This window comes from Sphaerochaeta globosa str. Buddy, assembly GCF_000190435.1.
In the GTDB taxonomy this organism is placed as follows: Bacteria; Spirochaetota; Spirochaetia; order Sphaerochaetales; family Sphaerochaetaceae; genus Sphaerochaeta; species Sphaerochaeta globosa.
This window is the reverse complement of record NC_015152.1, coordinates 3,217,725-3,316,466: the sequence shown is the minus strand read 5'-3', so window position 1 is coordinate 3,316,466 and position 98,742 is coordinate 3,217,725. Positions and strand designations below refer to the sequence as shown.

The 98,742-nt window shown below is 49.8% G+C and carries 88 protein-coding genes, 5 tRNA genes and 1 other RNA gene (1 of these 94 cut by a window edge); 50 read left to right on the top strand and 44 right to left on the bottom strand.

The window, feature by feature from the left end; genetic code table 11:
- Positions 1-170: 170 nt before the first annotated feature.
- Both gyrB and gyrA read left to right on the top strand, forming a co-directional pair.
- Positions 171-2,144 (top strand): DNA topoisomerase (ATP-hydrolyzing) subunit B, encoded by a 1,974-nt coding sequence (gene gyrB / locus SPIBUDDY_RS15505; protein ID WP_049787915.1) that lies wholly within the window; start codon positions 171-173, stop codon positions 2,142-2,144.
- Between the two features lie 14 nt (positions 2,145-2,158).
- The gene (gene gyrA, locus SPIBUDDY_RS15500; protein ID WP_013608705.1) at positions 2,159-4,726 is read left to right on the top strand and encodes a DNA topoisomerase (ATP-hydrolyzing) subunit A; all 2,568 of its coding nucleotides are present in this window, start codon (positions 2,159-2,161) and stop codon (positions 4,724-4,726) included.
- Between the two features lie 562 nt (positions 4,727-5,288).
- Here the strand turns inward: gyrA and SPIBUDDY_RS15495 are convergent.
- Complete coding sequence (locus tag SPIBUDDY_RS15495; protein ID WP_013608704.1) at positions 5,289-5,516, bottom strand: NifU family protein; 228 nt, start codon at positions 5,514-5,516, stop codon at positions 5,289-5,291.
- Between the two features lie 108 nt (positions 5,517-5,624).
- Here SPIBUDDY_RS15495 and SPIBUDDY_RS15490 point away from each other — a divergent pair, with 108 nt between their 5' ends.
- The 4 genes from SPIBUDDY_RS15490 to radA are packed head-to-tail and all read left to right on the top strand — an operon-like array spanning position 5,625 to position 9,674.
- Positions 5,625-6,395 carry a ParA family protein gene (locus SPIBUDDY_RS15490; RefSeq protein WP_013608703.1) on the top strand — a complete coding sequence of 257 codons (771 nt, stop codon included), beginning with the start codon at positions 5,625-5,627 and terminating at the stop codon, positions 6,393-6,395.
- A complete protein-coding gene (locus SPIBUDDY_RS15485) occupies positions 6,376-7,329 on the top strand; it encodes a ParB/RepB/Spo0J family partition protein (RefSeq protein ID WP_013608702.1) in 954 nt (317 codons plus the stop codon). The genes SPIBUDDY_RS15490 and SPIBUDDY_RS15485 overlap by 20 nt, the downstream gene beginning before the upstream one ends.
- A gap of 16 nt (positions 7,330-7,345) precedes the next feature.
- Positions 7,346-8,296: a peptidylprolyl isomerase gene (locus SPIBUDDY_RS15480; RefSeq protein WP_013608701.1), complete on the top strand. Its 951-nt coding sequence runs from the start codon at positions 7,346-7,348 to the stop codon at positions 8,294-8,296.
- A gap of 25 nt (positions 8,297-8,321) precedes the next feature.
- Positions 8,322-9,674 (top strand): DNA repair protein RadA, encoded by a 1,353-nt coding sequence (gene radA / locus SPIBUDDY_RS15475; RefSeq protein WP_013608700.1) that lies wholly within the window; start codon positions 8,322-8,324, stop codon positions 9,672-9,674.
- Positions 9,675-9,826: 152 nt separating this feature from the next.
- On the opposite strand, the gene SPIBUDDY_RS15470 is transcribed toward radA, so the two are convergent.
- Positions 9,827-11,020: a TraB/GumN family protein gene (locus tag SPIBUDDY_RS15470; protein WP_013608699.1), complete on the bottom strand. Its 1,194-nt coding sequence runs from the start codon at positions 11,018-11,020 to the stop codon at positions 9,827-9,829.
- An 80-nt stretch (positions 11,021-11,100) separates the two neighbouring features.
- On the opposite strand from SPIBUDDY_RS15470, the gene SPIBUDDY_RS15465 reads away from it, so the two are divergent.
- Entirely contained in the window at positions 11,101-12,045 is a 945-nt protein-coding gene (locus tag SPIBUDDY_RS15465) for a LysO family transporter (protein ID WP_013608698.1), read from the top strand.
- Here SPIBUDDY_RS15465 and SPIBUDDY_RS15460 read toward each other — a convergent pair.
- On the bottom strand, positions 12,042-12,470 hold the full coding sequence (locus tag SPIBUDDY_RS15460; protein ID WP_013608697.1) for a hypothetical protein: 429 nt from the start codon (positions 12,468-12,470) through the stop codon (positions 12,042-12,044). The genes SPIBUDDY_RS15465 and SPIBUDDY_RS15460 overlap by 4 nt on opposite strands.
- Before the next feature lie 18 nt (positions 12,471-12,488).
- Between SPIBUDDY_RS15460 and SPIBUDDY_RS15455 the strand changes: the two genes are divergently transcribed.
- Entirely contained in the window at positions 12,489-13,187 is a 699-nt protein-coding gene (locus SPIBUDDY_RS15455; protein ID WP_013608696.1) for a M48 family metallopeptidase, read from the top strand.
- A gap of 54 nt (positions 13,188-13,241) precedes the next feature.
- Positions 13,242-14,450 (top strand): FprA family A-type flavoprotein, encoded by a 1,209-nt coding sequence (locus tag SPIBUDDY_RS15450; RefSeq protein WP_013608695.1) that lies wholly within the window; start codon positions 13,242-13,244, stop codon positions 14,448-14,450.
- 34 nt (positions 14,451-14,484) lie between these two features.
- On the opposite strand, the gene SPIBUDDY_RS15445 is transcribed toward SPIBUDDY_RS15450, so the two are convergent.
- Genes SPIBUDDY_RS15445 through SPIBUDDY_RS15425 form a run of 6 tightly spaced genes read right to left on the bottom strand, consistent with a single transcriptional unit; the run spans position 14,485 to position 21,136 of the window.
- Positions 14,485-15,213, bottom strand: coding sequence for a gamma-glutamyl-gamma-aminobutyrate hydrolase family protein (locus SPIBUDDY_RS15445; protein WP_013608694.1), 729 nt, complete (start codon positions 15,211-15,213; stop codon positions 14,485-14,487).
- Positions 15,210-16,655: an aminoacyl-histidine dipeptidase gene (locus tag SPIBUDDY_RS15440; protein WP_013608693.1), complete on the bottom strand. Its 1,446-nt coding sequence runs from the start codon at positions 16,653-16,655 to the stop codon at positions 15,210-15,212. The genes SPIBUDDY_RS15445 and SPIBUDDY_RS15440 overlap by 4 nt, the downstream gene beginning before the upstream one ends.
- Positions 16,656-16,680: 25 nt before the next feature.
- On the bottom strand, positions 16,681-17,865 hold the full coding sequence (nagA, locus tag SPIBUDDY_RS15435) for an N-acetylglucosamine-6-phosphate deacetylase (protein WP_013608692.1): 1,185 nt from the start codon (positions 17,863-17,865) through the stop codon (positions 16,681-16,683).
- 43 nt (positions 17,866-17,908) lie between these two features.
- A complete protein-coding gene (locus SPIBUDDY_RS16470) occupies positions 17,909-18,919 on the bottom strand; it encodes an MATE family efflux transporter (RefSeq protein WP_049787889.1) in 1,011 nt (336 codons plus the stop codon).
- Positions 18,900-19,271 (bottom strand): MATE family efflux transporter, encoded by a 372-nt coding sequence (locus tag SPIBUDDY_RS16465; protein ID WP_281047957.1) that lies wholly within the window; start codon positions 19,269-19,271, stop codon positions 18,900-18,902. Before SPIBUDDY_RS16465 ends, SPIBUDDY_RS16470 begins: the two co-directional genes overlap by 20 nt.
- The gene (locus SPIBUDDY_RS15425; protein ID WP_013608691.1) at positions 19,268-21,136 is read right to left on the bottom strand and encodes a YgiQ family radical SAM protein; all 1,869 of its coding nucleotides are present in this window, start codon (positions 21,134-21,136) and stop codon (positions 19,268-19,270) included. Before SPIBUDDY_RS15425 ends, SPIBUDDY_RS16465 begins: the two co-directional genes overlap by 4 nt.
- Positions 21,137-21,193: 57 nt before the next feature.
- Here SPIBUDDY_RS15425 and SPIBUDDY_RS15420 point away from each other — a divergent pair, with 57 nt between their 5' ends.
- From SPIBUDDY_RS15420 to SPIBUDDY_RS15410, 3 genes are all read left to right on the top strand, one after another.
- Positions 21,194-22,123, top strand: coding sequence for a diacylglycerol/lipid kinase family protein (locus tag SPIBUDDY_RS15420; RefSeq protein ID WP_013608690.1), 930 nt, complete (start codon positions 21,194-21,196; stop codon positions 22,121-22,123).
- Positions 22,124-22,415: 292 nt separating this feature from the next.
- Positions 22,416-23,840 (top strand): MGH1-like glycoside hydrolase domain-containing protein, encoded by a 1,425-nt coding sequence (locus SPIBUDDY_RS15415; protein ID WP_013608689.1) that lies wholly within the window; start codon positions 22,416-22,418, stop codon positions 23,838-23,840.
- A gap of 3 nt (positions 23,841-23,843) precedes the next feature.
- Positions 23,844-24,620 carry a TerB family tellurite resistance protein gene (locus SPIBUDDY_RS15410; RefSeq protein ID WP_013608688.1) on the top strand — a complete coding sequence of 259 codons (777 nt, stop codon included), beginning with the start codon at positions 23,844-23,846 and terminating at the stop codon, positions 24,618-24,620.
- Between the two features lie 11 nt (positions 24,621-24,631).
- On the opposite strand, the gene recR is transcribed toward SPIBUDDY_RS15410, so the two are convergent.
- The 4 genes from recR to SPIBUDDY_RS15390 all read right to left on the bottom strand — a co-directional run bounded on the left by recR (position 24,632) and on the right by SPIBUDDY_RS15390 (position 28,527).
- Positions 24,632-25,222, bottom strand: coding sequence for a recombination mediator RecR (recR, locus tag SPIBUDDY_RS15405; protein WP_013608687.1), 591 nt, complete (start codon positions 25,220-25,222; stop codon positions 24,632-24,634).
- A 2-nt stretch (positions 25,223-25,224) separates the two neighbouring features.
- Positions 25,225-25,530 (bottom strand): YbaB/EbfC family nucleoid-associated protein, encoded by a 306-nt coding sequence (locus SPIBUDDY_RS15400; protein WP_013608686.1) that lies wholly within the window; start codon positions 25,528-25,530, stop codon positions 25,225-25,227.
- Between the two features lie 22 nt (positions 25,531-25,552).
- Positions 25,553-27,184, bottom strand: a complete 1,632-nt coding sequence (gene dnaX, locus SPIBUDDY_RS15395) for a DNA polymerase III subunit gamma/tau (protein WP_013608685.1) — start codon at positions 27,182-27,184, stop codon at positions 25,553-25,555.
- 131 nt (positions 27,185-27,315) lie between these two features.
- Positions 27,316-28,527 carry a M23 family metallopeptidase gene (locus SPIBUDDY_RS15390; protein WP_013608684.1) on the bottom strand — a complete coding sequence of 404 codons (1,212 nt, stop codon included), beginning with the start codon at positions 28,525-28,527 and terminating at the stop codon, positions 27,316-27,318.
- A 235-nt stretch (positions 28,528-28,762) separates the two neighbouring features.
- Between SPIBUDDY_RS15390 and SPIBUDDY_RS15940 the strand changes: the two genes are divergently transcribed.
- The gene (locus SPIBUDDY_RS15940) at positions 28,763-29,614 is read left to right on the top strand and encodes a sensor domain-containing diguanylate cyclase (protein ID WP_013608683.1); all 852 of its coding nucleotides are present in this window, start codon (positions 28,763-28,765) and stop codon (positions 29,612-29,614) included.
- Positions 29,615-29,625: 11 nt separating this feature from the next.
- Here SPIBUDDY_RS15940 and ffs read toward each other — a convergent pair.
- The 6 genes from ffs to SPIBUDDY_RS15360 all read right to left on the bottom strand — a co-directional run bounded on the left by ffs (position 29,626) and on the right by SPIBUDDY_RS15360 (position 30,292).
- Positions 29,626-29,724, bottom strand: an RNA gene (gene ffs / locus SPIBUDDY_RS15950) — signal recognition particle sRNA small type.
- Positions 29,725-29,737: 13 nt separating this feature from the next.
- A tRNA-Ser gene (locus tag SPIBUDDY_RS15380) sits at positions 29,738-29,822 on the bottom strand.
- Between the two features lie 45 nt (positions 29,823-29,867).
- Positions 29,868-29,955 (bottom strand) — tRNA-Ser (locus SPIBUDDY_RS15375).
- 32 nt (positions 29,956-29,987) lie between these two features.
- Positions 29,988-30,061 (bottom strand) — tRNA-Arg (locus SPIBUDDY_RS15370).
- A 20-nt stretch (positions 30,062-30,081) separates the two neighbouring features.
- Positions 30,082-30,168, bottom strand: a tRNA-Ser gene (locus SPIBUDDY_RS15365).
- Between the two features lie 39 nt (positions 30,169-30,207).
- Positions 30,208-30,292: transfer RNA gene (locus tag SPIBUDDY_RS15360), tRNA-Ser, on the bottom strand.
- Between the two features lie 169 nt (positions 30,293-30,461).
- Between SPIBUDDY_RS15360 and SPIBUDDY_RS15355 the strand changes: the two genes are divergently transcribed.
- Entirely contained in the window at positions 30,462-31,865 is a 1,404-nt protein-coding gene (locus tag SPIBUDDY_RS15355; RefSeq protein WP_013608682.1) for a M28 family metallopeptidase, read from the top strand.
- On the opposite strand, the gene SPIBUDDY_RS15350 is transcribed toward SPIBUDDY_RS15355, so the two are convergent.
- From SPIBUDDY_RS15350 to SPIBUDDY_RS15340, 3 genes are read right to left on the bottom strand one after another with little or no spacing between them, the layout of a single operon-like run.
- Positions 31,852-32,451 carry an IMPACT family protein gene (locus tag SPIBUDDY_RS15350; protein WP_013608681.1) on the bottom strand — a complete coding sequence of 200 codons (600 nt, stop codon included), beginning with the start codon at positions 32,449-32,451 and terminating at the stop codon, positions 31,852-31,854. The genes SPIBUDDY_RS15355 and SPIBUDDY_RS15350 overlap by 14 nt on opposite strands.
- A gap of 1 nt (position 32,452) precedes the next feature.
- Complete coding sequence (locus SPIBUDDY_RS15345) at positions 32,453-33,358, bottom strand: aldo/keto reductase (protein WP_013608680.1); 906 nt, start codon at positions 33,356-33,358, stop codon at positions 32,453-32,455.
- Positions 33,345-34,280, bottom strand: coding sequence for an NUDIX domain-containing protein (locus SPIBUDDY_RS15340; protein ID WP_013608679.1), 936 nt, complete (start codon positions 34,278-34,280; stop codon positions 33,345-33,347). Before SPIBUDDY_RS15340 ends, SPIBUDDY_RS15345 begins: the two co-directional genes overlap by 14 nt.
- Positions 34,281-34,395: 115 nt before the next feature.
- Between SPIBUDDY_RS15340 and deoC the strand changes: the two genes are divergently transcribed.
- A complete protein-coding gene (deoC, locus tag SPIBUDDY_RS15335) occupies positions 34,396-35,061 on the top strand; it encodes a deoxyribose-phosphate aldolase (RefSeq protein ID WP_013608678.1) in 666 nt (221 codons plus the stop codon).
- The gene (locus SPIBUDDY_RS15330; RefSeq protein WP_013608677.1) at positions 35,048-36,190 is read left to right on the top strand and encodes a thymidine kinase; all 1,143 of its coding nucleotides are present in this window, start codon (positions 35,048-35,050) and stop codon (positions 36,188-36,190) included. Before deoC ends, SPIBUDDY_RS15330 begins: the two co-directional genes overlap by 14 nt.
- Before the next feature lie 60 nt (positions 36,191-36,250).
- On the opposite strand, the gene SPIBUDDY_RS15325 is transcribed toward SPIBUDDY_RS15330, so the two are convergent.
- Positions 36,251-37,129, bottom strand: a complete 879-nt coding sequence (locus tag SPIBUDDY_RS15325; protein ID WP_013608676.1) for a sugar phosphate isomerase/epimerase family protein — start codon at positions 37,127-37,129, stop codon at positions 36,251-36,253.
- 56 nt (positions 37,130-37,185) lie between these two features.
- Between SPIBUDDY_RS15325 and SPIBUDDY_RS15320 the strand changes: the two genes are divergently transcribed.
- Complete coding sequence (locus tag SPIBUDDY_RS15320; protein ID WP_013608675.1) at positions 37,186-38,547, top strand: glycoside hydrolase family 28 protein; 1,362 nt, start codon at positions 37,186-37,188, stop codon at positions 38,545-38,547.
- Between the two features lie 94 nt (positions 38,548-38,641).
- On the opposite strand, the gene SPIBUDDY_RS15315 is transcribed toward SPIBUDDY_RS15320, so the two are convergent.
- The 5 genes from SPIBUDDY_RS15315 to SPIBUDDY_RS15295 all read right to left on the bottom strand — a co-directional run bounded on the left by SPIBUDDY_RS15315 (position 38,642) and on the right by SPIBUDDY_RS15295 (position 45,173).
- The gene (locus SPIBUDDY_RS15315; RefSeq protein ID WP_013608674.1) at positions 38,642-39,742 is read right to left on the bottom strand and encodes an ABC transporter ATP-binding protein; all 1,101 of its coding nucleotides are present in this window, start codon (positions 39,740-39,742) and stop codon (positions 38,642-38,644) included.
- An 11-nt stretch (positions 39,743-39,753) separates the two neighbouring features.
- A complete protein-coding gene (locus SPIBUDDY_RS15310; protein WP_013608673.1) occupies positions 39,754-41,991 on the bottom strand; it encodes an ABC transporter permease in 2,238 nt (745 codons plus the stop codon).
- Between the two features lie 79 nt (positions 41,992-42,070).
- The gene (locus tag SPIBUDDY_RS15305; RefSeq protein ID WP_013608672.1) at positions 42,071-43,159 is read right to left on the bottom strand and encodes an ABC transporter substrate-binding protein; all 1,089 of its coding nucleotides are present in this window, start codon (positions 43,157-43,159) and stop codon (positions 42,071-42,073) included.
- Between the two features lie 128 nt (positions 43,160-43,287).
- Positions 43,288-44,139: a GNAT family N-acetyltransferase gene (locus SPIBUDDY_RS15300; RefSeq protein ID WP_013608671.1), complete on the bottom strand. Its 852-nt coding sequence runs from the start codon at positions 44,137-44,139 to the stop codon at positions 43,288-43,290.
- 71 nt (positions 44,140-44,210) lie between these two features.
- A complete protein-coding gene (locus SPIBUDDY_RS15295; RefSeq protein ID WP_013608670.1) occupies positions 44,211-45,173 on the bottom strand; it encodes a bifunctional 4-hydroxy-2-oxoglutarate aldolase/2-dehydro-3-deoxy-phosphogluconate aldolase in 963 nt (320 codons plus the stop codon).
- Positions 45,174-45,303: 130 nt separating this feature from the next.
- Between SPIBUDDY_RS15295 and SPIBUDDY_RS15290 the strand changes: the two genes are divergently transcribed.
- Together SPIBUDDY_RS15290 and SPIBUDDY_RS15285 are read left to right on the top strand one after the other, a co-directional pair.
- Positions 45,304-46,341, top strand: coding sequence for a sugar kinase (locus SPIBUDDY_RS15290; protein WP_013608669.1), 1,038 nt, complete (start codon positions 45,304-45,306; stop codon positions 46,339-46,341).
- Positions 46,342-46,488: 147 nt separating this feature from the next.
- Positions 46,489-47,112: a DUF2202 domain-containing protein gene (locus tag SPIBUDDY_RS15285; RefSeq protein ID WP_013608668.1), complete on the top strand. Its 624-nt coding sequence runs from the start codon at positions 46,489-46,491 to the stop codon at positions 47,110-47,112.
- Here the strand turns inward: SPIBUDDY_RS15285 and SPIBUDDY_RS15280 are convergent.
- Complete coding sequence (locus SPIBUDDY_RS15280) at positions 47,101-48,420, bottom strand: lysophospholipid acyltransferase family protein (RefSeq protein ID WP_013608667.1); 1,320 nt, start codon at positions 48,418-48,420, stop codon at positions 47,101-47,103. The two genes, SPIBUDDY_RS15285 and SPIBUDDY_RS15280, sit on opposite strands and share 12 nt — an antisense overlap.
- 53 nt (positions 48,421-48,473) lie before the next feature.
- On the opposite strand from SPIBUDDY_RS15280, the gene SPIBUDDY_RS15275 reads away from it, so the two are divergent.
- On the top strand, positions 48,474-49,703 hold the full coding sequence (locus SPIBUDDY_RS15275; RefSeq protein WP_013608666.1) for a DUF6930 domain-containing protein: 1,230 nt from the start codon (positions 48,474-48,476) through the stop codon (positions 49,701-49,703).
- Positions 49,704-49,712: 9 nt separating this feature from the next.
- Complete coding sequence (locus tag SPIBUDDY_RS15270; RefSeq protein WP_013608665.1) at positions 49,713-50,648, top strand: AEC family transporter; 936 nt, start codon at positions 49,713-49,715, stop codon at positions 50,646-50,648.
- 4 nt (positions 50,649-50,652) lie between these two features.
- Here SPIBUDDY_RS15270 and SPIBUDDY_RS15265 read toward each other — a convergent pair whose 3' ends face one another.
- From SPIBUDDY_RS15265 to SPIBUDDY_RS16095, 6 genes are all read right to left on the bottom strand, one after another.
- Positions 50,653-50,988 (bottom strand): cupin domain-containing protein, encoded by a 336-nt coding sequence (locus tag SPIBUDDY_RS15265; protein ID WP_013608664.1) that lies wholly within the window; start codon positions 50,986-50,988, stop codon positions 50,653-50,655.
- 15 nt (positions 50,989-51,003) lie between these two features.
- A complete protein-coding gene (locus SPIBUDDY_RS15260; RefSeq protein WP_013608663.1) occupies positions 51,004-51,981 on the bottom strand; it encodes a Gfo/Idh/MocA family protein in 978 nt (325 codons plus the stop codon).
- A gap of 74 nt (positions 51,982-52,055) precedes the next feature.
- Positions 52,056-52,844, bottom strand: coding sequence for an IclR family transcriptional regulator (locus SPIBUDDY_RS15255; RefSeq protein ID WP_013608662.1), 789 nt, complete (start codon positions 52,842-52,844; stop codon positions 52,056-52,058).
- A gap of 4 nt (positions 52,845-52,848) precedes the next feature.
- A complete protein-coding gene (gene uxaC / locus SPIBUDDY_RS15250) occupies positions 52,849-54,252 on the bottom strand; it encodes a glucuronate isomerase (RefSeq protein WP_013608661.1) in 1,404 nt (467 codons plus the stop codon).
- Between the two features lie 26 nt (positions 54,253-54,278).
- Entirely contained in the window at positions 54,279-55,805 is a 1,527-nt protein-coding gene (locus SPIBUDDY_RS15245) for a UxaA family hydrolase (protein ID WP_013608660.1), read from the bottom strand.
- A 16-nt stretch (positions 55,806-55,821) separates the two neighbouring features.
- A complete protein-coding gene (locus SPIBUDDY_RS16095; RefSeq protein WP_081454667.1) occupies positions 55,822-58,311 on the bottom strand; it encodes a tagaturonate reductase in 2,490 nt (829 codons plus the stop codon).
- A gap of 87 nt (positions 58,312-58,398) precedes the next feature.
- On the opposite strand from SPIBUDDY_RS16095, the gene SPIBUDDY_RS15235 reads away from it, so the two are divergent.
- The 3 genes from SPIBUDDY_RS15235 (at position 58,399) to SPIBUDDY_RS15225 (ending at position 62,534) form a co-directional block, all read left to right on the top strand.
- Complete coding sequence (locus SPIBUDDY_RS15235; protein WP_172634211.1) at positions 58,399-61,590, top strand: helix-turn-helix domain-containing protein; 3,192 nt, start codon at positions 58,399-58,401, stop codon at positions 61,588-61,590.
- Between the two features lie 81 nt (positions 61,591-61,671).
- Positions 61,672-61,986, top strand: coding sequence for a PadR family transcriptional regulator (locus tag SPIBUDDY_RS15230; RefSeq protein ID WP_013608657.1), 315 nt, complete (start codon positions 61,672-61,674; stop codon positions 61,984-61,986).
- On the top strand, positions 61,986-62,534 hold the full coding sequence (locus tag SPIBUDDY_RS15225) for a DUF2812 domain-containing protein (protein ID WP_013608656.1): 549 nt from the start codon (positions 61,986-61,988) through the stop codon (positions 62,532-62,534). The genes SPIBUDDY_RS15230 and SPIBUDDY_RS15225 overlap by 1 nt, the downstream gene beginning before the upstream one ends.
- Here SPIBUDDY_RS15225 and SPIBUDDY_RS15220 read toward each other — a convergent pair whose 3' ends face one another.
- Positions 62,535-63,743, bottom strand: coding sequence for a hypothetical protein (locus SPIBUDDY_RS15220; RefSeq protein ID WP_013608655.1), 1,209 nt, complete (start codon positions 63,741-63,743; stop codon positions 62,535-62,537).
- A 280-nt stretch (positions 63,744-64,023) separates the two neighbouring features.
- Between SPIBUDDY_RS15220 and SPIBUDDY_RS15215 the strand changes: the two genes are divergently transcribed.
- The 13 genes from SPIBUDDY_RS15215 to SPIBUDDY_RS15155 all read left to right on the top strand — a co-directional run bounded on the left by SPIBUDDY_RS15215 (position 64,024) and on the right by SPIBUDDY_RS15155 (position 77,355).
- Positions 64,024-64,947, top strand: a complete 924-nt coding sequence (locus SPIBUDDY_RS15215; RefSeq protein ID WP_013608654.1) for an ABC transporter permease — start codon at positions 64,024-64,026, stop codon at positions 64,945-64,947.
- Positions 64,948-64,957: 10 nt separating this feature from the next.
- Positions 64,958-65,866, top strand: coding sequence for a carbohydrate ABC transporter permease (locus SPIBUDDY_RS15210; RefSeq protein WP_013608653.1), 909 nt, complete (start codon positions 64,958-64,960; stop codon positions 65,864-65,866).
- A 62-nt stretch (positions 65,867-65,928) separates the two neighbouring features.
- Positions 65,929-67,506, top strand: coding sequence for an extracellular solute-binding protein (locus SPIBUDDY_RS15205; RefSeq protein WP_013608652.1), 1,578 nt, complete (start codon positions 65,929-65,931; stop codon positions 67,504-67,506).
- Positions 67,507-67,587: 81 nt separating this feature from the next.
- Positions 67,588-68,688 (top strand): glycoside hydrolase family 88/105 protein, encoded by a 1,101-nt coding sequence (locus SPIBUDDY_RS15200; RefSeq protein WP_013608651.1) that lies wholly within the window; start codon positions 67,588-67,590, stop codon positions 68,686-68,688.
- Positions 68,689-68,951: 263 nt separating this feature from the next.
- Positions 68,952-70,034, top strand: coding sequence for a BMP family lipoprotein (locus SPIBUDDY_RS15195; protein ID WP_013608650.1), 1,083 nt, complete (start codon positions 68,952-68,954; stop codon positions 70,032-70,034).
- 112 nt (positions 70,035-70,146) lie between these two features.
- Complete coding sequence (locus SPIBUDDY_RS15190) at positions 70,147-71,667, top strand: ABC transporter ATP-binding protein (RefSeq protein WP_013608649.1); 1,521 nt, start codon at positions 70,147-70,149, stop codon at positions 71,665-71,667.
- Positions 71,664-72,785 carry an ABC transporter permease gene (locus tag SPIBUDDY_RS15185; RefSeq protein ID WP_013608648.1) on the top strand — a complete coding sequence of 374 codons (1,122 nt, stop codon included), beginning with the start codon at positions 71,664-71,666 and terminating at the stop codon, positions 72,783-72,785. The genes SPIBUDDY_RS15190 and SPIBUDDY_RS15185 overlap by 4 nt, the downstream gene beginning before the upstream one ends.
- Before the next feature lies 1 nt (position 72,786).
- Positions 72,787-73,719 (top strand): ABC transporter permease, encoded by a 933-nt coding sequence (locus SPIBUDDY_RS15180; RefSeq protein WP_013608647.1) that lies wholly within the window; start codon positions 72,787-72,789, stop codon positions 73,717-73,719.
- 22 nt (positions 73,720-73,741) lie between these two features.
- Positions 73,742-74,572 carry a purine-nucleoside phosphorylase gene (locus SPIBUDDY_RS15175; protein WP_013608646.1) on the top strand — a complete coding sequence of 277 codons (831 nt, stop codon included), beginning with the start codon at positions 73,742-73,744 and terminating at the stop codon, positions 74,570-74,572.
- Positions 74,560-75,036: a cupin domain-containing protein gene (locus SPIBUDDY_RS15170; protein WP_245523785.1), complete on the top strand. Its 477-nt coding sequence runs from the start codon at positions 74,560-74,562 to the stop codon at positions 75,034-75,036. The genes SPIBUDDY_RS15175 and SPIBUDDY_RS15170 overlap by 13 nt, the downstream gene beginning before the upstream one ends.
- Positions 75,037-75,038: 2 nt before the next feature.
- Positions 75,039-75,740 (top strand): SDR family NAD(P)-dependent oxidoreductase, encoded by a 702-nt coding sequence (locus tag SPIBUDDY_RS15165; RefSeq protein WP_013608644.1) that lies wholly within the window; start codon positions 75,039-75,041, stop codon positions 75,738-75,740.
- A gap of 3 nt (positions 75,741-75,743) precedes the next feature.
- On the top strand, positions 75,744-76,445 hold the full coding sequence (locus SPIBUDDY_RS15160; RefSeq protein WP_013608643.1) for a metallophosphoesterase: 702 nt from the start codon (positions 75,744-75,746) through the stop codon (positions 76,443-76,445).
- Entirely contained in the window at positions 76,438-77,355 is a 918-nt protein-coding gene (locus SPIBUDDY_RS15155) for a hypothetical protein (RefSeq protein ID WP_013608642.1), read from the top strand. Before SPIBUDDY_RS15160 ends, SPIBUDDY_RS15155 begins: the two co-directional genes overlap by 8 nt.
- Before the next feature lie 39 nt (positions 77,356-77,394).
- Here SPIBUDDY_RS15155 and SPIBUDDY_RS15150 read toward each other — a convergent pair whose 3' ends face one another.
- The 4 genes from SPIBUDDY_RS15150 to SPIBUDDY_RS15135 form a co-directional block, all read right to left on the bottom strand.
- A complete protein-coding gene (locus tag SPIBUDDY_RS15150; protein WP_013608641.1) occupies positions 77,395-77,985 on the bottom strand; it encodes a flavodoxin family protein in 591 nt (196 codons plus the stop codon).
- 70 nt (positions 77,986-78,055) lie between these two features.
- The gene (locus tag SPIBUDDY_RS15145) at positions 78,056-78,838 is read right to left on the bottom strand and encodes an ABC transporter ATP-binding protein (RefSeq protein ID WP_013608640.1); all 783 of its coding nucleotides are present in this window, start codon (positions 78,836-78,838) and stop codon (positions 78,056-78,058) included.
- 59 nt (positions 78,839-78,897) lie between these two features.
- Positions 78,898-79,653: a FadR/GntR family transcriptional regulator gene (locus tag SPIBUDDY_RS15140; RefSeq protein WP_013608639.1), complete on the bottom strand. Its 756-nt coding sequence runs from the start codon at positions 79,651-79,653 to the stop codon at positions 78,898-78,900.
- 370 nt (positions 79,654-80,023) lie between these two features.
- A complete protein-coding gene (locus SPIBUDDY_RS15135; protein ID WP_013608638.1) occupies positions 80,024-80,764 on the bottom strand; it encodes a FadR/GntR family transcriptional regulator in 741 nt (246 codons plus the stop codon).
- Positions 80,765-81,289: 525 nt separating this feature from the next.
- Here SPIBUDDY_RS15135 and SPIBUDDY_RS15130 point away from each other — a divergent pair.
- The 3 genes from SPIBUDDY_RS15130 to SPIBUDDY_RS15120 all read left to right on the top strand — a co-directional run bounded on the left by SPIBUDDY_RS15130 (position 81,290) and on the right by SPIBUDDY_RS15120 (position 83,390).
- Positions 81,290-81,811 carry a hypothetical protein gene (locus tag SPIBUDDY_RS15130; protein ID WP_041380854.1) on the top strand — a complete coding sequence of 174 codons (522 nt, stop codon included), beginning with the start codon at positions 81,290-81,292 and terminating at the stop codon, positions 81,809-81,811.
- 358 nt (positions 81,812-82,169) lie between these two features.
- Positions 82,170-82,739, top strand: a complete 570-nt coding sequence (locus SPIBUDDY_RS15125; RefSeq protein ID WP_013608637.1) for a hypothetical protein — start codon at positions 82,170-82,172, stop codon at positions 82,737-82,739.
- Between the two features lie 126 nt (positions 82,740-82,865).
- The gene (locus tag SPIBUDDY_RS15120) at positions 82,866-83,390 is read left to right on the top strand and encodes a hypothetical protein (RefSeq protein ID WP_013608636.1); all 525 of its coding nucleotides are present in this window, start codon (positions 82,866-82,868) and stop codon (positions 83,388-83,390) included.
- 207 nt (positions 83,391-83,597) lie between these two features.
- Here SPIBUDDY_RS15120 and SPIBUDDY_RS15115 read toward each other — a convergent pair whose 3' ends face one another.
- The gene (locus SPIBUDDY_RS15115) at positions 83,598-84,758 is read right to left on the bottom strand and encodes an ROK family transcriptional regulator (RefSeq protein WP_013608635.1); all 1,161 of its coding nucleotides are present in this window, start codon (positions 84,756-84,758) and stop codon (positions 83,598-83,600) included.
- 102 nt (positions 84,759-84,860) lie between these two features.
- On the opposite strand from SPIBUDDY_RS15115, the gene htpG reads away from it, so the two are divergent.
- Together htpG and SPIBUDDY_RS15105 are read left to right on the top strand one after the other, a co-directional pair.
- Positions 84,861-86,744, top strand: coding sequence for a molecular chaperone HtpG (gene htpG / locus SPIBUDDY_RS15110; protein WP_013608634.1), 1,884 nt, complete (start codon positions 84,861-84,863; stop codon positions 86,742-86,744).
- 108 nt (positions 86,745-86,852) lie between these two features.
- Positions 86,853-87,740: a mechanosensitive ion channel family protein gene (locus tag SPIBUDDY_RS15105; RefSeq protein WP_013608633.1), complete on the top strand. Its 888-nt coding sequence runs from the start codon at positions 86,853-86,855 to the stop codon at positions 87,738-87,740.
- Here the strand turns inward: SPIBUDDY_RS15105 and SPIBUDDY_RS15100 are convergent.
- Positions 87,715-88,392 carry a hypothetical protein gene (locus SPIBUDDY_RS15100; protein WP_013608632.1) on the bottom strand — a complete coding sequence of 226 codons (678 nt, stop codon included), beginning with the start codon at positions 88,390-88,392 and terminating at the stop codon, positions 87,715-87,717. The genes SPIBUDDY_RS15105 and SPIBUDDY_RS15100 overlap by 26 nt on opposite strands.
- Here SPIBUDDY_RS15100 and SPIBUDDY_RS15095 point away from each other — a divergent pair.
- The 8 genes from SPIBUDDY_RS15095 to SPIBUDDY_RS15060 all read left to right on the top strand — a co-directional run bounded on the left by SPIBUDDY_RS15095 (position 88,363) and on the right by SPIBUDDY_RS15060 (position 97,194).
- A complete protein-coding gene (locus SPIBUDDY_RS15095; protein ID WP_245523784.1) occupies positions 88,363-90,204 on the top strand; it encodes a sigma 54-interacting transcriptional regulator in 1,842 nt (613 codons plus the stop codon). The genes SPIBUDDY_RS15100 and SPIBUDDY_RS15095 overlap by 30 nt on opposite strands.
- 282 nt (positions 90,205-90,486) lie before the next feature.
- Complete coding sequence (locus SPIBUDDY_RS15090; RefSeq protein WP_013608630.1) at positions 90,487-91,494, top strand: 4-hydroxythreonine-4-phosphate dehydrogenase PdxA; 1,008 nt, start codon at positions 90,487-90,489, stop codon at positions 91,492-91,494.
- Positions 91,495-91,508: 14 nt separating this feature from the next.
- Positions 91,509-91,967, top strand: a complete 459-nt coding sequence (locus SPIBUDDY_RS15085; RefSeq protein WP_013608629.1) for a tripartite tricarboxylate transporter TctB family protein — start codon at positions 91,509-91,511, stop codon at positions 91,965-91,967.
- Between the two features lie 10 nt (positions 91,968-91,977).
- Positions 91,978-93,489 (top strand): tripartite tricarboxylate transporter permease, encoded by a 1,512-nt coding sequence (locus SPIBUDDY_RS15080; RefSeq protein ID WP_013608628.1) that lies wholly within the window; start codon positions 91,978-91,980, stop codon positions 93,487-93,489.
- A 76-nt stretch (positions 93,490-93,565) separates the two neighbouring features.
- Positions 93,566-94,555, top strand: a complete 990-nt coding sequence (locus SPIBUDDY_RS15075) for a Bug family tripartite tricarboxylate transporter substrate binding protein (protein WP_013608627.1) — start codon at positions 93,566-93,568, stop codon at positions 94,553-94,555.
- 98 nt (positions 94,556-94,653) lie between these two features.
- The gene (locus SPIBUDDY_RS15070; RefSeq protein WP_013608626.1) at positions 94,654-95,313 is read left to right on the top strand and encodes an aspartate/glutamate racemase family protein; all 660 of its coding nucleotides are present in this window, start codon (positions 94,654-94,656) and stop codon (positions 95,311-95,313) included.
- Position 95,314: 1 nt separating this feature from the next.
- A complete protein-coding gene (locus SPIBUDDY_RS15065) occupies positions 95,315-96,229 on the top strand; it encodes a TIM barrel protein (protein ID WP_013608625.1) in 915 nt (304 codons plus the stop codon).
- The gene (locus SPIBUDDY_RS15060; RefSeq protein ID WP_013608624.1) at positions 96,226-97,194 is read left to right on the top strand and encodes an aldo/keto reductase; all 969 of its coding nucleotides are present in this window, start codon (positions 96,226-96,228) and stop codon (positions 97,192-97,194) included. Before SPIBUDDY_RS15065 ends, SPIBUDDY_RS15060 begins: the two co-directional genes overlap by 4 nt.
- Here the strand turns inward: SPIBUDDY_RS15060 and SPIBUDDY_RS15055 are convergent.
- Both SPIBUDDY_RS15055 and SPIBUDDY_RS15050 read right to left on the bottom strand, forming a co-directional pair.
- The gene (locus SPIBUDDY_RS15055) at positions 97,186-98,280 is read right to left on the bottom strand and encodes a DUF362 domain-containing protein (RefSeq protein WP_013608623.1); all 1,095 of its coding nucleotides are present in this window, start codon (positions 98,278-98,280) and stop codon (positions 97,186-97,188) included. The two genes, SPIBUDDY_RS15060 and SPIBUDDY_RS15055, sit on opposite strands and share 9 nt — an antisense overlap.
- On the bottom strand, positions 98,277-98,742 hold the 3' portion of the coding sequence (locus SPIBUDDY_RS15050) for a GntR family transcriptional regulator (RefSeq protein ID WP_013608622.1). 185 nt of this gene lie beyond the right edge of the window; 466 of the gene's 651 nt are visible here — the last part of the coding sequence; its start codon lies beyond the right edge, outside the window — the gene reads right to left on this strand; its stop codon occupies positions 98,277-98,279. Before SPIBUDDY_RS15050 ends, SPIBUDDY_RS15055 begins: the two co-directional genes overlap by 4 nt.

The following is a 98,742-nucleotide window of genomic DNA, read 5'->3' as shown; positions in this document are numbered from 1 at the left end:
TAATAAATTACTCTGTTTTCCTGTTCAAGCTTGCAACTCCTTATGGTTTTTGGTATAATCGATAAGAATCAACGATAGCATTTTTTTATTATTGCATAAGGATATAACGAATGAGTGAAGGGAGCTTTGTCAATGGAACGTTCCAACCATCCTTGCACCGCGATGGTGTGATGATGGAGAGCGCTTCTCATAGCTATTCTGCTGGGAGCATCCAGGTTCTCAAGGGTCTTGAGGCTGTTAGGAAGCGACCTGGTATGTACATAGGTTCGACAGGCATCGAAGGGTTGCATCACCTTGTTTACGAAGTGGTCGACAACAGTATCGATGAAGCAATGGCCGGTTACTGTTCGGATATCCAGGTGTTTCTTGACCTGGATTCTGAAGGAAGGGAAATCTGTACCGTTGAGGACAATGGACGGGGTATTCCCGTTGAGCTTCATCCGACCGAGAAGAAAAGTTCACTGGAGATTGCTCTTACCCAGCTGCATGCCGGTGGAAAATTCGATAAGAATTCCTACAAGGTATCCGGTGGATTGCATGGTGTAGGTGTATCCTGCGTCAACGCTCTCTCCATTTGGATGGAAGTTACCGTCTATCGTGATGGCGGAGTCTATCGCCAACAATACAGCTGCGGTATTCCCCAAACTGAAGTGGTTCGCATCGGAGATACCGATAGGTCGGGGACGGTTGTCAGCTTTGCTCCCGATTACAGCATCATGGAACAGAATGCTTTCAACTACGAAGTGCTGGTAAGCCGGTTCCGTGAGCTTTCTTTCTTGAATAAAGGGGTTTCCATAACCATTACAGATCGCAGAGGTGATGAAACTCACAGTCAGGCCTTCCAGTCGGAAGGTGGAATTAGCCAGTTTGTAAGCTATCTGAACGAATTCAAGCGAGTTCTTGTTGACCCTCCCATTTCCATCGAGGGTGAGAAGGACTCAATTAAGGTTGAGATTGCGCTTCAGTACAATGACAAGTACGACGAGAAAGTGCTCAGCTACGTCAACAACATCAATACCCGCGAGGGTGGTACCCACCTTACCGGTTTCCGAACTGGTTTGAGCAGGGTCATCAACACCCAGCTGCAGAAGAACACCAAGTTGCTGAAAAAATATGAGGAGAAGCTCGAGCAGAGTGATATCTCCGAGGGTTTGACAGCGGTTGTTTCAGTCAAGGTACCCGAACCTCAGTTTGAGGGTCAGACCAAGATGAAGCTGGGTAACTCTGCGGTTACCGGTGTAGTATTCTCACTTGTGTATGAAAAGCTGGGCAACTATTTCGATGAGTTCCCCGCCCAGACCGAAGTGATTCTGGAAAAAATCATCAATGCAGCGCTTGGTCGTATTGCAGCACGTAAAGCTCGTGAGCAGATCCGCAAGAAGAGTGAAGGCGGCGGTCTTCCCGGCAAGCTTGCCGACTGTTCTGAAAAGGATCCTGCCAAGTGCGAAGTATTCATTGTTGAGGGAGACTCTGCAGGCGGTTCTGCCAAACAGGGACGCGATCGAAAGTTCCAAGCAATTCTTGCCCTATGGGGAAAAATGCTCAATGTCGAAAAGGCGCAGGAGTACAAGGTACTCGGCAACGATAAGTTGCAGCCGGTTATCGCCACCATTGGAGCAGGCTTGACCCGATACAACAATATGGGTAAAGACGAAGATTTTGATCATGATGTAAACTTCGATGTCAGCAAGGTCCGGTATCACAAGGTCATCATCATGGCGGATGCCGACGTCGACGGTTCGCACATCAGGACGCTGTTGCTCACCTTCTTCTTCAGGTATATGAGGCCCTTGATTGAAGCTGGGTATGTATACTTTGCCATGCCTCCTTTGTATAAGATTACCATCGGTAAGAAAGTACAGTATGCCTATGATGAAGAGGCACGGGTGAGGATTCTTCAGGAAAACAATATTGCCGACCCTTCAAAGGTCGCCATTCAGCGGTACAAAGGTCTTGGTGAAATGAATCCCGAACAACTTTGGGAGACAACAATGAACCCCGAGACCCGCTTGATCAGCCAGATTAAACTCCATGATGCCGAAGAGGCAGATCGGGTGTTCTCCATGCTGATGGGCGAAGAAGTAGAGCCCCGAAGGGCCTTCATCGACGCAAATGCCGTCTATGTATCGAATCTGGATGTCTAGGAAAGGATAGAATCGTGGAAGAAGTAAACGAAAGCAGGACGATTAGCGTGGACGTGTCCAATGAGATGCGTACCTCGTATCTCAACTATGCTATGTCTGTTATTGTCAGCCGGGCTTTGCCCGATGTCCGTGACGGCCTGAAGCCGGTCCATAGAAGAATTCTCTTTGATATGTTCGAAATGGGTTTGAGGGCCAACACCTCCTTCAAGAAGTGTGCCCGTATTGTCGGTGACGTACTGGGTAAATATCACCCCCATGGTGATGCCTCCGTCTACGATGCCCTGGTCCGTCTGGCCCAGGACTTTTCGCTGCGCTACCCGGTGGTGAATCCCCAAGGTAACTTTGGTTCGATCGACGGGGACCCCGCGGCAGCCATGCGATACACTGAGGCGAAGATGAGCCGTATCGGTGAGGAGATGCTGCAGGATATCCAAAAAGAGACGGTCAATTTCGGCCCGAACTATGACGATTCGATGCAGGAACCCACCGTGCTTCCCGCCTCCTTTCCCTTCCTTCTTGCTAATGGCTCCAGTGGTATCGCCGTCGGTATGGCAACCAACATGGCTCCTCACAACCTACAGGAAATTTGTGACGCCATCAGTGCGGTCATCGATAATCCTGATATCACTATCGATGAGTTGATGGAGCACATAAAAGGCCCTGACTTCCCCTCCGGTGGAATCATCTGCGGTCTGCAGGGGATAAAAGATGCCTTTATGACCGGTCGTGGCAAAATTGTTGTCCGCTCGGTGTATGAAATTGAAACAAGCGAACGCGACCATGACCAAATTGTCTTTACCGAAATTCCCTATCAGGTGAACAAGGCTGATCTGGTTAAGAAAATTGACGACCTCCGCAAGGATGGCGCAATTCCCATGATTTCCGTCGTCCGCGATGAGTCCGACCGTAAGGGAATCCGTATTGTTGTTGAGCTTAAGGTTGGCGCAGAACCCATGGTGGTTCTGAACCAACTCTTTGCACGTACAGCGCTGCAGTCCAATTTCAACGTCAACAACCTTGCCTTGGTGCAAGGACGACCGCAAATGCTTACTCTTAAGGACATGCTGGTCTACTATATCCGTCATCGGGAGGAAGTGGTAACCAGAAGGACGCAGTTTGACCTGAGAAAAGCCCAGGAACGGGCTCATATCCTTAGGGGTTTGAAAATCGGGTTGGACAACATCGATGAGGTCATTCAGATCATCAAGGATTCGGCAGACAATGCTATTGCTGCAGATCGCCTTGTTTCTCGGTTCGGCCTTGACCAAATCCAAGCCCAGGCCATTATCGACATGAAACTGGGAAGGCTCAGCCATCTGGAAACATCCAAGATTCTGGAAGAGCTGGCGGATCTTGAGCAGAAGATTGCGTACTATCAGGAAGTTCTTTCTGATGAGGGAAAAATCCTCAAGTTAGTACAGAGCGAGGTAAGAGCGCTCCCTTCGAGCTTGGTTCCCAAGGATAGGAGACTTACAAAAATCGCTCGTGAAGAGCTTGGCCAGTCAACGCTTGAGGATTTCATCAAGGATGAGCAGGTCGTTGTCCTGATCAGCAATAAGGGCTTTGCCAAGCGCATCCGCGCTGAGGAGTATGAAGCTCATGGTAGGGCTGGCAAGGGTACAAGGACTACAAAACTCCAGGATGGTGATTTTGTAAATCACATGTTTGTTGCTTTCACCCATGAGTATGTGATGTTCGTCACCAATGCAGGAAAGGCTTATTACACCAAGGTGTTTGAAATTCCCGAGGCAAGCAAGACCGCCAAGGGTACCAGCATCAAGAATATCCTGCAGTTGGAGACAACCGAGAAAATAACCTCGATTATCAGTTTCAAGGAGTTCAGTGAGGACCATTATCTGATGATGGCGACCCGTGATGGTGTGGTGAAGAAGGTTTCCTTGAACAACTTCGTCAATGCCAAGGTCAGGGGCATCAGAGCACTTTTCCTGGATGAGGGAGATGAGTTGCTCAGCTGTGATTTGATCCAGGAAGGAGATGAGGTAATGCTTATCACCAAGCTGGGACGCGGCCTCAGGTTCCGTCAGGATAATGTAAGGGCTATGGGCCGTGCTTCACGAGGCGTCCGCGGTATCAGGCTTCTGGCAAACGATCAGGTTGCCGGACTTCTGAAAGTTGATAGTACCAAGCGTATTCTCATGATCACAGAGAACGGCCAGGGCAAGCAGGTGAATTTCGACAGCTTCACCGTCCATGGACGGGGAACGCAAGGTCAGAAGATTTATCGGCTTGGTGGAAAGGCCAGCTTTATTGTCGGTGTCCTCAGTGTTGACGATGAAAACGATGTGGTATGCGCAACGCTTATGGGTCAGACACTCAGGGTGCATGTGAATGCCATTTCCATTCAAGGCAGAAATGCTGCAGGGGTAAAGGTCGTCTCCATGAAGTTTGCCGGTGACTCCATTGTTGCCATTGCATCTACTGAGCGTGATGACGAGGAAGAGGTCGAAATTCCCGAGCAGGCACCAGTAGAAATCGAAGGTATCGTTGATGAAGATGAGGAAGAAGATGATATCCCTGTAGAGGATGATGTGCCTGCAACTGAGCCTTCAGATAACGAATAAAACATCTGTTAAGTAGTTAATAGGGTCGTTCCGACATACTGGAACGACCCATTTTTTGGACTAAAAAACTTCACTTTTACCCACGCATATCTGTATTGATATATAGAAACATACCAGTAAAAACCTTCAAATGAAGCTCCCAAATGCAGTTTTTGGGCATTTTGCATTGCACAGTAAAATGAAAGGAGAAAAAACGCATACAGGTACTTTTAGTCATGCTTGAACGCTGAAATCCTATCGTGTAAAAGGCTATTACCAATCTGTTTCTGGTAGGTTCGTTTGGGTGGTTTGGGATGTTGTTTCACGTGAAACAATCTTGTGTGAATATTTTCTGTATGATGGGAGAGCGTAGTGATCAGGTGTCTTGAGGTATATCTACAGTTCTTCTTTTACACACGACGATTGCTTCCCAACGAGATGGTGATGTTTCACGTGAAACGTTGAGGCTGTAGGAAACAGCTCCTTTGGGAGAGAAGGAAACTATACACGTTTATCAGGACATAAAAAAAACGTTTCACGGAGAGTTTCACGTGAAACGTTATGATTCGAAGTGTCAGTTCTATTAGAAATCGGGGGTATTTACCACCGTGAGCTTCGGATCGACGAAATTGCGGAGGTAGCGTTCGACGCCACTCTTGAGAGTCATCTGGGACATTGGGCAACCAGCACAAGCACCTTTTAAGCGTACTGTTACATCGCTGCCTACAAGGCTGACAAACTCGATATCTCCTCCGTCATTCTGCAATGAGGGTCTGATGTCCTCAATCGCTCTTTTGACTTTATCTTCCATTTACTTATCCTCCATAGGGTATCTTGAAGATACAATAGACCCTAAGAAGGGTCAAGGACTTGGCCTTATGAGGTGACAATAGTTGGATATTTCCGTATAGTACCCAGTATGAGCGCACATACAATACTGTTTTTGAATCAAAAAGGAGGGGTTGGCAAGACTACCTCGGCTGTCAATCTGGGATCAGCCTTGGCCCAACGAGGGAAAAAAGTCCTGTTGATTGACCTCGATTCGCAGGGTAACCTAACCAGTGCTACCTCCATAGACGGCCGAAAAAAAGGTATCTATGAAGTAATCGCTGGGCAGTGCAGGGTTCAGGATGCCATCCAGCAAACTCCTATCCTGAATCTGTATGCTATTGCCAGTAACATCAATATGGCTGGATTGAACATTGAATTGGTTCAGGAACAGCAGCGGGAGTTTTTTCTCAAGAATGCGTTAGGAGAGCTTGATGATCAGTGGGATTATGTCCTTGCTGACTGTCCTCCCTCATTGGGCCTTGTTACGGTCAATGCGATGGTCTGGGCCAAGCAGGTGATTATCCCCATGCAATGTGAATACTTCGCCATGGAAGGATTGAACCTGCTCATGCGGACAGTGGGAAATATGAAGAAATCCTTGAATCCTGATCTTGTGGTACTCGGGATACTGTTTACCATGTATAGCAAACGGACAAAGTTGGCAAATGAAGTAGTTGAGGATATTTCTTCTTTTTTCCCGAACTTGGTTTTCAAAACCATGATTCCCAGAAATATTCGCATTGCTGAAGCCCCTTCGCATGGATTGCCAATTAATGTGTATGACAGCTCAAGTAGTGGAACGAAAGCATATAAAGCTCTGGCCGAGGAGGTAATCGAACGTGTCGCAAGAAACTTCTAAGAAACATGGATTAGGAAAAGGCATCGGTTCTCTGATGCAGGACTACTCTTTCGATTCAGTTCTCGATACAGCCTTGGGTTTTTCTTCTGATAAGAACGTCCGTGATGGACAGCAGAAAGTACTTGAAGTGTCGCTTGAGAATGTACGGGCCAATCCCAATCAGCCGAGAAAGGATTTCAACCAGGAATCCTTACAGGAGCTGGCTCAGTCCATCAAGCGGGAAGGAGTACTGCAACCCATTCTCGTTGAAGAAATTGCCCCCGGTCAGTACAGCATCGTCGCTGGGGAGAGACGCTATCGTGCCTCCAAGCTTGCTGGTCTGTCGAAGGTTCCTGTGTTGGTAAAGGACTTTACCCAGATGCAGCGCCTCGAGGTATCCCTTATCGAGAATATCCAGCGGGAGAATCTGAATCCGATTGAAGAAGCAAAAGCATATGCATATCTTATCCAGGAAGCCGGTATCACCCAAGAAGAGCTGGCACAGCGGATGGGTAAGAATCGTTCAACAATCAGCAATAGCATCAGACTCTTGCAACTAAGCTCGACGATGCAGCAGGATCTTTTAACCGGCAAATTTTCAGCAGGACAGGCAAGGGCGATTCTTTCGGTAGTGAACCCGGCAGACCGTGAAATATTATACCGAACAGTTTTGGAAAAAGATCTTTCAGTTCGTGCAACGGAACAGTTGGCAGCCCAATTCAACATGGGTAAGCGTGCTGCCTACCAGTCCAAGAAGCGACGGGCGAAGAAGAATTTGGCGAAATCACCTGATATCATTGCAGCAGAAGACAAGTTCTTGCATGCAGTAGGTTCGCAGGTTGAGATAAAAGGTTCATTGGAGAAGGGGAAATTGGAAATTCCCTACACCACCAGTGAAGAATTGGAACGATTGTATCAGCTGTTGGTCCCCAACCAAGAGTTGTTTGAAGTATAGAAACCAAGGAGAAAGCATGGAAACCAAGAATTTGACTGATGGACTGTATGCGGTGCTGCATACCAATAAAGGCGATATCACATTGTTGCTTGAGTACGAAAAGACACCGATGACGGTGGCAAACTTTATAGGTCTTGCAGAGGGTACGCTCAATATTAATGGAAAGAACAAGCCTTTCTATAGCAATATCAAGTTTCACCGAGTCATAGAGAACTTCATGATTCAGAGTGGATGTCCCAAGGGCAATGGTACCGGTGGCCCCGGATATACCTTCCCTGATGAGTTTGACGACTCTCTCAAGCACACTGGACCTGGTGTCCTTTCTATGGCAAATGCAGGACCCGGAACAAATGGAAGTCAATTTTTCATCACCCACGTAGCTACTCCCTGGCTCGATGGCAAGCACTCTGTGTTCGGTCGTGTCGTGGAAGGCCTCGATGTTGTGAATGCAATTGCTCAAGGCGATAGCATCAAGACCGTTGAGATTGTACGCAAGGGTTCACAGGCTGAAGCCTTTGTAGTGAGCAGGGAAGCCTTTACCCAGTATGTGCTCGCAGCCGAGGAGAAGAACCACAAACGTGAGTCAAATGAGAAAGCTAAGCTTGAAGATGAGCTGAAGAATCGTTGGCCTGATGCAATACTCACTTCCTCCGGCCTTCGCTATGTAGTGAAGAAAGCCGGGGATGGTAAGAAGAGCCCCGTTCAAGGCCAGAAAGTAACGGTTCATTACACAGGTTCCTTGCTTGATGGACGTATTTTTGACAGTTCGGTACGCAGAGGCAGTCCTGCACAATTTGCCATCGGCGAGGTTATTGAAGGATGGAACGAAGCGCTGATGACGATGAGCGCGGGCGAGCAGCGAACGTTGATCATCCCCCCCGATTTGGGATACGGGACGATGGGGTATCCAGGGGTGATTCCTCCGAACTCCTATTTGGTGTTCGATGTTGAGCTGATAAAGTTCTAGATATATGTAATATAAGGAGATACAAGTGAAAGATAAGGCTATCCAATATGTCTGTAGCCAATGTGGCAGGACCGAAACCAAGTGGCTCGGCCGCTGTCCGGACTGCGGCAGTTGGAACACCTTCGAGGAAGAAGCCGTGCAGAGTGCATCAGTTGGAAAACGTGCAGTCATCAGTACGGCAACCAAGCCGATCTCGCTCGGCGAGGTGGTAGTCGATCCTCTCTTTCGCTATGAAACCGGTATCTCTGAACTCGACCGGGTCTTGGGTGGAGGCGTCATGCGTGGCTCTTCCATCCTGCTCGGGGGAGAACCCGGCATCGGCAAATCAACGCTGATGATCCAGGTGCTTGAGAAATGTTCGGTCGGCAGGAAAGTCCTGTATGTATCGGGGGAGGAGTCTCCCAGCCAAGTGAAGCTGCGTGCCCAACGCCTGGGGCTGACACTCTCTTGTATCGATATATTCTGTGATACCCGTGTTGAGATCTTGGAGAAAATTCTCTCTTCTGCTCACTATGATGTGGTGGTAATTGACTCATTGCAGACCCTTTCCAGTGAGGAGATTCCCTCTCCAGCCGGGTCGGTGAACCAGATCCGCTATTGCTCAACCCTTTTGGTTGGAATGTGCAAGCAACTGGGAACCTCCCTCTTTCTTATCGGTCATGTCACCAAGGAAGGCACCCTTGCCGGTCCGAAAGTCATCGAACACCTCGTCGATACCGTTCTCTATTTTGAGCAGGTTTCCAGTGGGGTGCGTCTGGTACGGGCTATGAAGAACCGCTTCGGTTCCGTTGATGAAATCGGCATCTTCAGCATGAATGAGAAGGGTCTGACTCCGGTGGCGAATCCTTCTTCCTTTTTCATCACGGATCGTTCAGGCTCAGCGTTGCCCCCGGGCATTTCCTATACTCCGGTCATAGAGGGGTCGAGAACATTTCTCGTGGAAATCCAGGCATTGACCACCTCTGCCAAGAACGGATTCAGTCGCATCTATTCGGATCGTATCGATACTGCACGGGTCACCCGGGTTGCCGCCATACTGGAACGACATGCCTCGGTGCGCCTCAGCGATCAGGATATCTATGTGAACGTAGCAGGGGGAATGAAGCTCAACGAAGTCTCCATCGAACTTCCCTTGGCCCTTGCTTTATGGTCGGCTGTCAGCAACAAGAGCCTTCCCAAAGCTATGGTGAGTTTTGGGGAATTGAGTTTGGCCGGGGAAGTACGCAGCGTCGGTTTTCCCGACAAGCGAGAGAAGGCCTCCAAGGAGCTGGGCTTCAATCGTTCACTGCTACCCCGCAGCAGTACGCGCTCGCTTTTGATCCAGCATGCATGTACTACAATGCGAGAGGCGTTGGAGATCTGCAGCTCACTGCAATAAGCCAGTTAGTAAGCAATGCTAAATATATTATATATTTATATAAAATACTTTAAAGAAAAGAATTAAAAGAATTATTAATGGTAACTATGCAAGATAAAAATAGGCTGTAGCAATTGCTACAGCCATAGTTTTATATTAGTTAGGAGTGCGAATTAACCGAGCATGCTCAACAGGATGGGGAATACCACCACATTGCCGATGGAGGCAAAGAGGCTGGTGAACAGGAATACCAGCAGCGTATGAAGCACTCGGTTTCGGTACCAGCCCTTGAAGGTGGTGGCATCGTCGCCAAGCTGTTCGAAATCCTTAACCTTGGGCTTACGCAGGGTTGCTTCCATGAGGCCGCTTACCATGCCTACCCCGATTGCCGGATGCAGGCTTGTTAGGGGTGCTGACACTATGCTTACCACGGTATTGATCGGATGGGCGAGAGCAAGAATTGCACCCAAGGCGGTAAAGGACATATTGACGGCCAGCCAATAGCCGAACATTTTGATGCCTTCGGTGCTGCCTAGGTTGATGAAGCCATAGACGAGGATGCCGACAATGAGTATGGGGAAAGCCCATGAAAGAATTTTGCCTGCCTTTCCGGCTTTGGGAACAATACTGATATCCTGTAAGTCGGTGCCGAGTTGTCCGCTCTCAATTTTCTCCAAAGTCTTGATCACACCGCTCTGATGCCCGGCTCCGATGACTGCAAGTTTTTTCAGACCGGGGGCAAGGTAAATGCTGGTGGCAAGATAGCGGTCGCGCTCATCGATCAGGACCGTCTTGACCGAAGGGAGTTCCTTGGCCATCTCATCCATCATATTCTGCATCACATCTGCTTTCTTCAAATCCTCAAGCTCTTGCTCGCTGATTTTTTCTTTGCTGAATACAGCACTGATGATGGTGGCGATAAGCTTGGCCTTGTTCCACAGATTCGATTTGCGCCAAGCCCGCTTGAAGGTTACCTGAATCTCGCGGTCACACAGTGAAAAGGGGATGCCCTTCTCCTTGGCAAGCTTTGCAGCACTGAGGATTTCCTGCCCCGGGGCGCTGCCTGACTGGTTGCCCATGCGTTTCTGGAACGAGGCAAGAGCCATGTTTGCAAGGAGCAGGAACCCCTTGTTCTCCTTGATGACCTTCTTGACATCCATGTTGGACCAGGAGCTCTCCTGTTCCTTGTTTTTCATCCGTCCGTCATCGAGTTCCAGGCAGATATGGTCAGGCTGTTCGGTTTCTATGGCGAGCTCAACTTCATCCACACTCTCCTTGGAGACATGGGCAGTTCCAATAAGAAGGAGTTGCCTGCCATCAGAGAAGGTGAGTCGGTGAAAAGTATCACTCAGTTTTTCATCAATCATGCAGACAACTATACTCAAGGAAGAGCCGATAAACAAGGGAATTTGACACACAGGTTTGATTGGGGTACAGTTTCGCTCACATGGACACACTTTGGTATTTGGGAAAATTGGCTTTGGCCTTGGTAATGGGTATGCTCTGCGCACGAGTATTGGGTTTGCGCCGCTTCAATAGGACTGCTGCTTTGTTGCAGACTACCCTGGTTTGGTTGTTGCTTTTTTTCATGGGAGTGAACACCGGAGGCATTGAAGGGATTACCACCCAGTTTGGAACCATCGGGCTTTCAGCCTTGGTCCTTACCCTTTTGGGAGTTGCGGGAACGATACTTTTCTCCTTGGTTTTCTCCTATTGCGTCTCCCCCCCTGCACAGACCGAAGGAATTGCCATTGCCAAACGCAAGGAACAGAGCTGGATGAGACGTCTCTTTGATATTGTCAAGGAACCGTTGATTTTGGTAGGCATTGTAGTCCTTGGTCTCACCCTAAGGCTTACTACTGCATTGTTTTCCTGGTTTGAAAGTTCCTTGGTAACGTATCTGTTGTATACCTTGCTCTTTTTCGTTGGGATGGGGATGGTGCACAAGCAGATCAGCTTCAAAGGAGTATTCAGCGACAAGAGTCTGTTGCTGCTTCCTTTCTATACCATCGCAGGGACCTACCTGGGGGCCTTGCTTGCCCCGTTGCTGACTCCCTTCACAATCAAGGAATCCTGGGGCATGCTCAGCGGCTTTGGGTGGTACTCCCTTTCAGGAATCCTCATCAGCGATTTGGGATTTCCCATTCTGGGTTCCATCTCTTTCTTGGCAAACCTGCTGCGTGAAAGCTTCTCATTCTTCCTCATCCCCCTCTTTGGGCGATTGGGAAAGCGGTATTACTACCCGGCTGTCTGCACTGCAGGAGCCACCAGTATGGACGTTACCTTGGTCCTGCTCTCATCGCATTTTGGGACCAGAACCATGCTCGGCTCCATTTACCATGGGGTGATCATGAGCCTTGCGGCCCCGATTCTGATTCCCCTCTTCTTTTAGCGCACCACCCATAGCTGGGCGATGATGGCGATGGGGTTTTCCTTGAGCAGCCGAACATAGATGCAGTTTGGTCCATCAAAGAGCATGGGAATGTTCGAGAGCAAATCCACCAAGCTGTCGGTTGGTGCAAGCTGGATGAACTCATAACGGCCTGGTTCAATATGATAGGGGCCCGATAGCTGCGGTTGTTCAAGACCCTGTTGGACAGCATACCGGGTTTCTTCATCGGGAGGATTTTGGATTCCCTGAAACAGAAGGTTTTGGGTGGAGGAGAGGGCGATACAGCCCTCGCTTCCTACTTCTTGGGTGTCAAGGTATGAGAGCATATGTTCATATGCCATCTGTGCATCAGAAGCAGAAAACGGTGCCATTTGGTAGGTTATGGGCTGTTGGAGATGTAAAATCATGGACTTGGGTTGTTGCATGGGAGATACTGTAGCAGAATGAAAACACAGGGTAAAGTAGCATCCATTCCCTACACGTTGGAGCGCAGACGTACCAGTCGTCTCATTTCTGTGCGCGTACTTGGGGATGGGACCGTCAAGGTAAATGCACCGTATCGAGTTTCGGTCGCCGCCATCGAGCGGGTGCTCGTAAGCCATCAGGAAACTTTGAGACAGGCGATCAGCACCCAGAAGATGCACCTGCACACCTACCAAAGTGGCGATACCTTCCTGTTTGGAGGAAAGCGCTATTGCCTTGAGCTGAAACAGGGTGCAAAAAATTCCATCGCTGTTATTGAAGAGAGGTTGGTGGTAACCCATGTCGGAAAAGAGGCGGAGGCGCTGGTAGTCCAACACTTGGTAAAAACGCTGTACCGCCAATCTGTCAAGGCAAGGGTTGAGCCTTTGCTCTCTTTATGGGCCAAACGTCTTGAGGTTGTACAACCACCCTTTTCAGTACGGGACAGCAAGAGCAGGTGGGGAAGCTGTTCGGCAAAGGGACGGTTGAATTTCTCTCTTCGCTGCCAAATCCTGGACGATCGTCAGCTCTCCTATCTGGTGCTGCATGAAATGGCTCACTTGGTGCATTTCAACCATTCCAAGGAGTTTCATGCCCTGCTTGCCTTGCACATGAGCCCCTACAAGGAAATTCAGGCTTCCATTTTTGCCTTGCAAAAGGAAAGCCAGTTACATTTCTGATTCACAATATCGTCAATATTGTGTATCGTATGAAGAGTAAGGAGATACAACGAAATGAAACCTGACAGACTGGCAGACGGAGTCTACCGTGTTGCCGCACAGATCGGCAACCGTGACCTGTTTGAAGGAATTTGGCCCATTCCAGACGGAGTAATGTTGAACTCCTATGTGATCAAGGGTGGCAATAAGCGCGTGTTGATCGACCTGGTGAAGGACTGGGATGGTGCCTTGGATGCAGTGGACCAGCAGCTCGAATCCCTCTCACTCGGGGCGGGCAATCTTGATTATATTATTATCAACCATATGGAACCCGACCACACCGGGGCAATGGCAAAGATAGTTGCAAAGTATCCTGATGTACAAATTCTCTGCAGCGACAAGGCAGTCAGCCTGATCAAACACTTTTACAAGATTGAGAAAAATGTCCGTGCCGTCAAGGACGGGGAAACACTCGATCTTGGTGGGAAGACCCTGCAGTTTTTCATGACTCCGAACATTCACTGGCCGGAGACTATGATGACCTTCCTGGTTGAGGACGGGATTCTCTTCAGCTGTGATGCTTTTGGATCGTTCGGGCGGTATGATGCATGCTTTGATGACGAGCAAAGCGAAGAGTCCTTGGTACATCTGGCTAGTGAGACAGAACGCTACTATGCAAACATTGTCTCCTCCTTCTCATCCTTCGTCATTCGGGGCATTGCAAAGCTGGATGGTTTGGATATCAAGGTCGTGGCTCCGAGTCATGGGGTGGTATGGCGATCTGAACCGAAGAAAATCATCGACTGGTACAAGCGTCTGGCAACCTATATGCAAGGACCCAGGGAGAAGGAAGTAGCCGTCATTTGGTCGAGCATGTACGGCAATACCCAAGCGCTCCTCTCTTCCATCGTTGAGGGAATCAAAAGTGAAGGCCTTCCCGTTCATGTTCTGCAGGTTCCCCAGACGCATGAGTCCTTCGTGTTGGAGAAGGTGTGGAGAAGCGAAGGTTTGGTCATCGGCATGCCCACCTATGAGTATAAGATGTTCCCGCCCATGTACCATGTGTTGGACATCCTTGAACGCAGCCATGTAACAGGCCGCAAGACATTGCGCTTTGGATCGTTTGGTTGGTCCGGTGGGGCTCAGAAGCAGTTTGATGAGTTTTCAACTGCAATGAAGCTCGACTGCAAGGGTGTGATCGAGTATCAAGGTTCTCCCACTGACGAGGACAAGAAGAAGGCCTATGAGCTTGCCAAGGCAATGGCCAAGGAAATAAAAGGTTGAGACAGTAAGAAAGTCCGGGTTTCCCGGACTTTCTTCATGAAAGGGGCCTGCGTACTTGGCTCAGGAAGGCATCGAACAGGCAATCCATCTCACTTCCCATCGCCTCCGGGTGCCATTGCACGCCCACAGTCCATGCTCCACTACCAATCTCAACAGCTTCGATGGAACCGTCACAGGAGAAGGCGGTGGCAATGCAATCCGCTCCCAATGTTGCCACGCTTTGGTGGTGCAGACTGTTCACCCCCAGTGTAGGGGTTTTAAGGATGCCAAAGAGCATCGATGAAGGTGATACCGTTATCTGGTGGCTTACCGAGCCCCATCTTTCGTAATCCGGGTGGGTGAGCGGCTTTTCGCTTTGAAGACTGCAGTCCTGAAACAATGTCCCCCCTTGGGCAACATTGATCAGCTGTGCACCTCTGCAAATCCCGAGTACGGGTTTTTGTTGCTCTCGGGCTGACTTGAAAAGTTCAATCTGATAGCGGTCGACATCCAAATCGGAGGGTCCGCACAATGGATGCCTGTCCGCTTGATAGAGCGATGGGTCGATATCAGAACCCCCAGGAAGGAGGATGCCGTCGCACATACCGACAAGTTGTGCAATATCAGTATTGGGTACGACAGGCAATAGGATTGGCAAGGCTCCTGCCTTTTGCAGCTTGGACAGATATCCTTCGTTGGTAAACAGGCGCCTGAGTGTTGGAAAGGCTGAACTGGGAGGAGCCTTGCCATACACCCCTCCCAGACCGATTACTATCTTTCTCATGCTATGATGGAAAGAAGATGACGGGTAAAGCCGCTGATACGCTCAACCGACGAAATCGAAAGTCTCTCTTTCACGGAATGTACATCGTACATGTCGGGGCCGAAGGACACCGAGTCCATCCCCTCAATCCTACTGTTGATGATTCCGCATTCAAGACCGGCATGGATTGCGGTAATTGTGGCTTTTTTACCACTGTACTCTTCATACGCCTTTGCACAGAACCCGGTCAGTGCAGAGTGGGGATTGGGTTTCCAGGAAGGATAGGCTCCTTCAAAACTGACTTTGGCCCCTGCCAAGGTGAACACTGCGGCAAACCGTCTGGCAACGTCATCACGGGAGCTGAGTATCGAAGAGCGATGGCTTGAGATTACTTTGAACCCATCTTCTTCCAAACGCATGATCGCCAGGTTTGAGGAAGTCTCAACAATGCCCGGAATCGACATGCTCATTGCATCCACACCATGCAAGGCTGCATAGACGGCCGTAAAGAATCTGCGACTGATCTCTTTGTCGACGGCCTTCAGGGGAAGGTTGGTCTCGACCAAGGAGATTGCAAGGTCGGGATCGGAGATCTCATACTCGCCTGCAAGTTCAGCCTGCACCTTCTCAACCAAGGTCGTCAGCTTGTCGGCATCCTTGGAATCGACAACCAAGCCGACGGTGCATACCGATGGAATGACATTGCGCTTGGTTCCGCCTTCCGCTTTGAATACCTGGAAGTCCGGACCTTGATGCAGGATTCGAGCAGCCACCTTGATCGCATTGGCACGCTGGGTATGGATCTCCGCTCCGCTATGTCCTCCGAGCATGCCATTGGCAGTCAGGAGGAAGGCTTTGTACTTCGAGTCTACCTTCGAATACGTTACCGGCAGTGAAGAACGAACTTCGATACCTCCGGCACAACCGATATACAGCACCCCTTCCTCTTCGCTGTCAAGGTTGAGCATAAGGCGACTATTGATGTACTTCTGCTCAACGCCGAAGGCTCCGTTCAACCCGGTCTCTTCGCTGATGGTGAAAAGGGCCTCGATCGGTCCGTGCTTGCATGTTGGGTCGCTGAGGATATCCAGAACAAGGGCGATGGCGATGCCGTTGTCTCCTCCAAGTGTAGTTTTGTCGGCTTTGAGGAAGTCCCCGTCACGAACCAGTGTTATCGGGTCCTTGGAAAAGTCATGGTTGCTTCCTTCTTCCTTGACGCACACCATATCCATATGCCCTTGGAGGGCTACCCAAGGTCTCATTTCAAAACCTTTATAGGCTTGCTTTCGAATAATGACATTGCCGATGGAATCGACAATCGCTTCAAGGTTGTGCTCCTTGGCAAAGGCAAGCAAAAACTGCCGTACCCCTTCTTCGTTGCCCGACTCCCGGGGAATGTCGGAAAGTTCAGAAAAATAGCGCCACAGATTTTCGGGCTTCAGACCCTTTACAGCGTTCTGCATCCTATATACTCCTTACTTGTGTGTTTCAGGCAAAACGGTCCCTGATCAGGTTGCCGTCGATGAACAGACCTTTCATCTGAAGATTCTGGTCAAGGACTACCACATCGGCCCTATAACCGGGGACCAACATACCTTGCTTGGCAAGGTTGTATATGCGTGCCGGATTGGTTGAACTCATCTGGCTGGCTTGTTGGATGGGAATCTCCCATTCTACGACATTCTTCAGCCCCTGCAGCATGGTAAGTCCGCTTCCAACGAAGAGGTCGGGATCCTTGATGCTGATAAAAGCACCATCACTTGCCAAGGCGACATCCATACCGTTCGCCTTCAAGGAGCCGGTTCTCTGCTTGGTGGGTTTGAGTGAGTCGGTAACCATGACGATGTTGTCCAGCGGCTTCTCCCTGAGCAGCATCTTCACCAGCTCCGGGTGCACATGGATACCGTCGCAGATTATTTCGCACTGCATCTCGCGTTGGATGAGGATTGCTCCCACGGTACCGGGGTTTCGGTGATGCAGCCTGCTCATTGCGTTGAAGAAATGGGTAGAGTGGAAGATGCCGCACTGCATACCCTCCATAATATTCTCATAGGTGGCATCGGTATGACCGGCAAGGAGAACGATGTTCTTTTCCCGGGCCAAGAGAGCTAATTCACGCATGTGTTTGAGCTCAGGAGCTACCGTCATGCAAAGGATATGGCCTTTACCGGCATCGATGAGCTGGTTGAAAACATCGAGATTGACAGGAAGCACCCCATCAGGGTTCTGTGCTCCTACGCGAGCCATCGAGATGAAGGGTCCTTCAAGATTGACACCTAGAATTTTGGCCCCTTGCTCATTTCCCATAGCATCGACGATGCCCTGTATGCTTGCAAGCATCAGCTCAAGCTTGTCGGTATAGACGGTGGGCATGAAAGCGCTCACGCCGAAATCGGCAAGGCGTTCGCTCATGCCCAAAATAGATGCAGCTTTACAGTCTTCTGTACCGAAGCCCCCGATTCCATGGATGTGGGAGTCAATGAATCCGGGCATGATATACGAGCCCTGTACGTCAATCATGATGGTATCGGGAGGAAAGTGCTTCTCCTCCAATCTTCTCATATTGAAGATATCCCCGATCTCACCTTCCTCATTTATATAAAGGGCGCAATTCTTGAGTTTTGCATACCCGGTTACGACAGTTCCGTTGGTCAGTACAGTTCTTAGACTCATAAGGTACCTCTTGGATAAACTATACGAGCATATCCATAACAGGTCAATGAAGCTCGGTCAGGTCGTTGACCCAAGTCCCTTTTTTGATGCGGTAGAGGCCAAGGGCAAGCTTGGAAACCTCTTCCATTCCCAATAAGAGATAGAGCTGGTAGATGTTCAATTTGAATACCAAAGCTCCAAGGAAAGCCAGGGGAACTCCGACGGCCCAGACACCGAACATCTCTGCAAACATAGAGTAACGGGTATCGCCGCCGCTGCGCAGAATCCCGACAATAATAACCATGTTCAAGCTCTTGATGGGAAGCAACGCTGCATTGATATACAGGCAGTAGATAGCCAATTGCCTCACTTCCTCTCGGATGTTGAAGAATTGGGCAAAGATCGGTGCGAAGAAAAATTCAAACAAGCCCATGCCGATACCAACCAAGAAGGCGGTAATGATGAACCGTTTGGCATAGAGACGGGCAAGGGGGATTTGCTTCTCCCCGATTTTCACACCGATCATAATCAGGGTGGCGTTGCTGACACCCATCATGGCAACAAAAAAGAGGTTGCCGATCGACTCTGCAACGTTAATTGCTGCAATAGCCTCGATTCCCATCCGGCTGTAGGCAACCTTGTAGGTGGTCATCCCCAATGCCCAGAAAAATTCGTTGAGAATAACGGGAAGGCTCGTAGGGAGTATGTGCAGGATGAATTGCTTGCTCCAGATGAAAGCCTGTCTGTTTCGGATGGCGATGACCGGGTGGCGTGCATAGACGATATACAACAGGGCAAGCATCTCAACCAAGCGGCTGATGGCGGTTGACAGGGCGGCTCCTGCAACACCCCACTGCGGAAAGGGGCCGATACCGAAGATCAACAGGTAGTTGCCTACTGCATTCAGTGAAAGACTGACCAAAGCCACCTGCAGGGGGATCTTTGCTTTTCCGATGACGCGTAAAGCGGTGGCCATGATTTGGCTGAATGCTGAGAAGAGATAACTGATGGCGACAATTTTCAAATAGGAAATCCCGCTTCCGATTACCGACTCTTCAGTGGTGAAAATATACATAATCTGGCGGGGGAAAAAGAAGGAAGCGAAGGCAAAAAAAAAGTGCCCCGATTCCTGCAATGGAAAGGGAGATGCCGAGCACCTTCTTGATGTTCGTTTCGTTGCGGGCACCCCAGTATTGCGAGAGGAATATCGCCGATCCGCTGGTCACACCGAAAAAGAGGAGGCTGATCAAGAAGAACATCTGGTTGGCCAACGCAACGGCAGCGATGGATGATTCCCCCAATTGCCCGATCATCAGGGTGTCGACGAAGGAAAGGGAATTATTGAGCAGGCTTTGTACTACCACCGGAAGGGCGATGGAAAACATTTTCAGGAAAAAATCCTTCCGTTCTGAAATATCTCGAGTCACGAAGTATACCGTCTTGCAAGGAGAATCCTCGTCAAGTCCTTTCTGTTTGCTTTGTCCAAGGCTTCAAGAACCAAGGGCCTGTTTTCAGGCTTGTTGTACTGCAGAAGAGCTCTCTGCAGGTGACGTTCCCGCCCTTTGGGGACACGGATGGTGGCAAACCTCTTGCCGGGCCGCGGGTCGAGGCCAGTATAGTACATACAGGTTGAGACTGTCCCGGGGGTTGGATAGAATTCCTGCACCTGATCGGGAATAAAACGGGTCTTCTCAAGGTAGAGTGCCAAGGTGATGGCATCCTCGAGCGTAGAGCCCGGATGGGCTGCGATGAAGTACGGTATAAGGTACTGCTTTTTCCCTGCTTCCTCGGTTGCATCCTGGTAGAGTGAGCCGAAGGCGTCGAAAAGCTCGGCCCTGGGTTTTCCCATGGCGTCCAATACTGCCGGACTTACATGCTCGGGGGCAACTTTCAACTGACCGCTGACGTTGTTCCGAACCAAGTGCTTCATAAAACGCTCTCGGGTTTGTTGGTCGCACACTTCCAGCAAATAGTCATAGCGGATACCACTTCGGATGAAAACTTTCTTGACTCCCTTCACTGATTCCAATGCCTGAAGAAGGTCCAGATACCGTCCATGATAATCTTTGAGATTGCTGCACGGCTTGGGCCAGAGGCACTCTTTTGCAGGACACGGACCATATTCAATTTGGTGGTCGCAGGCCAGGCCCTGGAAGTTGGCGGTAGGACCGCCAAGGTCGTGGATGTACCCCTTGAAGACGGGGTGTTCAGCCATGCGCTGAGCCTCCTTGATCAGGGAAGCTTTGCTGCGGGTCTGGATCATTCTTCCTTGGTGGCTGGTAATTGCACAAAAGGAACAGGAACCAAAGCACCCACGATTGCTGGTAAGGGAAAATTGTACCTCGTTGAGTGCAGGAACACCCCCATCCTTTTCGTAGTCGGGATGTGCATCCAAGGTGAAAGGAAGTTCATATAATTGGTCGAACTGTTCTTCATCCAAAGGAAGAGCCGGGGGATTTTGTACAACCAGCCTTTCCATGCATGCTTGGACGATGCGTTTGCCCGCGATGGGGTTCTGTTGCATCAACTGGGCTTGGAAAGCCTCGGCATAGGCTTGTTTGCCTTGCACGGTGGGTGTGTTGGAAATCTTATCCCGGTCGCTGACTTCCTCAAAGGAGGGGATTTCGATGGTGCTCATCAAGTCCTGCTGAAACTTGGCACGATTCGTTGCATACACGGTTCCCTTGATGTCGACCATGCTTTGAATCGGCTCTCCTTTGTCCAGGCGCCTGACAATTTCAATCGTCTGTTTCTCTCCCATGCCATATACAAGCAGGTCGGCCTTTGCATCGAGGATAATGGGCTTACGGACCTTGTCCGTCCAAAAGTCATAATGACTTAGCCTCCTCAGCGATGCTTCCAGCCCTCCAATAATGAGAGGGATATCGGCTCCATAGGCTTGTCTAGCTTTTGCGGTATACACAAGTGTCGGACGGTCGGGCCTCAGTTTTGCTTTTCCTCCCGGGCTGTACTCGTCTTCACTGCGCGGTTTGTTGTTTGCAGTATAGTGGGAGACCATACTGTCGATGTTTCCACCGCTTATCATGCAACATAGCCTTGGTTTTCCCATTTTGAGAAAATCTTTGGTTGAGTTCCAGTCGGGTTGTGCGATAATACCCACACGATATCCCTCTTTCTCGAGCAATCTGGCTAGCAGTGCGGCTCCAAAGGAGGGATGATCAACGTAGGCGTCGGCACTGATGAAGGCGATGTCGATTTGGTCCCAGGACCGTGATCGCAAATCTTCTTGCGTAGTAGGGAGAAATGCAAAGCGGGGGGCGTAGGTTTTCACATCGCCATGATAGGGTATTGCCCTTCGGGTGTAAATAGCTATAAGGAGCTGGATTATATGCAGAACAATGAGCTCTTCGTGATACTGAATCCGCATGCAGCAAAAGGAAAAGCGAAGAAGCAGGAAGATATGATTCGCACCCTGCTCAGTGCTGGGGGTAGAGAGGTTGTGCTTTTGCACACCGAGCAGGGAAACGGGGCTGAGAGAATTGCTTACCAAGCAGCTTTGGACGGGTGCAAGGTAATCATCGCCGCCGGTGGTGATGGTACGGTCAATGAGGTTGCCAACGGCATCCTCAAGGCGGTGACCTTGCAAGGCGTCCAAGCACCCATTTTGGGGGTCATTCCTATTGGAAGAGGCAATGATTTTGCCTGGGGTATGCAAATCCCCAAACCGGTCAACCAAGCCTGTTCGACAATTTTGGCTGGAAGAGCGCGTCTTATCGATGCCGGGGTGACCTATGGGGGGAAGTATCCCGAAGGCCGCTTCTTCGTGAATGGGCAGGGAGTTGGCTTCGAGCCATTGGTTAACTTCCTTGCCAGTGATTTCAAGCATGTTTCCGGAACCTTGAGCTATGTCTTGGCTTTGATCAGGATACTCATTCACTATCCTCTTCCCTACGATGTTGAGCTTACCCTCGATGAACAGGTCCTCAACCTCAAGACCCAACAGCTGAGCATTTGCAATGGGAGGCGGATGGGGTCAGCGTTCCTCATGGGGCCCGATGCTCTTTTTGATGACGGATATTTTGATGTTGTGTATGCCAATGCACCCGTCCCCATCAAAAGAATGGTACCCCTGGCCGTGACATTCCTCTCAGGCAAGCAGGTGAAGCAGAAAGAGTTCAGTGTAGTCAGAGTGAAGAAGCTGAAGATGAAAAGCAGGGACTTTCCCATGCCCGTCCATGTGGATGGTGAGGAGATATCCAAAGGCTGCATGGAGTTTAGTACTGAACTGCTACAGGCGATTCTTCCTGTTTTATACTAAAAGTTAGGAAAAATCACTAAACCGTGTCCAGAGGGTAGTCTTGTGTAGTAAGCCAACAGAAAAGTTGCAGTTTTCATAAAAACCCACTCTTTCCTTTTGGCTTACAATTAGCTATTATATAAACGATTAATGAAGAATGTAATGTTGTGATGTGTAAGTTTTCCGAAAAAACTGGTCGTTTCAATTTCTTACCGCGTATCCGATTGACTTCTCATAAAAGAGAGTATATCTTTAAAAATGCGCGTCTTATGTCATTTTCCAGTGTTTACCTGTTAAGTAAGGAGTTCCCAATTTGATAAAGGATATGGTGCCGTTCGTACACTTTTACGATCAGGATTTTGTCGATATGTACGACAGATCTTGGGTATGGATTGACGAACTCTGGAAGAGTGGAACCGAGGCCAACGGCTTTAGCGGTTCTTATCTTTCATATCCAGGCCAGACAACTTTCAATCAGTATCTATCTAGCTTTTCCTCCTTGTTTCTGGTTTACAGCAATCAGAACAATTCCCCGTTTCCCTTGCTCGACTATTTTTATCAAAAGCAGGAAAGCAATGGTGCAATCCGTTCTGATTACAGCCTAGAGGACGGAAAGCCGGTTTTTAGTGCAAACAACCCCGAGGGTGTATCACCCGCTCTTTTTGCCTATGTAGAGTTCAGTTTCTATCACAAGATCGGCAATAAAAAGCGGCTCAAGGATATTGTGCCGATTCTGGAGAATTACTATTCATGGATACAGGCAACCTTTCGGAAGCCCAACGGCCTCTTTTCGGTACCTGTCGAGGCCTGCCAGAGTGGAAACATCCCTCGTTCCCGCGTGTATTATCCGCTTGATTTCAATGCTCAGCTTGCTGTCAACGCTCTGTATATGTCTGCCATCGGTGATATCCTCAACGACAAGGAACTGAGTTTCCGCTACAAGCGGATTTACTTCTCCCTCAAGACAAGGATAAACAGCTTGATGTGGGATCCTGCAACCAACTTCTACTATGATTTGGATATCAAGGAAAACCGCATCCCAAGCAAACATATCGGTGCCTACTGGACCATGCTCGCCGAGATTCCCAACGATGAACGTGCAGCATATATGATTGAGTACCTGCATGACCCGAAGGAGTTCGGAACCGATAATCCGTTCCCCGGGGTCCCTGCATCCTCCCCATTTTACAGTGAAGAGGGAAATGGTCATTGCGGCGGTGTTGTCAGTGTAAATACCTTCATGGTCATCAAGGCTCTGGAGAAGTACCAGCAGTTTGTGTTCGCTCGTGAGTGCGCCATCAGGCATATGTACTTCTTGCTAGATACCCTGCATCCCGATGCAGAGACCATCGGTGATGTCTGGGAAGCGTACCTGCCCAACAAGGAAGGGTACTCCAAGACTACCGAAATTGCTGACTTCCCCCGCAGAAGGCTCATGCCCTTTGCAGGTCTTGTTACCATCACCCTGATGATTGAGAATATCATCGGCTTGGATATATCTCTTCCTCGCAAGACGGTCAATTGGGTGATGCCCTCCCTCGAGGCAATGGGAATCGAGAACCTCTCACTGAAGAGGAACATGATTACCATCCTGAGCAATAAGACCGATCGTGGTTGGGAAATTCGACTAGAGAGTGAAAAACTCTACTATTTCACCATTGAAATCTTGGGGGAGAACAAGAAGAAGACCCTTCCCATCCCTTCCGGCAAGTGTTCGATGTTGATCGATAAGCTGTAAATTATGGCTTGGCTTGGTAAACTCTTTGGAGGAACCGTCGGTTTTATGTTCGGCGGTCCCTTGGGCATGATTGCTGGTATCGCCTTCGGCCATATGTTCGACAAGGCCGGTGAAGTAGGGGCGCAAAGCAGCCAACGAACACAGTTCAATTCCTATACCTCCCTCGATCGTGAGCAGATGCTCTTCTTTGTCGGGGCGTTCTCCATGCTTGCCCGGATTGCTTCAGCTGATGGTTCTGTCTCTTCTCGCGAGAGGCAGAAGGTGGTGGAGTTCATCCGTCAGGACTTGAGGCTCGGACTGCGGGAGGAGGAGGCTGCTCTGAAGGTTTTCGATGCCGCCCTCAGCGGTGGAGGGACGTTCGACCAGTTTGCAATCCAATTTTATCAGAATTTCAGTCATGCTTCCAATATTCTTCAGTTGATGATCGATATTTTCTATCGTGTGGCCGCCGCAGATGGACAGATCAGTCAACGTGAAGAGGATATGATCAGGCGAGCATCGCAGATCTTCCACCTTCCTGAAAGCTTTGTTGATATGCTGTGCAGCCGTTATGGCGGATGCACGAATGCAAGCGACAAGGCGTATGCAACACTGAACATCAGTCGGTCGGCAACCGATGATGAGGTCAAGCGTGCGTATCGAAAGCTGAGCATTGAGTTTCATCCCGACAGTCTTGCCTCAAAAGGAATGGGCGAGGAGTTCCTCACCCATGCAACGGCAAAATTCAGGGAGATTCAGGCAGCGTACGAATCCATCAAGAAAGAGCGCGGCATAAAATAATACAAGAGTAACTAGAATCTGACTCTTCCCCTGAGCGAACGGGCAAGAGTGATTCTATCTGCATATTCAAGATCGCCGCCGATGGGGAGTCCACTGGCCAGACGGGTGATGGAGAGCTCTTCATGATTCTTCAGGATATGCCTGAGGTACAAGGCGGTTGTATCTCCCTCTTCGGTGGGGTTGGTTGCGATAATCAGTTCAGTGAATCCACCTTCATCGATGCGCTTCACCAGTTTGGAAAATGATAAGTGTTCAGGTCCGATGCCGTCCAGCGGGCTAATGGCCCCTCCCAGAACATGGTATAAGCCGTTGTAGGCTCCACTTGATTGCAAGGTGAGCACATCCTGTGGTTGCTCGACCACACACAGTTGGGTGCGGTCGCGACTGGTATCACCACACATCGGGCACGGATCATACTCGGTAAAGCTGCCGCAAATGGAACAAGGGAAAATTTTGTCCTGGATGGTCGCAATCGCATCAGCGAGTGTGCTGTTGTACAGCTTGTCCGTCTTGATCAGATGATATGCAAGACGCGAGGCACTCTTCGGGCCGATGCCGGGCAGTCGTGAAAGGGTTTGGATGAGATTCTCAAGGGCTGTCATACTCAGGCCTGTGTGAACGAGGATGCATACTTGAGTCCCTCGCTCTGGATTTTCTGCTGTATCTTTGCACTTGCATCGTTGAAGGCGCTTGTGATCAAGACCTGCAGGGTCTGGATGTCCTGTGGATCCACCAATTCCTTTTCGATGTGTACATCGGTAACGATGAACTTGCCGTTGAGGGTGACTTCAACCATACCTGCCCCGGCGCTGCCGGTTGCCGTGATGGTGGGAAGCAAATCCTGCATCCGTTTCATATTTTCCTGAATGCCCTTCATGTTCTTGAGCAATTCAAATGGATTCATATCCATAGATTTATTTCCTCGCTTCTACTTATTGATGTTTGATTTCCCCACGGAAGACCGAAGCAATTTTTGATAGTATCGGATCTTCGACTGTAGGTGCTTCTTGTTTTACTTCCTCAGCACATAAAAAGTGTACAGGTCCTTTGAAACCCGTTATTTCAGCGATGAGGTCTCGAAATTTGTTTTCATGCTCCTGTGCTTTGTTCTGACAGAACGAGGTGGAGAATGTAAGGTACAAAGAGCCGCCTTCGTTGCGAACTTCGGCTACAGCCTGTACGACTTGGGAGAGCAGCGGTGCACTGGATAACTTGCTTACCAACAACGGTAAGTCTTGCTTGGTGAACTGTCTTGCTGCTGCTTCCTTCTTCTCAGGGATAGGGGGAGCAACCGGAGGGGCAGTGGGTATGGCTGCAACACTGGGCGACGCTTCAACCTTATGCCTGGGTTCGATGACGGGCTGGACAGCGATGCTTTCCGGTTGGGCCTCCGCCTTGCGTGCGGGCAGTTTCACACTACCGCTGAGCAACTCTTCACGCAGCTGTGCGATTTTTCTGACTAAGGCGGTCGGGCTGGCAATGAGGGGAAGACCAGCCAGGCGTGAGATGGCAAGCTCCAGCTCGAATCGGGGGTTGAGGGAGTAGCGGATGTCACGATAGAGCTTGAGAAATAGCTCCAAGGCAGCTTCCAGCTGTTCTGTGGTATACGCATTACGAAGGGAGAGGGGAATCCTGTCACACTGGATGCCCAGAACCGCATCCTCGACCACGCCAGCCTTGATGAAAAGCAGGCTTCTGAAGAACTGGGTAAAATCCTTGATGCATTGCTCGACCGAAACGCCTGCAAACAGAAGGTCCTGGACCGATCGAAGTGCCTGCTGTGTCTTGTTCTCTAAAAGTTGACTGACAATGGCGACAATCTGGTCGATGCCGACCAAACCAAGCTTGCTGCTGATCTTCTCCATGGTGATATGGCCTTGCGAGAAGGATACTACCTGGTCGAAGAGTGTGTAGGCATCACGCATGGAGCCTGTTGACTCCTTGGCGATCCAGAAAAGTGCATCTTCATCGGCAGCCACTTCCATTTCCTTAGCTGCTTCAGAAAGACAACTTTTAATGAGGTCAAGGTCGATAAGCTGGAAATGAAACTGCTGGCAGCGTGAGCGGATGGTTGCCGGTACCTTTTGCAATTCAGTGGTGGCAAAAATGAAAATGATATAGGCAGGAGGTTCCTCAATGGTCTTCAGCAACGCATTGAATGCACTGGTGGAGAGCATGTGTACCTCATCGATGATATAAATTTTATACTTGCTTGCCTGGGGAGGAAAAAGAACCTCATCCTTTATCTGACGGATGTCGTTCACACTGGTATTGCTTGCGCCGTCGATCTCAATGACGTCGACGTTGTTGCCCTGGGTAATCTCCTTGCAATTGGAACAGACTCCGCAGGGAGTTGCTGTCGGGCCTTGCTCGCAGTTCAGCGCCCGCGCCAGAATTCGTGCGGAGGAAGTCTTTCCAACCCCCCTAGGTCCACTGAACAGGTAGGCATGGGCGATCCTTCCCTGTTCGATTGCATGTTTGATGGTGGATACCACGAATTCCTGACCCACAAGATTATCGAAAATCTGGGGACGTTTCCTGGTAGCTGTTACTTCATATGCCATGAATGCTCCCTTGCAAGCGTACCTTCAAAGTATACCATACTTTGCTTTGTAGGGGTAGAAGCTCAAAGAAGAGGCAGCCGTATTCAGTGATACCTTTGCCACATACCTGTCCAGAAAAGACGATACCTAATTCAGCGGTAATAGAATCTGGCTGCAGAGCTGAAGGATGGGTTGGTGTCGGAGGTATCGGAGAAGAACTCCACTTTGATGGTTCGTTCATCCACCATTAGGATTTTCACAAGTCCCTTTTTATTGGTGTCGACAGCAATTGGAACACCATGCCAGTTAACCTGATCTATTGCATACAGTACATAGGTAGCGGTTTGCCCGGCAGATATTTCGGAAAAGGAAATCAGTCCGGATTGGAGTGATGGGTGTACGGCATAGCGGCCATAGGTATCTCCATCAACTCCAAAATTGCAGCTTATCCTCATCTGGGTGGGATACCAAGGATCATAGACAAAGGCGATACCTTCGTCCCATTGTCCGGCAGTGTTGCCGGGAATGAACCAATTACCCTGCAATTTGCCCTGTAAATCATACTCGAATGAAGCAGAATCTGCTGTATAGGTTGGGCTGAGAGACTGATAGTGGATCATGAACTCTGTGGGTATGTCCCGCGTAGCATCATGCTCGAACGATTGGGCATGCTCAACATCCAGTGAAGGATCATGGGCAGATTGTGAGTTGACGGTGAGGTCTGCAAAGTTGGGAACGGGGGGAATCCTCAAAGCTGTCATGCATTGCTGCAATTGCGAGGTAAAGTATTCAATTGGATTCTGTGCAAAGGGCATTGTCATCGGGTATTTCTCATTCTCAAGTAAGTTGCCTTTGGCCCTGTCCAGCACAAGCAGGTCAAGGCTGCTTCCGCTTACTGTTGTCCCCAATAGCTGCCCGGCTTGGATTTCTTGACCGACATACAAAGAATCATCAGCCATGATATGCCCCAGCACATAGGTGAAATCTTTGGAAATGGCCACACGAATGCTGTTGTCGTTATAGTCTGAACTCGACTCCTCAGGTTGTTCAATGTACAGGATTCTCCCTGCAGACGGGGCATACACTGAAACTGGAGTAGATGCAGTATGTGCTAGGTATATGTGATCGGTAGGAAAGGTATGCGAACCTATCATACCCAATGGATAGATTTTTTGAAGGTCTTGTTCTGAAATGGGCAATACGGTAAATACTGGACTTCCTGTTGCCTCTGGAAGGTTCTTGTCGAACCAACTATCTGCGGGATCGGGTCCGATAGTCCAAACCTCCGGCTCCCCTTTGCAGGAAAAAGGAGAGAGTAGGAGACAGAAGGCAATAGCGGTCGCCATCACGAACGTAGATTTCATGTGCAAGCTTCCCTCCCTGCAGTATTGCATACGATATGCGGGTTTACAATCAGAGAAATGGGAAAAACCAAGCAAGGACATTATGTATCTATTTAGTATATATAAGAATACAAAACGATTGATTGCAGCTCTTTTCCTTTATTCTCCTTGCGTTTGACTTGTTCCTGTTTTAGTATCTGAAACTGAATTACACCATAAGTTGTGCTTAAAATGTCTACTAAACAGGGGACAAGCGATGCACCACGCCTTGGATTCGACATGTAAAGCCTTGGTTGAGAATCTTCCAGATGGGGTTTGCTATGCAAGCACGGAAGGTACAATTGTGTATGCAAATAGAAGTTTTTCAACCCTGCTTGGGTTTTCCGCTCATCAGGTTCTTTCCGGGCTCTCCTTTCTTCGCTTTATCCATCCCGATTACCGTGTTCTCATGGAGGATTTCCTATATCGGATTCTCCAAAAGGATCACAGCCTCTCCACCATACAAGTGCAGATTATGGGAAGCGATGCACATGAACGCTGGATGGAAATACGCTGGATAGATATACCTGTGGAGGAAGGAGCTTTTTTAGTAATCCACGATCTTACCAGCTACAAAACCCTGCAGGAAGAGTTGCTTCTGCAAGCTCTTACCGATGAGCTGACGGGTCTGTACAACCGACGTGGCTTCAGGATGATGGCCGAACAGGAACTTAAGCATTGCCAGCGGCTGAAGACCGAGGTGGTGTTATTAAGTATCGACATCGATACCTTCAAACAAATCAACGACACCTTCGGTCATGATGAGGGGGACCGGGTGCTCAAGTCGGTTGCAAAGACTCTCCAAACGAGTTTTCGTTCCTCAGATATCATTGGAAGGTGGGGCGGTGATGAGTTTTTGGTACTTGCCTTGGATGCTCCAAGCGGGACTGTAGAAATGTTGACTGCGCGCTTCAGACAGACTTTATCCGACATTTCCCAACGGCAGGGGCTGCCTTGCATGATTGCTGTCACCATTGGAAGTGCCTCTAGCAGCAAGAAGGCCATACCCTCCTTGGAACTGCTTATCCAACAGGCTGATAGGGCCATGTATGCCAATAAGCGCCGCTAAAAGAAAAACCCAGCCAACAAATCGCCTGTGTCTCATGGGCAATTCACTTACCGCTGCTACCTTCCGGTCCTGACGGGGTTGGGTGAAAGCCCATAGCACAGAATCTGTTGACTGGGAAGAAAACGGAGAAGGGGGGATTCGAACCCCCGGTGCCTTTCAGCACACACGCTTTCCAAGCGTGCACCATCGACCACTCGGACACCTCTCCAAGGTACAAGACAAACAGTTTATCCCAAAAAATAATCCAAGCTATCGGAGAGAGAGGGATTCGAACCCTCGGTACCGTCAGACGGTACAACGGATTTCGAGTCCGTCTCCTTCGACCACTCGGACATCTCTCCCGGTGATTAAAACCGCAATACAAAATGCAATATGAGACCAAGAGGGTTCGAACCTCCGACCCTCAGTTCCGCAAACTGATGCTCTATCCAGCTGAGCTATGGTCTCAAGTATGTAAAAGAACAAAACGGAGAAGGGGGGATTCGAACCCCCGGACCCGTTACCAGGTCAACTCCTTAGCAGGGAGCCCGATTCGGCCACTCTCGCACCTCTCCAATTAACAAAAAACACAATCCAAAAAGCAGATATTCAAACGGAGAGAGGGGGATTCGAACCCTCGGAGACTTGCGCCTCAACGGTTTTCAAGACCGCCTCCTTCGACCGCTCGGACATCTCTCCAAAAAAGATATACTACCAAGCCACACGATTCTCAGGCTGCTTAGCTATCAATCGGGTTTTCACTATAGTAAGTGGATTAATCTTTGTCAAGGACCTTGAGAAGAGAATAAAGTATCATCGATTTCTTTTTCTTGACAGTAAAACTCTCTCTCGTCATCATGGAACAAGCATGAAATTTCCCCTTTTTGGAAAACGCAGTAAAACCCCCTCGCTTGAACCCGAGCAACAGGAACACCGAAAGCAAAAAATCGAGACCTTGAAAGCAGGTCGGCTTGCCACGCTCGCACTCACCTTCACTTCCCATTTGATCGATACGTTCGGTCCCCGTTTGACCGGAAGCGAACCTTCCCACCAGGCAGCACAGCAAATCAAGGCCGCCTATGAGGCATTTTGCGATACAAGCGAAGTTGAGGCAGTGGACATCGACACCTCGTTTCACTCATTTCCCCTGCAGCTTCTCGTCTACCTCTACCCGCTCATTCTGGTGTTGTTGTTGGCTGGTTTGCCTTACTTGGGTTTGCTGTTGTTTCTTGCCTACCTCTGGTATGCAGCAAGAACGTTGTACCTCTATAAACCCCTGAGTAAACTTAGCAAGCCGAAAGCAGAAGGTAAAAATGTGTATGCAGTTTTGGAGCCGGAAAAGGAAGTCAGGCATACCCTGATTTTCACCTCCCACCATGACAGCGCCCCACTCTTCAGATACAACAAGCTCGATCGCATCGCCTATGCCAAGAAAGTAGCCATTCCTATCCTGCTTTTTCTTCTTGGCGGGCTGCTTAATGCCATGCACCTCATCACCGAAATTCTGGAAGGTGATCTGTTTGCTTTTTCCCTTCCTCCCCTTGGCATGGGAGTGCTCGGAATAGTACTGCTTGCAGCAATACCGTTGCTGTTGCCGCTGCGCACTTTTTATGCAGAGGAGGGTTCTCCGGGAGCAGGTGATAATCTATCTTCAGTGGGAATAACCGTTCAGCTTGCACGGTACTTTCATTGGAAGAAGAGTTGTAACGCTTGTCTGCAACATACCCGTCTGGTCTTTTGCTCCTTTGATGGGGAAGAGAGCGGGCTATCAGGATCAAAAGTATGGTTTATGCAGCATAAGGATGAGATGACCGGGGCGATTGTGCTGAATTTTGATGCAATCTATCATGCGGATAGACTTACCTTTCTTGAACGTGACATCAACGGGACCCAGATGTTATCGAGCCGCCTGGCACGACGTTGTGTACAAATCGCCCGCGGTATGGGCTATGAGGCGGTGAGTGAATCAATTCCCCGGCTGGCGGGAGGGACAGACGCAGCCCAGGCAAGCCGCTCAGGCTTGGAAGCAACAACGCTCACCAGTGTTGCTTGGGACGATCACAGTAAACCTTCTGTATACCATACCCAGGACGATGTCGTCTCTTCCATCGATGTCAAAGCAGTGGAAATGGCTATCTCGGTAGCCATCCGCTTGGTTGAGCTTACCGATTCCGATCGGCTATGGGCTTTGGATGAGAGCCCGAACGTTGAGCAAACCACCAAGGAAGAATCCGAGCCGAAGCTGGTGTTCACCAAGCTTACCCATCGATAGAACCAAGGGTACAACTGCCATTCGAAAGATTGTAAATGGATGCGGCACAGTCGGAAAAGGAAGCAGAAGGTAGCATACCCGTAAGCGTTACAATGGTTGTGAATTCTTCGGATTCGATGGTCGCATTCAAGTCAGTTAGTTGTTTTTTTATAGGTTCATAGAGATGATAGGGCATTGTTACTTGAAATGGGGTCTTGTCGATCAAGGGTTCGGTCTTGATGATCCTCAGTACTTCCTTGACGCTGTCCGCATAGGCCTTCACCAAGCCTCCGGTTCCCAGCAACGTGCCGCCGAAGTAACGGATAACCATAACCAGGATATTGGTGACCTCGCTTCCCTTGAGTACCTCCAAGGCAGGTCGACCTGCAGTATTCTTCGGTTCATGATCATCGCTATAGCTCTGCAGGTCTCCTTTCGGTCCTAGTACTGCAGCATGCACCACATGGTTTGCACCGGGATGCTGGGCTCGCGTCTGGTTGACCATTTCCTTGATCTGAGCCAGATTGGAAAGGGGGCAGGCGATGGCGATGAAGCGTGATTTCTTCACCTCGATCTCGCAAGTCGCTTGTTCCAAAAGTATCTGCATCCTACCACCTATGACCGAAATAGTTATCCCAAGAAGAGGGGGCGCACGAAGTAAGATCGTGTGCCTTTTCATCCAACAACGATTTCTCTTCTTCGTCAAGTTCAAGGGTGGATGTTGCCAATAATTGAGATACTTGAACGAGGTTTCTTGCCCCTGCCAAAATGGTGGAGAAGCCTTGGCTTCTCGCCCATACCAAGGCAAGCTGGGCACTCGTACACCCCTTGCGATCGGCAAGCTGGCCAAGAAGGTCCAAGAGTGAGAGATACTCCTTGTACGCTTCAGATTTGAATACGTACAGGTCTTTTCGTCCATCCTCAGGCTGCTTGGCATACTTGCCTCCCAGAAGACCCAGACCCAGGGGACTATACCCCACCAGGTCCATCTGATGATCCTGGGCATACTGACGGAACGCTGCCAGTGATCTGACCCAGAGGAGGGAGCAAGGGATTTGCAAGGCTGTTATGGGAAGGTCTTCCATCTCTTTCAGATAGGAGAGAGGGATATTGCAGGCTCCTACCTTTCTGACCAAACCTTCTTGGATGAGGTCGCAGGCGGCGCTGAGGATCGGTTTCATAGCAAGTGAACTGCTCGGCCAGTGGAGATAGAGAATGTCCACATAGTCGGTCTTGAGACGAGCGAGGCTCTTTTGCAAATCCTTACGTACAAGCTCCGGATTCTTGGGCATGAACTTGGTGCATACCACCAAGTCTTCCCTTGTTTGGATTACCGAAGCAAGCAATTGTTCGCTCAAGCCCTTTCCATAGGAGGGGGCGGTATCGAAATGCCGAATGCCGTGTTTGCATGCAAATCGCAAAACACTACGACTGGCTTGTTGGTCCTGGTCAGTCCAAAACCCGTAGGAGGGTCCGAACTGCCAGGTTCCCAAACCTAGTTCACTCTTGTTCATCGTCCTCTTCAAAGACAACGTTTTTATCTAGCATGGTTTGGTCATCAAAAATGAAGAAACCGTCAAACTTCTTTCCTTCCAACGCTTTCGGCAGCCAGTACAGGTCGTCTTCCCACATTTTGTCGTAGGGAATGTCGCTGACAGGACACCAGAAAGGTCGAGCTTCATCAGTCTCTTGCATTTCCCCGGTAAAGGAATCGGCAAAGTAGACATAGCCCCGCTCACTCAAGCCATCACGGAATTGGAAATTGAGCCTGCCGACCAGCTTCAGGTTATCCACCTCTAGGTGTGTCTCCTCCTTGAACTCGCGCTTGGCAGCTTCCAAGGCAGTCTCAGTCTCCTCGATGTGGCCACCCGGTGCATTGACCAGTCCACGACCCAATCCTGTTTTTTTGTCGATGAGCAGGACCTGGTCCTCTTTGAAGAGGTAGGTGATCACGCACACTTCCTTCGGTTCCCACAAATCCCAGTCGATTTCGCTGACTGAATTTGCATCCTTGTCAGTATCGACGGCAACCGGTTCCTGCGCTGCAACCTGTTTCTTGATTTCCTGCTTTGCAGCTTCCTCAGGATGAGCTTCGTTGTAGCAACTCTGGCAGAGGTTGTCGTCATGCCCGATTACATGATTGAAATCCAGACGCTTGTTGCACGAAGCACAGTGCAGGCGGAATGGAAGGGCCTTCTTTCTGAATACATAGAGAAGGACGATGCAGACGGCCCCGACAAGCCAAGCCAAGCTGTGGTTTAATTCCCTTGACAGGATGGTGACCACCCCTACCTCGAAAAGGAGGAGGATGGATGCAAGGTAAATGGTTGCGAACCGTTTCTTTGTGGTTCCCGGGATTTTCCGTTGGGCAAAGTTGAGCAAAAGGATGGCAATCAAAGCCCAAGTATAGTATTGTTCGATAGTTTGAAGAATCATGGTGCTAGGGTATAGTGTGCTCCTCCCTTCGTCAAGCTTGGAATGCTATTCTCGTTGCTTGCCCTCTCTTTTTGGAGTAAGCTTTCAGTAGTACCAAATGCTTTGGAGGTTGCCAATGAAACAAGATGATATCGCCAAGTATATTGACCACACGGTGCTCGCTGCCAATGCGACTCGCGACAAGATTGAACAGATCTGCAAAGAAGCCGACCAGTATAAGTTTGCTTCCGTATGTGTAAACAGTTGTTGGGTTTCCTTGTGTGCCAAGCTCTTGGAAAAGAGTGAAGTGAAAGTGTGTACCGTGGTTGGATTCCCTTTAGGCGCAATGTCCAGTGAAAGCAAAGCGTATGAGGCAAAGAAAGCGGTTTTGGCAGGAGCTGACGAGGTTGATATGGTCATCAACATCGGGTACCTGAAGAACCACGATGATGATTTGGTGCAGGATGATATCACTATGGTAAAGGCTGCTTCTGGCAAAGCTACCCTGAAGGTGATCATCGAGACGTGTCTGCTCAATGATGAAGAAAAAGTTCGCGCCTGCAGGCTTGCAAAAGCCAGTGGGGCCGATTATGTAAAAACTTCAACCGGCTTCTCCACCGGTGGAGCTACCGTCGAAGATATCAAGCTGATGCGAAAGACAGTCGGTCCTGAATTGGGTGTGAAGGCTTCCGGCGGTGTCCGCACCTATGCCGATGCCCGTGCCATGGTTGATGCAGGAGCTACCAGAATCGGGGCTTCAGCTGGTATTGCCATTGTAGAGGGGCAGCATGGGGCGCATTGAGCAGAAAAGCGAGGGGACGGATTTCCTCAAAAGTCTGGGGTTTCCTACTCTTGATGTTCACGATACCTTCTCCCATTTTGATTTTACTCTGCCCGGACGAAGGGTTCTGTTGATAGGGCCCATGGGTTCAGGGAAAACAGAATTCGCCGCCCGTGTCTGGAGGGATGCAGCCATTGCCCAAAAGAAGGGCGAGAAGGTTCGAAGGCAGACCAGCAGCGCTGAAGTTGACCGACGCAAGGTCTTCTTCATCCGTTCTGAAATCGATGGAGCACGTTTTACCGAATATCCTGAGGATGCTCTCTGTTACCGCAGCGGCTATGTAAGTTGCGGGCAGAACATTGCCCGGATACGGGACTCCTTCGGTCTTGAGCAAGTACTGGCCGACAACCCCACAGTGGGGACCTTCATCATCGATGAAGCTTCCTTTTTCGATGAACGGCTTGCCTACGTGGTACGCAATCATAGCTATGAACGCGGGGTGATGTTCATATTCCCCACCCTGATACTCAATTTCCGAAGGGACTTGTTCAACTCTACTGCACGTCTGATGCTCGACATCGCCACCGATGTCATTCCTCTTACCGCCTATTGCGAGCATTCTGATTGCATCAACGATGCCTTCTATACCTATCGCTACTATCAGGTGGAGGGAAAGGAGTGTCCCGCTCTTTACTTTGACCCCTTGATCATCGTAGGGGGGGATTCGCATAAGGACAGCACCTTGGAACCCAACTATGCTGCCAGATGTGATGAGCATCACTATCTGCCGGGCAAAGAGTATACGTTCTTCCATCTCAAGCCTCTTGGGGAAATGGCAGCGCGCGGAGAGGAAAAACCCTTGCTTGCCGAGCTTGCTTCGTTGAAGAACGACATCGAGCGCTCGATGCTGTACCAGAATTTTTGTGAACGATATCGGGGAAAGCGGGATGAAGAGATTTTCTTCAATGCCCTCAAGCCTCAGAATATTGCAGAGAAGGCTCTTGTTTTCCTGTTCTGTGAGCAAAACTTGGTACCCGAGGAACTTCTGCTTCGCCTGGTCTCCCAATTGGACCTGGATACCGCATACCTTTCAAAGGTGCTCTCGGACAATAAGCGACCAGTCTCATTTGCACAGCCCTTCTTGTTCTAGAAGGGCTGAAATGTACAAAAACTCGACAAGAAAGAACCTTGAGAGCTCAAGGTTCGTACATCAATATGTTCGTAGGAGTCCTAGCGTTTCGACCAAGGTGGCCGTGTTCAGGTCCTCCAGCAGGGCGGGAACTTCGATGGACCTTCTTCTCAGTTCAGAAAAGAGGAATTTCCAATCGAGTACACCCTGTCCTACCGCCAGGTCCCCTATCTTGAAACCTTGCTTGTTGAGCTGGTAGTCCTTTACATGAAGCGCCGCAATCTTGGAACCGAAGGCATCGAGGGCGGAGAGGAAGAATTCTCGCTGGGCCTCAAACGAAGGAATGCCGCGACAGCTTCCATCCTGTTCGGGAATGCCGATCCAAGGAACCAGGTTGGTTGGATCGTAGATGACCTTCAGATGGGGGGTGTCGAACGTATTTACCAAGTCGGCCATGCGCTTGATGGTGCTGATAGTGTGTTGTTTGCTTACTGCTTCTATACCAACGATGGCGTCATATTTGACTGCTGCTTCCAAAAGTCGCTCTATGCTTCGATAGAAGACATCAAGCACTTTTGGATCTGCAGTCCCTGGATGGTAGGAACAATCAGGATTGAGTGATCCAGTTTCTGTTCCTACGAGACGACAGCCGAGGAGTTTTGCATATTTGAGATGGTTCTCGAACCGGCTCAACTGTTCGTCCCTCTCTGCCTTGTCCGGATGCACTGGATTGATGTAGCATCCAAAGACGCCGACATACGCGCCTTTGGCCTGCAAGGCATCGCGGATGCCGACAATGAAGTCCTCGGTATAGGCATTGGCCGATGGGGCTTGTGTAAGAGCTTTCTTGAGTGCGAGCTGGATGGGGACCGAGCTCCCATACTTGCCAACCTCGGTTGCAAGTTCTTCGATGGTGTTGAATGTGCCCAGATCATGGGCTCTGAGTCCTAGCTGTTTCATAGCTTATGATTGTAGGTGCAGAGCTCGTAAAAGTAAAGGAATGTGAGGAGAGAGAGATGCGAGAGTACACGTTGAAAAGCTTTGGGGCCGTTGGTAATGGCCAACAGAATGAGAGTGAAGCGTTTGCCAAGGCACTTGCCGCTCTATCTGATGGTGGGGTGCTCCATATCGAGGAAGGGACTTATTTGACAGGGCCGTTGCACATACAGGCCAAGGGCTTGGTCCTCGAGCTGGATAGAGGTGCGGTCATTCAGTTCATTGCAGATGAAAACCTCTATACCCCGGTTTATTCCCGCTGGGAAGGCGTGAATTGTTATTGCATGCATCCTTGCCTGCTCATCGAGAATTCTGATGGTCTCATCGTGCGTGGTGAGGGAATCATCGATGGAAACGGACAGTGGTGGTGGGATACTGCCCACAAAAAACGTACTACCCAGAAGGGGCCTGTATCGGCGATGGAAAACGAACTTTCCCGCCTCAATCCAGGCTATGAGCGTCAGAGCGGTGGTGGTGGGGGAAGGCAGAGTCAATTCCTGCGTCCTCCTTTGGTGCAGATTCTGAACAGCAACAATGTAAAACTGGAAGGTCTAACCTTGCAGAACAGCCCATTCTGGACACTGCATCCGTTGTACAGTACCAATTTGATATTCATGGATTTGAAGGTACTCAATCCCAAGGATGCTCCCAATACCGATGGAATCGATGTGGATTCCTGCCGGTTTGTCACCATCAAAAAGTGCTTGGTGGATGTCGGTGACGATGGAATTGCCCTGAAGAGCGGCAGTGGGCCCGATGGAGTTGCCACCAACAAGCCGACAACCGACATTCTTATTGAAGAGTGTACCGTCAAGAGTGCCCATGGAGGGGCGGTCATAGGCAGTGAAACGGCTGCAGGTATTCGAGATGTACGGGTACATGATTGTCTCTTTGACGGGACTGACCGGGGAATTCGGATCAAGACACGAAGAGGCCGTGGTGGGGCAATTTCCAACCTTCACTTTTCTTCAGTGCGAATGAAAAACAACCTCTGTCCTCTCACGCTGAACATGTATTACCGTTGCGGCAGCCTCGATCCCCAGGATTTTTCCTTGGAGAAGTTGAGCATAACAGATACCACTCCCAGTATCGAGGGAGTGACCATTGAGGATTGCTACAGTGAGGATTTCACTTCCTCCGCTGCCTTCATCGTAGGCCTTCCCGAGTCTCCCATCAGGGATCTGGTAATCCGCAACTGTACCTTTACGGTAGCCAAGACAGGGCTTACTCCGGTTGATGAGAGTGAGATGTATGAAGGCCTGCCCGAACCCCAAGGGAGGGGAATCAGACTGAGGAACGTACAGTTGTCCATTCAGGATGTACAGGTAGAGGGCGTAGAGTCCGCCTTGGTTGTTGAGGATGGGGTGGAGCTGCATAGCTAGAAGTAGGGGCAAAGCGTACTCAAAATTGTTTTTTGGTATAGGACAAGGACAAATAAATAGGCTGCGATTGCAGCCTATTTTGTCACGAAAGCGCTTATGCTTCGCTCTTGTTGAGCAACCGGACACGGTCGGGGGTGAAATCGATGGACACATTTTCCCCTTCCTTGAAGACTTTCTTGGCATGGGGGTCGTCGATCTGTACCAGAACCTCACCAAAACTGGTGTTGATGAAGGCTTCCAGACTATGCCCGAGATAGACATTCATCCTGACCTTGCCTTCGATCTTGCCTTGTCCGCTCTCAACAATACGCAGTGACTCGGGTCTTGCCATCAAAACGGCTTCTGACCCTACTTCTACGTTGTCGGCCGAGCGTTCAACCAGAACTTCCTTCCCCCCGAGTTCGCAGACCCAGATTTTTTTGTCATGTTTTTTGACCTGTACAGGGAAGAATGCGGCTTTCCCGACAAACCCTGCAACAAAACGGGAGTTGGGATCCTCATAGATTTCATTCGGGGAACCTATTTGGCGGATATACCCGTCTTTCATGACTACAACGCGGTCAGAAAGACTCATAGCCTCGACACGGTCGTGCGTTACATACACGGCAGTAATGCCCAACTCTTTCTGGATTTTTCGGATTTCGATACGCATCTGCTCACGAAGCAGGGCATCGAGATTGGAAAGCGGTTCATCGAGCAGCAGTACCGATGGGGTGACGATAAGGCTGCGGGCTAGGGCGACACGCTGCTGCTGACCACCTGAGAGCTTGGAAGGAGCGCGGTCCCCATAGCTGGCAAGGCCGACCAGAGCCAGTGTCTCATTGACCCGTTTGGCAATCTCCTCCTGGGGAATCTTGCGCAGCTTGAGGCCGTAAGCCACGTTGTCGAAGACCGTCATATGAGGAAAAAGACCATAGCTTTGGAACATCGTGGCGGTATCCCGCTTGTTCGGAGGCAACATGGTCACTTCCTCATTGCCGATATAGATTTTTCCTTCTGTGGGCAACTCGAAGCCGGCAATCATACGCAAGGTGGTAGTCTTGCCGCAACCGGAAGGCCCAAGAAGGGTCACCAACTCGCCAGGTTCGATGATAAAGTGAGAATCATTGACTGCGATTACGTCAGCCTTTCCTTTTACGTCCTTGAATTTCTTGGTTACATGCTCAAGGGTTACCGATACACTTTTCTTTTCCATGGATCACCACCTTAGCGGGTTGAGATAGATTTCTGGGTGAGCTTGTCATCACGAACCACGATCTGCATCAGGGCCCAAACAGAGAGGACGATGAAAATCAGGACGGTTGACAAGACGCTGGCTAGACCGAACCTGAGGTTTTCAGAGAAGTTGAAAATCAAGACGGTCAAGTGATTCCAGCGAGCCGATATCAAGAAGATGATGGCACTGACGGCAGTCATGGAACGTACAAACGTGTACGACATGCTGCTCAAGAAGGCCGGTCGGATCAACGGCAGAACAATTGTCTTGAAGACGGTGGGCACATCAGCACCCAAGTCTGCAGCCGACTCCTCGATGGCCGGGTCTATTTGATGGAGGGCTGTGATGCCGTTCTCAAGACCAACCGGCAATTCGCGGATTATGTAGTTGATGACGATAATCGCACCGGTTCCCACCAAAAGCAGCGGTTGCTTGTTGAAAGCCAAAACATAGCTGATACCGATCAGGGTACCGGGAATGGCGTAGGGAGTCATGATCATCATTTCCAAGAACCGTTTGCCCGGGAACTTCTTTCGCACTATCAACATGGCACTGAGCATGGCCAACAAACCTGCAATCGGGGTGGCGATGAGGGCCAAGGTGACCGTATCGCGGATGGATGTCCAGCCTCGCGAGAGGGCTTCTCCCCAGTTTGCAAGGGTGAAGGAGTAGTCGATACCCCAGTTGACCACAAAGCATCCTGCCACGATGGTCAAGTACAGAGCGCCGATGAAGCCGATGAAAGCCCACGATCCGATCTCCAGTACCATGCGCACCGGTTTATTCGTCAATTCAGTGAGGTTGGTGGAGGGCTTGCCGGTAACTGTTACGAAGCTCTTCTTCGACACCCAATTGCGCTGGATGAGGAAGGCGGTCAACGTAGGCATCAAGAGGATGAACGAAAGAGCCGAACCGGCTCCAAGGTTGCTGCGCCCGGTAACCAGCATATAGGCTTCAGTAGAAAGCACACGATAGTCACCGCTGAGCAGCAAGGGGTTGGCAAAGTCTGCCAGGGAATTGGTGAATACCAGAAGCCAAGCAGAGAGTATGCCAGGAGCTGACAGGGGCAGGGTGATCGACTTGAAGGTCTGCCACCTGGTGGCGCTGAGATCAAGCGAAGCATCCTCAACGGTGGAATCGATCTGCCTGAGCACTCCGCTGATCGTCATGAAGGCAATGGGGAACATACCGATGACCTGGACAACCGTCAAGCCTCCCAATCCATAGATGGAGGTGTTCAGATGAAGCAGTTGCTTGCTGATCAAGCCATTGTTCCCGAAGAGTAGGATGATGGAGAGAGACAAGGAGAAAGGCGGGGAAATGACCGGCATGGTAGCCAGCGTGGTCATCAGCTTCTTCTGCTTGAAACTCGTTCTCTCTATAAGGAAGGCGAACATATACCCTACCAAGGTAGAAATGGTGGCTGTCAGGATGCCAAGCCTGAGTGAACCCCACAGGGCAACCAAATAGGTGGGTGAGAGACTTTCCTTCCAGGTTTGCAGGCTGAAAACACCGTCCTTCATGAACGACAGGCGAACTGCCTCAATCAAGGGATAGGCAATGAACACCAATACGATGGCAAAGAGTCCGAGGACCATGAAGCCTGTCATCGGGTCTCGAGTGAAGGAAATGACTAAAAGGATACCCAAGAAAACAACAGCTGCTACAATGAAGAGGGTCCTGAGCAAGTTGTTGAATCCGGTGGCTGTACTGGTGGGAACGAGAATCATGACCGCCCCGGAAACCTGATAACCGGTTTCATCGATAACCGGTACAAAGTAGACTTGGCTGTCAGTCACCTCGAAGCTGTGAACATCGGGATCGATACTGTAATCTGCCTTATAGGACGAGCCTAAACGCATTGGTTCAAGGTAATACACACTTTCCAAGGCTTTCTGGAATTCCGCATTGGGTTTGTTTGCCTCAAAAAGTGCAAGTGTTGTTTGCGATCCGGTCAGGGGGACAAAGTCGAAGGTCAGCTCATCAAAAGTCAGATAGAGTGCTCGTGAGCCTGGAATAATATCCTTAACCGTAGGGATCCATGTTTCATAGGCGAGGTTTGTGGTTTCTTCGGGTACTGTTTGGGCGAACAGTTCAATCTCATTGAAGTTCCGCTGCTCTTCATAGCCCCTAAAGTTCGAGGAGAGCGTACTATACATCCAGAAGTCGGCCAGCAGGAAAATCAGTGCCGCAGCACAGAACTGAAGGATGCGTTTTTTTGTAAACATCGAATCATTCCGTTGGGACTACACACCCTGCAAGGGTTGCTTGCAGGGCGGTAGGAAAAGCCAAATTACCTGATGGTAATTATCTCTTGTTGCCGATCTCATTAGTCCAGCGGTCGAGCAATCTGGTCTTGTTGACATTGTCTCCGTCCCAAGCCATATCCTGAGCAACGGTCTTGATTTCGTTGATGGAAAGGGCATCGGGATGCTTAGCCGAACCTTCTGCTACCAATACTACGTACCACTCGGTGAACGTTGATTGTGCAACGGGGCTGGAGAGGATCCAGTCGTACAGCCTCTTGGCGTTGACAGTATCCTTGCCGCCCTTGACCAGGGACATGGAAGCAAGTTCATAACCGGTTCCTTCGCTGGGAGCGGTGATGACCACAGGAGAACCAGCAGCCTTGAGCTTGACCTGGTCATGAGCATAGCCGATTGCTACGGGAATCTCACCGGTTGCAACACTCTTGCCGGGAGCAGATCCGCTCTTGGTGTATTGGTCGATGTTCTTATCCAGCTCTTTCATGTACTCAATCATCTTGTCCTCGGTGCCGAAAATATCGAGCATCGTGGTCAGGACGTTGTAAGCAGTACCGGAGGAGTTGGGGTTGGCCATGCGGATGTAACCCTTGTACTCGGGCTTGAGCAGGTCTGCCCAGCTCTTGGGAGCCTCAAGGCCAAGTTCCTTGGCACGGTTAAGGTTGGTTACAAAGGTAAGGGGTCCAACATAGAGGCCGATGAAGTAGTTTTCAGCATCGCGGAACTGTGCGGCTGTCTTGCTGGTATAGCGGCTCACGTACGGAGTGGTCAAACCCTTGCTCTTTGCAGTGATGTGGTCAAGGCCTACACCGCCGACCCAAATGGATGCCTGGGGATTGGCAGATTCAGCTTCCAAACGAGCAACAGCTTCACCACCGCTTAAGCGGACGAAGTTTACCTTAATGCCGGTTTCAGCCTCGAAGAGCTGGAAAAGTTTTGCAGCAAGGGGTTCCTCAAGGGTGGTATAGGCGTTGACGCTACCAGATCCGGCAGCAACAGGGGCGGGTGCGGCAGCGGGAGCAGGAGCTGCAACAGGGGCGGGGGCAGCAGGGGCAGCTTCTTGGCCGCCCTGTGCAAACAGAGCAGGTACGAGCATGACAAGTACCAGCAGAATTGCAAGTGTTTTTTTCATTCTTTCCTCCAAATTACATTCCGCCATCCTTATGGATGCGGTCTAAAACATAACATGATACGTAATGCTAAGCTGTCGCAACAGAGCCGTCAAGACAAATAAAGCCAAGGGCCAAAACAGTCACGTAATCACAAAATCAATCTATGGTAATCAACTTGTGAAGTAGTCTGAAAGCCTAATTTTCGATAGAGAGATAGGGCGGGAGGGTTCTGGGAATCCACTTCAAGTTGAATGGTAGCAGCATCCTGGAACAGGACGTCGAAGGCTAGAGATAGCATATGCCTTCCCATCCCTTGGTTCCTGAATGCATGCAAGATCCCTACACCATGAATAACCCATACACCGTCTTCCAATAGAGCGTTCATAACTCCAACGGCTGTTCCTTCTTGACGGTAGAGAAATGTTTTTCGGTCGCTTTGGTTGAGCAGATAGGTCAGAAAATGGGCACTCTCATCGAGTGTCTCTTCAAAGGCATCACTCATTACTGCAATGGTTTCTTCTTTGCATTGCTCAGTAACCAGCTCAAGAGTCCCCACTGTATCCTTGTTGTTCCAATGTTGCTGTTCAAGGGTCATCAGGTACTCGCTGCGATCCAGTTCGGGATACCGCTTCTGTAGATAGGAAAAGCCGCTTTTACTGTTCAGTTCTCGTTGGAAAAGTGCTTGGGTGAACGAATATGGCCTATACAGGGTGAGTGCATGTTCCACAAGCAAAGTAAAACAACCCTTCCTACGATGATCGGGATGGGTGAAGCCGTTGAACTCCACTTCCTTGCGGCTGGGCAAGAATGCACCAAGAAAGCTGACCAGCTGGTCATTCTCATACCCAAGGAAGAAACAATCCAGGTCCTTGTATACATTCATTTCCGATGAAAGAAAGACGTGGTTCTCCAAACCTTCAGGAAGAAAGGAGAGGCTCTGTAGTGTTTCAATTTCAGAAATCTGAGTTTTGGTAAGCATATAGCTTTGTATAATCTGCATGTGCCTACTGTATAAAAGAAAACGCCGGTTCCGCTAGAGGAGAACCGGCGTCAAATAGTCTTTTTTGTGTGTTATGCCTTGACCAGGTGTACAGCAAACCCGCTGAACTCCTGCTTGATGTAACAGACCTTGATCTTGCCCTTTGCATCGCGGGTGATGGTCTCTTCATTGACCGTGAACCCATGACGACCCAAGTAGGCAAGGGTGCGTTCGATATCGAAGCATTTGAAACCAAGGTGGCCGAGTCTGCCGTAGTACATCTTGGGTAGCACCTCGATGGTGGTATTCAGGAAGGTGGAGCTGTTGCCTACCTTCTTGACCATGCCGAACGCTTGGAGGGCGGCAATGGTCTTTTCAGCTTCGGCTGCATTCTCGTTGTTGATGCCAAGGTGTGCGAACTCCAGGCCCTGCAGGGCTACTACTGCTTCGCTGCACAGGTTGGAAATGGTATCCCAATCTTCAGCTTCGATGAGCTCAGGCTTGACCATCCATGAACCGCCGACTGCCAGCACATTGGATTGCTTTGCATAGGAGGCAAGATTTGCCGGGCTGATGCCGCCGGTAGGCATGAACATCAAATTGGGGAAGGGCCCTGCCAGATTCTTCAGCATATCGACACCACCGCTTACTTCAGCGGGGAAAAACTTGAGGGTGGACAGTCCGCGGGACAAGCCTGCTTCAATATCGCTGGGCGTACAGACACCGGGAACGATGGGGATGTTGTTCTCAAGGCACCAGTCTACAACGGAGGGATTGAAACCAGGGGAGACAATGAATTTTGCACCAGCTGCAACCGCTTTCTTGGCAAAATCGAGGTTGATCACCGTTCCAGCACCTACGAGCATCTCAGGGACAGCAGAGGTGATTTGCTTGATAGCTTCTTCGGCAGCTGCAGTGCGGAAGGTGACCTCTGCACAGGGAAGACCGCCCTTTACCATGGCCTTTGCAAGCCCTACGGCTTTGCTTGCATCATCAATTTTTACTACGGGTACAAGACCGATTTTGTGAATTTGTTCAAACAGTGCTTCGTGCATGGAGCCACTCCTTTATTTCAATTATGAAACGTTGTTTCAAAATAATATTGACAGACCAAAGCATACCCTCTATGATTTCAAATATCAAGAGGCAATGAGTATTCCCGACAAAAAATTCTAGGAGGCTTGCATGGGCAAAAAATATGTGACGTTTGGTGAAATAATGTTGAGGCTGAAGAGCCCTGGTCATGAACGCTTCTTCCAATCCCCTCTCTTGGAAGCAACCTTTGGAGGTGGCGAAGCAAACGTTGCTGTTTCGCTCTCCCTGCTGGGCAAGGATGCCAAGTTCGTTACTGCTCTTCCCGCCAATGCAATCGGCGAAGCCGCCGTACGTGAGGTACGCAAGTATGGTGTCGATACCTCTGCCATCAACATGACCAAAGGTGGCCGTGTCGGTATCTACTTTTTGGAGACCGGTGCCAACCAGAGACCGAGCAGTGTGGTATACGACCGTTCAGAGTCTTCCATTTGCTTGGCCAAACCTTCCGACTTTGATTTTACCTCCATTATGGCAGACGCTGCATGGCTTCATGTGACCGGCATCACCCCGGCTATCAGCCAGGATGCAGCCGACAGCTGTCTTGCCGCCATGAAGCAGGCCAAGAAGGCCGGGGCAACCGTCTCCATCGATTTGAACTACCGAAAGAAGCTTTGGAACTACGGCAAGAAGGCTCCCGAGGTAATGCGTGAGCTGGTCAAGTTTGCCGATGTCATCGTGGCGAACGAGGAAGATATCCAAAAGTGCCTGGCCATAGAAGCCAAGATCGATGTCACCAGCGGAGAGCTGGATACTGAGGTGTATAAGGCTCTGACTGAAGAAGTCAAGGCTCAGTTCCCCAACATCAGCGTCGTTGCTGTCACTCTGCGCGAGAGCAAGAGCGCCGACCACAACGGTTGGAGCGCAGCCCTGTGTGGAAAGAGCGGATTCTACCTCTCCAGACACTATGAGATTACCGATATCATCGACCGTGTCGGTGGAGGCGATTCCTTCTCTGCAGGCTTGATTTATGCCCTCAGCGAGTATGCAGATGATGAGCAGTATGTCATCAACTTCGCTGTAGCAGCCTCTGCTTTGAAGCACTCCATCGACGGAGATTTCAACCTGTCGACCAAGGCAGAAGTAGAAGCCCTGCTCAAGGGTGATGGAAGCGGACGCGTTCAACGCTAAGCGGCAAGCAAGTATTGCAACAGGCGATGGGGAGTTTTTTCCCTGTCGCTTTTTTTTGTCTTTACCAAACCTTTACCTTACATCCTCAACGTCTGTATTCAGGGATAGTATTGTTGCATCAGATGACAACAATCAAAGGAGTTGCATATGTACAAACATACGAGCATCATAGTTTTGGCACTGATCCTGGTTTCTTCGCTTACCCTCGCCGCACAGCCGATTGACGAGGTACAAACAACTACACCCGTAGCTTTACAGACTGCTACTGAACAGACGGTCGTTGGAACCGACGGGCTTCTGTACATGCGTGAAGAAGAAAAACTTGCACGCGATGTCTACCTCGCCCTCTATGAGAAATGGGGTGCCCGGGCATTTTTGAACATCGCGAATGCCGAACAGCAGCACATGGATGCAGTGGGAGCCCTGCTTGCAGCCCGCAACATTGAAGACCCCGTTGCAGGTTCTCAAGCCGGTGAGTTCAAGAACGCTGATTTGGCCTCGCTCTACTCCGTCTTGGTAAAGCAAGGCATGAAATCGATCTCCGAAGCCTATCTGGTAGGAGCCATTATTGAGGATTTGGACATCTCCGATTTGAAGGAGTATCTTTCAAAGACTACTGATGAAGCCGAAATTTGGGTATATACCAATCTCCTGAAGGGATCGGAGAACCACATGCGTGCCTTTATCAGACAGCTTGACCGGTACGGTGTTACCTACAAAGCTCGCTATATCAGTGAAGCAGAACTCGCATCCATCTTGTCAGGAAGGTGATTGAGCAACTGCCTCTAGTAAGCCTTGGGGAGTAATTTCCTGCTCCTTGCTGGAGAAAGCAAACAACTCCTCGGTTGCCAAAGCAATTTTGGTAACCGAGAATTGTTGTTCTTTTGGATAGATATAGTAGGTATCCTCCAAAGTAGATAGGTCGATGCAGTCTCCCTTGCCGAAATACTCATACTCGATATGGCAGGAATACATCGACAGTGGTGTCTTTGCAAGCAAAAAGCCTTTCTTGCCGAACATGCCTTCCAACTTGAAGCCCTGCATGTCATGAATCAGCAGAGCCTCACCAAGGGGAATATAGCCGTCGGCATTGGGGAGGGCTTCCACATATGCCTTGGTTTTCAGATAGTAGGTTCCCGCCTCTATTTGGGCTCTCACCTGCTTGCGTTCAAACTCATACCAATGGGGGATGTGGGAGAACTCGGTAACCAAGGTCTGTTCATCGTCAGCCTTCTGGACGGCTTGCAACTCTCCATATTCGGTCATCTCCCATTTCTTATGGCAGGATGAGCAACCGATATGGATTCCTTCGCTGTAGGTGGTGTACTCGCTCAAGCAGTGGGGACACTGATACAGTGGTTTATGCAGCCCCTCAGCCCGCTTTGCGTAGCTGATGCGGATTTGATTATCCTTCTGCCATTGATACTCATCATATTCGAAGGCTTTCCTGATGACCTCATTGATGTGGGCGACCGAACTCTTTGCCAAATCGTCCTTGTTGAAAAGCAGGCTGTAATCAGCTTCGATGCGATTGCCCCGATCCTTCAGATTCCATACGGGACTGTTTAGGTAGTGACCATGCATGTTGAGCATGACGACCGGAACCCCAAGCAATTTTGCCATTTTCCCCAGCGAGTCGGGTAACACAGCAGTGGTTCCCACCAAGGAGTACCTTGCCTCCGGATATAAGGCCAGGACATCCTTGTTGACCGCAAGCACTTCCCGGATTTGTCTGATTAGCTGTAAATCATTGGTGAATTTTCTCTTACAGATTCCCCCGGCATTGCGTAGCAGCCATTCGCGTTTGAGAAATCCGTCGATTGCTACCACATAGTTGGCCCGCCAGGGAAAAAGGGCGGCGGTGGTTACCTTGAAGTCGATAAAGGCATGATGGGTGCATAGAAGTAGAAATGGAGGCTTAATTCCATCCATGTTGGTACGATTGATTTTTAAACGGTGGGACCACACAGTCGGATAGCTTAACAACCAAGTCACAGGTCTAAGGAAGTGACGTTGGCGGAAGGGCTTCTTTTTCATATCGAATCGCTTAACTTGCTCTAGCTTCTCTAATCCAGTCATGAAGAGCCATCCTTCGGCTTTAATATACACCATGGTAACTTGTGTCGATTACCATGGCAAGTACCAAAGGCAAGGTCATTGGACAAGCCTCGGGATTTTTGTATGATGAGCCGATGGAGAAAATTATGGATACCCATACCTTATACAGCCTTGCCAAAGCCTATACCGATGCTGCTGTTGCTTCGGTTTTCTCAGAGAACGACCTCATGTGTGTCATTGCCCAAGACAAGACTCCCTACTATGTTTCGCTTGTCGATTCCGCCTTTGCAGCGTATCGAGGGGAGAAAGGCCTTACCGGATACCTTGCTCTCTCACTTTCCGATGAACAGAGTGATTCGTTTGAGTATATGGAGATGGAACAGGAGCAGGAATGCCTTCTGTGCCTTCTCAACAATACAAGACAGGATATTGAGGATGCCGATTATCAGGCTATTGTAGAGAGTGGAGTTCCATTCGAGGATGGTATGTATCCACAGTTCCGCAGCAAGCTGCAGTACCGATACCCTTGGTATATTGAGGAGAGCGAGGGTAGTGACCTCATTCTGATCCTCCGTGCCGTTCTTTTTGCAAAAGAGTACTTCGCCTCCTATAAGAAGACGGGCAAGACCAATTCTTTCTCCTACTGGCTGGATTCCCTGAACCTCAAAGAGAGTTCAGACAAAGAGTACATCCCCTGCATTGAAGAGCGGGATGGAACCTTTATTGTCACCGCAAAGATTCTGCAGGATGAAGCCTATGGATTCTCTTATCCCCAGGCATTCTTCACCGACGAAGAGAAACAACGCACGTATAAGCGCATGCGTTCAAAACCAGGAAAGATATTGTATGTTGCCACCGGGATGCTCCCCGAGCCGTTGCTTGGAGAGAAAGGCGGCCGACCGCTCTTTCCAATTTTCCAACTGGTGTATGACCCCCAGGCTCACCAGATCCTTGACATCTTCATGGTGGAGGATTATGAGAAAGAACACGGGTCCTTTATCAGCCATCTGCTGGAAATCTTTGAGAAAGAAGGAAAGCCGCAGGCTATCCACTGCTTTGGAAAGCGTACGCTGCCCCTCTTGGAAAAGATTGCCCCCCAGATGGGCATCATGGTAGTTGAAGGGGGACAGAATGAGGAACTCAATTCCATTCTGATGGATATGATGCATGACCTATTCGTTGAAGAAGGGAACGCCCATGAGCACCATCACCACCATGAAGAGGGCTGTTCATGCAATCATGACGGGGAACATCACCACCACCATGGGGATGGTTGCTCCTGTGACCATCATCACGAAGAGTAAGGGCCTGCCATGATATTTTTTACCGCATTCTCAGTCCTTTTTCCTTTGTTTGCAAAGATTGGCCTTGGATATGGTATTCGGAGCCTCAAGATTCTCTCTGAGAAAACCCTTAAGGAAATGAACAACGTGGTGTTTCGAGTCTTTCTTCCCACGCTGCTCTTCTCCAATATCTACAAGACTGATTTTTCCACCATCACTTCTTTCAACCTGTTGTGGTACGCAGTGCTTTCCTTGGTAGTGATGGTAAGCTTCTATATGCTGCTGATTCCCCGTTTGGAATCGGAGAACAGTAAACGAGGAGTATTGGTCCAGGGTATTTGTAGAAGCAACTTCATATTCTTCGGCATGCCGATGGCCGCCACCTTGTATGGAGGGACCAGTGCAGGTATCGCCTCCTTGATGGTAGGGGTGGTGGTTCCGGTAATCAATGTGCTCAGTGTCGTTGTTTTGGAATACTTCAGGGGAAAAAAACCTGATGGGAAGAAAATTCTCAAAGGCATTGTCCTCAACCCGATCGTCATCGGGGGAGTACTGGGACTGCTGTGTGCCATCACCGGAATCAAACTGCCTCAAAGCCTTGCAGGCGTAGTGTTTGAGGTAGCAGAGATTGCAACACCGCTTTCCCTGATCGTCCTGGGTGCTTCGGTGACCTTCTCCTCGGTCAAGGTGAACCGTAAGCCCTTGGTCATCGGGGTGCTGAATAGGTTGGTGATTGTTCCGGCAATCGGAATCACTGTGGCAATTCTTGTTGGATTCAGGGACCTTGAGTTGATCCTCTTGATGGCCATGTATGCCTCTCCGGCGGCTGTGTCTTCCTACACCATGGCCCAGCAGATGGATGGGGACGCAGAGCTAGCGGGGCAGATTGTCGTATTTACGACAGCCCTGTCCCTGCTCAGCTTATTTTTCTGGATTTCACTGCTCATGGCCTTGGGGTATTTCTAGGTCCCTATTGGTCTCCACGCTCGGGGACGATGCAGATAAAGACAAACTTCTCATCTCCTGCATTTGAGACTTGGTGGTCGGCGTCATCAGGTACGTAGGCCACCGAACCTGGGGTAAGCGGATAGTCCTTGCCTTCCATAAAGAGGTTTCCCTTTCCCTCGACTGCATACAGGATATGCTGCCACGGATGGGAGTGATGAGGGGCTTTACCCCCTTTCTCCAACGTAAACATCCGCATTACATGGTCCTTCCAGCCCTCTTTGGGGCTGACTAGGACCTGCTTGGTCACATATTCTGAAATCTGTTTTTTCTCGATGAGGTCGCGATGTGAAACAAACATGGTTTTCTCTCCTTCCTATACTCTGCCGATCAGACGATCAAGAACAAAATCGGTTCGCATCCCGGACTCACCGGTACTGGGACAAGTCCCCTTGCCGAGTAATTGGTCCACAATAGTCTGAATCAGAGGCTGGGCGACATGCTGCGGCGGTTCCGGAACAGCAATGGTTTGTACGCCCTTTTCGGTAGCAATCGTAATCGGCTGGGAAATATCCAGCACCGAGTAGGAAATACGGGCCTGCTCCAGATAGATGTGGGTTGTATCCTCATCCTTGAATGTATTGAAGCACCATAGCCCGGTACCCGGAATTCCTTGTTCTGTCTTGAAGTGTCCATATACCAAATCATCGGCACTATAGACCTTACTCTGGTTCATAGCCTCCCCATAGGCTTCACTGATGGGGCCAAGCAACCAGTCGATGAGATCAAGGGCATGGGACCCAACATCATGAAACTTTCCACCACCGGAAACTTCGGGGCGAACCCGCCAGGTTCCGCCATTCTGCTTGTCCTCTTCCTTGATGGCCTGCTGCATGAAAACATGCACCGCCCTTACGTCTCCGTACTGTTTGCTGTCTATCATATCCTTGATCATCAGGTACTTGGGAAGAGCTCGGCGGTAGTATGCACTGAAGAGGGGAACCCCTTTCTGCTTGCAGAAATCGACCATCTCCTTGCTCTGATACGAGGTGATGCCCAGCGGCTTCTCGCAATAGACCGGTTTGCCGCTTTTTGCAACCATCATGGTATAGGTAGCGTGGGAGTCGGGATGGGTGGCGATATAGACGGCATCCACTTCATCATCGTCGATTAGATCTTGGGCATTGTCATACCACTTCGCTATCCCATGGCGCATGGCATAGTCTCGGGCTTTTTGCGGTGTACGACTCGTTACAGCAACCAAGGTCGAGCCTTCGGCTTTCTGAAATCCAGGGCCACTCTTTACTTCGGTTACCGAACCGCAACCGATCATACCCCAACGAATTTGCTGCATGGCAGTCCTCCTGATACGATGGTACTCTACCAAGAAGAAAAAAACATCCCCGATTATTCAGCTCTGGCTTGTTTTCAGTTTTCCGTACAGCCAAGCAGTCTCGAAAGGCTTGCACAGGCTGCCAAAATTGAGGTGACGATTCTCTGCTTCTCTTCAGGATTGAACCTGAACAGCGGCCAAGAGACACTCATTGCGGCTACCGCCTTGCCTGTATAGTCCTTGATCGGAGCACCGATGCACAACGTTCCCATTTCGTGCTCTTCGTTGTCCCAGGCCCAACCTTGCTTGCGAATCAGGGATAGTTCTTCCTTCAGTGTTTGTCCATTACGAAGCGTGTTCGGGGTGAAGGGCTTGAGATGCACCCTGCCCAGATAGTCATTCAGCTCCTTGTCCTTCAACTCACTGAGCAGGATCTTTCCGATGGCTGTACAGTACAACGGAATCGTCTTTCCCACACGCGAGTACATGCGGATGGTGAAGGAGGACTCTTTTTTCAGGATGTATACAGCTGAATCATCCTCCAAAACACCCATGTGGACCGTCTCGCCCAGTTCTTCGCAAAGCTTCTGGGCGATAGGATTTGCAATCTGGATCAGATCGATATGCTCAAGACCATGGGAGCCTACGCTGAACATTTTCAGCGTAAGGCTGTACAGGTCGCTGGGATCGCGATAGACATACCCGAGGTTGACCAGGGTAGAAAGGAACCGAAGCAGGGTGGCTTTTGGCAATTTTGTTTCCTTTGCCAAGCTTTCCAGATTAATCGTCTGATGTCTGGAGAGCGTCTCAAGGATGGCGATGGTTCGTATGACCCCGCTGGTTTGCTGTTTCTCATTTCCTGTATCGGTTTCTTTCTTTGCCATCGGTTTACCCCTCGAAATAGGCTTTTGCATTCCCGAAGGAAATATTCTTCACCACATCGCCAAGCATCGGCAGGTCGTAGGGGACCTCGCCTTCCTCGGCCCAGGTGCCGAAGATGTTGCAAAGGATTCTTCTGAAGTACTCGTGTCGTGAGTAGGAGAGGAAGGATCGGCTGTCGGTAAGCATGCCGATGAAACGAGGGAGCAATCCGACATTTCCGAGAAGTCTCATCTGCTCTTCCATACCATCCTTATGATCGGCGAACCACCAAGCGGAACCGAGCTGCATTTTACCCGGGATACCATCCTGATAACAGCCCATCAAGGTTGCCAGCGTATAATAATCCTTGGGATTGAGCGAGTAGAGGATTGTCTTGGGAACCTCACCGGTTGCCGAGAGATTATTCAGAAAAGCTGAAAGAGAGGTGGCAAGTTCCTTATCGTGGGAAGCATCATAGCCGGTGTCAGGTCCAAGGGTATTGAACATCAGCCCATTGTTGTCACGGATGGCCGCAAAGTGCAATTGCATTGCGATGTCCCGCTTTGCATAGGCACGGGCAAGATGTGTGAGCACAAAGGTCTTATAAGCCTCCACTTCATCATAAGAAAGCGTTGCACCCGCCAATTTCTTGGCAAAGATTGCATTCACATCGCTTTCGCTCTTGAAGATGGCGGGAGCGGTTACCAAGGCATGGTCGGAAGCCTTGCAGCCCATGCTCACAAAGAAGTCGAGGCGGTCGATAAGGGCATCGACAACATCGCTTGCCTTCTCAATTTTCTTGCCCGAAGCCTTGGCCAGGCTGTCGATATAGGAGAGAAAAGTCTCCTTCTCAATGTTCAGGGCCTTGTCAGGACGGTAGGAGGGAATTACCTTCGCAGGGAAGTCGGATTGCTTGGCAATCTGAGCATGATAGGCAAGGTCGTCGGCAGGATCGTCGGTGGTTCCCACTGCATAGACCTTGAACTGCTTCATGATACCCTTGACCGAAAGGTTCTCATTTTCCTTGAATTGGCGATTGGCCTCTTCGAATATGGCCTTTGCGTTCTTGGTGTTCAATACCTCGTGGATGCCGAAGTACCGCTGAAGCTCCAGATGGGTCCAGTGGTACAGCGGATTGCCCAAGGCGTTTTCCATGGTGGAAGCCCAAGCCATGAACTTGTCGAAGGGATCGGTGTTTTTGCCGGTAACCAGCTCTTCGGGAATCCCATTGGCACGCATGGCTCTCCACTTGTAGTGGTCACCGCCAAGCCAGGCATCGGTGATGGTGGTAAACTTCTTATTGTTGGCGATTTCGCTCGGATTGAGGTGACAGTGATAGTCAAAAATCATCTCATCCTTGGCATAGTCATGGTAGAGAGCCTGAGCGGTCTTGGTCTGCAGTAAAAAATGTTCATCCATAAACTTTTTCATGATGATTCTCCTTATTGTACGTGTCCTCAGAGGATGACCCCGTCCTTGAACAGCGAAATTTCTGCGTATCCGTTCTCTTCATTCTTTGCCAGCGATTCTCCGCTTGCAACGCTTTGGATAAGGGAAAGAAAATCTGAAAGCACACTGGTTTCAGGTTCCTTGAGAAGCCGCCCGGCGTCGAAGTCGATCCAATTGGCCTTTTTCTCTGCAAGCTCGCTGTTCGAGGAAATCTTGATAGTCGGCACCGGAGCTCCAAGAGGGGTTCCCCTGCCGGTGGTGAACAGAATGATATGTGCTCCGCAGGCCGTAAGTGCTGTGGTGGAGACAATGTCATTGCCCGGACCGTTAAGCAGATTAAGCCCCCGCTTCTTAATCCGATCACCATAGCCCAGGACATCGGTGATCATAGCCTGACCGCCTTTCTGGATGCAGCCAAGACTCTTGTCCTCAAGCGTTGAAATGCCGCCGGCCTTGTTTCCCGGGGAGGGATTCTCATAGACCACCTGGTTGTGTTTGACAAAGTACTGCTTGAAGTCGTTGATCAAGGAGACTGTCTGGTTGTACACCTGTTCATCCACCGCCCGGTTCATCAAAAGCTGCTCGGCACCGAACATTTCGGGAACCTCGGTCAGGATCCCCGTCCCACCCATTGCAGTCAACTCATCGCAAAAACGGCCGACCAAAGGATTGGCGGTGATACCGCTCAGTCCGTCGCTTCCGCCGCACTTGAAACCTACGATGAGACTGTCCATACCGACATCCTCTCGAACATCGCCCTTCATGGTTTCATAGAGCTCGGTGAGCAAGCGCTTACTCTCAGCGAGCTCGTCGCTGACTTCCTGGGTGGTGAGAAACTTCACCCGATTTTCGTCAACGTTCCCAACAAGAGCTCGGAAAGAAGCCGGGGTGTTGTTCTCACAACCGAGAGAGAGGACCAACACACCGCCTGCATTAGGGTGGTGGACAAGGTCTGAAAGAATGGTACGCGTCGCCTCATGGTCGTCTCCCAGTTGGGAGCAGCCGTACGGGTGAGACCAGACATGGATGCCATCGTAGAATGGTGCTTTCTTTAGGTTTTCCTGTGCCCAGGCTACCAAATTTTCAGCAATCTTGTTGACACACCCTACGGTGGGGACAATCCAAAGTTCGTTACGGATGCCGATGGCCCCGTTGCTTCTTCGGTAGGCCTTGATGGTAGGAACCTTGTTTTCCCATACCTTCTTGCGCTCTGCTTCTTTCTGGGCGAATTGCGCTGACAGCGTGCGGTCGTACACATAGGTGGCATTCTCGGAAAGCAAGGTCTTGATATTGGTGGCATGAACATGCTCGCCGCTGGCTATATCCGTTATGGCATAGCCGATTGGAGCACCATACTTCATAACCTTCTCCCCTTTTGCAAGGTTTTTGAGTGCGAATTTATGTCCAGGGGGAATATCAGTTGCCAAGGTAATCTGGAGGCCTGCAACCTCCACCACATCCCCTTGTGACAGGGGACGGATGGCGACTGCAACCGAGTCTTCGGGATGTACCTTCAAGACGGTGTAGGTCTGCATAGTTGCTCCTTCTAAATTATACGAGAGAAGCGACGGCCTGCTTCATGCCGACAGTCCAAATGGCCTCTAGGTTTGCGGCCACGGCTTTCTCAAGCCCTTCGACCTTGGTCAGATCTTGTGACCACCAAGCGGTATTGGACAGCACAGCCTTTGCAAGACGCTGGGACTTGGCCTTCGGATTTCCTTTCTCAGCATAGAGAGCAGCAAAGGCGGCAAGGATTTCAGGACTGTCCTGGATCAAGTAGGTTTCTGATGCCCTGGTTCCCTTCAGAGATGAACCTTCATAATCGGTCCCTTCGTAGAAACTGATCAGAGCAGAGAGAGAAAAGACCAAACGCTTGGGCAGCTTGCCTTGCTTGGTGAAGTATCCCAGCAAGGAAGGGAGGTTTCTGGTCTTGAACTTGGAAACGGAGTTCAGTGAAATGGAGAGCAGCTGATGGGGATTGTACGGATTCTCAAAGCGCTCCAACACATCTGCTGCATACGCCTCGAGTTCCTCTTTCGAACCATCCATCGAGGGGATGATCTCCTCAAAGATTCCCTTGTACATGAACGGGTAGAGAAGGGCCTTGTCGGCAATGCAATCCTGAACGGTCTCATGACCTGCCTGATAGGCTGCAAGTACGCTCATGGTATGCGCACCATTGAGAATGCGGACCTTGCGGGTGCGGTAGAAGCTCATATCGTCGGTCCATACCACATTCAGGCCTGCTTTGTTGAACGGCAGCTCATCCTCGTGGAAATTCTTATGACATTCAATGACCCACAGGTGGAAGATTTCTGCTGAATCGAGGAGGTTGTCCTGGTAACCGAGTTTGGTGCAAATTGCCTCGGCTTCGGCTCTGGGATAGCCGGGAACGATGCGGTCGACCAGGGAGTTGCAGAAATCACAAGCTTCGTCGAGCCAAGTGGTGAAGCCTTCTTCGAGCTTCCACTCGGTTGCATACTGCTTGACGATGTTCTTCAGGTTGTCCCCGTTCTTGTCGATGAGCTCACAGGGAATGACGATCAGGCCCTTGTCCAAAGCTCCTTCGAAGGCTTGGTAGCGCTTATAGAGGAACGCGCAGACTTTGGCGGGGAAGGAAAGCGGCGGCTGGTCGGCCAACGTGTCCCCGCTGTGGTAGCTGATGCCGGCCTCGGTGGTGTTGGATACGATGAAGCGAAGGTCTTCGCTGGAGGCAAGCTTCATATATTCCTGGTAATCGTCGGCCATGAACGGGTTGAGACAGCGGCTGACGCTGTTTATGGTCCGATACTCCTCAACGGTCTTCTTGTTCTGTACGCCCCTGAGGACTGTGGTATACAAACCATTCTGAGCATTGATCATATCACGCAAGCCTCGATCCAAGGGCTGGACGAGCACTACGTTTCCGTTGAAGTCGGTTTTCTCGTTGAGGATGTCGATCATCCAATCAACGAACGCACGAAGGAAGTTTCCCTCACCGAACTGAAGAACCTTTTCTTTTCTTGCTACACTCTGGTGTACACTGGTGATTGGTTGCATGGTATTTACTCCTTTGCTGTGTTGATGTGTTACGTACTTTTTTTTTCTACCATACAGAACATGGGCCATGACGGCACACGTACTCTGCTGAAATACGATTCCAAAGATAACAGGGAGGGCGGTCTCGGCGGGGAAGTAGGCGATTGCCAGTACCAAGGCTGCACTGATGTTGCGCAGCGATGATGCGAAGGTAATGCTTTTGCTCTCTTCCTCTGCAAGGCCGGCAATTCTGCCAAGGGTATGGGAAATCGGATAGCCGATGACAGCCAGAAAGGCGCAGGTCAGGGCGATGGGCAAGTAAGCCCATGAGGCATTGGCCAAAAGACGATCCGAAACTTGTGCTGTATTGATAATAATAATGATAAAGAGGCCGATTTTTGAAAAAGGCTTGAGGCAGGGGGTGATATGGTCGTTCACCTTGCCCTTGGTAAGATTGTTGATCAGGATGCCTGCTACCGAGGGGATAACCACCATCAGAACAAGCGAGGCCATCATGCCCGCAGTATCGATACGAACCGAAGTGTTGGCAAGCAGGCTCACCGTGTAGGGGGTGAGAATGGGTGCAAGCAGGGTAGAGACCAGAATCAGTGTTAGGGAAAGGGCTCCGTTTCCTTTATAGATACCGCTCCAGATGTAGCCGGTTATTGCAGTGGGTATGGACATAAGCAAAATCAGACCGGTTGCAATCTCCTGTTGGTCCTTGAACACTACAGAGGCTACTGCGTAGGTAAGCAGGGGCATGACAAGGTTTGCCCCGATGACGAACACCAAAATGGCTTTAGGCTTTTTGACTACCTTGAAGAAATCGTTTGAATTGATGCCCAATCCTCCGATGAAGGTAATCACTGCAAAGAGGATGGTAACCGAAGGTTTCATCCATGCAACCCATGAACCAAGCAGAAGGCCCAGTACAACCCCACTGGGGGTAAGCAGCGGCATAATCCGGTCCAGATGAAAGTTCATGCGCCTGAGCGCTGCCTCGATGGGTTGAAATTGAAACATCGTTCCAAAGAATACCCTTCTCCTTGTTGGACTGTCAAGGCGAAATAACCTATGCTATAGTAAGACTGCCTGAAAAGGAGCCGCATGGTGCCCGAATCCCGACACAAGAAAATTGCCTTGTTACTCGCTTCCATTCATACCGGAGCCTCGAACGAGCTCTGGAGTGAGATAGCAAGGCTTGCCAAGACTTCTCATGCGTCCCTGTTTGTGTTTCCCGGGGGAAGGCTTGAGTGTGAGGAGAACCAAGAGTATCTTCGCAATGCCATCTACCCGCTGGTCAACGCCGACAATGTACAAGGAGTCCTAACCTGGGCTTCCGCGCTTGGCGGTTCTGTGCGGGTTGAGGAAGTGCAGACCTTTCTGGCAACCCTTGGAACGCTTCCTTGTGTCTCCATCGGTATGAAGCGAAAGGGCTATCCTGCGGTTTCCTTCGATGCTTATGCTGGAGTGCAGAGCGTCATTCTGCACTGCATCACCAAACACAAGAGCCGTAGAATTGCCTTTATCAGAGGGCCCCAGAACCATTATTCGGCGCAGGACCGCTATCGCGCATATTACGATGCGCTTGATCAGACAGGCTTGGTTTTCGATCCGCGATTGGCCTCCGACCCGCATCCTTGGACCGAGGGAGCCGCTGCCCTTTCCCAGTTGGTTGAAGAGCGGGGTCTCATACCAGGCAAGGATTTTGATACGCTGGCCTGCTCGAGCGATATGATGATGTTCGCCGCCGGAAAGCAGCTGGAAGCGTTGGGGTATTCCATACCCGGCGATGTCCGCATCGTTGGCTACAACGATAGCAGTGAAAGCCACCTGCTCAGGGTTCCTTGCACCACCGCACGCATGCCGGTCACCGAGCTTGCCCATATGTCCTTCGAACTGCTTTCCAACCTGCTTGAGGATGATACTGCCCCAAGCTTCGATATCCTGCTACCTTCACATCCGGTCATTCGGCAATCGTGTGGGTGCACCCACTCATTGGGCAGTACTGAACAAGCAAAACAAAGTGTGGGAACACCGTCCCTATTTTTAGCTTGGCTGGTACAAAGTTTCAGAGTCCACGATGCGACGATTCCCAGCATACAAAGACTGCTTGACGAAGCCGATTCTGCCGACGAGTTGTCCTATCTGTCTTTGGCAGAGGACTTGGTGTATCGGTTTCTTGATCGTGGAGGGGATCCAAACCTCCTTTCAGAAGCGTTGCATTGGTACACTACCTTCTTCGCCTCAGAGGCTTTCAAGCAACATAGGGCCAATTCGCTACGAGACCTTTTTTTACGTCAACGCGACTTGGTCGCACACCAACATGCCTATGCCTTATCTGTTCAAGCCAAGAGTCTTGATGCATTGAAGTGCGACCTTTTGGGGGTACGCAACCTCTCCTCAATTCCTTCTTTGTTGGCAACCCATGTTCGTAGTCTTGGCTTGGAAGCCGGGTATTTGGTGCTCTATGAGGACGACGAGAACAGCACTTTTATCGGAGGCTACGACGGGCAAGTCCATTTGGAAGGACAGCAGACGTTTGCCAAGCATATGCTGCTTCCTCCAAGCATCCAGAGCAATATCACCGAGGGTGTGTATGTGATAGAGCCACTGTTTATGGATAACCAACCACTTGGATACTTGGTGGTACGTACTACGTTGTTCAGCGGCAGTGTCATGGAAGAGCTCAGAACCGCCTTGAGCTCGGCAGTCAAGGGGACTTTCCTGCTGGATGCGGCCAACAAGGCACGTGAGGAAGCCGAACGCGCTCAGCGCGCCCGTACTGAGTTCTTTGCCAACATCAGTGAAGGACTGCGCAACCCCCTGGAGTCCATTCTGTCCTTGATGCAGGACAAAGATGAAACGTTGAAGGAGCAGGTTGGGGAGCAGCTTCGTACTGCCACCCATCTGCTGGATCTCACACTCTCCTATACCGGGGCTTTTGAGTTGGAACGCACCATTTTCAGTCCCTCTTCCTTGCTTTCCTCGCTGAAAGCCTCTCATGCGTTTAGTTATGAAGGGGAGGTCGAGCTTCCTGTCCTCCTGGGGGATCGGGCCAAGATTACCCAAGCGTTTGAGATAGTTCTGCAGTATATCCAAAAACAAGGGGGACAGGTTACCATCAGGGCTGAACTGCAAAGCCAGGGCCTTCAGTTCTCCTTCATCAGCTCCCATCTTGCATGGAAAGCCTCGCTGGGTAATCAGGATCCCTCACTTTCGCTTGCACAACGCATAATCCTCATGAGTGGGGGGTTGGTATCCCTGAAGGACAACCAAATCATGTTCCGTCTTGGTTGGCCAAGTTTGGGAGGAGACAGCATTGCATCTTCCTCCTCGGATCTCATGTACATCGGTGGTGAGTCGGAGAGTGAAGTCCCTTCCTTGTTCTCAGCTTTCAGCCAAGTCAGGCTGATGCATTCCTCATTGTTGAACAAGCAGAACCTTTCACAGCTTGAGGGTTGCATTCTTGGCTGGGATGGACAGCGCAGTTCTGCTGAGTTGCAGCTGGCACTCTACCTTTTGGCGCATCATCCAAGGCTTTCCAAAACTCCGATGGTCTGCTTTCACGCCCCCCAGGGATATGAAAGCCTTTCCTCATCGCTGGCCTCAAGCAAATTGGGCAACCAAGAGGACGGTGTTCTGGTGCTGATGGGAGCATTGGGCCATTCGTTGGCCGGACAGTTGGGCATGATGGACAATGTGGTCTTGTGCTCGAAGCAGGAAATCGAGGGTGTATATGCAAACAACAAGGTACGTCTATTGTTCAGCGATATCTTCGACCCGGTACTGTATGAGCAGCTTCGAAGGCTTTCTGTGGCTCCGATTGTCATCGTGCGGGAGCATTGGAAGCATGAGGAAGCCGAGCAGCTGAGTCTTATCCCCCGCCTGATCATAGCCCATCGCTGTGTGGTGGAAAGCAGTGAATTTCTCGCCCGCATTGTCCTTCTGCTTACCCATCAGGAGATTTTGCCTCCTCTGACCGGAGCTTTGGTAAAGCGTGCCATCGTCTACCTTGGTGAGCATGCAACAACTCCCATTTCCCGCTGGCAGCTAGCTGAGGCTGTCAATGTCAGTGAGGACTACCTTACCCGAATCTTCCGCAAGGAAATTGGCCTTTCGCCGTGGGATTACCTGAACCGCCATCGCATCCACTTGGCGACCAATCTGCTCAAGCAAAGCACTCTTACCATCAACGAGGTGGCAAGCCAGACGGGTTTTCAGGACCAAGCCTACTTTTGCAGGGTGTTCAGGAAAATCAAGGGCATGGCACCCACCAAAGTCAGAACCACAGCGCCCTGATGGGTGGTACTTGACGAAGAAATACGCTTTGCTCTACTATATCGCAGTGCGATGTATTGCACCTCGATATAAGGTGGTTGTATGGATGCTCATATCCGCAAAGTCTATGTCCCCATGACCGAAACCGGCTTCTATATTCTTTTGTGCCTGCAGCAAGAAATGCACGGCTACAGCATTGTACAAAAGGTGAAGGAGTTGACGAATGCAGAAATTCTGCTCAGTCCGGGGACCATGTATGGAAGTCTTTCCAAAATGGAAAAAGATGGATTAATCCGCTTTGTACGAGAAGAGGAAAAGAGAAAAATCTATCAGATTACCAGTCTTGGACTCGAAGTGCTCAACAAGGAACAAGAGCGTATTGCGCGTCTGTATCGGACGATGAAGGAGGTTTTGTGATGTCACAGCATAAACGGGAATTTAAGATATTTTCCATTGTTGAGTATGAGCAGGAACAGGAGTACTTGCGCTCCCAACACAAGAAAGGTTGGAAACTGGTCCATCTGACCTTTCCCGGTATCTACCGTTTTGAGGCCTGCGAGCCTGAGGACGTGGTCTATCAGTTGGATTATCATAAAGAAGGGTTGGGCTCACAGGATTCTTATGTCCAGATATTCAAGGATTGCGGATGGGAATACCTGTTCGACTTCTTGGGCTACAGCTATGTAAGAAAACCTGTCACCCACATGCAAGGCGAAGAGGAAATTTTCTGTGATGAGGCTTCACGCATGGATTTCATCGGCCGTGTCTTCAAGGGCCGCATGGTTCCTCTTTTGGGCATGTTCTTCCTGGTCATCATCCCTCAGACCATCCTGCAGGCCAGCTTCCTGAAATCCGAGCCACACAGAACGTTGTTTTATATATATGTAGTTCTATTTGCACTCTACCTGTATATCTTTATTCGCTTCTCATTGCAGTACCGCAAGCTCAAGCAACGGCTCAATTGACTACCGGATCCTGATGATTCCTCCTGCATTGACTGAAAGAGCCGAAGCGTTGGTGAATGAATCGTTGATTTCCAAAAGCACGCCTGCAAAGGTGGTGAAGTTGGGATTGATCAAGTAGTTGAACGTACCAATAAAATCGATGCAGAACTTTTTCGGCGTCTCGGAGATATCCACATCGAATGAGAGCAGTCCATCGACATACCATGGAGCACTTGGCGGGAGGTAACGTACCTTTCCCTGTAGATTGGTACTGAAGAGGAAGGTTGTGCTTCCATCAGACAGGAAGCCGGGAGAGAGGGTGATGCCTGCCTGGTAGTACAACTGGTCATGCATGGTGAAGTCGGCATATCTTCCTGCTAGGTCCAGATACATGGAGAACTCGGTGCTTGGCGACCAGTATGACCGATACTCCAATATCGGCCGCAATCTTGCCTCGGCTTCCCATCCATAGAACATTCCTTGGTACCGGGCTGCATCGAACTGATAGGTTTGCGCTTGGTCGAGGAAGAGGAACTCGAGCATCTTGTCCGACGCTCCATACGCATCAGCCAAGGCCTGGTAGTAGGCCTTGTAATTTTCGGTGGTGTAGTCAGTGAATCTATTCAGGTACTCGGCTCTCCGATAACGAACCTTTGCAGCTTCTTTCAGACGTTCAGATGTGGGATCAAGTCCAAGATACCTCATGGCGAGCTCCATCTGCTTCAGCAGTGTGATGGAGTAAATCCTTCCCACGCCAATTGCACCATACGGGGCGAAGTCCATTGAGGTAGTGCCTGAGGTAGTGGTAGAGAAGGCAAAATCTTGTATGCCGAAGCCGTAGAAGCCCTGCATGTCTCCAAACTTCAGCGAGTAGCTGCTGTAGGAGCCGCTTGCATCGATGTCAAGCGAGAAGCCGCCACTGCCGAATGACACGCTGTTGAGGTCGGCATCCAAGGAAAGGGCATTCGATTCTGTCTGGGAGAACAAGGTATAGGAGGAACCTGCTCCAATGTTGAAATCGAAGGCTGCTGTTGGAGCCAAGTCAACTACGATGCGTGCCGCCGAGTTTCCTCCAAGGCAACCAAATACGAATAGACTATCATACTGCATTGGTACGACGAGGCTGTACAAATCCAGTTCTGTAACAGCTTCCACTGATTCTGTTTGTTCAGCAATTACTGTTGGCAAAGAAAGAAGAAGAATCAAAGCAACAACAACAATTTTCTTCATGATGTTCTCCTTTGTATGGGATTTATCGTTCAAGACTTATCCCCTTTCGAGAAAATTGCACGAGAATTCGCCCCTTTTGTCTCTGCTACATTTTACTGCTTATGTCATAATTTTGGTAATATATCACGCATACTATGTGCCTTGATTCACCATGGTACTAGGACTCAAAATCGCTTGCGTTGAAGGAATCCAAGGGGAAAAAGTCGGAAAAGTGCAAGAGCCTCTCTGCATAATCCCCTTTCCTTTGCCCTATGATTAGGGTGTAAGGATGCATAAGCACATGGCAGAAAGAAGCAAATTCAATCAATTGATGCGGGACATCAAGCGGCATAGATCAGTCTATATCCTGCTTGCAGTCCCCTTTGTGTACTACATACTTTTTAAGTACGTACCCATTTTTAACGGACAAATTGCCTTCAAGGATTACATGGCCCTTGACGGGGTATTGGGAAGCCGGTGGATAGGGTTGGAACACTTCAAGACCTTTGTAAACTCCTACTACTTCGTTGAACTGCTGCGCAATACCCTGATGTATAGCTTTGGCAAGCTGGTTTTCAGTCTTCCGCTTGCCATCATCCTGGCCATCTCCATCTATGAGAGCAATCATCCCAGGCTGAGCAAGCTGGTACAGACCTTGGCCTACCTTCCGCACTTTCTCTCCTGGGTAATCATGTATGGTATCCTTCTGGCCCTGCTGGCTCCCGGTGATGGAATCATGAATGACATCATCAAGCTTTTCGGCGGCAAGCCCATCGATTTTTTGACGAATACCAATGCCTTCCCTTGGATTGTCATCCTCAGTGATGCCTGGAAGGAGATGGGTTGGAGTGCCATTATTTTCATTGCCGCCCTGATGGGCATCGACCCGTCGCTGTTCGAGGCTGCCCTGGTCGAGGGTGCGAACTCATGGCAACGGGTGCGGTACATCACCCTCCCTTCCATCAGGCCGGTCATCGTCATTGTTGTCCTGCTCAGGCTGGGAACTATTTTGGATGCAGGCTTCAACCAAATCTTTATGCTCTATTCGACACCGGTTCTCTCGGTTGCCGACATCATTGATACGTGGGTGTACCGCCAAGGTCTGCTGGAATTCCAGTTCGGACTCGCAACGGCTGTCGGTTTGTTCAAGGGGGTCATCGGCATGTTCCTGATCCTTGGATCCAATCGTTTAGTCAAACGCTTCGGCGGAAATTCACTCTACTAGGAGGTCGATGATGATGAAAAAACCCAACCGAGTCACCTCGGTCACCGTAAGACCCACAGCAGCCGACCACAGTTTCAACTTTGTTGTCGATGTCTTTCTTGTTCTCTTGCTGATTATCATTGCTGTTCCGCTGTGGAGCACGATAACCCTCTCCTTCAGGCCAAACGATTATATCGGCAACAATTTGGAGGGTATGTTCCTCGCTCCTTGGAATTGGTCAACCTCGGCATATAAGGCATTGCTTGGGAATGCCGGCTTTATTTTGGCATTCGGCAACAGTATCAAGATTCTCATCGGTGGTGTGATTACCGCCCTGCTGTTGACCATTCCTTTAGCGTATGTGCTTTCGATTCACAGCCTGCCCGGCAGACGATATTTGAACCTGTTGATCATTATTCCTTATGTATTCAATGTTGGGATGATTCCTTCCTACCTCTTGGTTACCAACCTTGGCCTGATCGACAAGCTTGCCGCCGTCTTTCTTCCTGGGGCTATAAGCACCTACAACTGCCTGATCATGCGATCCTTCTTTGAGGGGATCCCCAATGAGTTGAAAGAATCGTCACGCATCGATGGAGCCTCGGAGATACAGGTATTACTTTTGATCATCCTGCCTTTGAGCAAGGCGATCATTATGACTATCGGACTGTTCTACGGGGTATCGTTCTGGAACGACTTCTTCCATGCAATGCTCTACCTCAACAACAACAGCCTGCAACCGCTGCCGATTCTGCTGCGCAACATCCTGATGGCCAGCGGCATGAACGAATACGTAGAGGTGAACGCTTTCGGTGATGCCCCGGTTGCTGCAATAAAGGCCGCTTCGGTCTTTATGAGCGCAATCCCGATGATCATGGCGTATCCGTTCATCCAGAAGTATTTCACCAAGGGAACCTTGCTGGGAAGCGTTAAGGGCTGAGCCTGCTTTCCGGTTTGATGTATGTATGTTTGATTTGGTATTTCATTAAGGAGGATTTGATTATGAAGAAACAGTGTATCGTATGCATCGCCCTCATCGCGTTGCTATCTCTCGTCTCTCTCCCGCTTTTCAGTCAAGCAACTGCCGAAGCTGCAAAGAGCGCTGGTCCTGTGACCGTTGAATTGTGGTATGGTGCGGCAATCACCGAAGCCGGTCCGCCACCGGCTGACTGGGTTGGTTTCCAGATTATCAAGGACAAGTTGAACATCGATCTTAAGCTGACCGCGCTTCCTTCCAATGAGAGCGACCAGGACGTGAAGGTGCAGGCTGCAGCCGCTGCCAACAATCTTCCCGACCTGTTCATGGTCCGCCGCGATGTGCTTACCCGTCTGGTTCCCCAGGGCTTGATTGCATCGGTCGATGACATCTATGCAAAAATGCCGATTCGCACCAAGAATCACTACGACGATGTAAGCCGCAGCCATGCCCGTTTCAATGGCAAGACCTATGGTCTGTCCGATCCGGGTTCGATAATCAAGAACGAAGGCCTTTTGGTCCGCAAAGACTGGTTGGACAACCTTGGTCTTGCTGTTCCCACCACCACCGATGAACTGTTGGAAGTCATGCGTGCCTTCACATTCAAGGATCCGGATGGAAATGGGAAGAACGATACCTATGGCTATGGAGCTTTCCAGGAACTCAACAACTACGAAGCTTGGCCCGGGCGCCGTCTTGAGCCGATCTTTGGTGCATTTGGTGTAGATGGGACGTGGAACATGTCTGCCTCCACCGCTGGTCTGAACCTCCTCAAGCCCGAGTTCTATGATGCTATGTCCTATCTGAAGCAGATGGTTGACGAAGGCATTATCGATCCCAACTGGCTTGCCTATAAGAAGGACGATTTCCGTGCTGCTTGGAAGCAGGGTCGCTTCGGCCTCATGCGCGAGCAGAATGCTGCTTTTGCCGCTCAGTCCAACTATGCCCCGTTTGACAAGAACTTCCCCGACGGCCAGTGGATCGTCATCGATGCTCCGAAGGGACCCAAGGGCGAGGCTTCAATCGGACCCTACACTGCCAACTTCCGCATCTATGCTATTAGTGCCAAGGCTGAGAAAGAAGGCAAGAAAGAGAAAATTGCAGAACTTTTGGAGTGGATGGCTTCTGATGAAGGCTACTATCTGCTCGGTTGGGGCGTCGAGGGCGTGAACTATACCAAGGATGCCAATGGCATTCCTGTAGCAGCCAACCTTCCTGATGCAAACCTTGCTTTCAGCGCTCCTGGTGGTCAGACGGTCACTCAGCTGCGCAACATGGTGTTCTACAACGGTGACATCGAGCTGTATGCCCGCTATCCGAAGTACACCACTGCGACCAGCAAGAAGCAGATGTCAGCCCTTGATGTCATGCGCGAGATGCAGACCAAGGAATGGACAGCCGCCATTGGTTCGGATACCCTTCCGATCCCCAATGCAGACCTCAAGCGCTTCTACGAGCAGGGTCTGAGTGAATTCATCACCGGTAAGCGTGTCCTGAATAAGGACAACTGGAACAAGTGGCTTGACGAGTTCAAGAAGCTTGGTGGACAGGACTGGAATGACAAGGGCGTTGCCTTTGCCAAGGAAAACAACCTGCTCAACTAGCAGCAGCTTGCACGAATGGTTCCGACCACCTCCTTGTAGGAGGGGGTGGCCGGTTTCACGCTCGACAATAGGAATATACGCATGATGGACTGGGGTGAACACCTATCACTGGCTATGGCCGAAAGTGTGGTTGCACGATACAAGCCTTCACAGATGCGCTGGCATTATGAACATGGCTTGGCAATACACAGCTGTCTGCTGGTGGGAAAAGCGTACGGGAAGAAAGAATTCTTTGATTGGGCATATTCGATGTATGACCCCATAATCGCCAGTGACGGCCAGATCGCCACCTATCGGATGGGTGAGTACAATCTTGACCAGATCAATGCGGGAAGGAATCTGTTTGCCCTGTATGAACAAACCAAGGAAAAGCGGTTCTTGCTTGCAGCAAAGTTACTCAAGCAACAGCTGAGCGCCCAGCCCAGAACCTTGGGTGGAGTATTCTGGCACAAGGAAATCTATCCTTGGCAGATTTGGTTGGATGGTGTCTATATGCAAGGGCCCTTCAACGCCCAGTACTGCAAAGTCAGCGGTGACACTGCGGGCTTTGACGATATCGTTGACCAGGTGCTGAAGGTATATCAGGCACTGCATGACGAGAAGACAGGTCTTTTGTATCATGCCTATGATGAGTCGCGAGGGCAGCGGTGGTCGAATCTTGAGACCGGGCTGTCTCCCCACTTCTGGGGACGGGCCATCGGTTGGTATTGCATGGCAATCTTGGATAGTTTGGATTTCATCCCTGTCACCCATCCAAAGCGGGGCGAACTGGTAAGAATTCTTCTGTCCGTGCTCGATTCCTTGCTCACTTTCCAGGACGAGAGTGGTATGTGGTATCAAGTGGTGGACAAGGGGGGACAGGACGGCAACTATCTGGAGACCTCTTGTACCGGTATGTTTGCCTACAGCCTGCTTAAAGCGCTGCGTACCGGGCTTAGCTCCAAGGACCTTTATCGCAAACAGGCCCTAAAGGCTTTGGAGGGAATAAAGTCCACGTATTTGCGAAGTGATGAAAAAGGTCAGTTGCACCTCGGTGGTATTTGCAGTGTGGCAGGCTTGGGAGGCAATCCTTATCGTGATGGCTCATTCCACTACTATATATGTGAGCCGGTGGTGGAGGATGACTTCAAGGGGGTTGGGCCTTTCATTCTAGCCTGCCTGGAAGCAGAACAGAGTCGATAGGACTCATGGCGAAAGCTCCCGCAAGGGAGCTTTTTTGTCACAAAATGTAGTGTTTTCTCTTTGTTTGTCGTGTAGTGAACACGACATTGATTTCAATCAGCCACCTTTATTTACTATGAAGCGATAAGTGTTGTTTCTCAAATGGTTTGTGTATTTTTCTCTTGCATGTGACTACATTTCTTTGTTTGACAAGGCTACAGGGTGATTGTAGAATGATGCTACATAGACTCTTTGTGAATAAACACAAAATAGGAGAGAACGGAATGAAGAAACTGACTGTTGTGCTTTGTATCTTCCTGTTGCTCGGAACCGTGGCATTTGCCCAAGGTTCAAATGAGGGCGCAGCCAAAAAGAGCAATCTTCGCGTCGGAATGGTTACCGATGCTGGTACGATTGACGACAAATCCTTTAACCAGGGCACCTGGGAAGGCATCCTGAGGGCGAGCAAAGACTACGGTCTTGATGTCAAATATCTCAAACCCGCCGGAACTACTGAAGCTGACTATCTCAAGGAAATCGGCAACCTCGTAGACGCTGGTTACAATTTTGTAGTCTGCCCCGGATTCAAGTTTGAGACCGCGTTGTTTGAAGCCCAGGACAAATACCCCAATGTAAAGTTCGTCATTCTTGATGGCGAGCCGCACAATGCCGACTACTCGGTCTTCCGCATTGAGAAGAACGTTGTTGCCGTCTATTGGGCAGAACATGAATCCGGCTTCCTCGCTGGCTTTGCAGCAGCCCTGCAGGTCAAGGAAGGCGATTTCGGTTTTGTCGGTGGTATGGAAATTCCCGCTGTCCAGAAGTTCAACTGGGGCTTCCAGCAGGGCGTCAAGTATGCCAATGCAACCTTCGGTACCAAGATTGTCATGAAGCAGGAAAACAACCTGTATCAGGGCAGTTTTGACAACGTAAGTGCAGGCCAGCAGATTGCAGCTTCCATGTACGACCGCGGTGTTGACGTAATCTTTGCAGCAGCTGGTGGCGTCGGTGTCGGCGTTATCAACGAGGCAAAGAACCGTGCTTCCAGCGGCAAGAATGTCTGGGTCATCGGTGTTGACGTAGACCAGTACCCTGAAGGCCTCATGCCCAGCGGAAAGTCCATCATTCTCACCAGTGCGATGAAGTACCTCGACCGTGCTTCCTATGACATGATTGAAGCCGAGCTGAATGGAACCTATCCTGCTGGACAGGTGCTCCATCTCGATGCCACCAACGACGGCGTTGGTATTCCTGTACAGAATCCGAACCTCACCAAGAACGTGACCGATGAAGTTGCAAAGGTTTACGCAAAGTTGAAGAGCGGAGAGATCAAGGTTGCTGCTGTCGGCGACGGACTGTTCAAGTAAGTGCTTTCTTGATGCTATAATCAAGGGCCACCTTCAATCGGTGGCCCTTCTGTGCTACCTACGGTATTGTATATATCACACGCCCAGCGTGTCCTCATAGGGGAGTCCACCGATGAGTCATGTCATTGAAATGTTGAACATTCGCAAGGAATTTCCCGGTATCGTCGCCAACGATGATATTACCTTGCAAGTAGAGCAGGGGGAGATACACGCCATTTTAGGCGAGAACGGGGCAGGTAAGTCCACCCTCATGAGTATTCTCTTTGGCCTCTATCATGCCGATAAGGGAAAAATCATTGTGCGAGGGAAGGAAGTACATATCCATAGTCCCAACGATGCCAACGACCTTGGAATCGGCATGGTGCATCAGCACTTCCAGCTTGTGCACAACTTTACTGTTACGGAAAATATCATTCTTGGAAAGGAAGGCAAATTCTTCCTCGACCGTAGAGGTGCTTCCAAGAAGATCAAGGCCCTCTCTGAGAAGTACGGGCTGAATATCGATCCTGATATGGTCATAGAAGACATCACCGTTGGAATGCAACAGCGGGTTGAAATCCTGAAAATGCTCTATCGTGATGCAGAAATTCTTATTTTTGACGAACCTACGGCAGTGCTGACCCCCCAGGAGATCGAAGATCTGATGCAGATCATGCGCAACCTGGTAGCCGAAGGCAAGTCGGTCATTCTCATCACCCATAAGCTCAATGAGATTAAGGCTGTGGCTGACCGTTGCACGATCATCCGCCGTGGGCAGTTGATTGGTTTGGTTGATGTCAAATCGACAAGTGCCTCCAAAATGGCTTCGATGATGGTCGGCCGACCGGTAAATTTCAAGGTCGACAAGAAGCCGGCCCAAGTCGGCAGAGTCATTTTGGACCTGCATGACCTCAAGGTTTTGAATAATAAGAAACTGGTTGGCGTAAAGGACTTCTCGCTCTCTGTGAAAGCCGGTGAGATAGTCGGCATAGCCGGTGTGGACGGCAACGGCCAGACCGAATTGATAGAAGCCATCACCGGACTGAGGTCTATTGAGGCTGGCACCATCACTCTGGACGGCAACGATATTACCAATGCCGATGTCAGAAAGCGCAACGAGATCGGTATCGGTCATATTCCGGAGGATCGACAAAAGCGTGGCTTGGTCATGGCGGCTCCTCTCTCTAGTAATGTTGCCATCAAGGAGTACTATCACAGCCCGTTCAGCAAGAATGGACTGCTCGATGCAGAGTACTTGCATGAATATGCCCAGAAGGTTATCGATCAGTTTGACGTACGCAGTGGTGAAGGCATTTACTCTCTTGCCGGGAAACTCTCCGGAGGCAATCAACAGAAATTGATCGTCGGACGCGAGGTAGTGGCCGATCCCGAACTTCTGATTGCCGTCCAGCCCACCCGCGGGTTGGATGTCGGTGCCATTGAATATATTCACTCGCAGCTTGTGGCACACCGGGACAAGGGACACGCTGTCTTGCTTGTGTCCTTTGAACTGGACGAGATTTTCAATCTCTCCGACCGGATTGCCGTCATGAACAGCGGGGAGTTGATTGATGTAGTGAAGACTACTGAGACCAATGAGGAGGAAGTCGGTCTCATGATGGCGGGTGTGAAGCGTAAGGAAGGTGCCCAATGAAACCAATAAAACAGCGTGAGAAGCAAAGTAATGCCTTCCTCGTCGCCGCGAGTGCAACAGTCCTGGGGCTGCTCGCCGGTGCGATTCTGATGGCCTCGATCGGTAGCAACCCGTTTTCCGGATTCTGGTATTTGTTCCGAGGCGGCCTGATGAATATCGAGCGCATCGGCAATACGCTTGCAACGGCGACCACCCTGATGTTGGTAGGCCTTTCTGTGACATTCGCTTTTAAGACCGGTCTGTTCAATATCGGGGCTTCCGGGCAAATGCTCATCGGAGGTTTGTGTGCAACCTTGGTGGCTCACAAGGTCTTCCTTCCCCGTCCTCTTTTCTTGATTGTGCTCATCGGCGCAGCCCTTTTGGGTGGTGCTCTTTGGGGAGTGATTCCTGGATTCCTCAAGGCAAAGTTCAACGTACATGAGGTGGTTGCGGCCATTATGATGAACTGGATAGCCTACTGGTCGATCTACTATTTCATCCCCGCCTTTCTGAAAGGACCATCGCTGGAGACTGAGAGTGCCAGTATTGCCGTAAGTCAATCCATGCGCTCGCCTTGGTTGACCAAGCTGTTCAATGGTTCCTATATGAATTTGGCCTTTTTTGTCGCTATTGCAGCTGTGATTATTGTCAAGTTTATTTTGGATAAGACTACCTTGGGCTTTGGTTTGAAGGCGGTGGGATCGAACAGGTTCTGTGCCGAATATGCAGGGATTAAGGTGAACCGCAACGTGGTCATTTCCATGATGATCGCCGGTGGTCTTGCCGGCCTTGCAGGCCTTTCCTTTTATACCGGATACTCACGAAACATGCAGATCGGTGTCATGCCGGCACAAGGTTTCGATGGTATTGCCGTTTCCTTGTTGGGAGCCAGCACCCCCCTTGGTGTTTTGCTCAGTTCGTTGTTTTTCGGTATTTTACAGTCGGGCAAGGGATTCATGAATGCCATGACCAGCGTACCGCCTGAAATTGCCGATACCATTATTGCGGTAATTATCTATTTCACTGCAACGAGCGTGCTGTTCAAGCGGTTCTGGGATGCAGTGCTGAAGAGGCAAGGGAATAAGGCGAAGCGTAAAGCAGCACTATCAGAGCCCGCAGTGAAGAAGGAGGGTCAATAATATGTGGAATACCCTAGTCAGCATTTTCCCCTATGCCATTGCCTATACCATTCCCATGTTGATGACCTCCTTAGGGGGCTTGTACAGTGAACGAAGCGGTGTCACCAACCTCGGTTTGGAAGGCTTGATGTTGGTAGGCTACTTTGCCAGCGCCATAACCATCAAAATGACTGAAGCCACCTTGGGTGTGCAAGCCCTTCCTGTCGGTATTCTTGTCGGTGTTGCTGCAGGAGCGATATTCAGCCTCTTGCATGCGTTTGCTTCGATCAACTTGAAAGCAGACCAGGTCATCAGCGGGACGGCCATCAACATGTTGGCGGCTGCTTTGACCGTGTACCTGGCCAGAACCATCAGCGGTAGCGGAAACGTCCGCATCCTGATGGGTATCGTGCGCAAGAACATTCCTGTTCTTTCACAGATTCCCATCATAGGGCCGCTCTTTTTCAGCCAATCCTATTGGACTACCTGGCTATGCCTGGCCATTTGGGCACTTTCCTGGATTTTGCTGTACAAAACAAGTTTCGGCCTGAGACTCCGGGCGTGCGGTGAGCACCCTTCAGCAGTAGCGTCTGCTGGTGTAAATGTCTATCGAATGCGCTATTTCGGAGTAGTCATGAGCGGTGCCTTGGCCGGCTTGGGTGGTTCAGTTATCCTGATCACCTATTCAGGAGAATTCAATGGTACGGTAGCCGGTCTGGGCTTCCTCTCCATTGCAGCCTTGATTTTCGGACAGTGGAAACCACTGGGGATTTTGGGAGCAACCTTTTTCTTCGGCATTGCAACGACCATTGCCAATGTCAGTCAGGTCATTCCCTCGCTGTCTGTCATCCCCCCCGTTTTCTTCAAGGTCTTCCCCTATATGGCAACCTTGCTCGCCTTGGTGCTTTTCTCGAAGAACTCTGCAGCCCCGAAGGCCTCGGGTGAACCTTTCTAAGTAGTACGAATCGGAGGAAATAATGGATAAACTTATGGATAAAATGCAGGAAGCTGCAATGTATATCACTTCTCGCATCGGCAATGATCCCGTGCAAATCGGCATGGTTCTTGGCAGTGGTTTGGGTGGCTTGGCCGAAGAGCTCCAGGACGCGATTGCCATCTCCTACAAGGACATCCCGTATTTCCCCGTCTCAACAGTCTTTGGACATAAAGGGCGTTTGGTGGTGGGAAATCTGGAAGGCAAACGGGTCATGTGCATGCAGGGCCGCTTTCACTACTACGAGGGCTATGGAATGGACCAGGTGGTATTCCCGATTCAGGTCATGCATGCCTTGGGTATCAACAACCTCTTGGTTACCAATGCCGCCGGAGGAGTGAACACTTCGTATAAACCCGGGGATTTGATGCTGATTACCGACCACATCAAGTTGATCGCAGACAGCCCTATGCGCGGGCCCAATTACGACAGCTTGGGCGAGCGATTCTTCGATATGACCAACGCCTATGATAAGAAACTCTCTGCATTGGCGCGTGAGGAAGCAAAGTGTTTGGGCATTCCCCTTCAACAAGGCGTATACATGTTCTTCGCCGGTCCCTCGTACGAGACTCCGGCGGAAGTAAGGGCTGCGCGGATCCTCGGCTCTGATGCGGTGGGCATGTCCACCGTACCCGAAGCCCTCGCTGCCAGTCATATGCGAATGAAGGTATTGGGTATCAGCTGTATCACCAACATGGCAGCTGGAATCCTCGACCAACCGCTTAACCATACTGAAGTTATGGAAACCAGCGACAGGGTGAAGGAAGCCTTTACGCTTTTGGTTCGCAGTGTAACCCGTCAATGGCCGGTATGAGAAAGGAACTGAAGGACCTGATCGAGACATTGCACTTGGAACCTCTAGAGGGCGAGGGCGGCTACTATCGCAGGGTGCATACATTCAACGGTGACGGGAAGCCATTGGGCAGCACGATTCATTATTTGATGACAAGCCAAAGCTTTTCCTCCCTTCATTTCCTTCCCACTGCCGAAGTTTGGTATTTTCTGGAAGGCAGTCCTTCCAAACAGCTGGTTCTTTATCCAGACGGGAGCCATGCTATGACAATGTTGGGCAAGGCAAGTGAGGGATACCAATCTGTTGTTGCTGTTGATGGAGGGTGTTGGCAGGGCACAAAGCCTCTTGTCGAGGATGGTTGGACCTTGTGTGCAACAACCATGGTTCCCCCTTATGATGGTCAGTCTTACAAGCAAGGGACGAAGGCTCTGCTTGCCTCCTATCCTGATTGTCCCTTTCTTGAGGATTTTTTGAGCAAGGAGTAATGATGAAGTACGTCTTGGTCAGTGGAGGAACCAGCACCTTGGGAAAGGCCATCTGCAAGCTATTCATTGCAGAGGAACAGACCGTGTACTGCGCCTATTCCAGCAGTGAGCAGAAGGCGTTGGAGCTTCAACAGGAGTTGGGCCCCTTATTGAAACCGGTGTTTTTGGATGTCAGGGACCAATCGAGTATAGATACCGTCGCAAGTCAGCTTACAAGCTTGGATGTCCTGGTCAACAACAGCGGCATTTTCTCGGTGTATCCAGTAGAGGAACTATCGACTGCGGAGATACAGCGGATTTTCGATGTCAATGTGACGGGCCTGATGCGCATGGTCAAGGCCATGGCTCCTTTGCTGCAAGCCTCCAAGGGTTCGATCGTCAATATTGCCAGCATCAACGCCTTTCATCCCGGTTTCGGCGGGACTTCCCACTACGATGCATCCAAAGGGGCGGTGGTCTCCTATACCAAGAGCCTGGCCAGCGAACTCGCTCCGCATGTACGGGTAAATGCTGTTGCCCCAGGGCTCCTCAAAGCCCCTTATTTAGATGAAACAAATGCACTGAGAAAGCTGTATGAAGAGCGTTCCCTTTTGGGTTCCCTGGTCGATGCCGACCAAGTGGCCTTGGTGGTGCAACTGTTGGCCAATTGTTCTGCGATGACTGCAGAAGTGGTCACCGTCGATTCGGGATACCTAGCGGGGTGATGTATGAAAATCTTGTGTATCGCTGATGAAACTGATCCCTTGGTCTACTCAAAGAATATTGCATCCCGGTACGCCGATGTCGATGCAATCATCGCAGCCGGCGATTTACCGCTGAAATATTATGAGTATATCATTTCCAGCCTGAACAAGCCGCTTTTTTTTGTGTTCGGCAATCATAATCTGGATTTCTTGCATCAGTTTACCTCGAATGCCCAGCCTATCATGCAATACGGATATACCGACAGCACTATGCAAGTGCTTCCCAGCTTTGGCGGAGATTTTGTCGATGGGAAGGTGCTGTATTACCGAAAGCAGGACCTCATTGTTGCAGGCCTCGGCGGGGCGATGCGTTACAACAAGGGCAAACACCAATTCACCGAACGGGAGATGTTTCTCAGGATGCTCAAGATGGTTCCCCGTCTTCTGTTCAATCGCATCCTTCATGGGCGATATGTGGATATTCTGCTCACCCATGCTGCACCGTTGGGGCTTGGGGATGACACCGACCGCTGTCATCAGGGTTTCTCTACCTTTTTGACATTCATGCAGTGGTTCAAACCCCGGTATCTGTTGCATGGGCACATCCATTTGCAGGACATGAATGCAAACCGTCACCATGTGTACAAACAAACACAGGTGATAAATATTTTCCAAAGTTATATACTGCAGGACCCAAAGTTGGGGAAGGGGAGCAAGAATGGGTAGAATTGGGACAGATTTGCTTTCCCAGACAAATGAGGATTTTGAAAAGGCCCGCAGCCGTGGCCGAATTCAATCTCTGCTCAGCGGCCTTGCGTGGAAGAACTCCGATTTGTTGAGTTTTTATGCAGTCACCGAGTTGATCAAACCACGTAATGAAACGTACCTGGGAATGAGAACCATTCCGGTCAAGCAGATTATCGGCAGTGAAGGCCGATATCAGGATTTCTCGTTGGCTTTCTATCCGAAGAAAGAGTTGCTGCGTTCCCGCTGGAGAAGCATCGATAGGGCGGTCAAGGAGTATGTGAACCTTCCTCCGATATCGGTGTACAAGCTTGGGCAGTGGTACTTTGTACGGGATGGGAACCATCGTGTCTCGGTGGCCAAGACCCAGGGCGTTGAGTTCATCGATGCCGAAGTCGTTCAGCTTGATAGCCAGATTCCTCTTGAAGCGGGACTCACGATGAAGCAATTGCGTAAGCGTGTCATCGATTATGAACGCAAGCGATTCTTAGAGCAGTACGACCCGACATACCTGCCCATGGAACAAATCGAATTCACTTCCCCCGGTTCCTATCCTGAGATGGTGAACCATATTCTGGTGCATAAGTACTATCTGAATGAGGGAAAGAGTGAAGAGTTGAGCTTTGAGGAAGGTGCCGTCTCATGGTATGAGAACGTGTACCAGCCGATCATCGAGGAAGTGCGCAGGGAGAAACTGCTTGCCTCCTTCCCCGGGAATACTGAGGCCGATCTTTATATGTGGATCGTGAGGCACTGGGACAACCTGAAGCATATGAGCGGAAGCGAGGAAGTGAGCATCGAGAGTGCTACCTCCGACTACAAGATCCGCTACGGCAAGGGACGTGCGGAACGTTGGCTTAAACGGGTGAAACACTTCTTCTCTAAAAAGTAAGGGAAGTGCATTCAGCACTTCCCCTACGTGCCTTCACGGTTATTCTTGGATGTAGGCGCTCAAGAGATCGGCATAGATCTCCATCTCCCTGCCCAGGCGATCACTGGGACGAATGGCTCCTTCCTTGCCGGCAAGGTGTACGATGCCGCTGACCGGTTGCTCACTGAAATCCAATTCATCGTGGACTCCGAACGGTATGTGCAACATACCCATCGATTGAGCCCAATAGATCATGGCTGTCAGTGTATGCGCCCCTTCGCAAGTGGAGTTCGAGCAACTGGTGAAGCAGGCAAAAAACTTGGTTTCCAGACTCTTGTCCTTGCTCAGCGGGAGCGTTGTGTCCAGGAATGTCTTCATCTCGGCTGAGATGTTTCCGAACCGGGTGGGACTGCCTAAAATTACCATATCGCTTTTGGTCAGGGTACCGGTACTGACGATGGGCAGGGCTAGTATATCTTCATAGAAATCATTGGTTGTCTCTTGGGTGTTTGCCCAAATGTGCAAATCAGGGTCTTCTACCCGGTACAGCCTGGCATCGACATTTCGTGCGGCCAGCAGTTCCTTGAGATAGGAGCCAATGATGTAGCAGTTGCCGCTTACACTGTGAATGATGATGGAACAACGCTTCATGTGGTGACCTCGCTTGTTTTGTTCTTACTCCAATAATACTACACAAAGGCTGGTTCGTGGAAAAAATGCATCAGCACCAGGCGCTGTACAGACCTTCCCGTTCATCGATGAACACCCTATTGCCATATACTTCAGAGAGTAATCTCTCGTTGAGAATATCCTTTTTTGGTCCATCTGCGACTATCCTGCCGTTCTGCATAACCACAATACGATTGATGGCGGGTATGATCTCACTCAGTTCATGGGTGGCGAGAATGATGGTTTTCCCCTCCTTGTCCAGCTGCTCGAGAGTTCCGCGATACTGAAGCCGGCTGGGGAAATCGAGATTGGAGACTGCTTCATCGAGCAGCATGACCTGGGGGTCGTGCACATTTGCACGGGCAAGGAGAATTCTTCTGGCTTCCCCGCTGGACATGCGGTTCATTTGCTTGTCCCGGAGGTGCCAGGCATCATAGCGGTGCATGACTTCCTCCATTTTTCGCTGATGTTGTTCTGTATAGTGATGGTGGAAATCGAGGCCGATTGAACTGAAGAAGCCCGATATGACAATTTCCCAACCTTTGTAACTGGAGTTGCACAGGTATTGCAAGCCTTGGGAGACGATACCCAGGTGGCTGCGAAGGCTCAACACATCCCACTTGGCCTTGCCGAAGAGGATTCGTTTCGTCAGAGGAGAGTACAGCGGATGAATCTCTTCACTCAGCAGTTGCACCAGGGTGCTTTTACCGGCTCCGTTGGGGCCGATGATTGCAACATGCTCGTTGCGTTTCACCAGGAAGGAAACATCGTCAAGAATCGGCACACCCGCTCGGCGGACTGTGGCGTGTTCCAATTGTATGATGCATTCGTCCATAAAAAAATCCTCCATCAGGACTATACCACGATGGAGGAATCTTGCCAAAGAGAGGTTGATCAGGCGTAGGAAGCCATGGCTATACTTTCATCCGGATAGTGGTCCATCACCTTGCTTTCGAGCATGGTGAGCGTAACCAGTACTAAAGCAACTGCAAGGTCGGTTTGCCCGTTCTGCAGTGCTTCACACAGATAGGAGTAGTCTTTGGAACGTTTCTCCATTTGGGTCGGGGTGAACTTGATCGAATTCATCGCACTGTCCAAAAGCGGGGAAAGGTTGTCATAAATGCAGGAAAGTATTTGGTTGCCGTTGGCGAATACCAAGGTTCGATGGATTTCGCCTTCCGCCTTCAAATAATCAGCATGTGCCTTGGCATCCTTTTGGAAGATGAAGGGGATCGAGGCTTCCATGCGGTTGCTGGCATTCCAAAGCTGTGCAAGGTACTCATCCCGGTTTTCAAGACGGGAAAAACCTCTTGCTGCACTGGTAGCAACCGTGATACGCACCTGCATGAGGTTGCGCATCAGTTTTGCCTGACTGATCTTGCTGTTTACAATGGTGGTGGAGATGGACTCAACATACTGGTCGAGGTTGTTGCTTCTGACTTGAGCCCTTCTTCCTTGGGAAATGATGACCAAGCCTTTGGCTTCGAGAAGCTTCAATGCTTCACGGATGGGCCGGCTGGACGTATTGAATTGATCGGCAAGTACTTGTTGTGAAGGAAGAAAGGAGCCGCTTTTCAGGCGGTTGTCCAAGATCATCTCCTCCAATGACGAAGCTATTCTTGCTGATTTAGTTTGTGAAATGTAGTCCATTTCTAGTTCCTTGTTGTGCGAAGCAATGTAAGACCTATACATGTCATACGTTCTAAGTTTGCTTACAGAGCAAATATAAGATATTTCTTAATTATATGCAATACTTGGATATCAAAAAAACAAATGATGTCATCAGTTGCTAATTGTGTAATAAGTTAGTCCTAAGAATCCTAACATCGGACATAGGATAAGCCCACTTCCTTCTAGCTTTGTACATTGTGATATTGCAAGAAATAAGGTAAAGGAGAACCGATTCCAAATCGCAGCGTTGCTCGATTTTGGTTCTTTTGGATGTAACTTGTACCAGACCGGGGACAAATAAAAACGCTGCCGCAAATGTGCGACAGCGTTCTTGCAGGAAGAGCAAGTACTACAGGTCGAGGGTCTCGAACTTATCCTTGATATTGGTAAGGTTCACCAGCGTCAGTGCTACTGCAAGGTCGGTTTGTCCGTTGACCAGGGCATCCACCAAATAGCGATACTCATTCACTTTCTTCTTTTGTTCACTGTATGTTTCAGGAAGCCTGTCCATGGCGGCGTAGAGTTGGGGAGCGAGGTTCTCATAGATGCTGCTGAGGATGATGTTGTCGTTTGATTTGATCAGGGCTGCATGGAACTCAAACTCAGTTGCTTTATATTGCTTGATCGCTTCCGTGTCCTTTGCACCATCGAGGCTCGGCAGCAGGTGCTCCATTTTGGTGCAGGCGCGGTCGAGAGAACGGACGATCAGCATTCTGTTGGGGTCACGGGAGAGCTCTCTGGCTGCAGAGACTTCAATGGTAGTGCGCACTTGCATTAGGTCGGTGAGCAACTTCTTGTCCGGTGCTTGCTTACTGATCATCGAGGCGGACAGCGACTCCACAAACTGGTCGAGGCTGTTGCTTTTTACAATAGCTTTCTTGCCTTGCTTTACACTGATAAGCCCTTTGGCCTCCAAATTCTTGAAGGCTTCACGTACGCTTCTGCTGGATGCATTGAATTGGGTAGCCAGGTCATGCTGGCTGGGAAGTGTTTCCCCTGCTTTATATTTTTTAGCGAGGATTTCCTCCTCGAGCTTGTTTGCAATTGTTGTCGATTTGGTTTCAGTTCCGGTGATACTGTTTCCGCTCATCTTATTCATTTCCTTACTAGTGCCCTTAGACATCTGTAGTTGCAACTGTATACATACTACAATCTCTTGTATACGCTATTTTTTCTTGAAAAGCAATCACATATCAATGGAATATGTTATAAGTATGGTAAAAGAAATAAATTTTATAAAATTCTATAAGTGTCGATGAAGTAGTGGGTTGTTTGAAATGAGGGAAGATTCTCTTCTCTCTTTCACTTATTACATCGGCAATTACTTCTTTCATTGTGACAGAACGACTGGTGGTTTGCCGTGAGATGTTTGTGTATGCATATCGAGAAACGAGTGTATATTCATTCAGATTGCTTGAGAAAGGATGTCATAAGCAAAAAACATATTAACTATATATAAAAAAAGTAAATAAAATAAAATATGTGTTTAGATTTGGTGACTATTCAATGGAGAAACATCTATGTATTGACATATGTTTTTCTCTAGCTGTATAGTTTCCCGTAGAAGCGAACGGGAAAGATCTTGCACATTTTTCCAGGAGGTAACCACTACTTCATGAAACGATATAGTTCCATTGTGCTGCTTGTGTTTCTCCAGCTGGCTGTATTTGCAGCTCCGACTAATCCAGCACAAGTAACCATTTCACTCACTACCAAAGTTCCTGAATACTTGATACACGGGTTTCTGGAAACGACAGAAGGTTCCCCGGTTATTGTCTCTTCTACCAACGTGGATGATGCTTTCAATACTGCTGGAGCTTCCTTTACGTATGCGATTAAAACAAATGTTGCCATTCCGCTTACGGTTACTGCCACGGTGACACCCTTCAACCTCCAGAATGCCATCACTCCTGCCCAGGTGGGAATTGAACGGATATTGGTTGGCGCAGATGATGAAGCCGATGTGATCGATTCTGCAAGTGGTACCTATAAACTCTTGAATTTCACTCCCAATACCTCCGGTATGGCAACGTATTCCTACATTTTGACAGTAGTTGCAAACCAAACCCAAGTGCTTAGTGCCCCTTCAGGTACCTATGAGTCAACGGTTTCCATTGGTATAACCCCAGATATTTAGGAAATTCAGCTATTCTGACAAGCTAGGTGCCGAAAGGCACCTTTTTTGTCATGAAATACTTATAGTTCTAATACAAAGATGTGACAGAAGTGACTGATTACTGGGAATATTCATCCTGCTAAGTGTGATATGGAATAGTAAAGTAGGTACACAATCTATTGAAGTTGTATAACATACGTAATAAGTTAGAAAGATGATAAAACCATATATAGAAAACATATAAAACTATTTATATAACTTTTTAAAGAAAATATGCAAAAATGATATCCTCAATATTGACATAAGTCTGACTCGGTAGTAGGCTATGCATGTATTAAGGGACTGTATCATTAAGGATAACCTCCCAAAGGAGTTGAGTATGAATAAGAAGTTAGTTGCGCTTGCTTTGGTTCTGCTAATTGCTGTAAGTGGGTTGTTTGCTTACACTAATCCAGGTCCAGTATATGCGTATCTGCAGGGATCTGTTGGGGAAACGCTTGAACATGGGTTCTTGGATGATCTCGAAAATGATGTGACATTTGATAATTCTAAAACAATTTTAAATGCTTTCAATACTTCCAATCCCCCTTCATTTATGTATGGGTATAGAACCAATGCTGTAGGTCCGATTTTTTTCAGAATGACAGTTGGTGATTTCCTGCATACTGATGGAATTCATAAAGTGAAGATTTCTTCTGTTAAGGTAGGTTCTACTAATCTTACTACAATGACAAAAGATATTGATAATACTTATAAATTGTTTAATATTAATATTGTAGAATTTGATGAAGATGATTTCCTTTCGGGCAAGAATAAGTATACGATTATTCCTGCAACTGCAACCGGAAGTGACCATCTTGGCAACACAATTGAAGCTGGTGAATATATCGGAACTGCAACAGCCGGTGTTTATCTTTCTACAATTACTATTACAATCTCCGCTTCCTAATTTTCCTCCTTGTGTCGAGAGTTTGGGCTGTGCAGGCAACTGCACAGCTTTTCTTATCTCTCCCTCTTTCTTGTTTTCCTTTCTCTTGCTAGGATATAGCCAGTACTGCTAACGTTGGAGATATACATGAAGAAACTCCTTGCCATATCATTATTGCTCTTGCTGCTTCTCCCCCTAGGGGCGGAAGACATGCCCAAGTTCCCCGCTGCTACGGTGTACCTGGTTGGTGTAATCCAGCCCAAGGACCTTGCGATAGCCATCTACAATGAAGCAGGAGAGGAACTTACGCGTGAGGATGCACTTCTGAGCTTTGAATTCCCCAACCTTGAAGAATGGGAAGTCAGTCAGTCACTGTATTTTCGCTATTCCTCGCATCTGAGCAAGCAGAAGGCCGGGAAGTTGATTTTCGAGATCGGAAATCTCTCTCTCGATGATGCAAATGCCCTGAGGACAACCTTGGAACTCAGTTCTGAAAGTCTGCTTACCTTTGTTGAGAATGGAGACACGTTCCATACAACATTCCCTGCCGGACCTCAGAACGATGTGCCCATCGGCAAGCTTACAGTAAAGATTCGCAAACGTGCAGACGATATATTTTCTGCTGGAACCTATGCTGGTTCCTTCTCGATTAATTATACCGAAGGTAGCTAAATAGCGTCTCTTTGTCCTTTATTGCACCAATCGGCTAATAAAACAAGAGATTGGAAAAATAGTTGCAGATTTGTGAAATTATTGTTTTACAGCCAGACTAAAGCATGCAATAATCATGAGTGTCGTTGCTCGAGTCCAGTCCGAAGTATCCAGCGGGTGGACGCGTACCTTAGGAGAGGAGTCCTGGGGTTCTCTAGGAGGTTGCCGCTACTCGGTTTCGAGTAGCGGTTTTTCTTGGCCCAAGCCCTGCATTGTTTCCAGCATCCTTCGTTGGAACACCCAACGATCGAGGGCAACAGCCACACATCCCAGTACAGAGCTTTGTTCTTTCAGTGCTGAGCGGCAAACAGGAATGGACGCAAGCTCGTGATGGGCATGTTCCCGATAAAACGAAGAAACCATCTCCAGGTATTTGTCGTCGATGTTGGCAATGCCGCCTCCGAGAATAATCTTCTGTGCGCCGGTGACGGCACTTGCAGCAATGAGGGACATGCCCATCGCATTGCAGGCATCCTGAAGTGATTGCTGAACATCCTTGTCGGTGCTTTGGGCGAGTTGCTTGACGGTAAGTCCTTGGTATTTCTCGCTGAGGGCCCAGCCGGCAGCTACCGTCTCCAAGCACCCTATTCCACCACAACGGCACAACCCGGTAGGGGCGATGGGAAGGTGTCCGAACCTACTTTTCTCCGCAGTTATCGTATTGCCGTTGTAATAGGCACAAGCGATATGCTCACCCCAATTCACATAGAAAAAATTCGTGGTTTTCTCATCCCCGAACCAACGCTCAGCCTCAACCATCGCCTGTACATGATGGACAAGAAGGGTAGGAAGCTTGGTATGAATCTCGATGGCTTTAGCCAAGGGAATATCCTTCCATGACCAGTAATCGTGTGACAGAATCGACTGGCCATCGCCGCTTATGCTTCCAGAAGTGGAAACTGCAATGCCGGCAATGGGAGTCGTAGCAAACTTGGTCAGTTTCATGCACGTCTTGATAATGGTTTCACCCCACTCTTTGGGCTGCGGCTGGAGCGGAGTCGGCAGACGTTCGAATCGCAGGATTTTTCCCTGCAGGTCGGCAAGTAGGAACGTCGTGGTTCTGCTTCCCAAGTCAACTCCCAGCACCAAACGGGAATCAGCCTTCAAGGAGAGGGCTGTGGGCCTTCGCCCATTGATGGTAGTAACCTTGCCCTGTTCCTCAACAAGCTGCTGAGCGAGCAATTGTTCCACGATTTCACTGGTGGAAGGCTTGTTCAGATCGAGCAATCGGGCAATGTCGGCCCGACTGAGCTCTCCTTGTTGGGCGAGCAGGTTCAACACTCGCAGTCGGTTGATGGTTCGGGCGGTACTGGGCTGTGAAAACTTCATGCATTGAGCATAGCCCACCTTGCCTTTTTTGTTAAGGAACAATTGCCGATAGCATGAAAAATCAGTATGTTTGCGTATATCCCTTTGGAGGTATGAACTACAATGGAACAAAAGAAGTTCAAGACTGAAGTATCAGAGCTGCTTCAGCTCATCATTCACTCGCTCTACTCACACAAGGAAATTTTCCTTCGCGAGTTGGTGTCCAACTCGTCCGATGCACTGGACAAACTAAAGTATCTCACCCTGACCGATGAGAAGCTCAAAGATCTTTCCTTCGATCCAAGGATCGACATCTCCTTCACTGAAGAAGGTGAAAAGAAGACGTTGACCATCAGCGACAACGGCTTGGGAATGAATCACGACGACCTGGGTGACAACCTCGGAACGATTGCTTCCAGTGGAACCAAGAAGTTCCTCTCCTCGCTGACCGATGATCAGAAGAAGGACAGCAATCTTATCGGACAATTCGGCGTCGGCTTCTATAGCGCTTTCATGGTTGCTGACAAGGTGGAAGTGGTCAGCCGCAAGGCTGGAGAAGAACAGGCTTGGAAATGGAGCAGCACCGGAAAGGGCAGCTACTCCCTGGAAGAAGCTGTTCGTGATAGCCATGGATCCACCATCACCCTGTATCTGAACGACGAAGGCAATGAGTATGCCAACCGTTGGCAGATCGAGCAACTGGTTAAGAAGTACAGCGATCACATTGCTTACCCGATTTTCCTCTCCTATGACCAGACCAACTACGATGACAAGAAGAAGGACAAGGAAGGGAACGCACAAAAGAACGTCGAGCACAAAGTGGAGCAGATCAACAGCTCCTCAGCCCTGTGGAGACGCAGCAAGAGCGAACTCACCGACGAGCAGTACAAGGAATTCTACAAGCAGTCGAGTTATGACAGTGAAGAGCCTCTCTTCTATGTCCATACTCGTGCAGAAGGGTCTTCTGAGTACATTACTCTCTTCTATATCCCTTCCAAGGCACCCTTTGACCTGTATCATGCCGATTATCGGCCGGGTGTGAAACTCTACGTGAAACGAGTCTATATCACCGATGACGACAAGGAGCTGTTGCCTTCCTACCTGCGTTTCGTACGGGGTGTCATCGACAGTGAGGACCTCCCGTTGAACGTAAGCCGGGAGATTCTGCAGCAGAACAGGGTCATGAGCGCCATCCGCAATGCTTCTGTGAAGAAGCTCTTGGGTGAATTCCAGAAAACCAGCGAACAGAACCCCGACCTGTATGCCAAGTTCATCGAGCAATACAACCGACCTCTCAAGGAAGGCCTGTATTCAGACTACGCCAACCGCGATGCACTGCTTGAACTGGTTCGCTTCAAATCCTCCAGCCAGGAAGGCTATGTAAGCCTTGCTTCCTACAAGGAGCGGATGCCCAGCGATCAGAAATCAATCTACTACATCGCCGGGGGAAAGGAATCGACCCTCAAGGCGAGCCCCTTGCTCGAGTCCTATCGAAAGAAGGGCTTCGAAGTTCTGATCATGAGCGACGACATCGACGATATTGTTATCGGATCAATCGGGACCTATAAGGAAGTACCGCTGAAGGCCATCAACAAGAGTGGTGCGGTGGACGACCTGAAAGAGGCTAAGGATGAAGAGCCGACCAAGGAAGCTAAGAGTCTGGTCAAGAAGATCAAGAAGGCTCTCGGTGACAAGGTCAAGGATGTAGTTGTCTCTTCCCGACTTGTTGAAGCTCCGGCTGTGGTTGTTGTTGATGAGAACGACCCATCGGTGCAGATGCAGCAGATTCTCAAGAGCATGGGACAAGGTGACTTCGAGGACGTGAAACCGATCCTGGAAATCAACATCGAAGATGCCATGATCAAGAAAATCGATGCTAGCGACGATAACGAATATATCGAAAACCTCTGCTCGGTCTTGCTTGACCAGGCACTGCTGGCCGAAGGTGTCATGCCCAAGGACCCGGTCGCTTTTACCAAAAAGCTTCATAGTCTGTTGAGTAAGTAGCCTTTGGTTGCATGAGTAAGCTGGCAGGGCAAAGAGAAGTTCTTTGCCTTGCCTTTTTTATGCTCTGATGGTAGGTTTTTAGTATCAATTCCCAACAAGGATGGTTTTATGATTTCTGCAATGATGGCACTCATCGGCGAAGCTGCAGCTGCCGACTCGTTCTTCGGGCAATTCATCTATCGACTGGATGGTTGGATGCAACTAGGGCCGGTTTCTTTCATCGTTTCCTTTTTCACCGGCCTACTCATGGTTTTGGTGGGAAAACTTCTCATTGCCTGGCTGTGCAGGATCCTGAAGCGTTCACTTGCCCGTTCGAAGAAAATCAATGACCTTATGGCTCGTTTCATCCTGCAGCTGGTCAATATCATCGGCTGGATTTTTCTGGCTGTAGCCTTTTTGCAGCACATGGGCCTCAATATGGGACCGGTGCTTGCCGGTCTGGGCATTTCCGGCGTCATTCTTGGCTTTGCCTTCCAGGAGACCATCGGCAACCTGCTCAGCGGGGTTATGATCGTCATCAATGCCCCCTTCAGAATCGGGGACTACATCGAAACAGGCGCCTTCAGTGGTACGGTCACCGACATGGATATGATCTGTGTCATACTCTCAACACCCGACAACAAGAAAATTACCATGTCGAACAAACTGGTATGGGGCAACCCCATCGTCAATTTCTCGAACATCGAGCGCAGAAGAGTGGAGCTGACCGTCAGCGTTCCTTATAAGGCTGATCTCGCCTTGGCAAAACAAGTGATCAAGAATATCATCGATACGTATCCTGAAGTACTAGCCGATCCTGCACCAGTCATTGAAGTCAACAAGCTCAATACATCTTCAGTGGATTTCGTGGTACGCCCCTGGACGAAGCCTGCCGATTACTGGAAGGTCTATTGGAGATTCAATGGTGAAATTCTCGACAAGATGGCACAATCCGGCCTTTCCGTTCCGTTCAACCAGCTTGATGTGCATATCATTGACCAGTCAAAGGCGAACTAGTCTCCTTGACCAGGCAGTACTTTTCCAGCAAAGTGCAGAGCTCCTTGGAGTCTGAGAGCAGGAATTTGCCCAGGTAGGAATTTGGTTTCCAAGCTTTTGAGCCGAACAGCAAGCTGATGATGCTGTCCTTCGTCTCGATTTCCACCGAGATGTTGGAGATTTTCTTATTCTCCAACGTCTCGTAAGTTTGTTTGCATGAAACAAACTCCTCATAGGAGAACAGGTATTCTGCATCCTTGAGAACAATGCCCACCATCCTGTGTTTTGTATCGAAGGTGAGCAGGATTCCCTCATTGAGGTCATTTATATATCCCTGTTTCACATCGAATTTCAGCTTTTTCTGCTGCATCAGCTCATACGCTTTCTGCTCGAGGGAGCGGAGTGTCTGCTGATAATTTGCTGCGGCAAGCTTTCTTTTCTTCTTGCCTGTAGTCAGCGAATAAATGTTGAACAGGGTAAAAAGTGCCAAAAGTGCCAATAAGAGGTATTGAATGGTGGTTGTAAAAGTCATAGCCGACAATACCAAGAGCTGGTAAGCTTTGTAAAGACCGGCAGTCCATGCTACACTAAATTCCGGAGTGTCGGAGTGATAAAAATACTGATCGTAGTCCCTTATCTTGAATTGCAACAGGCCTTTGAAGAGGTCATCCATACCTTCGACCTCCAAGACTTGGCCGTCAGTACTACCCATATCTTTGGAACCGACCCCCAAGTTATTGAACCACTTCATGCCGATATTATTGTAGCTCGAGGAATTACTGCTATCGCTATTGCCTTGCAGAAACCTTCAGTGCACGTGGTGCCCATCAATTGGAGTAATGCCGATCTGCTCTCCGCCCTCTCCCAGGCAAAGGCAGCCTCGCCTGACGGCCATATCGGTCTTATTACCAATGAACAGTTGTGCGAGCAGGAGGAATTGGCCACCTTGGTCGGCCTCGATGTCTCTGTATTCCAGGTTACCGACCAGAATGATGTCCTTGAGGGTGTATCCACCTTACAAAAGCAAGGTTGCACCATGTTCGTCGGCGGCCTTACCATGTGTAGGATCTGTGAAGAGCGTAATCTCCCCTTCATCCATGTGAAGACCGGGTATCAGGCGGTGGTGCACGCCGTCAATGAGGCGGTTGGCGCTGCCCGTTCCCTTGATCGTGCCCAGACCAGAGGAAACCTGCTTGGGACGCTGCTCAACAATGCAAATTATGCGCTGCTTGCAATCGACAGCAGCGGCCAAATTATTGCAGGCAATCGTCAAGCTGAAAACTTGTTCGGCAAAAGTCCGTTGGAAGGCTTGCCGGTAGAGGATGTTTATTTTTCGAGCAGATGGGCTGAAGCCTTCAATTCCGGAAATCAGAAAGAAGAACTGGTCACCATCAACGGTCAGCAGTGCTTGGTTACCCAGCAACCTATCAGCATGGATGAGGAAAAGGCTGGTTTCCTCTATACGTTCCAGAATGCCGAGGCTATACGGCAGACAGAACATAAAATCCGCACTGAGTTGAATCGCAAGGGATTGGTTGCCCGCTACAGTTTCTCCGATATTGTTACCCAGAATCCCCACATGCAGGCTTTGGTGCAGAAGGCAAGGCGCTTCAGCCAGGTTCCCGGCACCGTTTTGTTGCTCGGGGAGACAGGTACCGGCAAGGAGTTGTTCGCCCAGAGCATCCACAATGCTTCAGCACGTGCCAAGGAGCCTTTTGTAGCTGTCAACTGCGCCGCCCTGCCTGAACAATTGCTGGAAAGCGAGCTGTTTGGCTATACCGATGGAGCGTTCACCGGGGCTGCAAAAGGGGGCAAGGCCGGTCTGTTCGAGCTTGCCCACAAGGGAACGCTGTTTCTCGATGAGATTGCCGAGATGCCGATTGTGGTACAGGCTAAACTCTTGAGAGTCTTGCAGGAACGTGAGGTCCGCAAGATCGGTGCTGATATGGTAATCCCTGTGGATGTGCGCATTATCAGCGCAGCAAACAATACCATTATCGATAAGGTGAGGGAGGGTAAGTTCCGCCTCGACCTATTTTACCGAATCAGCCTGTTAAGCCTGCAGTTGATTCCTCTGCGCGAGAGGCTGGAGGATATCGGCATTTTGTTCAGGCATTTTGTCCAGCAGTACTGCAGGCGGCACAATCTGAAGGAACCGTTGTTGACCGAGCAGGCTATTGCCGCGCTCAATGCTTTTCCTTGGCCGGGAAACATCCGGGAGTTACGGAATGCCGCAGAAAGGCTCGCCATTCTTAATACTTCCGATGTAGTCACGGTCCAGGAGATTGATTTGTTGGACATCGGCTCCACCAGCCTGCGGATGCATGATGAACCTCTCAAGCAAATCCGGCGCAAGAGCAAGGTATCGGATGAAGAGCTCTATCAGCAATTTCTTACCAGCGGTTTGAGCCGGGAAGCATTTGCCAAGCAAATGGGTCTGAGCAGGACAACGCTCTGGCGTAAATTTGCTGCATTCGAACAGTAAAAGACGGCTATACACAGCTCTGTATATGTTTCAATATAGTTTCAAATGAAACATGAAACATTCATATGAAACAATGAAACATATTGCTGTTGTTACGCTCTTTTTTGTGAAATCTATACCCACAGTCTCGTATCTAGTTAAACAAACACGAAATACTTGTATACAAATTTAGTAAAATATCAAAATTGTATACAATAAATGAAAGTTGGCACGCAAGTTGCTATATCCCTTGTATCAGGCTCACGCTGTTTGTGCCTCTGTTCTATGATAAGGGAGTTTTTCATGAATAATAAACCTGTATTGGGTATCCTGATCGGCGACGGTGCCGGAGTTGGTCCAGAGATTGTTGCAAAGCTTGCAGTGAAGAAGTTCTTCGCTTCCTATTGCAGACCAGTGATCATCGGTGACGCTCGGATTCTTGAGCGCGCCTTTACCGTTGTCGGCTCTTCGGTACCCCTTCAGATAGTCTCTGATATTTCCCAGATTGATTGGAATGCAAATCTGGCGGTTTTGGACCAGAAGGACCAAGATCCCTCAATCGTTTCATTCGGCAAGCTGACCATTGAAGCCGGAAAGGCGAACCTGCATGCCCTGAAATTGGGTGTTGAACTGTATAAGGCAAAATTGATTGAAGGTTTCTGCTTCGGTCCCTTCAACAAGGCCGGTCTGAAGGAAGCTGGTTGTGAGCTTGAGAGCGAACATCACTATCTTGCCCAGCTGTTCGGCCACACCGAACCCTTTGGTGAGATCAACGTACTGGGAGACCTGTGGACTACCAGGACCACCAGTCATATTCCCATTTCCGAGGTCAGCAAGAACCTCACCGTCGACAGGATTCTCCGTGCAGTAAGACTGGCGAATGCTTCCCTGAAGAACAGCGGCATCGCAAAGCCAAGGCTCGCCCTTGCCGCCCTCAATCCCCATGCCGGAGAGCATGGCATGTGCGGCCGTGAGGAAATTGACGTCATTGAACCTGCCATTGCTAAAGCAAAGGAAATGGGAATTGATGCTTCCGGCCCCTATCCCAGTGATATCACCTTCATCAAGGCTTTCCGTGGAGAGTTCGATGGAGTGGTGACGATGTATCATGACCAGGGTCAGATCGCCCTGAAACTGCGCGGTTTCGATGAAGGCATCACCATAGCAGGAGGACTCCCTGAGCCGATAGTGACGTGTGCTCATGGTACGGCTTATGATATAGCAGGGAAGGGCATCGTGAAGACCAGTGCATTTGAGAATGCAGTCAAGATGGCTTCCCGCATGGCTAGTCACCTGCAGAAGCAGGCATGAGGAGTAACGCACATATGCTGACCAAGAAGATTTCGAGCAAAATGGTGATTCCGGTAGTTACTGCAATAATCGCTATTGTTTTTATCTATTTCGGAATAACCAAATATGGATTCATGCATGAGGTGAGGGGACCTCTTCCAGGCTTCTTCCCCACCATCATCGGTTTCTTGCTGTTGGGCTTGAGCATACTTGCTTTTATTGGGTCGCTGAAGGAAGAGAGTCCTGGATTTCCAATCGAGAACTGGTATCCGGCATTGGGTGTACTAGCCATCATGCTCGCAACCTTGGTTATCGGTATGCTTCCGAGTCTTGCCCTGTTTGTGTTGCTGTGGCTGCGCTGGTTTGAGAAATTCAGCTGGAAAGCAACCTTGATTGGATTTGCCGTGATCATGGCAATCGTCCTTGGCGCATTCGTGATGTGGCTTGGGGTTCCTTTCCCTAAAGGCATTATCTACGAAATGATCGCATACTGAGAGGCATACTATGGAAAATCTACAAATGTTGTTCATGGGCTTTTCAGTAGTCCTCACCTTGGAAAATGTATTGGTGACCTTGCTGGGAGCCGTCCTGGGCTTGATCGTTGGAGCAATGCCCGGTATCGGGTCTCTTGCAGGTGTAGCCTTGCTATTGCCGCTTACCTATAAGTTCAATCCGACAACCGCAATCATCATGCTTGGCTCGTTGTACTACGCCAACATGTATGGCGGTTCCTTCAGTGCAATTTTACTCAACATCCCCGGCGACTCTCCTGCAGTTATGACCACCCTGGATGGATACCCGATGGCAACCAAGAAAAATCGTCCCGGTCAAGCCCTGTTTACTGCTAATACATCATCCTTCATCGGTGGCTTGATCGGGATGCTTATCCTTACCTTCATGGGACCGCTGCTCGCCGACCTTGGCTTGAAGTTTGGTCCTGCCGAAATGACCTCCCTTTTGCTGGTCGCAATGACCTCAATCGGCTGGCTGGTAGGCGAGAGTCCGACCAAGGGTGTTGTTCTGACCATGGTTGGCATCCTATTGGCTACCATGGGTATGGATACCCTTACCGGCAGTCCCCGCTTCGATTTTGGCAGCATGTATTTGCTTGGAGGCATACCCTTCACGCCATTTGTCATCGGGGCCGTAGGATTCAGCCAAGTACTCAAGCTGATGGAAGAACGAAATAAAAAGGTTGAGGCAAACCTTAATCAGAAACTGACAATTCGAGGTTCAATGCTTACCGCCCATGATTTCAGAAGGCTGTTGCCTCCTGCCATCAGAAGTGGTTTTATGGGAACCTTTGTAGGAGTGCTTCCCGGAGCAGGTGCTACCACCGGAGCGTTCCTTGGCTATGCCATGCAAAAGGCCTTCAAGAGTGAGGAGCCGCTTGGAAGTGGCGCAATCGAGGGTATAGCTTCTTGTGAAGCTGCAAACAACGCAGCAGCTGCAGGTTCCTTCGCCCCCTTGCTTGCCTTGGGAATTCCGGGATCCGGTACTGGTGCTGTGTTGCTCGGTGGTCTGATGATGTGGGGCTTAAACCCCGGTCCTCTGCTTTTCTCCACCAATCCCGACTTTGCCTGGGGTTTGATCGCCAGCCTTTTTGTTGCAAACATTCTGACCTTGATTATCGCAGTGGGAATTATTCCCTTCCTGATCAAGATTCTTACTGTGCCGGTCCGCATGTTGATCCCGATCATCACCGTAGTGTGTGTTATTGGTGGCTATAGTACCTCCAACTCGATGTATGGCGTGATCATCATGTTCCTCTCTGGAGTATTTGGCTACATTCTCGACCGCAATGGGTATGGCGTTGCTCCGATGTTGCTTGCCTTTGTTCTTGCCCCTCTCTTGGAGTCGAACATGAGAAAGAGTTTCATCATCAGCAACGGAAAGCTTGATATTTTCTTCGATAAGCCGATTTCAGCTTTCCTGCTTCTCGTTCTCTTCGCAATTATCCTGACCCCGGTGATTAAGTTTGTATTGCGCAAAGCAAAGGTTCTGAAAACGAAATAATCCAGCTTGTACGAGTTGGAAAGAATAGGGAATTCCAGGACAGGTGTCCTGAAAGAAACAAATAGGAGATAAGATCATGAAAAAACTTGCTATCCTGCTCAGTATCGTACTGCTCGTAAGCATGTCCGTATTCGCTGCCGGCCAAGCTGAAGCTACCGGTGGGGCAAAGACCTTCGTTCCTACCAAGAACATCGATTGGTACGTGACCAGTTCCCCCGGTGGTGGTTCTGATATTTTTACCCGCACCATCATGGATATCGCAGTAGGTGAGAACCTGCTCAATGGCCAGAATGTTGTCGTTCAGTATAAGACCGACGGTGCTGGTGAAGTAGGCCGCCTTCTGGTTTCCCAGATAAAGGCTGGTGTCCAGGCTGACCACACCCTGCTGACCTTCAACAGTGGTGACCTCATGCCGATGGTAAAGAATACTGCAAACCGTTTTGAGAACTTCCAACCCATCGCCCATATGGCTGTAGACAAGCACCTGCTCTTCATCGGCGAGTACTCCAAGTACAAGAGCTTTGAGGAAGTAATGGCTGCCCTGAAGAATGGTGAGAGAATTGTTCTTGGTGGTTCCAAGGGTGACGACATTGGTTGCCACGCTGCCTTGATCAAGGAAATCGGCGTGACCGAAGACCAGTTCTCCTATATCGCTCACGATGCAACCAGTGGTGCCATTACCGGCATTCTGGGAGGACACTTCGATCTCTTGATCTCCAAGCCTGCTGCTGCTTCCCAGTATGTTGAAGCCGGTAAGATTAAGCCAATCTTGGCCCTTTCCACCAGCCGTTTCCCCGGCAACCTCAATTCCGCTCCTACACTCAGTGAGTTCGGCTACAAGAACGTCGAGGTCCCCAACTGGAGATCGATCGTAGCCCCGAAGTCCATGAGTGCTGAAGCAGTTGCTTACTGGACCGACGTGTTCAAGAAGGTTTCCGAGACCGAGAACTGGAACAAGGGTTATATCGAGAAGCAGAAGCTGGTACCCGATTACATGGATTCTGAGACCTTCAGAGCCTATGGTGTACAGTTCCAGAAGGATTATCTTGCTTCCATCGGGAAATAAGTAATCTGCGATGCGGCTCTGCATCTGATGTATACTACACAAAAGGGATGGGGGAGATGAAACCTTCATCCCTTTTTATCAAATCATGAGGTGAGAATATGAAACGAATTGCCCTTGTTCATACGGTGCGACCGGTACTCGCGAGTTTTTCCCAACTGCTGGAGCAAGTGGTAGGCCAGCCATTGAAGATTCACAACTTGTTGGATGAGTTCTTGGCCTCCGACCCGGCAGAAATCGGGTACTTCTCCAACGAGAACCGCAATCGTCTCTTCAATGATTTGAAATCCTGTGAACTCACCAAGGCCGACTTGATTGTAGTCACGTGTTCAACGCTCACCCCGGCTGTACAACTCATCAGGCCATTCATCAATGTCCCGATTGTTGCCATCGACGATGCAATGACTGAACAGGCTGTGCGTATCGGCAGACGAATCAAGATTGTTGCAACAGCGATGAGCACCCTCAAGCCGACCATTGCAAAGCTTGAGCAGGAAGCCAAACTCGCCGGTGTTGAGATTGAAGTGGATGCCCAAGACCACGAACCTGCCTACACAGCGATGCGCGCCGGTGATATGTCCACCCATGACCGTCTGGTCCTTGAGATGATCAGGGAAGTGAAAGGGTTTGACTGCATCGTTCTTGCCCAAGCCTCCATGGGTCATCTGCAACACCAGGCGCAGGAGATAGCCGGTGTACCGGTACTTGCTTCACCGATTCTCTGCTGCCAGAAAGTGAAGAAAATGCTTGAGGAAATGTGAGATGAGAGAGAACATCCACAACTACTGCAACCTTGGCATTGTCCTCTCCATGGCATATCCTGCTTGCACAAAAAGCGAACAGGAGTATAAAGCTGCTCTGAAGAAGGTTCTGGTCGATCCTTTCTTCTGTGTAGTTGAGTTGGGCTCCCTGCCGTTTGCTTCCTTGCAAGAGGAAGTGCCGGCTATGATAGCAACTGCACACTGCGATTCCACCTTCAGCGGTCATTCATTGCTCTTTTCCCGGAAATTGAACATCAATAGTCTTGATGAATCACAGCGCATGCAAGCAGTGCAGGCACTGAAGCAAGGCATCGATGAAGCGTATAGGCTAGGGTGCAGTGAGTTTCAGTTCCTCTCCCGAGGCTATGAGGCAGGCAACGAGCAGGCCTATCTTACGGCTTTGATTACCAGTACAAAAGAGATTTGCTCCTATGCCAAAAGCAAGGGCTCCATGCCGGTGGTTCTGGAAGTTTTTGATCACACCATCGATAAGAAATCCCTGCTCGGTCCAGCTTCCTTGGTAAGGCAGTATGCAATGGCGGTGTGTAGCGAGTATGACAATTTCGGCATTATGATCGACTGCTCCCACATTCCTATGATTGGTGAGACCATCGATGAGGCAGTAGATCCCATTATTCCCTTCATCCGTCACGTACATGTAGGAAATACCTTGATCAGCGATCCGAATCATCCAAGCTATGGGGATTATCACCCGCGTTTCGGCTACCCCGGCAGTGAGAACGATACAGAGTATCTTGCAGCCTTCCTCCAGAAGATGAAGGATATCGGATATTTGTCCGAAGGCGGTTCAAATACGCTTTCCTTTGAGGTTAAGCCTCAGGGGGATGAGGATGCTGATCTTGTCGTGGCGAATGCCAAACGAACGTTGCTTGCTGCATGGAGATGCGTACAATGAAACTGGGCACCACCGATATCGATGTGTCTTCCATCGCCCTGGGAACCTGGGCTATGGGGGGAGGGGACAGCTGGGGGGATAGTGATCCTTCCTTGGCAATCAAAACCGTACACCGTTCTCTTGAGCTTGGCATCAACTTCATCGACACCGCCCCCGCCTATGGAAACGGGCTGAGCGAGCAGTTGCTCGGCACTGCCTTGGAGGGCAAGCGGCACAGCGCTGTTTTGGCCACCAAATGCGGCCTGGTCTGGGGAGAATCCGATGAAGGGTCGGTCCATAAGAGCCGTGATGGAGTCACTATTCGGCGCAATCTCAGTAAAAAGAGCATCATCAAACAGGTCGAAGAGAGCCTTGTTCGCCTGAAGACCGACTATATCGATCTGCTCTTGACTCACTGGCAGTCGATTCCTCCCTTCTATACCCCCGTTGAAGAGACAATTGAGGTTTTTGAACTGCTCAAGCAACAAGGGAAAATCCGCAGTTACGGAGCCTGCAATGTAAGCTTGGAGGAATTGAAAGCCTACCAGAAGTACGGAACCCCTGCATTGGTGCAGGAGCGATTCAGTCTGCTTTCCCAAGACAAGGCAAACCTTGCATCATATTGTGCCGATAACCACATTACCTTCCAAGCCTACAGCCCGCTTGAACGCGGTGTGCTCACCGGAAAGGCTGCTCTCTCTGAAAATGTTGTAGGGACTGCTAAAGCTTCGGTCGTCTGGTACAAGATGGAGAACCGGGCCAAGGTGCTTACCTTGCTCGACTCGATTGAAACCCTTGCAGAAAAGTATCATGCGACGGTGGGAAACCTGGTAATAGCATGGACCAGACAGGCAACAGGCACCATGAATGTCCTGTGCGGAGCAAGAAAGCCCAGCCAGATTGAGGAGAACAGCAAGGCAGGCTTGCTTACACTCTCTTCCAAGGACTGGACAATCATCGACTCCCTTGCAAGAACGCTATTCTAGCTCCTTGATGAATTTAATCATATCAATAGCCTTCGGGGGACACCCCGCAAGGCTTTTGCCAAGTCCACGGGTGCAGATACCCACTCCTACCTTGAGAGGATCGCTCTTACCCTTGTAACCCTGCCCGATGCAGATTTGCTGCTTCACATTCTTCAGGCGGTTTACCTCATCGAGGCGCTTGAGGGCATGGATGAGATTGCCATAGCAGGCGGAGCATGCACTGTCGGGCTCGGTGAACTTTCCGAGGTAGTTGGCCCTTCCACTCGGCCTTGGGGGAACCTCGTCACTGGGCTCATTGAGTTGAATCATCACCGCCTTTGCAAGGTCGGTGCTTCCAACACCCAGTTGCTGTGCCATTTCGATGTAGGGTATGTCCCGGTTTTCAAAGCCCATCAGGCTTGCTCCAAAACTATCGCACAGCACACTGTCACGGCAGGCGAACATCCGATTGGTCTGTATCGGATTTCCCCCTTCCTCAAAATCCAGATCTCCATTGAGGCTATCCACGATAACCAGGTCGGCAGCTCTGACTTTGTTCAGGGCAGCGATTGGTCGGTTCAGGCCAAGCGTGTGAAAGAGACGTTTGGAACGGTCGGAGAGAGCACCCTTCATATTCTTGAGGGCGCAGGTCATGGCAGTCTGGCAATGACCCTTCAAGACGGGAAGACTGATGAGGAAATCGGTCTCAAGAATGGTCTTGCTCACTTCCATGGTGATACCGTCGACGGTTTTTTTCACATATGCGTCGTCTTTCACATCCACCAAAGGTACCTTGTATTGTTTGCTGATCTGGATATATCCGTTGACCCGAAAGCCTTCCTTGGTGGAATCCCCCACCCAAGCACTTTCGACGATGCTGATGTTGTGGTACCCAAGGCCTTGGAGATGTTCGATGATTGCCACGACAATCTCCGGGTGGGTGGTGGCACCGCTGTCAGCGGTGACTGCCACCACAAGGTTTGGCTTGAGTGCGATTGATGCGTTCTTGTCGGGCAGCAGTGTTTCGATGTCGATGCGTTCCATAAGGGCCTTGGTCATCAGCGAGGCATTCGACCCATAGGTGATGATGATATCCTGTTTATTCATGCATTCTGTCCCATGACATGGCTGGTCAAATCGTGGGTGATGTGTTCGTACAGCATCCGCTTGCAAGCTTCCTTATCCCCGTTTTTGAGCAGAGTCATCATTTGTGCGTGCTGGGCAAGGTAGTAGGCGAGCTCATCCTCAGGCAGGTTCTGTGCTATGCGGAGTTGTTGGATTTTTGCATCCAGTCGCTCACTGATGCTGATAAGGGCACTGTTGCGTGATGCACGAATCAAAGCGAGGTGGAATAGGCTGTCCTGTTCAAACACCGTCGCCCTGTCTCCGATGCCCATGGCATACTGGCAATCGGCTGCATAGCGGGAGAGTTCCTTGACGTTCTGTGCATAGGACTCTTCATCGATTGAATCGATGGCAAGCTGTTCCAAGGTGACACGGACACGGGCGATATCATTTGCTTCCTGCTCGGAGATGAGTGAGACAGTTGCATGGCTTCTTGGTTTGATG

Bases quoted from the DNA above. Each gene is read 5' to 3' on its own strand.
- SPIBUDDY_RS15315 (WP_013608674.1), bottom strand. From the start codon at position 39,742: ATGGAAAAGAAAAGTGTATCGGTAACCCTTGAGCATGTAACCAAGAAA.
- nagA (WP_013608692.1), bottom strand. From the start codon at position 17,865: ATGAGTCTAAGAACTGTACTGACCAACGGAACTGTCGTAACCGGGTAT.
- SPIBUDDY_RS15100 (WP_013608632.1), bottom strand. From the start codon at position 88,392: ATGGATGACCTCTTCAAAGGCCTGTTGCAATTCAAGATAAGGGACTAC.
- SPIBUDDY_RS15185 (WP_013608648.1), top strand. From the start codon at position 71,664: ATGAAACCAATAAAACAGCGTGAGAAGCAAAGTAATGCCTTCCTCGTC.
- SPIBUDDY_RS15325 (WP_013608676.1), bottom strand. From the start codon at position 37,129: ATGAAACAGCTAGGACTCAGAGCCCATGATCTGGGCACATTCAACACC.
- SPIBUDDY_RS15120 (WP_013608636.1), top strand. From the start codon at position 82,866: ATGAAGAAACTCCTTGCCATATCATTATTGCTCTTGCTGCTTCTCCCC.
- SPIBUDDY_RS15255 (WP_013608662.1), bottom strand. From the start codon at position 52,844: ATGGCAAAGAAAGAAACCGATACAGGAAATGAGAAACAGCAAACCAGC.
- SPIBUDDY_RS15225 (WP_013608656.1), top strand. From the start codon at position 61,986: ATGTCACAGCATAAACGGGAATTTAAGATATTTTCCATTGTTGAGTAT.
- SPIBUDDY_RS15260 (WP_013608663.1), bottom strand. From the start codon at position 51,981: ATGCAGCAAATTCGTTGGGGTATGATCGGTTGCGGTTCGGTAACCGAA.
- SPIBUDDY_RS15205 (WP_013608652.1), top strand. From the start codon at position 65,929: ATGAAGAAACAGTGTATCGTATGCATCGCCCTCATCGCGTTGCTATCT.
- SPIBUDDY_RS15440 (WP_013608693.1), bottom strand. From the start codon at position 16,655: ATGCAGAACGCTGTAAAGGGTCTGAAGCCCGAAAATCTGTGGCGCTAT.
- SPIBUDDY_RS15455 (WP_013608696.1), top strand. From the start codon at position 12,489: ATGAAAACACAGGGTAAAGTAGCATCCATTCCCTACACGTTGGAGCGC.
- SPIBUDDY_RS16470 (WP_049787889.1), bottom strand. From the start codon at position 18,919: ATGTATATTTTCACCACTGAAGAGTCGGTAATCGGAAGCGGGATTTCC.
- SPIBUDDY_RS15215 (WP_013608654.1), top strand. From the start codon at position 64,024: ATGGCAGAAAGAAGCAAATTCAATCAATTGATGCGGGACATCAAGCGG.
- SPIBUDDY_RS15175 (WP_013608646.1), top strand. From the start codon at position 73,742: ATGGATAAACTTATGGATAAAATGCAGGAAGCTGCAATGTATATCACT.
- SPIBUDDY_RS15190 (WP_013608649.1), top strand. From the start codon at position 70,147: ATGAGTCATGTCATTGAAATGTTGAACATTCGCAAGGAATTTCCCGGT.
- SPIBUDDY_RS15320 (WP_013608675.1), top strand. From the start codon at position 37,186: ATGCGAGAGTACACGTTGAAAAGCTTTGGGGCCGTTGGTAATGGCCAA.
- SPIBUDDY_RS15195 (WP_013608650.1), top strand. From the start codon at position 68,952: ATGAAGAAACTGACTGTTGTGCTTTGTATCTTCCTGTTGCTCGGAACC.
- SPIBUDDY_RS15275 (WP_013608666.1), top strand. From the start codon at position 48,474: ATGGCAAGTACCAAAGGCAAGGTCATTGGACAAGCCTCGGGATTTTTG.
- SPIBUDDY_RS15490 (WP_013608703.1), top strand. From the start codon at position 5,625: ATGAGCGCACATACAATACTGTTTTTGAATCAAAAAGGAGGGGTTGGC.
- SPIBUDDY_RS15245 (WP_013608660.1), bottom strand. From the start codon at position 55,805: ATGCAGACCTACACCGTCTTGAAGGTACATCCCGAAGACTCGGTTGCA.
- SPIBUDDY_RS15300 (WP_013608671.1), bottom strand. From the start codon at position 44,139: ATGCAGATTATACAAAGCTATATGCTTACCAAAACTCAGATTTCTGAA.
- SPIBUDDY_RS15445 (WP_013608694.1), bottom strand. From the start codon at position 15,213: ATGAGAAAGATAGTAATCGGTCTGGGAGGGGTGTATGGCAAGGCTCCT.
- SPIBUDDY_RS15350 (WP_013608681.1), bottom strand. From the start codon at position 32,451: ATGCAGATACTTTTGGAACAAGCGACTTGCGAGATCGAGGTGAAGAAA.
- uxaC (WP_013608661.1), bottom strand. From the start codon at position 54,252: ATGAAAAAGTTTATGGATGAACATTTTTTACTGCAGACCAAGACCGCT.
- SPIBUDDY_RS15295 (WP_013608670.1), bottom strand. From the start codon at position 45,173: ATGCACGAAGCACTGTTTGAACAAATTCACAAAATCGGTCTTGTACCC.
- recR (WP_013608687.1), bottom strand. From the start codon at position 25,222: ATGACAGCCCTTGAGAATCTCATCCAAACCCTTTCACGACTGCCCGGC.
- SPIBUDDY_RS15230 (WP_013608657.1), top strand. From the start codon at position 61,672: ATGGATGCTCATATCCGCAAAGTCTATGTCCCCATGACCGAAACCGGC.
- SPIBUDDY_RS15165 (WP_013608644.1), top strand. From the start codon at position 75,039: ATGAAGTACGTCTTGGTCAGTGGAGGAACCAGCACCTTGGGAAAGGCC.
- SPIBUDDY_RS15075 (WP_013608627.1), top strand. From the start codon at position 93,566: ATGAAAAAACTTGCTATCCTGCTCAGTATCGTACTGCTCGTAAGCATG.
- dnaX (WP_013608685.1), bottom strand. From the start codon at position 27,184: ATGGCATATGAAGTAACAGCTACCAGGAAACGTCCCCAGATTTTCGAT.
- SPIBUDDY_RS15390 (WP_013608684.1), bottom strand. From the start codon at position 28,527: ATGAAATCTACGTTCGTGATGGCGACCGCTATTGCCTTCTGTCTCCTA.
- SPIBUDDY_RS15065 (WP_013608625.1), top strand. From the start codon at position 95,315: ATGAGAGAGAACATCCACAACTACTGCAACCTTGGCATTGTCCTCTCC.
- SPIBUDDY_RS15155 (WP_013608642.1), top strand. From the start codon at position 76,438: ATGGGTAGAATTGGGACAGATTTGCTTTCCCAGACAAATGAGGATTTT.
- SPIBUDDY_RS15135 (WP_013608638.1), bottom strand. From the start codon at position 80,764: ATGAGCGGAAACAGTATCACCGGAACTGAAACCAAATCGACAACAATT.
- SPIBUDDY_RS15465 (WP_013608698.1), top strand. From the start codon at position 11,101: ATGGACACACTTTGGTATTTGGGAAAATTGGCTTTGGCCTTGGTAATG.
- SPIBUDDY_RS15150 (WP_013608641.1), bottom strand. From the start codon at position 77,985: ATGAAGCGTTGTTCCATCATCATTCACAGTGTAAGCGGCAACTGCTAC.
- SPIBUDDY_RS15355 (WP_013608682.1), top strand. From the start codon at position 30,462: ATGAAATTTCCCCTTTTTGGAAAACGCAGTAAAACCCCCTCGCTTGAA.
- SPIBUDDY_RS15285 (WP_013608668.1), top strand. From the start codon at position 46,489: ATGTACAAACATACGAGCATCATAGTTTTGGCACTGATCCTGGTTTCT.
- deoC (WP_013608678.1), top strand. From the start codon at position 34,396: ATGAAACAAGATGATATCGCCAAGTATATTGACCACACGGTGCTCGCT.
- SPIBUDDY_RS15070 (WP_013608626.1), top strand. From the start codon at position 94,654: ATGAAACGAATTGCCCTTGTTCATACGGTGCGACCGGTACTCGCGAGT.
- SPIBUDDY_RS15085 (WP_013608629.1), top strand. From the start codon at position 91,509: ATGCTGACCAAGAAGATTTCGAGCAAAATGGTGATTCCGGTAGTTACT.
- SPIBUDDY_RS15265 (WP_013608664.1), bottom strand. From the start codon at position 50,988: ATGTTTGTTTCACATCGCGACCTCATCGAGAAAAAACAGATTTCAGAA.
- SPIBUDDY_RS15140 (WP_013608639.1), bottom strand. From the start codon at position 79,653: ATGGACTACATTTCACAAACTAAATCAGCAAGAATAGCTTCGTCATTG.
- SPIBUDDY_RS15280 (WP_013608667.1), bottom strand. From the start codon at position 48,420: ATGACTGGATTAGAGAAGCTAGAGCAAGTTAAGCGATTCGATATGAAA.
- SPIBUDDY_RS15400 (WP_013608686.1), bottom strand. From the start codon at position 25,530: ATGGATATGAATCCATTTGAATTGCTCAAGAACATGAAGGGCATTCAG.
- SPIBUDDY_RS15270 (WP_013608665.1), top strand. From the start codon at position 49,713: ATGATATTTTTTACCGCATTCTCAGTCCTTTTTCCTTTGTTTGCAAAG.
- SPIBUDDY_RS15210 (WP_013608653.1), top strand. From the start codon at position 64,958: ATGATGAAAAAACCCAACCGAGTCACCTCGGTCACCGTAAGACCCACA.
- SPIBUDDY_RS15480 (WP_013608701.1), top strand. From the start codon at position 7,346: ATGGAAACCAAGAATTTGACTGATGGACTGTATGCGGTGCTGCATACC.
- SPIBUDDY_RS15145 (WP_013608640.1), bottom strand. From the start codon at position 78,838: ATGGACGAATGCATCATACAATTGGAACACGCCACAGTCCGCCGAGCG.
- SPIBUDDY_RS15080 (WP_013608628.1), top strand. From the start codon at position 91,978: ATGGAAAATCTACAAATGTTGTTCATGGGCTTTTCAGTAGTCCTCACC.
- SPIBUDDY_RS15055 (WP_013608623.1), bottom strand. From the start codon at position 98,280: ATGAATAAACAGGATATCATCATCACCTATGGGTCGAATGCCTCGCTG.
- SPIBUDDY_RS15180 (WP_013608647.1), top strand. From the start codon at position 72,787: ATGTGGAATACCCTAGTCAGCATTTTCCCCTATGCCATTGCCTATACC.
- SPIBUDDY_RS15125 (WP_013608637.1), top strand. From the start codon at position 82,170: ATGAATAAGAAGTTAGTTGCGCTTGCTTTGGTTCTGCTAATTGCTGTA.
- SPIBUDDY_RS15330 (WP_013608677.1), top strand. From the start codon at position 35,048: ATGGGGCGCATTGAGCAGAAAAGCGAGGGGACGGATTTCCTCAAAAGT.
- SPIBUDDY_RS15450 (WP_013608695.1), top strand. From the start codon at position 13,242: ATGAAACCTGACAGACTGGCAGACGGAGTCTACCGTGTTGCCGCACAG.
- SPIBUDDY_RS15470 (WP_013608699.1), bottom strand. From the start codon at position 11,020: ATGATTGATGAAAAACTGAGTGATACTTTTCACCGACTCACCTTCTCT.
- SPIBUDDY_RS15495 (WP_013608704.1), bottom strand. From the start codon at position 5,516: ATGGAAGATAAAGTCAAAAGAGCGATTGAGGACATCAGACCCTCATTG.
- SPIBUDDY_RS15460 (WP_013608697.1), bottom strand. From the start codon at position 12,470: ATGCAACAACCCAAGTCCATGATTTTACATCTCCAACAGCCCATAACC.
- SPIBUDDY_RS15115 (WP_013608635.1), bottom strand. From the start codon at position 84,758: ATGAAGTTTTCACAGCCCAGTACCGCCCGAACCATCAACCGACTGCGA.
- gyrB (WP_049787915.1), top strand. From the start codon at position 171: ATGATGGAGAGCGCTTCTCATAGCTATTCTGCTGGGAGCATCCAGGTT.
- SPIBUDDY_RS15345 (WP_013608680.1), bottom strand. From the start codon at position 33,358: ATGAACAAGAGTGAACTAGGTTTGGGAACCTGGCAGTTCGGACCCTCC.
- SPIBUDDY_RS15060 (WP_013608624.1), top strand. From the start codon at position 96,226: ATGAAACTGGGCACCACCGATATCGATGTGTCTTCCATCGCCCTGGGA.
- SPIBUDDY_RS15090 (WP_013608630.1), top strand. From the start codon at position 90,487: ATGAATAATAAACCTGTATTGGGTATCCTGATCGGCGACGGTGCCGGA.
- SPIBUDDY_RS15200 (WP_013608651.1), top strand. From the start codon at position 67,588: ATGATGGACTGGGGTGAACACCTATCACTGGCTATGGCCGAAAGTGTG.
- SPIBUDDY_RS15310 (WP_013608673.1), bottom strand. From the start codon at position 41,991: ATGTTTACAAAAAAACGCATCCTTCAGTTCTGTGCTGCGGCACTGATT.
- SPIBUDDY_RS15940 (WP_013608683.1), top strand. From the start codon at position 28,763: ATGCACCACGCCTTGGATTCGACATGTAAAGCCTTGGTTGAGAATCTT.
- SPIBUDDY_RS15170 (WP_245523785.1), top strand. From the start codon at position 74,560: ATGGCCGGTATGAGAAAGGAACTGAAGGACCTGATCGAGACATTGCAC.
- SPIBUDDY_RS15340 (WP_013608679.1), bottom strand. From the start codon at position 34,280: ATGATTCTTCAAACTATCGAACAATACTATACTTGGGCTTTGATTGCC.
- SPIBUDDY_RS15105 (WP_013608633.1), top strand. From the start codon at position 86,853: ATGATTTCTGCAATGATGGCACTCATCGGCGAAGCTGCAGCTGCCGAC.
- htpG (WP_013608634.1), top strand. From the start codon at position 84,861: ATGGAACAAAAGAAGTTCAAGACTGAAGTATCAGAGCTGCTTCAGCTC.
- SPIBUDDY_RS15420 (WP_013608690.1), top strand. From the start codon at position 21,194: ATGCAGAACAATGAGCTCTTCGTGATACTGAATCCGCATGCAGCAAAA.
- SPIBUDDY_RS15305 (WP_013608672.1), bottom strand. From the start codon at position 43,159: ATGAAAAAAACACTTGCAATTCTGCTGGTACTTGTCATGCTCGTACCT.
- SPIBUDDY_RS15130 (WP_041380854.1), top strand. From the start codon at position 81,290: ATGAAACGATATAGTTCCATTGTGCTGCTTGTGTTTCTCCAGCTGGCT.
- SPIBUDDY_RS15220 (WP_013608655.1), bottom strand. From the start codon at position 63,743: ATGAAGAAAATTGTTGTTGTTGCTTTGATTCTTCTTCTTTCTTTGCCA.
- SPIBUDDY_RS15160 (WP_013608643.1), top strand. From the start codon at position 75,744: ATGAAAATCTTGTGTATCGCTGATGAAACTGATCCCTTGGTCTACTCA.
- SPIBUDDY_RS15410 (WP_013608688.1), top strand. From the start codon at position 23,844: ATGGCTTGGCTTGGTAAACTCTTTGGAGGAACCGTCGGTTTTATGTTC.
- SPIBUDDY_RS15290 (WP_013608669.1), top strand. From the start codon at position 45,304: ATGGGCAAAAAATATGTGACGTTTGGTGAAATAATGTTGAGGCTGAAG.
- SPIBUDDY_RS16095 (WP_081454667.1), bottom strand. From the start codon at position 58,311: ATGTTTCAATTTCAACCCATCGAGGCAGCGCTCAGGCGCATGAACTTT.